The organism is Prosthecomicrobium sp. N25 (genome assembly GCF_037203705.1).
Classification (GTDB): domain Bacteria; phylum Pseudomonadota; class Alphaproteobacteria; order Rhizobiales; family Ancalomicrobiaceae; genus Prosthecodimorpha.
Genome location: NZ_JBBCAT010000001.1, coordinates 2598781 through 2710290 on the forward strand (window position 1 = coordinate 2598781; position 111510 = coordinate 2710290).

Here is a 111510-nt window from a genome sequence, read left to right on the forward strand (position 1 = left end):
CCACCCCCTATCTCCCGATCCTCGTCGCCGTCGCGGCCTTGGCCGTGCTGCCGGTCTCGGCGACCTCGAACACGCTGCTCAACTTCCTGACCTTCGCCCTCATCGTGACCCTCGCGGCACAGGGCTGGAACCTGCTCGCCGGCTACGGCGGGCAGTTCTCCTTCGGGCATGCGGCCTTCTTCGGCACGGGCGCCTACGCGATGGCGCTCCTGCAGGTGCGCTTCGGCGTGAACGCCTGGGCGGCCCTGCCGGTCGCCGTGCTGCTCGGCGCCGCGGTCGGCTTCGCGATCGGCTTTCTCGCCTTCCGGGCCCGGCTCCGCGGCGCCTATTTCGCCCTGGTGACGCTCGCCTTCGCGGAGGTCTTCCGCATCCTCGCCAACGCCTGGGCCTTCACGGGCGGCGCCGCCGGCGTGCTGGTGCCGCTGCGCCTGCAGGTCTCCGCCATGCAGTTCGAGGACAAGCGCGCGCTCTACTGGCTGGCGCTCGGCTTCGTGGCCGCCGTGCTGGTCCTGACCGCCGCCGTCGCCCGCTCGCGCTTCGGCGCCCGCCTCGTCGCGCTGCGCGAGAACGAGGACGCCGCCCGCGCGCTCGGGGTCGACACGCTCCGGGTGAAGCTCGGCGCCATCACGCTCTCGGCCGGCATCACCGCGCTCGCCGGCTGCCTCTACACCCAGAAGTTCCTCTATCTCGACGCCGGCCTCGCCTACGGCACCTGGATCTCGGTCGAAGCCCTGCTGGCGCCGATCGTCGGCGGCCTCGGCACCGTCTTCGGCCCCCTCATCGGCGCCCTGGTGCTGCTCGGCCTTGGCGAGACGACCAAGATCGCCATCGGACATGTCCTTTCCGGCTCGCTGCCGGGCATCGACCTCGTCGTCTTCGGGGCCCTGCTCGTGCTGGTCGTCGCCTATGCGCCGAACGGCGTGATCGGCCTCGCCGACCGGCTCCTCCGGCGCCGGCCCCGACCGGCCGGGGAGGGCGCCCCATGAACGGGCCGCTGCTCCGGGTCGAGGCCGTCACCAAGCGCTTCGGCGGCCTCGTCGCCGTCGACGCCGCCTCCGTGGCGGTCGCCGAGGGCTCGATCACCGGCCTCATCGGCCCGAACGGCGCCGGCAAGACCACCCTCTTCGCGGTGATCTCCGGCTTCGAGGCGCCGACGGCCGGCCGGATCCTGTTCCGGGGCGCCGACGTCACCGCGGAGCCCGTGCACCGGCGCACGCTCGCCGGCATCGCCCGGACGTTCCAGATCGTGCAGCCCTTCGCGGGGCTCTCCGTCCGCGAGAACATCGCCGTGGGCGCCTACCTGCGCCATCCCGCGCGCGCCGACGCGCTCGCCCATGCGGAGGCGGTCGGCCGGGCGGTCGGCCTCGGCCCGCTGCTCGACCAGCCGGCCGGGGCCTTGACGGTGGCCGGGCGCAAGCGCCTGGAACTCGCCCGCGCGCTCGCCACCGACCCGAAGCTCCTCCTGCTCGACGAGGTGCTGGCCGGCCTGAACCCGTCCGAGATCCGCGACATGATCCCGGTGGTCCGCCGCATCCGCGACGGCGGCGTCACCATCCTGATGGTCGAGCACGTGATGCAGGCGGTCATGAGCCTCTGCGACACCGTCCACGTGCTCGCCCAGGGCCGCCTGATCGCCGCCGGCACGCCCGCCGAGGTGGCCCGCGACCCGGCCGTCATGGAGGCCTATCTCGGCCACGGCGCCGCCGCGCGCATCGCCGCTGCGGCGGCCGGGACCGCGGGGGCCGCCCATGCTTGAGGTCCGCGACATCGTGGCCGGCTACGGCGGGGTGCCGGTCCTGCGCGGCGTCTCCCTCGACGTGGAGGCCGGCGAGATCGTCGCCGTCCTGGGCGCGAACGGCGCGGGCAAGACCACGCTGAACCGCGTCCTCTCCGGCCTCGTACGGCCCTTTTCCGGGACGATCCGCTTCGACGGCCACCCCATCGCCGGGCTGGCCGCCCCGGACATCGTCGCCCTCGGCCTCGTCCACGTCCCCGAGGGCCGCAAGATCTTCCCCAACATGACCGTGCGCGAGAACCTGGAGCTCGGCAGCTACCGCCGCGGCCGGGCCAACCGCGCTGCCAATCTCGAGCGCGCCTTCGCGATCTTCCCGCGGCTGAAGGAGAGGACCGGCCAGCGCGCCGGCACCCTCTCGGGCGGCGAGCAGCAGATGCTGGCGATCGGTCGCGGCCTGATGGCCGAGCCGAAGCTCCTGATCCTGGACGAGCCGTCCCTCGGCCTCTCGCCGCTGCTGGTGGAGGAGATGTTCGAGCTGATCGCCCGCATCGCCGCCGACGGGCTCGCGGTGATGCTGGTGGAGCAGAACGTCGTTCAGTCGCTCGAACGGGCCGCCCGCGCCTACGTGCTCGAGAACGGCGCCGTCGCCATGGCCGGCCCTGCCGACCGGCTGAAGACGGACCCGACCCTGATGACCACCTATCTGGGGCTCTGAACCATGGCCATCGTCACCCCCGGCGTCGTCCCCGCCTCGGTCCTGGTCACCCACCGGCGCCCCGAGTGGCTCGACACCTTCGCCCGCTTCGCCCGTAGGACCCGCTTCGCCGACCTGCCCGACGAGGTCGTGTCGCGCACGCGCCTCGTCGTGCTGGATTGCATCGGGGCGATCCTCGCCGGCCGGCGCGAGCCCGAGGTCGCCGAGGCCGGGCGGCGGCTCTCCCGCACCGGCAAGCCGGGCTCGCGCCTGATGCGCGCCTTCCTGAACGGCACGGCCGGGACCATGCTGGAGATCGACGAGGGCAACCAGTATGCCCGCGGCCACCCCGGCATCCACGTGGTGCCGGCGGTGCTGGCGCTCGCGGGCGGGCGCAAGGTGACGGGCGCGGACGCCATCGTGGCGACGGCGCTCGGCTACGAGATCGGCGCCCGCATCGGCATCGCGTCGAAGCTGCGCGTCACTATGCATCCGCACGGCACCTGGGGCACGGTTGGCGCGGCGCTCGCGGTCGCCCGTCTGCGCGGCGCCTCCGCGCGCGAGATCGCCGAGACCGTCAACGTGGCCTCCTCGCTCGGCCTGACGACGAGCCGCCGCACCATGCTCGAGGGCGCGACGGTCCGGAACACCTATGCGGGCTTCTCCAACATGCTCGGCATCATGGCCCACGACCTCGTCCGCGCCGGCTTCACCGGCGAAGCGGACGGGGTGGCGGCCGTCTACGGCGGCATCGCGGCCGACGACTGGCGCCCCGAGGAGATGACCCGCGACCTCGGCACCCGCTGGGAGATCGCCCGCAACTACTTCAAGCGCCATGCCGCCTGCCGCTACAACCACGGTGCCCTGGACGCGTTGGGCGAGATCGTCGCCCGGGCCGGCGGGCGGATCGACCCGGCCTCGGTCGCCGCCATCGAGGTGAAGACCTACGTCTGGGCCGCCCAGCTCGACCACCCCGAGCCGGCCAGCATGCTGGCCGCCAAGTTCTCCATGCCGTTCTCGCTGGCGACCTTCATCGTCAACGGCGCCGCCTCCCTCGACGCCTTCCGCGACCCGGCCCGGCGCGACGAGGCCACCCGGGCGCTCGCCCGGCTCGTGCGCGTCGACGAGGATCCGGCCCTGACCGCGAAGCTCCCCGGCCTGCGCCCCGCCCGCGTCACCGTCAGCCTGAAGGACGGGCGCACCTTCAGCGCCGAGGCGCTCACCAACAAGGGCGACACCGAGGACCCCTACACGGCCGACGAGGTCGTGGCCAAATTCATGGAGGTCGCATCGCCCTCCGTCGGCCCGGGGCGGGCGGAGGACATCGTCCGCCACGGGCTCGCCCTCGACAGCGCCGCCTCGCTCGCCGACCTCCTCGAACTCTGCGAGACCCGATGATCCAGTCCCTCAAGGCGCGCCTCCGGGCGAAGCCCATCCTGCTCGCACCGGGCGTCTACGACCCGCTGACCGCGCTCCTCGCCGCCCGTGCCGGCGCCGAGGCGCTCTACGTGTCGGGCGCCGCGATCTCCTACACGCGCCTCGGCCGGCCCGACATCGGGCTCGCCACCATGACGGAGGTGGCCGAGACCGTCGCGCTCATCCGCGACCGGGTGGCGACCCCGCTCGTGGTCGACGCCGACAACGGCCACGGCAATGCCCTCAACATGCAGCGCACCATGCGGCTCTACGAGCGCGCGGGCGCGAACGCCCTGCAGATCGAGGACCAGAGCTACCCGAAGCGCTGCGGCCACCTCGCCGAGAAGCGGCTGATCTCCGCGGCCGAGATGGCGGGCAAGATCAAGGCGGCCGTTGACGCGCGCGCCAGCGCCGAAACCCTCGTCATCGCCCGGACCGACGCGATCGCGGTGGAGGGCTTCGACGCGGCCGTCGAACGCGCCTCCCGCTATGCCGAGGCCGGTGCCGACGCGCTCTTCGTCGAGGCGCCGGGCTCGCGCGACCAGCTGGCCGCGGTCGCCGCCGCGCTGGGCACCCGGCTGCCCCTGATGGCCAACATGGTCGAGGGCGGCCGGACGCCCCTCTTCACCGCCGCCGAACTGGAGGCGCTCGGCTACGCGCTGGTGATCTTTCCGGGCGGCATCGTGCGGGCCGTCGCCCGCGCCGCGGAGGAGTTCTACGCCACGCTCCTGCGCGACGGCGGCACCGGTGCCTTCCGCAACCGCATGTTCGACTTCGAGGCCCTGAACGCCACCATCGGCACGCCCGAGATGCTGGCGATCGGCAAGCGCTACGAGGGCGGCGAATGACCGGCGCGACCCTGGCGGGCCTCGATCCCGTCGTCTTCTCGATCCTCACCGGCCGGCTGGAGCAGGTCGCCGACGAGATGGACGCGACCCTCTACCGCTCGGCCTTCAACCCTATCATCGCCGAGGCGCGCGACGCCTGCCACGGCCTTTACCACGCCGAGACGGGCGCGACCCTGGTGCAGGGCTCGAAGGGCCTGCCCATCTTCGTCGGCGCCATGGCCTTCGCGGTCCAGGCGGTGATCGAGAAGGTCCGCGCCGGCGCGGGCGTCGAGCCCGGCGACACCTTCATCTTCAACGACCCCTACGCGGGCGGCACCCACCTGAACGACTTCCGACTGGTCCGGCCGCTGATGCGCCAGGGCCGGCTCTTCGCCTGGCTCGCCTCGGTCGGCCACTGGCTCGACATCGGCGGCAACGTGCCGGGCGGCTATAACCCGCAGGCGACCGAAATCTTCCAGGAGGGCGTCCTGATCCCGCCCGTGAAGCTTTTCCGCGCCGGCGTCCTGCAGCAGGACGTGATCGACATCATCCAGGCCAACTCGCGCCTGCCGCGCTCCAACTGGGGCGACCTCAATGGCCAGCTCAACGCGCTCGACCTCGGCGAGCGGCGCTTCCACGCCCTGATCGACGAATACGGGGAGGAGGTCGTCGCCGCGACCCTGGACGCCGCCTCGGCCCGCGCCGCCGCGCTCATGCGCGAGAACATCCGCGCCCTGCCGGACGGCACCTACTCGTTCGAGGACAAGCTCGACAACGACGGCATCGTCGACGAGCCCCTGACGATCGCGCTCGACCTGACGGTGGCGGGCGACGCCATGACGCTCGACTTCTCCCGCTCCTCGCCGCCCTGCCTGGGGCCGGTGAACATCGCCCGGTCGACCGCCGTCGCGGCCTGCTACGTGGCGCTGAAGCACGTCTTCACGACCGTGCCCGCCAATGCGGGCTGCCTGGAGCCGATCCGCTTCGACATCCCGTCGACCACCTTCCTCGGCGTCAGCGCCCCCCGGCCCGTCGCCGGCTACACGGAGACGATCCTGCGCATGATCGGCGTCGTCTTCGGGGCGCTCGCCGAGGCCGATCCCGCCCGCGCCACGGCCGCGCCCTTCGGCACCATCAACGCCCTGTCGGTCGCCGGCCACCGGGCGGACGGAGAGCGCTTCGTGCTGTTCTCCTTCTTCGGCGGCGGTCTCGGGGGCAGCCCCGTGTCGGACGGCCTCAACCACGCCAACAACCCGATTTCCACCGCCACCATGCCGCCCGCCGAAATCCTGGAGGCCGCCCACCCCGTGATGTTCACCGAATGGGGCCTGCGCCCCGACAGCGCCGGCCCGGGCCTGCACCGCGGCGGTGTCGGCGCCGTCTATGCCCTCGAGGTGCTCGCGCCCGCCGGCGCCGACGTCGCGCTCCTCGGCGAGCGGGGCCGCTTCGCCCCCTTCGGGGTGGCGGGAGGCGGCCCGGCGGCGCTCAACCGCTTCGTCTACGACGGCCCGGACGGCCCGCGCGAGCCCGCCATGGCCTCCAAGATCACCGGCGTCCGCCTGAAGGCCGGCCAGCGGCTGCGCCTGGAGACACCCGGGGGAGGGGGCTGGGGCGATCCCTTCGCGCGCGACCCCGCCGCCGTCGCCCGCGACGTCCGGCGGGGGTTCGTCTCCCCCGCCCGGGCGAGGACCGACTACGGCGTCGCCCTGACCGCCGCCGGGGAGATCGACCACGACGGCACGCGCGAGCTCCGCGCCGGGAGGCCGGCATGACGCGCCTCGTCGGGGTGGATGTGGGCGGCACCTTCACGGACCTCGCCTATTTTGATGAGGCGACGCGGACCTTCCGGACCGCCAAGGCGCCGTCGAACCGCGGCGACGAGGCCGTCGGCTTCATGGACGGCCTGTCCCGCTTCGGCGCGATCGACGGTCTCGACGCCATCGTGCATGGGACGACGGTCGGCACCAACGCCCTGCTCGAGCGCAAGGGCGCGCGGGTCGGCATCATCACCACCCCGGGCTTCCGCGATGCGCTGGAGATGCGCCGCCGCGACCGCCCGCACACCTGGGGCCTGTGGGGCGACTTCGAGCCGGTCGTGCCCCGCGACCTGCGCCTCGAGGTGCCCGAGCGGACCCTGGCCGACGGCACCGTGCGGGTTCCCGTCGACGTCGTGGCCGTCCGCCGCGCCGCCGAGGACCTGATCGCCCGCGGCGCCGAGGCGCTCGCCATCGTGTTCGTCAACGCCTACGCCAATCCGGCGAACGAGCGCGCCGCCTTCGAGGCGGCCCGGTCCGTCTGGCCCAATCCGCACATCGGCCATTCGGCCCAGGTCCTGCCCGAGATCCGCGAGTTCGAGCGGACCTCGACGACCACCCTCAACGCCTACCTGCAGCCGGTCGTGGCGAGCTACCTCGCCAAGCTGGAGGACGCCCTCGGCTCGGCGGGCTTCGAGGGGTCGTTCCACATCGTCCAGTCGAACGGCGGCGTGATGTCGACCGCCACGGCCAGGCGCCTGCCGGTCAGGACGGCCCTATCCGGCCCGGCGGCCGGCGTCATCGCGGCGGCGGCCATCGCGGGCGCGGCGGGCTACGCCGACATCGTGACGGCCGACCTCGGCGGCACCTCCTTCGACGTCTCGCTCGTCGCCGCCGGCAAGGCCGCGCTCGCCGCCCAGACGACGATCGACTTCGGGCTGGTGGTGCGCACGCCCATGATCGAGATCACCACCATCGGCGCCGGCGGCGGCTCGATCGCCCATGTCGACGCGGGCGGGCTGATCGCGGTCGGTCCCGAAAGCGCCGGCTCGCGACCGGGCCCGGTCGCCTACGGGCAGGGCAACACCCGGCCCACCCTGACCGACGCCAACCTGGTGCTCGGCCGCATCAACGCCGAGCGGCCGATCGGCGGCAAGCTCGCCCGCCTCGACGTGGAGGCCGCCCGCGCAGCCATCGCGGCCGCCATCGGCGACCCGCTCGGCCTCTCCCCCGAGGCGGCCGCGGAGGCCGTCGTGCGCGTGGCGAACGCCAGGATGGCGGGCGCCATCCGCCTCGTCTCCATCGAGCGCGGCCATGATCCGACCCGTTTCACCGCCGTTCCCTTCGGGGGCGGCGGGGCGCTCCACGTCGGCGCGCTGATCCGCGACGTCGGCCTCAAGGCCGCGCTGGTGCCCCGCTACCCGGGCATCACCTCCGCGCTCGGCTGCATCATCGCCGACATCCGCCACGACCAGGTCTCGACCGTGAACCTCGGCCTCGCCGGACTGGACGCCGCCCGCCTCGACGCCCGCATGGCGGAGGCAGGCGAGGAGGCCCGGCGGGTGGTCGCCGGAGCGGGGCTGGCGGTCGACGGGATCGACGTGGTCTACGAACTCGACATGCACTACCAGGGCCAGACCCACACGGTCTCGGTGTCCCTGCCGGTGACCCTCGGCGCGGGCACCACGGGCGTCACCGAGGCGATCGTCCGGGAGGCCTTCGAGACGGCCTACGCCAGGGCCTTCTCCCGTCTCCTGCCGGGCATCCCGGTGCGCATCGTCAACCTGCGGACCGCCGCCATCGGCCGCCGCCCGGCCTTCGACCTGATGGCGCTGGCCCCCGCCGCCGACGCGAGCCTGGAGACGGCCCGGCGGGGCAGCCGCCCCGTCTTCTTCGCCGGCGCGTGGCACGAGGCGTCGATCTGGGACCGCCTCGCGCTGCCCGTCGGCGCCGAGATCGCCGGCCCGGCGATCCTGGAGCAGCCCGACGCCACCACCGTCATCGATCCGGGCCTCGCCGCGCGCGTCGACCGCTTCGGCAACCTCGTCGTGGAGCGCAAGCCATGAGCCCCGGCCCCCTCGACCTCACCGCCACCGCCCTCCTGACGGTGGACCTGCAGAACGACTTCATCGATCCGAACGGCGCCTACGCCCGCGGCGGCCAGTCCTCGCCCGCCATCGCGGCCCTGCCGGGGCGGGTCCGCCCCCTCGCGGAGGCCCTGCGCGCCCGCGGCGGGCTCGTGGTGGCCACGCAGTTCACGCTGGTCCCCGGCCGCGGCGGGGAGCCGCTGATCTCTCCCCACCTCAAGGCCCTGCGCCCCTTTCTCCGCAAGGGCGATTTCGCGCCCGGCTCCTGGGGCAACGCCACCGTCGACGCGCTCCAGCCGGTCGACGTGGTGATCGAGAAGATCGCCTATTCGGCCTTCTACATGACCCGGCTGGAATGGGTGCTGCGCAAGCTCGGGGTCACGCGGCTGCTCGTCGGCGGCATCGTCACCAACGGCGGGGTTGCCTCCACGGTGCGCGAGGCCCATGTGCGCGACATCGACGCGATCGTGCTGGAGGACGGCTGCGCCGCCTTCTCCGAAGCGGTGCACGCGACGGCCATCGAGGCGCTCCGCCCCGTGGCGCGGATCGCCACCATCGCCGAGATGCTGAAGGAGGTCGAGGCGGCATGACCGGACCGCGCACGCTCTTCGACAAGCTGTGGGACGCCCATGTCGTCCTGACCCGCGAGGACGGCGAGAGCCTGCTCTGGGTCGACCGCCATTTCGTCCACGAGGGCTCCCACCACGCCTTCCGGAAGGTGGACGAGCGCGGCGCCCGGCTGGCCGAGCCCGGCCTCACCTTCGGCGTCGCCGACCACTACGTACCGACGCGGGGGCGCCCGGTGATCGCCAACCGGGAGATCGCCGGGATGGTCGAGCGCCTCTCCGCCAACGCCGCCCGGCACGGCTTCCGCCTCTTCGGCCTGGACGACCCGGCCCAGGGCATCGTCCATGTGGTCGGCCCCGAGCAGGGACTGACCCTGCCGGGCCTCGTCATCGTCTGCGGCGACAGCCACACCTCCACGCACGGCGCCTTCGGGGCCTATGCCTTCGGGATCGGCGCCTCCGAGGTCGCCCACGTGCTGATGACCCAGACGCTCTGGCAGAAGAAGCCGAAGCGCATGCGCATCACGGTCGAGGGCGCGCTGCCGCCGCATGTGTCCGCCAAGGACCTCGCCCTCCACGTGATCGCCGCCATCGGCGCCGACGGGGCCCGCGGGCATGCCGTCGAATACCAGGGCGAGGCCATCCGCGCCCTGTCGATGGAGGGCCGGCTCACCCTCTGCAACATGTCGATCGAGGCCGGCGCGCGTACGGCCCTGGTGGCCCCCGACGAGACGACCTTCGCGTGGATCCGCGGCCGCCCGTTCGCCCCCGAGGGCGACGCGTTCGACCGGGCCGTCGCCCACTGGCGCAGCCTCGCGAGCGACCCGGGCGCCGTCTTCGACACCGAGATCGCGATCCGCGCCGCCGACGTCGCCCCGACCGTCACATGGGGTACGAGCCCCGAGCAGGCGCTACCGGTGACCGCCGCCGTGCCGGCGCCCTCCGGCCTGGACGAGGCCCGCGCCGCCGCCCTCGCCGCCGACCTCGACTACATGGGCCTGACACCCGGCATGGCCCTCGCCGACATCCGGGTCGACCGCGTCTTCATCGGCTCCTGCACCAACGGCCGCCTGGAGGACCTGCGCGCGGCCGCCGCCGTGCTGAAGGGCCGCAAGTCGGCCGTGCCCGGCCTCGTTGCGCCCGGCTCCTCGGTCGTCAAGCGCGCCGCCGAGGCCGAGGGCCTCGATCGCATCTTCGTCGACGCGGGCCTGACCTGGGCGGACTCGGGCTGCTCCATGTGCGTCGGCATGAACGGCGACCTCGTGCCCTCCGGGGAGCGCTGCGCCTCGACCACCAACCGCAACTTCCGCGGCCGACAGGGGCTCGGTGCGCGCACCCACCTGATGTCGCCCGCCATGGTGGCCGCCGCCGCGGTCACCGGCCGGATCACCGACGTGCGGCGCCTCGGCCCGGCCGGGACGGGAGACTGACATGGAGCCCTTCGTCCGCATCACCGCCACGGCCTGCCCGCTCGGCCTCGCCAACGTCGACACCGACCAGTTGATTCCGGCCCGGTTCATGAGCCGCCCGCGCTCCGCCGGCTACGGCTCCTTCCTCCTCCACGACCTGCGCTTCGCCCCGGACGGCACGCCCGTCCCCGGCTTCGTGCTCGACGATCCGCGCTGGTCGGGTGCCCGGATCCTGGTCGCTCGTCGCAACTTCGGCACCGGCTCCTCGCGCGAGGCGGCCGTCTACGCCCTGGCCGATTACGGCATCCGGGCGGTCGTCGCCCCGTCCTTCGGGGATATCTTCGCCTCCAACGCGGTCAAGAACGGCCTCCTGCCGGCGGTCGTCACCGAAGCGGAGGCAGAGGCCCTGATTGCCGCCCTGGAGGCCGACCCGGACGGCGACGTCACCGTGGACCTCGAGGCCCTGACGATCGCCCGCGGCCCCCTGCGCCTCGGCTTCGCGATCGATCCGGCCCGCCGCCTGCAACTCCTCAACGGCTGGGACGATATCGACCTCACGCTTCGCCACGCCCCCGAAATTGCCGACTTCGCGCGCCGGCGCCGGAATGCCGAGCCCTGGGTCGATCCGCGCCACTGAGGCCCCTCAGACCCGGCTTCCTGAAGTCTCAACCCCTTGTACTACCTTCGTTTCTGTCATGCCCGGGCTTGTCCCGGGCATCCACGACGGCCGCACCGCCCCCGTGGACCGGATTTCCGGGTCGAGCCCTGCAAGGACAGACCGATCGGCGGGACCTCGGCGCGACCGGCACTGAAAGGCCGAGAAGCCGGACCGTCGTCCGGCCGGCCTCAGATCGCCACGCCGTAGCGGGCGGCGGCCCGGCGGATGTGATCCGTCATGGCGCTCTCCGCGGCGGCCGGGTCGCCGGACCGCACGGCCGCCAGGATGGCCTCGTGCTCCCGGACGGTGTCGCCGAGCGTCTCGGGTGCGGCCAGGGGCAGCCGCTGGCTGGCGACCATGACCTCCCGCACGGCCCGGTACATGTCGGCCAGGACCGGATTGCCGCAGAGCTCGAAGACGAGGTCGTGGAAGGCGGAATCGGCCGCCGTGGCGCCCGCGAGGTCCCCGCGCCCCGCCGCCGAGGCGAGTTCCGCGACGGCGGCCTCGAGCCGCGCGAGCCCCGATGGCTCGATCCGCGCCGCGGCGAGCCGGGTCGCGTGGCCCTCCAGGCAGATGCGGGCTTCGTAGACGTCCGAGGGGCTGCCCCGCGCCCCGAAGCGCCACACCGCCTTGCGGTGGTCGAGATCCTGCACGAAGACGCCGAGCCCCGGCCGGACCACCACGAGCCCGAGGGTCTCCAGCGCCGTCATCGCCTCGCGCAGCGACGGCCGGCTCACGCCGAGTTCGGCGGCGAGCTCGCGCTGGGAGGGCAGCCGCTCCCCGGGTCGCAGGACCCCGTCCCGGATCATCCGCTCCAGCCGCCCGACCACGCTGCGGGGCACGGGCGAGCGGTCGTGCGAGATCGGGAGCTCGCTTCGCAGGCGTATGTCCGACCTGATGCGATTCATGCTCCCCCCTCGGCGGACTGACACGACCGGCTTTTCGTCCCGCAAGCCAAATCCGATCAGCGCTTTTCCGGAGTCCCACGCTTGACCCGGTCCCCTGGCTCCGCCCAAGATAGGCCGATCTGGCCGGTCAGACCAGTCAGACCGCCGGCGCGCGGGCCTTCATGACGGCCCGGCGCGAGCCCTGCCATAAACAGAAGGGGATACCAGGATGCGGATCGCTTGGAAGCTGCTGACGGCCGTGGCGGCCGTCCTCGTCTCGGCCTCCATGGCCGGCGCCCAGACCATGAAGGTCGGGGCCAACATCGGCAACGTGCCCTGGGAGTTCCAGAACGAGAAGGGCGAGTTCGTCGGCTTCGAGATCGACCTGATGAACGAGGTCGGCAAGCGGCTCGGCCAGAAGGTCGAGATCGTCAACATCCCGTTCCAGGGGCTCTTCGCGGCCGTGCAGTCGGGCCAGATCGACGCCGCGGTGTCGTCGATCACCATCACGGCGAAGCGCCTCCAGTCGGTGTCCTTCGCCCAGCCCTACTACGATTCCGACCAGTCCCTGACCGTCACCAAGGCCTCCGGCATCAAGGACCTCGCCGGCATGGCCGGCAAGACCGTCGGCGTCGACACCGGCTCGACCGGCGACATGTGGACGACGCAGAACCAGGCAACGACCAAGATCAAGGAGATCCGCCGCTACGAGGGCCTGAACCCGGCCATGCTCGACCTGGCCGCCGGCCGCATCGACGGCTACATCTCCGATATCCCGGCGCTGCTCTACTATGTGAAGGACAAGCCCCAGTTCGCCGTCATCGAGCGGATCAAGACCACCGAGCAGTACTCGGTGATGTTCGCCAAGGACGCTCCGCTCGCCACCAAGGTGAACGGCGTGATCACGGAGATGAAGAAGGACGGCACCCTGGCGAAGATCCACAAGACCTGGTTCGGCACCGATCCGGACCCGGCGCTCGCGACCGCCAAGGTCCTGGACATGCCCAAGCCCTGAGCCCGTAGGGCGCCCCGGCTCCGACCGGGCCTGACGACACGCGGAGCCCGGCCCAGGCCGGGCTCCCGCATCGATGCAGGGTGTGCCCGGCCGCGGCCGGGCCCGTTTCACGAACGCGAGGCTGGCGGCCGCCCTTGTCCCTCATCGACACCTTCTTCAACCCGCGAGTCTTCGTCGACACCCTGCCGCTGCTCCTGTCGGGGCTCAGCACGACGATCCTGCTCGGCCTGGTCTCGAACGTCGTCGGCCTCCTGCTCGGCCTGGGGCTGGCGCTCGGCCGCCTCTACGGAGCGAAGCCGCTCCGCTGGTCGGCCATCGCCTACATCGACGTCTTCCGCGCCATCCCGCTGCTCGTCCTGCTGGTCGTCGTCTACTACGCCTTGCCCTTCGTCGGCATCAGGCTGTCCCCCTTCGCGGCCGCCACGACGGCCATCTCGATGGTCGCCGGCGCCTATTCGGCGGAGATCTTCCGGGCCGGCATCGAGGCGATCCCGAAGGGCCAGTTCGAGGCCGCGCGGGCGCTCGGCCTCTCGCCGGCCGTGACGCTCTACAAGGTGATCCTTCCGCAGGCGCTGAGGCTGGTCGTGCCGCCCATCACGTCGAACGCGGTCAGCGTCCTCAAGGACACGGCGCTGGCCTCGGTCGTCGCCATGCCCGACCTCCTCAAGCAGGCGACGCAGGCCCAGGCGCTCGCCGCCAATCCGACCCCGCTCATCGTCGCCGCCGGGATCTACATCCTCCTCTTGCTGCCGTTGGTGAGGCTGGTCGGCGTCATCGAGCGCAATTGGAAGCAGGGCCGGTAGCATGCGGACCCGCTCGCCCGTCCCGGTCCGCCCGCTCGACGCGCCGTCCTTCGCGCCCTTCGGCGCCGTCATCGCGGCCGGCGGGGCCGAGGGGCGCCCGGTCAACCAGGGCCGCGCGCTCCGCTTCGATGCCGATGTCGCCATCGCGCACCGCTCCCCCGCGGACCGGCTTGCCGTGTCGACCTACCGCGTCTCGTCCTCGACGCTGCCGCTGGCCGTCGAACTCGTCGAGCGGCATCCCTTCTCCGATCAGCTCTTCGTGCCCATGACGGCACGGTCCTACCTCGTCGCCGTCGTCCCGTCCGGACCCGGCGGCGCGCCGGACTGGGACGCCGCCCGAGCCTTCCTGGCCCGGCCCGACCAAGCCATCCTGTACCGGGCCGGCATCTGGCACTACCCGCTGGCCGCCCTCGGGGCGACGGCGGACTTCCACATGTGCATGTGGGAATCCGGTCTCGCGGCGGATACGGAAACGGCCGACGCCCCGCCCGGTCTCATGCTCGTCCGCGAAGCCGAGCGTTCCTGAACGCTCGAGAACAAGGAGCCGCCATGGCCCTCGACATCGGTTACGTCCGCTCGCAGTTCCCGGCCCTCGCGGGCGGCTTCGCGTTCTTCGACAACGCGGGCGGCTCGCAGGTGTTGAAGTCGGTCGCCGACCGCGTCGCCGACTACCTGCTGACCAGCAGCGTCCAGACCGGCGCCACCTATCCGCTGTCACGGCTGGCGACCGAACGGGTGGCGACGGCGCGCGAGGCAGTGGCGCGGCTCGTCAACGCCGCGCGCCCCGAGGAGATCGTGCTCGGCCCGAACACGACCACCATGATGCGCAACCTGGCGACCGCCATGGCCGGCCGCCTGCGCCCCGGGGACGAGATTGTCCTGACCGTCTTCGACCACGAGTCCAACATCGGCCCCTGGCTGACGCTCGCCGACAAGGGCGTGACCTTCAAGTTCTGGAGCCTCGACCCGGACACGCTGGAGCCGGACCTTGAGGAACTCGGCCGCCTGATGTCGCCGCGCACGCGGCTCGTCGCCGTCACCCACACCTCGAACATCCTCGGCACCATCATGCCGATCGCCGAGATCGCGCGCTTCGTGCACGAGCGCGGGGCGGAGATCGCCGTCGACGCCGTCGCGTATGCGCCGCACCGCGCCGTCGACGTCCAGGCGCTCGACGTCGACTACTACGCCTTCTCCTTCTACAAGACCTACGGTCCGCACTTCGCAGTGCTCTACGGCAAGTACGACAAGCTCCTGGAGCTCGACGGCCTCTATCACTACTTCTACGGCAAGGACCGCGTCCCGGCGAAGCTGGAGCCCGGTAACACCAACTACGAACTGGCCTGGGGCGTGGTCGGCATCGTCGACTATCTCGAGGCCCTCGGCGGCGGCGGCGGGCGCCCCGCCATCGAGCGGGCCTTCGCCGACATCGCTGCCCACGAGGCCGTGATCGGCGAGCGCCTCCTCGCCTATCTGCGCGACCGCAACGACCTGCGCGTGATCGGCCGCCCCGACGCGGACGCCCGGCATCGCGTCCCGACCATCTCCTTCAAGCTCACGGGCCGCGAGGCCGAGTCGGTCGTCGCCGCCGTCGACGCCGCCGAGGTCGGCATGCGCCACGGGGACTTCCACTCGCGCCGGCTGGTCGAGCATCTCGGCCTGGACCGCGCCGGCGGGGTCTGCCGTGTCTCGATGGTCCACTACAACACGGTCGAGGAGGTCGACCGCCTCGTCCGGGCCCTCGACGAGGCGCTGGCGCGCAACCCTTGAGCCCGCGCCGGCCCGGGGGGAGCGGTCAGCTTCTGCCGATGCGGCTGCGCGCCCAGTCGCCGATGACGCTGACCGCCAGCGTGCACATGAAGATGGCGACGCCCGGGGTGACCGCGATCCACCAGCCGGTCAGGAGATAGTTGCGGCCGAAGCCCAGCATGTTGCCGAGGCTCGAGGCCGGCGGCTGCACGCCGAGGCCGAGGAAGCTCAGCGAGGTCTCCAGCAGGATCACCTCGGGAAAGTTGATGGTGGCGGTCACCAGGAGGGCGCTGATGATGTTCGGCAGCACGTGCCGGAGATAGATGCGCGTCCAGGAAAACCCGAGCGTCTGCATCGCCAGCACGTAGCCGCGCCCCTTGGAGGCGAGCGTCATGGCGCGCGAGAGCCGCGCAAAGCGCTCCCAGCCGAAAATCGACAGGATGAACAGGAAGAGCACCAGGTTGGTGCCGAAGAAGGCCGTGATCGTGAGCGACACGATCACGAAGGGCACGGACGCCTGCGCGTCGACGGCGCCGACCACCAGTTCGTCGGCGAGCCCGCCGAAATGCGCCGCCGCGATCCCGAGGCTGGTGCCGATGATGGCCGACAGGATCGTGGCGCCGAGGGCGAGGACGAGGCTGGTGCGCATCGAGGAGATCAGCCGGGCGAGGATGTCGCGGCCGAGGTCGTCGGTTCCGAGCGGGTGGGCGAGCTCGCCGCCGAGCCCGTAGGGTGGCTTCAGCCGGGCGAGGAGATCGAGCTGGGATTCGCTCGGGATCGGCAGGAGGGGGCTCAGCGTCACGAGGAAAAGGCAGAGCACCAGCCACGCCATGGCGAGGACCACCGAGACGGGCATCCCGGCGATGCCGCGGCCGGCGATGCGCAGGGCAGGGGTCATGGGCGCCTCCCTCAGTGCGCGACCGCCGCGGCGGTGCGCGGGTCGAGCCAGCCGTAGAGAATGTCGACGATCAGGTTGGTGGTGACCATCAGGATCGCCACCAGGAGTATGATCACCTGCACGACCGCGAGGTTGCGCTGGGCGACCGATTCCACGATGAGCCGGCCGATCCCCGGCCAGGCGAACACCGCCTCCACCACGGACCCGGCGCTGATCATGGCCCCGACGAGCAGCGGCAGGATGGTGACCAGCGGGATCAGGCAGTTGGGTGCGACATGGCGGACCATGATGGCCGTCTCCGACAGGCCGCGGGCGCGCGCCGCCGTGATGCAGGGCAGCCGGAGCGCGTCGATCATCCCGGAACGGACGAAGCGCGTGAAGATCGCCGCCTTGGCGAGGCCGATGGTCAGCACCGGCATGACCAGGTGGGCGGCGCTGCCCGTGCCGCCGCTCGGCAGGAGCGAGAGCCAGACCGAGAAGGTCAGGATCAGCAGGAGGCCCAGGAAGAAGTTCGGCAGCGCGAAGCCGAGGGTCGTGGCGGCCATGACCAGACCGTCGAGGCGGCTGCCGGGGCGGAGGGCCGCGATGGTGCCGAGCGGAACACCGACGCCGAGCATGACCAGCGCCGAGCAGCCGACCAGCTGCAGGGTCGCCGGTACGCGTTCGAGCACCACCGTCAGGGCGTCCTGCCCGTTCATCGTCGACCTGCCGAAATGGCCGTGCGCCACATTGACCAGATAGACGACGTACTGGTCCCAGATCGTCCCCTCGAAGCCCCACTGCCGGCGGAAGCTCTCGATCACGTCCCGCGTCAGGTCGTCCGGGTTGAGAACCGCGAGCACCGGGTCGCCGGTCAGGCGGAGCGCGACGAAGACCAGGGTGACGATCACCCAGAGTGAGATGGCGGCGCGGAGGAGGCGGAGGCCGAGGCGCATGGCTTCACCCTATCCGTAGATGATGCGGGAGGGGGAGGGGCTCCAGTCCACCGGCGGCCGGCGGTCCGGATCGGGGGCGGCCTCGAAGTCCCGCCCCGGGATCGCGTCGATGAGCTTCTGCGTGTAGGGGTCGCGCGCGCCGTCCGAGAAGAGCGCGAGGGGAACGTCCTCTACGATCCGGCCGGAGCGCATGACGACCACGCGGTCGGCGATGTCGAGCACGATGCGCAGGTCGTGGGTGATGAGCAGGATGGCGATGCCGCGCTTCTCCCGGAGCCCCCGGAAGCAGTCCAGGATCTGCTTCTGCAGGCAGACGTCGACCGCCGAGAGCGGCTCGTCGGCGATCAGCAGGGGCGGCCCGAGCATGATCGCCCGCGCGATCACGACGCGCTGCGCCTCCCCGCCCGACAGGAAGGTGGGCCGCCTCTCCAGCACGCCCGCGTCGAGGCCGACGTCGGCGATGATCTCCCGGATGCGCGTCTCGCGCGCCGCGCGGTCCTTCCACCCGTGCACCATCAGCACCTCGTGGAGCTGCGCCCCGACCTTCATGAGAGGGTCCAGGGAGTCCTTCGGGTGCTGGAACACCATCTGCGGACCGACCGCATGGCGCGCCTTGTCGGTGACCGAGCCGACCGTGATGCGGCCCGCATCGGGCTTGACGAGGCCCATCGCCATCTTGGCCGCGGTGGTCTTCCCGCTCCCGCTCTCGCCGACCAGTGCGACGATCTCGCCCTCCGCGACCGAGAAGCTGATGCGGTCGGCGGCCACGACCGGCTCGCCGTGCCGGCCGCTCGGCCGGAAGACCTTGTCGACGCCTTCGAAGGCGAGGCAGAGCTTCGGGGCACGGGCCGGCCGGGCCGCCGGCTCCCGCAGCTTGCCCAGGCTCGCCGCTTCGAACAGGGCGACCGTGTAGTCGTGCGCCGGGGCGGCCAGGATCCGGTCCGTCGGGCCCTGCTCGACGATCCGGCCGGACTGCATGACCGCGATCGACGTCGCCCGGTCGGCGACGATGCCAAGGTCATGGGTGACCATCAGGACGCTGATGCCCGACGTCGCCCTGAGCTCGTCGAGAAGGTCGAGGATCTCCGCCTGCACCGACATGTCGAGCGCGGTCGTCGGCTCGTCGGCGATCAGCAGCGACGGATCGCCCATGAGCGCGAGCGCGATCGTCACGCGCTGGTTCAGGCCGCCGGAGAGCTGGTGCGGGTAGGCCGACAGCCGCGCTGACGGCTGGGGCACGTGGACGCGCGAGAGCGCATCGATCGCCCGCTCGCGCAGGTCGTCCCCGCCCGCCTCGGGATGGTGCAGCCGGAGCGTCTCGATCATCTGCGACCCGATCGTCCGCACCGGGTTGAGGGCGGCGAGCGGGTCCTGGAAGATCATGCCGACGGAATGCCGGCGATACGCCCTCAGGGCGCCCGGCGACAGCGACCAGACGTCGGTGCCGTCGACCCGGATGCTGCCCTCCACCTCCGCCGCGAAGGGCAGCAGGCGCATGAGGGCGTGGCAGGTCACGCTCTTGCCGCTGCCGCTCTCCCCGACCAGGGCGAAGTAGGCGCCCCGGCCGAAGGAGAAGGACACGTCGTCGACCACGACCTTGCGCCCCTGCTCGGTCAGGGCGGTGACCTTGAGATGGTCGACCGCGCAGAGGGGGGCGCCGGAGCCGGTCGCGTCGCTCGTCATCGATGCTGCTCCGGATGGGCCTGCGGGGCGTTCGCTCGGTTCAGGTCGCAATGCTCGCATTTTCCTTTCGGAAGTCCATGTAGACGTGCTTGTAGGGCGTCCACTTGACCTTCTTGTTCATGCCGTAGAAGAGCCCCATCGTGTGCAGGATGATGGAGGGCGGATCGGCGTCGAAGATGTCGAGCATCTGCCCCATCGCCTTCTTGCGCTCCGCCGGGTCCATGCTCGATTCGAGCACATGGCCGGCCTTGTAGAAGTCCTCGTTCGACCAGACGTCCTTCTCGGCCTCGTTGTAGGAGCGCCAGAGGGAGAAGAGCGGGTCGTTGATCAGGACCGGGTCGACGCCGTTGCGCATGCCGGTGCCCGGATAGGCCAGCATCTGACCGAAGTTTTCTTTGATCTGAAGGTCGATGTTGACCCCGACCGCATTCCACATCGAGACGAGGATCTGGGCCGTCGCCAGCTCCGGCCCGTAAGCGTTGGTGCGGATCCGGTAGGGGATCACCTCGCCCTTGTAGCCGCCCGCCGCGAGGAGCTTCTTGGCCTTGTCCGGGTCGTACACGAGGGCCGGCCGGTTCTTGTCGTAGAGCTCGCCGTAGGACGCCAGCTGGTGGCCGCGCGGGATCTCGACCAAGTCCTGCCAGAGCGCCTTGACGATTGCGGCCCGGTCGATGGCGAAGCCGAGCGCCTGCCGGACGCGGGGGTCCTTCAGGGCCGCATTGCGGGTGTCGAACTTGACCACCCGGATGCTGGCGATCGGGCCGCCCGCGATGACGAGGTTGGGGGACCGGGTCACGGCCGGGAACTGGTCCGGGGGCACGTCGGCGATCAGGTCGAAGTCGCCCGCCGCAAGGCCGGCGATTCGGGAGGAGAGCTCCGGCGAGGACCGGTAGACGAGGGTCGGGATCGACGGGGCGCCGCCCCAGTATTGCGGGAATGCGGCGAGCCGCACCTCCTCGGGGCTCAGGTTGACGACCGAGAACGGCCCCGTCCCGACGGGCTTGCGGGCGAAGCCGTCCCATCCGCCGGCCTTCTGGAAGGCCGACTTGCTGATGATCTGCGAGCCCCAGGCGGTCAGGCGGAGTTCGAGCGCGGGATCGGCGATCTTCGAGACCACGCGCACGGTCTTGCCGTCGACGGCCTCCACCTTGGCGATGGTGGAGAGGAGCTGCTGGGCGACGGCGAAGCCCGGCGAGGCCTTGTCGAACATGCGCTCGGTCGAGAAGGTGAAGAGCACGTCGTCGACCGTCAGCGGCGAGCCGTCGTGGAAGAGGACTCCGTCGCGCAGGGTGACGTCGATGGTCTTCTCGTCGACCCGCTTCCAGGACGACGCCAGCGCGGGCTTCAGCGCCCCGTCCTTCTTGAAGTCGACGTCGAGCAGGGTGTCGTAGATGTTGTACATGACCCGGTAGCCCGGGTTCGTCAGGTAGCGCAGCGGGTCGAGCTGCTTCGGGATCTCCTCGAGCGCGACCGTCAGGGGCTTGGTCTGGGCTCGTGCGAAGCCGGCCCCGAAGGGCCCGAGAAGACTGCCGGCGAGACTGCTGCCGAGCATTCCGTTGAACGTGCGTCTGGAAAGCTGCATCGTCGACTCTCCCTCGTTCCTGGCCGTCGGGCGCCGCATCGCGGCCGGCTCTTCCTCTGTGGATTCCGTCAGGTCTTCGGTGGCGGCTTGCGTCCGTGTCCGCTGACGTCCGCCCCGGCGGCCGGATCGAGCCGCAGGAACAGGAGCGCGGAGCAGCCCGCAACGCCGCCGACCGCGAAGAGGGCGGCGCTGAGGTCCGACGCCGTCACGGTCGCGCTGCCTGGGCCGACGAGAGCCTGAAGGATCAGGGCGCTCCCGGCCACGCCCGCAGCGTTGCCGACCTGCCGCGTCATTCCCGCGAAGGTCGTCGCCGCGCTCATCCGCTCGGGGGGCACGTTGGCATACGCGATGGTGTTCAGCGCCACGAACTGCAGGGAGCGGGCGAAGCCGAAGGCGAGCAGCACCGCCGCGATGGCGGCCGCCGGCGTGGCTTGGGTAAACAGTGCGCACAGGATCGTCGCGACGGCGACCAGGAGCCCGTTGCCGACGAGCACGGTCCGGAAGCCGTACCGGCGCAGGATCGCCGGCGACGCCGCCTTCATGGCGAGCGCCCCGGCGGCCCCCGTGAAGGTCATCAGCCCGGAGGCGAAGGCCGAGAAGCCGAACCCGACCTGGAGCATCAGCGGCATGAGGAACGGCACGGCCGCGGCCGCGACGATGAATAGGTTCCCCGAGCCGACCGAGCGGGCGAAGGTGTCGATGCGCAGCAGCGACGGATCGATCAGGGGCGCCGGATGCCGCGACGCATGCAGGACCGCGACGGTCAGCACCGCCGCCCCGGCACCGAGCAGCGCCAGCGGCAGGGCCGCCCCGGTTTCGCCCCGCGCGGCGATCTCCAGCGCCGCCACCAGGAGCGCGATCCCCGGTCCGATCGAAAGGAAACCGACCCAGTCGAGCGGCCGGCGGTCGCGGCCGCGATCCGGCGCGAAGTAGCGGGTCACCAGGATGATGCCGAGAAGGCCGACCGGGACCTGAAGGAGGAACACCCAGCGCCAGGACACGTAGGTGGTCAGGAAGCCGCCGACCGGCGGGCCGATGACGCTGCCGACCAGCGCGGGCGTGGTCACCCAGGACATGGCGCGCACGAACTCCGCCTTCTCGACGGCGCGCAACACCGCAAGCCGGCCGACCGGCACCAGCATGGCCCCGCCGGCGCCCTGGACGATCCGGGCGGCGATGAACTGCTCCAGGCTCTGGCAGAGCCCGCAGGCCACGGAGGCGAGCGTGAACAGCGCCATGGAAAGGCGGAACACCGTCTTCACGCCGAAGCGGTCCGCCGCCCAGCCGCTGACCGGAATGAAGGCGGCGAGCGCGACGAAATAGGCCGTCATGCCTGTGCCGGCCTCCACGGCGGACACGCCGAACGTCTGGCCGATCGACGGGAGCGCCGTGGTGATGACGGTCGCGTCGAAGTTCTCCATGAAGAACGCGCAGGCGACGATCAGGGGCACGGTCATCGGTGTCGCCGCGCGACCCTCCGCCATCCCGGTCCCGTCCGCCCGTTGCACCGACATCCCGCAGCCGTCCTCCACGGGCAGGCCCTCAGGCCGAACCCGTACGTGGATTCATGCACGCCGGCACGCGCCCGTCTAATATAAGTTCGACGTCCAATTATTTAGCGGGGCAAATGACATGGCCCCGCGAAGTCGACGCCCCGTAAAGGCAGGCGCCTTTCGCCGCGGCCGTCCGACCTTGCGCAAGCGACCGCCAGTTGTCGGCACAGTGGAATATTTGGGCGGCTCGCCCAAGTTCCGGTCAGTGGGACGCCCACGGCCTAACGGCGGCTCCGCCGAGCTGAGCCCGGTCCGGGGCGCGGGGGGCGCGTGTCAGCTCGAGAGGTTGGCGACGAGGTCGCGCAGGAAGTCCTCGTCGGGCGTCGTCACGAGGAGGTCCGCCGCCGCCCTGAGGTCGGCGAGCGCCGGGTCGCGGCCGGCATGCATCCGGTCGAGCGGCTCGATCACCACGAAACTCAGCGAGCTCGGCGGCCGCTGCGGCACCGGGAAGGCGTCCGTCGGATCGCCGGAGACGTGGACCACGACCGTCAGGTTGGGATGCGCGGGCTCCGCCCCGGGCGGCGACGCCTCCAGCCGGGGGCGGTCCGCCACCCGCAGGTTCGGCAGTTCGGCCCCGAGCCGGCCGACGAGGTCGCGCGCCCGCGGCCCGACCCCGACCACGTCCACCACGCGCGGCGTGGAGTTGCGGTAGCCGGTGACGCGGACCCCGGGCCAGTCCTTCGGGAAGATGTGCAAGCGGGCCTCCTAGGAACCGAGGGTCAATCCATGAAGCGGCCGCCGGAGAGGTTCAGGCATTCGCCGGTGACGAAGCCCGAGTTCCGGGATGCGAGGTAGAGGACCGCATGCGCGGCCTCCTCGGACCGGCCGAAGCGGCCGACCGGGATGCCCTTGACCAGCGTGTTGCGCCGCTCCTCCGTCATGGTCGCGACCTGCGGCTCGAACAGCGCGGTGGCGATCCCGTTCACGGTAACGCCGTGCTCGGCGAGCTCGCTCGCCATCACGCGCACGAAGGCGAGGAGCCCGCCCTTGGCCGCCGCGAAGGGGCCGACATTGTGGTGCGCCCCGGTCTTCGCCGACATCGACGCGAAGACGACGATGCGTCCGTGGCCGCGCGCGGCCATGCGCCGCCCGGCCTCCTGCATCAGGAAGGCGGGGGCCAGCAAGTCCGTCTCGACCACCTCGCGGAACTCGTCCGCGCCGATCGACAGGACCGGCTTGTTGCGCACCGGCCGCGCGGAGATCACCAGGAGGTCGAGCCCGCCGAGCGCAGCCTCGACGCGATCGAGGAAAGCGACGGCCGCGTCCGGCTCCACCAGCACCGCCTCGCCCCCGCAGGGCTCGTCGACCGCCACGCGTGCGCCCGCCGCGACCAGCGCGTCGACCACCGCGGGACCGACGCCCTGGGCCGCCGCGACCACGACGGCCTTCATGCCCTTGAATTCGTCGGCGATCATCGGCGTGGCCCTCGTCAGCGGCAGAGAGATTGAAGCGGGACGGCGGGGTCGGCGAGGGCCGTGGGATCCACGACCGTACCCCCGGCGATCAGCGCCTTGACGGCGCGCATGTCCCGCGGGTTGTTCAAGGTGTTGCCCGCGACCACCCGGCCCTCGGCGAGGTAGAGCGCCGTGAACTTCGGCTCGTCCGGACCGCCGCGGAAGATAACCCGGTCCCAGCCGAGCGGAGCCCCGGCGATCTGCAGGTTGAAGTCGTACTGGTGGGTCCAGAACCAGGGCACCTCGGCATAGGGCTCGCGCCGTCCGCCGACGATCCGGCCGACCGCGATCGCCTGGTTTTGCGCGTTCTGCCAGCTCTCCAGCCGGATGCTCCGCCCGAGGATGGGGTTGAAGTGGCGCGTCACGTCGCCGGCCGCGGAAATCGCCGAATCGGACGTCTGCCCGAAGGCGTCGACCACGATCCCGTCGTCCACCACAAGGCCCGCCGCAGCGGCCAGCTCCGTGTTCGGGACGGCGCCGATCCCGGCGACCACCACATCGGCGTCGAGGGGCGGGCCTTCGGCGAAGTGCAGCCGGAGCCCGGACGCTCCCGGCTCGATGCCGGTGAGCCTCGCGCCGAACCGGAACGCCACGCCTTCCCGCTCGTGACGGCGCGCCATGGCGGCCCCGACCTCGGGCGCGACCACCCGGGAGAGGGCAGCCGCCGCCACGTCGACAACCGTGACGGCGAGCCCGCGTTTGCGCGCCACCGAGGCGGCCTCGAGGCCGATGAATCCGGCGCCCACGACCGCCAGATGCCGCTCCGGCTGCAACTCGACCCTGAGGGCGAGCGAGTCGTCGACCGTGCGGATCACGTGGACCCGCGAGTCGTCCGCCCCGGGCACCGTCAGGCGGCGCGGCCGGGCCCCCGTCGCCAGGATCAGGCTGTCGTAGGCGATCCGCTCGCCGCCCGCGAGTTCGATCCGCGCCGCGGCCCGGTCGATGCCGGCGACGCGCTGGCCCAGGCGGAGGTCGATCCTGTTGTCGACGAACCACGTGTCCGGCCGGATCAGGGCCTTCTCGATCCCGCTCTCGCCCGCGAGGATCCCTTTCGAGACGGGCGGGCGCTCGTAGGGCAGGTGCGCCTCATCGCCGATCATGACGATCTCGCGCGCCGGATCGGTCTCGCGCAAGGCGATCACGGCCCAGGCGCCGGCCTGGCCGGCCCCGACCACCACGGTTCTCGATCGCTCGCTTCCCATTTCGTCTCCTGCGGGCCCGCCGGGGCGCGGCGCCGGGCGACGCCCGCTCAGACCGCGACCGGTTCCTCGCCCTCGCGAACCCTCACGGCGTCGAGGGCCGCCTCCTTGAACGCCCCGCCGGCCGGCAGGATGAAGGAAGCGGATCGCACGTTCTGGGCCGCGCTGTCGAGGCCGGGTGCCTTCTTGCCGGCCTGCACCGCCTGCGCCGCCTTCCTGAGGCGCATGCGCGCCATGATGATGGCGTTGTCGGTGGAGACGAGGTTCTCCCGGGTCCGGTCGGCGATCGGCCCCATGCTTTCCTGCAGGGAGGAATCCTGGATGGCGATGCCCTTGACGCCACTGTAGGTGCGCCCTGCCTTCTGGGCGGCCCGGTCCATCAGGTAGTCGTTGTCCATGTTGGCCTTGGGCCGGAACGTGCCGGGAATGAGGTCAGCGTGCACCCCGGCGCCGGCCTTCATGCCCTCGACCTCCTTGTCGGTGAGCGGCCGGGTCGGATGGAAGGTCATGGTCCAGGCCATGCAGTTGTGGTCGTCCATCGGCACCCAGGCGTGGCCGTTGATGGCGTTGCCCTTGTAGGGCGGGATCAGCGTGTACCAGGGGAACATCCACTGGGTGACGCGCCAGTAGTGGAAGCCCGGATCGGCGTCGCGGCGCGCGCCGATCAGCAGCCCACCGGGGCTTTCCAGGATGTCGAACACCGTGTTGGTCGACCGGGCGTACTTGGCGCCCGCGGTGTTCTTGTGCAGCGGGTCGGTGTTGAGGTCGCTGCGGTGCAGGAACGAGACGTGGCTGGAGTCGATACCGCCTTCCATCGCCTGCAGGTAGTTGCTCTCCTGCCAGCGCTTGGAGAGGAAGATGTGGCTCTGCGGCACCCGCATCCACTCGAAGTCCGGCAGCGGCGGCTGCTCCTCCGGCGGGCCCATGTAGGCCCAGACGACGCCGTTCTTCTCGACGACCGGATAGGACTTCAGCCGGATCTTCTGGCAGAAGCCGCTCGCCGCCGGCTCGGACGGCACCTCGATGCACTGCCCGGTCACGTCGTATTTCCAGCCGTGGTAGGGGCAGCGCAGCCCGTTCTCCTCGTTGCGCCCGAACCAGAGGGACACGCCGCGATGGGCACAGAACTCGTCCATCAGGCCGACCCGCCCGGACGTGTCCCTGATCGCGATGAGCCGCTCGGAGAGGAGCGCGACGCGCACCGGCGGGCAATCCGGTTCCGGCAGCTCCACCGACATCATGGCCGGGATCCAGTACCGGCGCATCAGTTCGCCCATCGGGGTTCCCGGCCCCGTGGCGCAGAGATACTCGTTCTGTTCGGCTGTGATCATGGCGATTGTCCTGGCGGTGGCCGGTTCAGGAAATGGTCACGTGGAGGTCGTCCAGCCCGTCGATGTGGCCGTGCATGCGGTCGCCGGGCTGCACCGGGCCGACGCCCTCGGGGGTGCCGGTCATGATCAGGTCGCCCGGCACCAGTTCCACGTAGCCGGAGAGATAGGAGATCGTCTCCGCCACGTTCCAGATCTGGTCGGCGAGGTCGCCCGCCTGACGCCGCTCGCCGTTGACCGTCAGCCAGATCGCGCCCGCGCCCGGGTGTCCGACCGCGGAGACGGGCGAGAGGGCGGTGCAGGGCGCCGACTGGTCGAAGCCCTTGGAGAGGTCCCACGGGCGTTGCAGCTTCTTGGCGGTCGCCTGCAGGTCGCGGCGCGTCATGTCGAGCCCGACGCCGTATCCGAAGACGCAGTCGAGGGCCTTGTCGACGGGTATGTCCCGCCCGCCCTTGCCGATCGCCACCACGAGCTCGATCTCGTGCTGGTAGTCGGACGTCTTGGTGGGGTAGGGCACGGTCGCGTGGTTCGGCACGATGGCGTCGGCCGGCTTCATGAAGAAGAACGGCGGATCGCGGTTCGGGTCGCCGCCCATCTCGCGGGCATGGGCCGCATAGTTGCGGCCGACGCAGTAGATGCGGCGGACCGGGAACTCGCCGCCTCCCACGACCGGGATGGTGGTGACGGGGGGCGGGGGAATGACCATCGACATCGGCACGTCCTCTCGAGCGGATCAGGCGAGATTGGCATTGCCGGATATCGCTAGTCCAATATACCGTGTCGCCGGTCTTATGTGGTCAGGCAAATAAGTCATGGAACTCCGGCAGTTCCGCTACTTCGTCGCGGTTGCGGAAGAGCTGCATTTCAGCCGTGCGGCACAGCGTCTCAACATCGGGCAGCCGCCCCTCACGCTGCAGATCCAGTCCATCGAGCGCGAGCTCGGCGTCGCGCTCCTCAAGCGCAACCGACGGAAGGTCGAGCTGACCGAGGCCGGCCGGCTCTTCCTGGACGAGGCGCGAGCCGCGCTCGCCCAGGCCGCCCGGGCGGTGGAAACCGCCAAGCGGGCCGCGCGCGGCGAGGTCGGCACCCTGCGGCTCAGCTTCACCACCTCGGCCCCGATGCTGCGCGTGTTCACCCGCGCCGTCCGGCACTACCGCGCGATCATGCCCGACGTGCACCTGGAGCTGCGTATCCAGACCAGCCAGCAGATCCTGGACGGACTGCTCCTGGAGAAGATCGACCTCGGCTTCATCCGCCCGGCCGCCTCGGCGGTGATCCCGAAGGGGATCGAGGCGATCCCGGTCGTCACCGACCGGCTCATGCTGGCGCTTCCCGCCCAGCATGCGCTGGCGGCGGTGCCCGAACCGGTCCCGCTCGGCCTCCTCGCCGGGGTGCCCTTCGTGCTGCGTCCGCGCGGCACCGGGGCGGGCTTCTACGAGCAGGTCTTCGAGCTCTGCCACCGCGCCGGCTTCGTCCCCAGCATCGCCCAGGAGGCCTCCGAGGCGCCGACCATCCTCGGCCTCGTCGCGGCCGGGCTCGGCGTCACCATCGCGCCGGCCTCCCTGCAGGCCATGGCGGTCGAGGACATCGTCTGGCGCGAGCTCGACCTCGGCCCCGAGGCGCTCTCCAGCATCCTGCTCGTCATCGCCGACAAGCAGCCGAGCGGCATCCGCTCGTCCTTCGTCAAGGTGGTGCGCGAGATGGTCGAAGCCGAGCGGCGCGGCTGGCTGCCTCAGGCGGGGTCCGCGATGTAGATCCGCCCGTCCGCCACGGTGGGCGTCCAGACCCGGATCGGCTCCATGCAGGGCGGCGCGGTCGGCGCCCCGGTGCGCAGGTCGAAGCGACCCTGGTGGAACGGGCACTCGACCTCGCAGCCCTCGACGAAGCCGTCGGAGAGCTGGCCGGGCCCGTGCGAGCACAGGTCCGCGGTGACGTAGTACTGGCCGTCGGCGAGGAAGACCGCATAGGCGAAGCCGTCCCGCTCGACGCGGAACGGCAGGTCTTCGGAGACGTCCGAGGTATCGCAGAGATGCACGAGGGTGTCTGTCACGTCGGTCATGATCCGGGTCCGCGGGGCGCGGGCGCTCGCCGCCCGCCCTGCCTCAGGCCGCCTTGTTGACCGGCCACTGGGATTCGTCAAACGCCATGAGCGACGTGAGCGCCTTCACCGACTCCGCCTCCTCGATCGAGAAGAGCACCCGCGCGAGTGTCTCGGTCACCGCGCGTCCCGCATACGGGGCCGCGTTGGCGTGGAGCTTCTCCTCCAGGTCGGCTTCCGAGAAGGGCGCCTTCGGATGGCCCGGGAAGGGCTTCGCCGCCCCGTGATGGACGACGCCGTCGACCGTCTCGATCTCCACGCGCGACAGGTAGCCGTCCTCGGCGCGCTTCAGCTTGCCGCTGGCGATCGTGCCGAGCTCCGGCGCCGGCACCACCTTGACCCGGTCGCGCACGAAGGCGCGGCGGGACGGCTCGAGCACCCGCTCGCGGGCGAAGCTGTCGACATGGATGTAGCCGTCGAGGACGGCCGCGCCGACGATGTAGGGCATCGAATGGTCCGCCGTCTCCCGCGAGATCGGGTTCCACGGGTCCTGGCGCAGCTCGACCAGATGGTGGTAGGCGCCCTCCTCGGAGAACACCCGCACCTCCTTGATGCGCGAGACGTCCCCGACCTTGGCGCGGGCCTCCAGCGCCGCCCGGATCGCGCTCTGCCCGACGGAGCCGACCGGCCAGAGCTTCATGTAGGTCTCGGCGATCCGGCCGAGCGGCCGCGACGCATCGAGCCGCTCGCGCAGTATCGGCAGCGGGTCGTCCTTGGCCTGCAGCTTGGCGCTGAAGCCCATCTTGCCCGTGAAGGGCCGCACGGCGGCCTCCACGCCGACCGATGCGAGAAGCGCGGCCTGCAGCGCGTTGCGCACCGCGTCGGAGCCGTTGAAGCGCTTCCACATGGTGAGGTCGCCGCGGCGGTTGAGCTCGCAGGACTCCACCTCGTCGCTGGCGAAGTGCGGGATCACGGTCATCCCGTAGGCCTCACGCGCCTGCGTCTCGTCGAGCTTCAGGAGCCGCGCGAAGGCCGCGGTGGCGCCCGGGCCGACGAGGTTCGTGTAGTCCCAGCCGCCCGGCGCCGTCGAATAGGCGTCGAACAGGGCGGCCACCACCTCGTAGCCGACCGCCAGCGCCGACAGGGTCTCGGCCCCGCTGGCCCCGGTCCACTCCGCGCAGGCGATCACGCCCGCCACGATGTCGCTCGGATGGCCGCTGTTGCGCCGGCCGACGAAGAAATCGTTGTAGTCGTAGCAGCGCAGCAGCACGCCGTTGGCGAGTGCTGCGAGCTCCGGCGTGGTACGCACCGTGGAACCCCAGACGGTCTGGCCGCCGGGCACGGGAAAGCGCTCCACGTGGCGGCGGGCCGCCCGGGCCGCCGGATGGTCGAGCGCGCCGAGCGAGACCGCGATGGAATCGCCCAGCACGCGCTTCGCCGCGCCGGTGATCTCGGGCGACAGGCTGCCCGAGACCCCGACCGTGAAGGCGGCCAGGTGCTCGGCGATCTCGTCGCGGTAGACCGGGATCTGACCCTCGATCATCAGGTATATCCTCTGTCCTTGAACGTGTCGGCCGCGGTGCCGCGTGCTGCCGTCAGTTCCTTCTCGACGAAGGCGGGCAGGATCGCGGTGTCCTTGGCGAAGGTGATGAAGCGGTAGCCCATGTCGGCGAATTTGCGCGCCGCCTTGCCGGACCCGCACTGGATGCCGGGCACGATGCCGTGCCGCTGGCAGGCCTCCAGGATCCGCCGCACGGCGGCGACGTGCTCCGGCTCCTCCTTGTCGAGGTTGGGCGGCAGCCCGAGCCCCAGCGCGAGGTCGGCCGGCCCCACATAGATCCCGTCGAGCCCCGGGGTGGCGCAGATCTCGTCGATGTTCTCGAGCCCCTTGCGGGTCTCGACCATCACGAGGCACATCACCTCGTCGCCGACCACCGCCATGTCCCGGCTGTCCATCACCATAGAGGCGCGCGCCGGGCCGAAGGACCGATGCCCCTTGGGGTAGTAGCGGCAGGAGCGCACCGCGCGGGCGGCCTCCTCGGCCGTCTCGATCATCGGGACGACGACGCCCTGCATGCCGGCGTCGAGCGCCTTGCCGATCATCCAGGCCTCGTTGGCCGGCACGCGGGTCATGCCCACGACGCCGCGACCCTCGATGGCGCGCAGCATCTCCACCGCCACCGAGTAGTCGATCAGCCCGTGTTGCTGGTCGATGCAGACATAGTCGATGTCCCCGACGCACATCAGCTCGGCCGCGAAGGCGGTCGGAAGCACCGCCCAGGCCCCGAAGACCGTGCCGCCCGACTTCAACTTCGACCGCAGAACGCGAGCCAGTGCCATCCCGAGGGTCCATTGCTGCATGCGGCCCGATGGAATGCGCTGCAGCCTGCGACATTCATCTGGATCGAATTAAGTCTCTGCCGGCATGCCCGTCCAATATGGATTCGCGCGGGATTTATTCGGGGCGACGAATGACCGGGGGCATTTCACGGAATCCACGCGGTGGGGGACCGTCACCCCTCCGCCGGCACCCACAGGCAGATCGTCCTGCCTTTCCTGAGTCCGCTCACCGAACAACGGTGGTAGCGGCCGTCCGGGGACACGTTGGTGCGGTTGCGGGACCAGTATTCCCCGGTCGCCCTGATGCGCCACCCGCCGCCGACGGGCTCGATCTCCTCGCGTGCGATCTCGTAGCAGTCCATCTCGGAGCAGCAGTAGGGCGGATAGCGCCAGCCGGAGTCGGCCACATGAGCCACAGCGGGAGGCGCAAGGAGACAGGATACCGAAAGCAAGGAAGCCACTTGGACCAATGTCTTCGCAAACAAGGTCAAGTTCATTCCTCCTCGCGTCGCCCACCCGCCGCTTCGGCCCGTCCCCGGCCGCGCATCCGCTCCGGCTGGGCCGGCGACCGGACGCTCCGCGCAGCTCGAAGCCGGCTGCCGAAATCCAGCGCCTCTCGATCCTGGAATTCAAGTGGTCTCGCACGAGCCAGACCGCGCGAGCCGCAGGCCCTCGACCGTGGGAGGCTCGTGCGTCAGCGGCGACGGGCCTTCGGCGCCGGTCGCACCTTCCGGCTCCGGAAGCCGCGGAAGCGGTCGACGAGACCGAAGGGGATCTTCCACCCGGCGCCGCCGTCGCGCATCAGGTAGCGGACGTCGTCCTGGCGCTTCTGGATCTTGTCGGCGTCCCAGGTGTGCTTCAGCGCGTCCCATTCCCCCTTGGTGTAGTCGCCGCCCAGATAGTGGCCCGCCTCGTGCGCGAAGGTCGTCTCCGTGCGCCGCTTGGCGATGAGCACGATGCCGGTGTCGAGGTCGACGCCGTTCGGAATGTCGCCGTCCCGCAGGTCGTCGACGAACAGAAAGGTGATGTCGGCGCCCGGCACCAGGTGGGGATCGTAGACGTGCAGCACCTCGCGCCGGTAGGGAAGCGACGACGGGATGGCGACCGCATCCGCGCTCTTCAGCCCGAGCGCCGCCGCCCAGGCGGCCCGCGTCTCCGCCTTGCCGAGGTCGATGACCGCCGGCTCGGAGGGGACCAGTACGAAGCGGATGTTCGTCTGCGGGGTCCAGACGAAGTTCATGCCGACGAGTTCGTCGGCCGGCACGCAGGGCGTCTGCGCATGGTTCGCCAAGGTTCCGTCCCGCTGGCGGACCTGCAGGTTGCGGATCGCGATCTTGATCTCCAGGGGCGGCACCACCGCGACCCGCATTCGCGCCCGCGGCGTGGGGCCGTCGAGCGCCCGGACCTCGGCCTTGTCGAAGGCGACCGCGTTCGGGCCGAAGACCTGGAAGATCCGGCTGGCCGCCGGCAGCACCGGCGGGGTCAGGGCCGCCACGGCCTGCTTGTCGGTCAGCTTGGCGAGGCTCTCGCGCAGCTTCTGCTGGTTTTCGCGGAAACCCGAGGCGTCGACCTCCTTGACCTCGATCGTCGGATCCGTGGCCCGGACCTTCAGCCCCTTGCCGTCCAGGAGGGCGACGAAGTTGGAACCGCCCTTGGCGACCACCATCCCGGGCACGCCTGAGGGCGTGTCCTCGTCCATGCCGAGACAGCGGAAGACCTCTCCGAACCGTGCCATGACCCTCGTCTCCTCACCGCCATCGATAGGCCCGCGCGGCTGAACGGCGTTTGACGGAAGCGTTCAGGCGGATCCGCCGTCATGAACGTCGCTCACCGGTGCGCGGGGCTCAGGCGAGCCCGTCCGCCCAGGTCCGCACGGCCTCGCAGAAGCCGTCCGGATCGTCCTCCGGCCATAGGTGGCCCGCCTCCACCGGCCCGCTTCCCGCATCGCCGACGAGCGCCGCCACGGCGACGGCCGGCAGCCGCGAGAAGGGCCGGGACCGGCTTCCCCAATGCACCCGCGTCGGCACGCGCAGGCCGCGCAGCGCCTCCGGGGAGATGGGCGGCGGAGGCTCCTGCCCGACGAGGCGGGGCAGCGTGTGGGCGTTTTCCAGGTAGACCGCACGCCGGCCCGACGGCAGCGCGTCGAAGCATCCGTCCCCGCCGGAACTGTCGATCAGGAGCCGGACGGCCCGCTCCAGGTCTCCGGCCCCGATCGCCCCGACGATGGGCCCGAACACCGTCCCGGCATCGGCCGCGAAGCTGTCCTGGTCCGCTGGCTCGAGCGGGATCGTGCGCACGCCCGGCTCGTAGAGGAAGAGCCCGGCGAAGAGGTCCGGCCGGCCGAGGGCCGCCTCGAGGGCGACATGGCCGGCATAGGACCAGGCGACCACGCGCAGCGGCCCGGCGCCGAGCCCCTCGGCCAGCGCGACCAGATCCGCCGCATGGGTTCCGACCCCGAAGGCCGGCCCGTCCGCTCGCCACCGCCCGGTTCCGCACCAGCGCTGGGTCACGGCCAGGCTGCGCCGCTCCGGGCCGAGCCGTGCGACATGCGGAGCGAACGTGCGCAGGTCCCCGAGCGCACCATGCAGGAACAGGACGGGCACGCCCTTGTCGCCGGACGCCGCCACCGGGAACCGGTCCCCCGCGGGTGTCCGGATGGACGTAACGGAAAGCCCCTCGATCATCGGCCAACCTCCGGCGGTCGCGCCGCCTCCTCCGTCACGTACGCTTTTTCCGCCGTCGCGGGAAGCGGCGTCAACCGAGGGCCGCACGGCGCCCCGCCCCTGGACCCGGTCGGCACCGCGCCGCCCCGAGATGGGCCGCGATCTCGTCCCCGAGCGCCTCCGCGTCGGCCCCGCAACCGCAGATGAAGTGGGACTGCCGCCGCCGCATGAAGGTGAGTCCGAGCGTATAGAGACCCGGCTCGGACGTGATCCCGCCCTCCTGCCGGATCTCGCCGGTACCGTCGAGCACGGGAAGGTGCAGCCAGGGATAGGTCCGCCGATACCCGGTCGCCCAGACGACCGTCCGGATCCCCTCGGCGGCGAGGTCCAGCGCCTCGGGCGCCGGGGGCAGGCGCAGCGGGGCCGGCCTTTCGGCGGGCGGCCCCGGATGTGGGGGCGGCATGGCCGCGAGCGCGCGGTCGATCCGGTCGAGCGTGCGCTCCATCCGGGCCTGCGCGCGCGCCACGGCCCCCGCGAGATCGCCGAGCCGCGCGACGCCGTCCGCGACCCCGAGAAGGCGCCCGGCCACACGGGCCCCGGCCTGCGCCAGGAAGCCGAGGTCGATGTCGCGCCGGTCCGGCCGTCCGGCGAGCTGCATGGAGGGAGCCCTGGCGAGCTGCCCCGCTTCGCCGGGCGGCGGAACGTCGTCCAGGACACCGGCCTGCGCGAGCCGGACGTAGATGTCCTCGCCGCGCCAGCGCCGCGGCATGCGCGTGTGTTCGCCGGCGGCGATCGTCACGGGACGGCCCGAGCCAAGGATTTCCTCGGCGATCTGCAGGCCCGTGGCCGATGCCCCGACCACCAGGACGCCGCCGTCGGGCAGTGCGGACGGCCGGCGGTATCGCGCGGCCGCGACCTGGAGGATGCCGCGGGGCAAGCCCGTCGCGACGGGCGGCACGTAGGGCGTCTGGTAGGCCCCCGTCGCGACCACGACCGCGCGGGCCGCCCAGACCGCGCCGCCGACCTCGACCCGGAAGCGGGCGCCCGCCCGGGTCACGGACCGGACCGGCGCCGCCTCGATCACGGGAGCCCCGAGGAAATCGGCATAGCGCTCCAGGTAGTCGACGAAGGCGCGCGCGGGCAGGAACTCCGGACCGGACCTGTGCGGCAGGCCGGGGAGGGCGCTCATGCGATCCGGCGTCAGCAGGCGGAGGCTGTCCCAGGAGCCGCGCCGCCACCGCTCGCCGACGCGGCCCCGCTCCAGGACGACATGCTCGATCCCGCGCGCCGCCAGGCTCCGGCTCATGGCGAGCCCGGCCTGTCCGGCGCCGATCACGACGGTGTCGATCGGGGTCATGCTGGTCTCCGGAAGCGGGAAGGGGCCGCCGGACCGCATCCGGCGGCCGGCATTCAGGCGGACGGCTCGGCGTCGACGTCGACCGTGACGGGGAGGCCGCGCGTGACGATGTCGTAGACGGCGGAGCGCGCGACGGACTGGCGGACGATCTCGGCGAGCTTCTCGCGCGGGGCGTCGCCCTCGACCATGAAGCGCACGCGGATGGCGGTGAAACCGTTCCGCACTTCGTTGGAGAGGCCCAGGATGCCCCGCAGGTCGATGTCGCCCTCGACCTCGGACTCGACGCGCGACAGCTTCACGCCACGGACCGCCGAGATGTTGCCGATGCCCGCGGTCAGGCAGGCGGCGAGCGCGTGCAGGACCCACTCGACCGGCGTCGGCGCCTGGTCCTTGCCGCAGAGCACGGCCGGATGGTCGCCGTCCGCGAAGGTGCTGCGCTCGCGCTGGTGCTCGGCCCCGGCGCCGTAGAAGCCGTTCATGGCGGAGCGGCTGTGCGTGCCGTGGATCCAGCGGTTGGCGGCCCGGAAGGTGAAACGGGCGAGCGGCGGGTTGGCCCCGACGGCATTGATGGTGGCGATGAGGGTCGGCGTGTCGACGCCGTTCATCGGCATGCGGGCGGGACGGCTCTCGGTCGGATGCATGGTCATGGCGGTTCTGTCCTCTCGGGCGGTTTGCGGGGGCCGTCGTCTGCGGACGGCCGGGTCCGGCCGGCGCAGGGCTGGCTGCCCGGGGCCGGCGGCGGAACGGGAAGGGGGGCCGTCAGAGCGCGCCGCGCGCGATCCGGCGGGTGTCGTCGGGGGCCGGCCGGGTGACCGAGCCGATCTCGCTGCGGTCGATGCCGATGTCCTTCAGGGCGCGGTCGCTGAGAGCCCCGAGGTCGGCGGCGGCCCGCCGGGCCTCCCGGTGCTCCGCCCAGGCGCGCAGCCGGTCGAGGAGGCGGGCGGCCAGCGAGCGGGCCGGGGTGGCGGGGGGCGACCTGAAGCAGTTGGTCGGCGGGGCTGTGAGGGAAGCGGGCATGATCGTCTCTCCAGGTGAGGTCCGGGGCGATCGCATCGCCGCCGTTTCCCAGAGCCTCGGCCGGTCGCGTTTGAGCGGCAGTGGGAGTGGGGGTGGAAACGCGGGTCCGGGCGTGGAATTCGCCGTTCCGAGGATCCGTCCCCTGAACGAGAACGGCCCCGGCGGTGGGCCGGGGCCGTGTCTTCAGCGGCCGCGCGCGGGGCCGTATCCGGCGAGCTTCGCCACATGAGCGCGGACGGCGGCGAGGCTGGGGCCGCGCCGGATCTGCTGCCAGTCGGTGGATTTCGTGGTGCCTTCGAAGCCAAAGGAACGATGCATCGGGTGTCTCCGTCTTGCGGGTTTACGGCATGGCGCCGATCGCCGCGGAGGCTGGGGCGTCCCCATGGCATCGAGGGTTTGAACGACCGTTGAATTTACATCCCGTCGGCCCGCGGCGGATTTCGACGCCGGCCGGGGCGTGCTACGATTCCACTCGGGGATGTGCGGAAGACGGGACGACGAGGCCTTGCTCGAGATCCGCATGCTGGGCGATCTGCTGGTTCTCCGCGGGGGAGAGGTCCAGGAACTGCCGCCATCCAGGAAGACCCGCGCGCTCCTCGCCTACCTTGCCGTGACCGGCCGCCCGGAGCGCCGGGAGCGACTCTGCGAGATGTTCTGGGACGTGCCCGACGACCCGCGCGGGGCGCTGCGCTGGAGCCTTTCCAAGATTCGCGGCATCGTGAACCGCGAGGGCGCCGAGGTACTCCGCGCCGACCGCAACACCGTCGCCTTCGACCACGCCGCCCTGGCGACCGACCTCGCCCGGGTGCGGGCGCTCGCCGGCCGCTCGGCGGACGGCCTCGGCACCGACGAGCTGAGGGCGGTGGCGGACAACTTCCGCGGCCTCTTCCTCGACGACCTGTCCCTGCCGCGCTGCCCGGACTTCGAGGCCTGGCGCGTCGCCCACGTCAACGACATGGAGCTCCTCCGGCTCGGCGTGCTGCGCCGTCTCCTGGACCGGCTGGAGGACGACCCGGACGCCGCGCTGCCCTACGCCCACCAGCTCCAGCGGCTCGCCCCCGAGGACCGCGGCGTTCCCGCCCGCATCGCCTCACTGCTCGAGGCCGCCCGGCGCCGCTCGATGGCGGCCCCGCCGCCCTCGCGCCCGGGGGCGCGCGACCCGGCCCCCGCGCCCCCGTCCGCCGAACCGACGCTGGAGGCCGCGACGCCGACCCCGTCCGCCCCGCCTCCCGAGGCTCCGGTTGCCCAGGACATCCGCTCCTGCGCCGCCCCCGACGGCACCCGGCTCGCCTACGCGGTGACCGGCTCCGGTCCGCCGATCGTGCGCGCCGCGCACTGGCTGTCGCATCTCGAGTTCGACCTGGAGAGCCCCGTCTGGCGCCACTGGATCCAGGCGCTGTCCGAAGAGACGATGCTGGTCCGCTACGACGAGCGCGGCAACGGCATGTCCGAGTGGGACGTCGGCGACATCGACTTCGAGGCCATGGTGACGGACCTCGAGACCGTCATGGATGCCGCCGGCCTCGGCGAGGCGGTGCTGCTCGGCGTGTCCCAGGGCTGCGCCATCTCGGCCGCCTACGCGGCGCGCCATCCCGAGCGGGTCCGCGGCCTCGTGCTCTACGGCGGCTACGTCAAGGGCTGGCGCGCGCGCGGCGAGCCGGGCGAGATCGCCGTGCGCGAGGCCATGGGCACGCTCATGCGCGAGGGCTGGGGCCGCGACGACCCGGTCTTCCGCCAGCTCTTCACCTCGATCTTCGTGCCCGGCGGCTCGCGCGAGCAGATGGACTGGTTCAACGACCTGCAGCGCCGGTCGGTCACGCCCGAAAACGCCTTCCGGTTGTCGGAAAGCTTCTCGCGGATCGACGTCTCGGCCCTGCTGCCGGAGGTGCGCTGCCCGACCCTGGTGATCCACGCCCGTGGCGACCGGGTGGCGCCGCTCGAGTCCGGCCGGGCCTTCGCGACCGGGATTCCCGGGGCGCGATTCGTGCTCCTGGAGAGCGACAACCACATCCTGCTCGAGCACGAGCCGGCATTCGACCGCTTCATCGCCGAGATCCGGGCCTTCGTCGCCGCCCTGCCGCCGCCGGCGCGGGCATCCGCAGTGCGGCAGGCCGCGCCCGCCAAGCGGCCGGTCAGCATCCTCGTCGCCGATCTCGCCCCCGTCGCCCGCGACCTCGACGAGTTCGCCGATCCGGAAGCGGCCGACCTCGCCCTCGAGCCGATCGTCGAGGCCGGGCGCCAGGCGCTGCATCGTCACGGCGCCGTGGTCCTGGATAGCCGCGAGGGGGTGCTGACCGCCGCCTTCGGGGCGGAGCGGGCCATCGAGGACCATGCCCTCCAGGCCTGCCGTGCCGCCGACGATCTGAGGCATGCGGTCGCCCGGGCCGCCCCGGGCGCGACCGCCAAGATCGCGATCGACTCGGGCGAGGCGGTCATCCGAACGGCCTCGGACGGCTCCGGCCGGCGGGAGGCGAGCGGGCCCGTGGTCAAGGCCGCCACCCGCCTCTGCGCCCTGCTCGCCCGCGACGCCATCGCCCTGACGGCCCGCGCCGCCGCCGCGGCCGGCGGTGCCGTGGAGGTGAGGCCCATCGACCCGCGCGACTGCCCGGGCCTCGGCGCCGACGAGATCGTCCACGCCTTCGCGGCGGAGCGGCGCGTCCTCTCGCGCTGGCGCCGGCGGGCCCGGCACGGGCTGACCCCGCTCGTCGGGCGGCGCGCCGAGTTCGACCGTCTCGCCCGCGCCGGCGCGGAGGCCGCGGCGGGCCGCGGCCGGGCGGTCGGCCTCGTCGCCGGGCCGGGACTGGGCAAATCCCGCCTCGCCGAGGAATTCTTCGCCGGCCTGCCCGCCGCGGGCTGGACCGTGGCCGAGGCCGGCGCGCAGGAACTGGACGAGAACGCCAGCCACAGCCTGCTGAAGCGCGTGCTCCTCGCCTTCCTCGGCCTCGACGGCAGCGAGGCCCCCGACCTGGCCCGGGCCGCGATCGAGGAGCGGATCGCCGACGCCGGCGCGGACCTCGCGACGCCCCTGGCCTGGGTGATCGGCGCCACCCTGGACGACCCGGATTGGCAGGCCGCCTCCGGAACCGACCGGGCCCGCCGCATCCGCGACGCGGTGGTTCGCCTCGTGCTCCTCGTCGCGGCCGAGCGCCCGGTCGCGCTCCTGGTCGAGGACCTGCACTGGGCCGATCCCGAGAGCCGCCGCGCCATCGACCGGCTGGTCCGCGCGGTCGCCGACCGGCGCGTCCTGGTCGTGACCACGAGCCGGCCCGAGTTCCGCCCCTCCTGGTCCGACGCCGCCGGCTACGAGCCGCTCCCGCTCGGCCCCCTGCCGCCCGCCGAGAGCCGCGCCTTCCTGCGCGGCCTTCTCGGCCCGGACGAGAGCCTGGACGGGCTCGTCGAGATGATCGGCGCGCGCACCGAGGGCGTCCCGCTCTTCATGGAGGAGACGGTCAACAGCCTCGTGCAGAGCCGGCGTCTCGTCGGCCGTCCGGGCGCCCTGGCGATCCGCGAGCCGATCCGCACCCTCGATATCCCGGCGAGCGTCCAGTCGGTCATCGCGGCCCGTCTCGACAGCCTCGACGAAGCGGCCCGCAGCCTCATCGACATCGCCTCGGCGATCGGCCCCTCCGCCCCCGACCCGCTCCTGCGCGACCTCTCCGGCCTCGGCCCCGCCTTCGACGGCGCCCTCGCCCGGCTGCGCGCGGCCGACCTCCTGCGCGACGGCACGGCGGGGGGCGAGCCCGGCTCGGCCTTCCGGCACGCCCTCATCCAGGACGCCACGTACGGCTCCCTCCCGGCCGCCCGGCGCAAGGCGCTGCACGGCGCCATCCTGGACGCGGTCGAGCGGCTCTACCCCGGCCGGGCCGAGGAGGACGTCGAGCGCATGGCCTTCCATGCCCTGCGCGCCGAAGCCTGGGGCAGGGCGGTCCGCTACCTCGTGGCCGCCGCCGACCGGGCGATCGATCGGTCCGCCTATCCCGCCGCGGCGCGCTTCCTGGAGGAGGCGGTGCGCGCGCTCGAACATCGCCCGGCCGACCGGGAGACCTGGACGCTCGGCGTCGACATCCGCATGCGCATGCGCATTGCCTACATGGTGACCGGCGACTTCGACCGCGCCATCGAGCGCCTGAAGGAGGCGCAGGACCTCGCCCGCGACGCCGGCGATCCCGGTCGGCTCGCCTACACGCTGCTGCACACGAGCTACGTCTACTCGACCTACGGGCGCGTCGAACTCGCCCTCGACGCCGCCGAGGACGCCCGCGGCATCGGCCTCGCGCTCGCCGACGAGCGTCTGGCCGCCGAGGCCGACCTCGCGGCCGCGCAGGCGCACATGATCCGCGGCGAGGCCGTGCCCTCCCTGCGCCGCCTCCTGCCGCACGCCGAAGGCTTCCAGACCCGCTGGGCCGACGACCGGCTCGGCTTTCTCGTGACGCGCTCGGTCTGGTATCTCGGCTCGCTCGCCTCGACCCGGGCGCTCCTCGGCGATAGGGACGCGGCGCTCGCCGAGATGGCGCTCGCGAGCCGGCTCGCGGAGGCCGGCCGGCGGCCCATCGACCGCTACGCGGCGGCCTATTTCGAAAGCCTGGTCCGCATCGTGGAGGGTCCCGGCCCGGACTTCCTGGATCGTCTCGCCGCGCTTCCGGCGGAGTGCCGCGAGCGCGCGCCGTTCCCCTTCCACCCGTGGCTCCTGGCGACGCTCGGCCATGCTGAGCTGGCGGCCGGCCGGCCCAGCGCGGTCGCGACCCTGGAAGCGGCATTCGAGGCCGCCGAGCGGGCCAACATGCCGCATTTCCTCACCTACGTGGCGGCCCTGCTGGCCATCGCCAACGCCCGCCCGGACGACCCGGGCAGCCGCGAGGACCTGCTCGACGCCCTGCGCAGCGCCCGCCTGAGCCTGGACAGCTGGATCGAGATCGAGGTCCTGGAGGCCCTCGCCCGTCTGGACGGCGGGGAGGCTGCCAGGACCTGGCTCGGCGAGGCGCTGGCGAGCGCGGAGATCTCCGGCTACAAGCCCTTCGCCGCTCGCATCCGGGCGGCGCTGGCCTCGCTCTGAGGCCTTGTCAGGCCGCGCGGGCCCGGCCCCGGCGGATCAGCCCCGCCAGGAGCGCCAGCGCGCCGAGGTTGACGAGCCCGGAGGCGGCCGCCAGACCGTAGGAGAGCGCGTAGCCGCCGGTCAGGTCGAAGCAGAGCCCGCCCTGGTACCCGCCCGCACCCATCCCGCCCCAGGCCAGCAGGCCCACGACCGACATCGCCGTGCCGAGCCGCCGCGCCGGCACCGCGTCGCGGGTGCAGCAGACGAGGGCCGTCATGGCGCCGCCGAAGCCGAAGCCGTAGAGGATCCCGAAGGCCGCGACGGGCGCGAAGCCCTGCGCCATCGCGAGGCCGAGCACGGCGGTGGTCTGCATTGCCGACACGACCATGTAGCTCGCCAGCGATCCGAGCCGGTCGATGATCAGGCCCGCCGTGATCCGCCCGGCGCAGGCCGACACCATCGTCAGCGTCACCACCAGCGTGGCCGCCGCGGTACCGAGCCCGCGCGCCTCGCCGAGCGGCAGCAGGTGCACGGTCGGCACGCCCATCAGGCCGCAGCAGAAGAGCCCCGCCACCGCCACCAGCCCCGTCGCGAGCACCGGCGAGACCGGCCAGGCCCCGGCCGCGGCGGCGCCCGCCGCCGGCTCCGCCTCGCCCGGCTCCGGCTTGCGGATGCCCAGCATGACGGGCGACACCACCGCCACGTAGCCGAGCCCGAGGATCAAGGTCGCCTCGCGCCAGCCGGCCCAGACGACCAGCATCTGGAAGACCGCCGGCACGATCGCCTGGCCGGCGGCCCCGCCGGCCGTCAGGATGCCGAGCGCGAGCCCGCCGCCGCTGCGCCGGTGCCAGAGCGAGACGGTCGTCAGCAGCGGCGCGTAGAGGCACGAGAAGCCGAGGAGCCCCATGCCGAAATAGACGAGCTGCATCCGCTCGACGGTCGGCTGCAACTGCAGGATCATCAGCCCGAGACCCATGATCACGATCCCAACCGCGGCGATCGGCCCGGTGGCGAGCCGGTCGGTCAGCCGTCCGGCGATGAGCCCCCCGGCCGCCGCCCCCATGGTCATGGCGAGATACGCGAAGGAGGTCTCCGCCCGCGGCCAGCCGAGTTCCGCCTGGAAGGGCTGGATCAGAACGCCGACCGTGCCGAGGCCACCGAAGGCGGCGGCCATGCCGAAGGTGGAGAGCGCCAGGACGGCACGCCGGCTGGAGGCCGGATCGGCACCGGCCTGCTGCACCGCGTGGGCGGGGAAGGCGGAAGGAATGGACATCGGATCTGCTCCTGCCGCCCTCTGGCGGCGCTGGGTCTGTCAGAGCAGGAAAACCGAGGGCCGTGGTTGCGCGCGTTGAACGCTGCGTGGAATTGGGCGGTCGCGGGGGCGTGATTGTTGGAACGGCGTTGCGGCTGGCGGCCGCGCGGTGGAACGGCCTGCCCCGGCCGCCCGCGGATTGTCCCCTAGCGAGCGGAGCGCGCCACGGGGTCTCCGAGCAGGGCGGCCGCGATGGCGTCTCGCTCCTCCTCCAGCCCGCCGCGTGCGACCGGGCGACCCGCGAGTCGGTACCAGTAGGCGGCGTTGCCGAGGTCGCCCTCCATGCGGTGGAGATGGGCGTGCACCCAGGCCGCGTCCGGGCCGTCTGCGTCCTGGACGATGCGGTGGGCCCGGTCCCAGTCCCCTTTGGCTGTCCACCACAGGGCCTCGACCGGCGCGGCAAGGGCGGGCGGGGCGGCGTCGGCGAGGCTGGCGCGGAAGTCGTCGAGTGTCATGGCGGGCTGCCCTTAAAGCCCCTCAACGGCCGGCGAGCGCCCGCCGTTCCGCCTGCATCTCCGCGGCCCGGCGGTCGACCCAGCTCCGGTCCGGGTTGCCGCCCGGCGTGGTGCGGCTCGGCAGCGCCTCCATGAAGGCGGCGAAGCGCTCGTACGCCACCTCGTGCAGACGGCGCAGTTCGACCAGCGGCTCGGGGTGGTCGTCGACCCGGATGTCGAGCGCCGGGTAGGGCTCGGCACGCCAGATCTTCAGGGCCGCCGACTGCCTCCCGCGCTTGTCGCCGCCCTCCGCCTGGCCCGCGTCGAGCGCGGCCAGGAGCCGGTCGGCGAAGGGCAGGTCCATGCGGGCGAGGTAGGTCTCGAGCGTCGCCTCGACGACCCGCGGCCCAGCCAGCATGTTGCCGGCGACCGACACGTGCTCGCCCGCCACGTGCCCGCACCAGTCGACGCAGGCCTCCCCCGTGTACCGGATGGTGGCCCCGTCCGGCGACAGGACGTGCACCTGCCGGGAGGCGGCGTTCGGGTCGTCGCGAAGCAGGATGGCCAGCACTTCGGCCGGCGGCCGACCCTCGCCGAGAAGCCTCAGTCCGTCGATGCCGAAGAGCGGGTTGACGAAGGCCTGCGTGGCCACCACCCCGACACGGCCGGCCCCGAAGGCGCACAGCGCACCGACCGCGAAGAACTTGGTGGTGACCGCGAGGCCCAGATCCCCGGTGGCGGGGTCGCGGGCGATGATGGACCAGGTCATGAACCGATTTCCCCCTCAGCGGCCGACCGCGTAGGCCTGCATGAGGCGCGGCGTGGCGGCGGCGCACAGGACCCCGTCGTCGCGCCGGCGCGTGGCGACGAGGCGCCCGACCGTCCACTCCGGGGCGACCTCCACGTCGTGGCCGCGCGCCCTGAGGTCGTCCAGCACCGCCGGCCCGAAGCTCTCCTCGGCCATCAGGTGCCCGGGCTTCTGCTCGCGCGGGTAGAAGCTCGAGGGGAAGTGGGCGGTGTGGCTCATCGGCAGGTCGATCGCCTCCTGCAGGTTGAGCCCGTGGTGGACGTGGCGAAGGAACAGGAGGAGCTGCCACTGCTCCTGCTGGTCGCCGCCGGGCGAGCCGAAGGCCATGTAGGGCTTGCCGTCCTTGTGGGCGAGCGTGGGCGTGAGGGTCGTCCGCGGCCGCTTGCCGGGGGCCAGCGAAGCCGGCAGGCCCGGCTCCAGCCAGAACATCTGGGCCCGCGAATTGAGCATGAAGCCGAGGTCCGGAATGGCCGGCGAGGACTGCAGCCAGCCGCCCGACGGCATGGCGGCGACCACGTTGCCCTCCGCGTCCATGACGTCGATGTGCACCGTGTCGCCGCGCCGGGCCGACGCCTGGTTCGCCTGGCGCATCTCCGCCGCCGTCGGCTCGTAGTTCTGCACCGACCGGTCGGCCGAGGAGATCTCGCGCAGGTTCTTCAGCGCCCGCTCGACCTGCAGCTCGTAGCCGGGCAGGCGTCCGGGCCGGAGCTCGCGCGACGCCTCCCGGCCCATCAGCCGCCGCCGTTCGTCCGCATAGGCCTTCGACAGGAGCTGCTCGACCGGCACGGTGACGAAGTCCGGGTCGCCGTAGTAGGCCTCGCGGTCCGCGAAGGCGAGCTTCATGGCCTCCGTGACCGTGTGGATGAACTCCGCCCCGCGCGGGTCCATGGCGGCGAGGTCGAAACCTTCGAGGAGCGCCAGAGTCTGCAGGAACACCGGACCCTGCCCCCAGGGCCCGATCTTGTTGACCGTGTAGCGGCCGTAGTCGCGGGTCAGCGACGCCTCGTATCGGGCCTCCCAGCCCGCCATGTCGGCCGCCGTGATGACGCCCCGGTGGCGTTGCCCGGACTGGTCCATGGCCTCGAAGCCGGTGGCGAAGCGCTCGATCGCCTCGGCCACGAAACCCTTGTAGAAGGCCGCGCGCGCCGCCTCGATCTCCGCCTCCCGCGAGCGCCCGGGCGCCTCGGCCTCCTTGAGGATCCGCTCCCACGTCGCCGCGAGCTTCTCGTTGCGGAACAGGCTGCCGGCCTCGGGCGCGCGCCCGCCGGGCAGGTAGATTTCGGCCGAAGTGGTCCATTCCGTCGTGAAGAGGTCCGCCACCCCCTCGATGGCGGTCGCCACGCGGCCCAGGATCGGGTGTCCCTTGCCGGCATAGTGGATGGCGGGTTCGAGCACGTCGCGCAGGCGCAGGCGGCCGTGGTCGCGCAGGAGCACCATCCAGGCATCGAACGACCCCGGGATGACCGTGGCGAGGAGCCCGTTGCCGGGGATCACCGTCAGCCCCTCGGACCGGTAGTGCTCGATGGTGGCCCCGGCGGGGGCGGGCGCCTGCCCGCAGAGCACCTCCGTGCGGCCGGTCTTCGCCGAGTGAAAGATCACCGGCACGTCGCCCGCCGGCCCGACCAGATGCGGCTCGACCACCTGCAGCACGAAGGCGGCCGCCACGCAGGCGTCGAAGGCGTTGCCCCCCTTCTCCAGCATCGCCATGCCGGACTGCGATCCCAGCCAGTGGGTGGTCGCGACGACCCCGAAGGTGCCTTGGATCTCGGGACGGGTGGTGAACATCGTAGGCATCCTTCAGAGGTCGCGAGGGTCGAGCGCGTCGCGCAGGCCGTCGCCGAGGAGATTGAAGCCGAGGACGGCGAGGAAGATCGCCACGCCGGGCGTGATCGACATCCACGGGGCTTGGCTGACGAAGTTCTTGGCCGTGTTGAGCATGGAGCCCCAGGAGGGGTTCGGCGGCTGCTGGCCGAGGCCCAGGAACGAGAGGCTCGCCTCCGCGATGATCGCCGCCGCGATGGTCAGGGTCGCCTGCACGAGCACCTGCGGCAGCACGTTCGGCAGGATGTAGCGGGCGAGGATCCAGCGGTCGGGAAGCCCGATGGCGCGCGCCCCCTCGACATAGTCCTCGGCCTTCACGGTCAGAACCTGGCCACGCGTCAGTCGGGCGAAGATCGGCATGGCCGAGAGCCCGATCGCCAGCATGGCGTTGGTGAGGCTCGGCCCCAGGAAGGCGGCGAGCGCGATGGCGAGGATCAGGAACGGGATCGACAGCAGGGCCTCGGTGACCCGCGAGATGGCCCCGTCCACCAGTCCGCCGTAATAGCCCGCGACGAGCCCGAACGGCACCCCGAGCACCACCGCGATCGACACCGACACGACGCCGGCCATCAGAGAGGTGCGGGCGCCGTAGACGACGCGGGAGAAGATGTCCCGCCCGAGTTCGTCCGTGCCGAGCCAGTTGAGGACGGACGGCGCCTTGCGGACTGCCATGAAGCTCGTCTTCAGGGGGTCGTGCGTGGCGATGATCGGCGCCAGGATCGCGACCACCACGAAGAAGAGCACGAGCGCCCCGCCGATCAGCGCGGGCCCGCTCTTCACGAACTTGGAGAGCGCGCGGTTGCGCCGCTTCGGCAGGTCGAGGACGGCGAGCGGGGCGGCCGGGGCGCTCATCAGTTCACCCTCAGGCGCGGGTTGACCAGGATGTAGAGCACGTCGGCGAGCAGGTTCATGGCGATGAAGCCGACCGCCGTGCAGAGCACCACCCCTTGCACGACGGCATAGTCGCGGTTGAAGACGGCGTCGACGATCAGCTTGCCGAAGCCCGGGATCGTGAAGATCTGCTCGGTCAGCACCGCCCCGGCCAGCAGCTCGCCGAACAGCAGGGTGGTGACCGTCACGATCGGAATGAGCGCATTGCGCAGCGCGTGCTTCAGGATCACCGCCGCCGGCAGCAGGCCTTTGGCGCGCGCCGTGCGGATGTAGTCCGACTGCAGGACCCCGAGCATGGCCGAGCGCGTGTGGCGCATCACCGAGGCCGCCAGGCTGTTGCCGAGCACGAAGGCGGGCATCAGGAGCGTCTTGACGTTGAGCCAGAGATCCTCGGACGGCGGCACGTAGCCGGAGGCGGGCAGCAGGCCCCAATGGACCGAGACGAGCAGGATCAGGAGGATGCCGAGCCAGAAGTTGGGGATCGACAGGCCCGAGAGCGCCACCATGTTGGCCACGTAGTCGAAGATCGAGCCCTTCTTGACCGCCGACAGGATCCCCATCGGGATGCCGATGACGAGCGCGAAGACCATCGCGAAGACGGCGAGCTCGATGGTCACCGGCAGCTTCTGCAGGATGAGGGTCAGGACCGGCAGGTCGGTCCGGAGCGAGATGCCGAAATCGCCGCGTACCACCTGGGCGATCCAGGCGAAGTACTGGAAGACCAGGGGATCGTCGAGCCGGTACTTCTCCCGCAGGAACGCGATCACCTGCGGGTCGCGCTCCTCCCCGGCGATGGTCAGGATCGGGTCCCCGGGCAGGAGCTTCTGGAGCGTGAAGGCGAGGATCGACACCAGCACGATCGTCGGCAGCGCGACGAGGAGCCGTCGTCCGATGATGGCGAGCATGGGGGCCTCCTCGTCCTCTGGCGTGCGGGCCGCCCCCGCCGGCCGCGGGGGCCGGCGGGAGCGCGGGCGGGATCAGTTGGCGAACTTCACCCCGGCGAGCCGGATCATCCCGTCCGCCGACGGCTTGAATCCGGTCACCTTCTTGGCGGTCACGAAGGGCCAGGGCTGGTAGTAGACGTAGATGATCGGCAGCTCGTCCTGCAGGATCTTCTGCGCCGCCTCGTAGAGGCCCTTGCGCTTGGCGAGGTCGGTCGTCGTCCGCGCCTCGTTGAGGAGCCGGTCGACCTCCTCGTTGCAGTATTTCGGATCGTTCAGCCCGCCCTTGCAGGTGACGAACTGGTGGATGTTGCCGTCCGGGTCGACGCGGCCGGACCAGCCGATCAGGTTGGCGTCGAAGTTGCCGACCTGCGCCTCCTTCTGCGAGGCGGCGAATTCGGTCGGCCTGAGCGAGATCTCGAAGCCGGCCTCCGGCGCCATCGCCTGGATCAGCTCGGCGATCTGCTGGGTCGTGGTGGTGTTGCCGAACATCAGCTCGAGCTTCACCGGCGGCTTCAGGCCGGCCTCCTTGAGCAGCGCCAGGGCCTTCGCCGGATCGCGCTTGGTCGGCGGGAAGGCCGGCGACCGGAACGGGCTCGCCTCCGGGAAGGGTTGCTGCGCCGGCGGGAAGATTCCCTCGCCGACCACATCGTTGATGACGTCGCGCTCGATCGCGTATTGCAGCGCCTGCCGCACCCGCTTGTCCTTGAGCGGCCCGTTCTGCCCGCGCGGGCTGTTCGCCACGTTGAGCGTGATGCCCTGGTAGCCGAGGCCGCTGACCGGCGCGAAGGTGAGCTTGCCGTCGGCCTTGACCGACTTCACGTCCGAGGGCGCCAGCCGCTCCAGGATGTCGAGATCGCCGGCCCGCAGGTTGGCGAGGCGGACGGTGGTGTCGGGAATCGGCAGGAACGTCACGCGCTGAAACGCATAGGCGCCGGCGTTCCAGTAGTCCGCGAACTTCTCCAGCACGATCCGGTCGTTCTGCACGCGTTCGACGAAGCGATAGGGCCCGGCGCAGACGGGCTTCTGCCCGAATTCACCGGCCATCGCCTTGGGCGACAGCACCATGCCGGCCCGGTCCGAGAGCTGCGCCAGGAGCGTCGCATCCGGCTTGCCGACCTTCACCGCCACGGTGAGGTCGTCGACCACGTCGACCGAGGTGACCGAGGCGAGCTCGCTCTTCCTCAGGCTGTCCGGCAGGGTCCGGGCCCGGTCGAGCGAGGCCTTCACGGCCGCCGCGTTCATAGGCTCGCCGTCGTGGAATTTGACCCCGGCCCTGAGCTTGAAGGTCAGCACGGTGTTGTCCGCGTTCCACGACCAGCTCTCCGCCAGCTGCGGCACGAACTCCAGCTTTTCGTTGATGTCGACGAGCTTGTCGCAGAGGGAGGTGAAGACGATGCGGCCCACGAAGGTGCGCGCCCGGTGCGGGTCGAGCACGTCCGGGTCCTCCTGCAGGCCGATGCGGAGGTTCTGAGCCAGGGCCGGCGACGCCAGGAGCGTCAGCGACAGGGCGGTGATGCCGAGAAGGGTCTTCATGGGCGTCTTCTCCTCTTGTTTCGGGTCATGACGTCACGAGGGATTGCGGACGGGCGCGGCGGCACGGCCGCGGCGGTAGAGGGCGAGGCGACGGGCGAAGGCGGGGCTCGGGGTGGGCGCGACCAGCGGGCTCGCCCCGGCCCCGGCGATCTCGCGCCAGAAATGGCAGGCCACCTGCCGCCCGCCCTCGGTCGTCTCCAGCGTGGGCCGGTCGGTCCGGCAGAGGTCGCGGGCATGCGGGCAGCGCGTGTGGAAGCGGCAGCCGGGCGGCGGCGCGGCCGGGCTCGGGACGTCCCCCTGGAGAAGCTCGCGCGGCCCCCGCGCGCCGGGCCTCGGCACCGGGATCGCGGCCATCAGGGCCTGCGTGTAGGGGTGCCGCGGCGCGTCGAAGAGGTCGTCGGTCGCCGCGCACTCGACGATCTCGCCGAGATACATGACCGCGACCCGGTCCGACATGTGCCGGATGACGGCGAGGTCGTGGGCGACCACCACCAGGGTGAGGCCGAAGCTCTCCTTCAGCTCCTCCAGCAGGTTGATGATCTGCGCCTGGATCGACACGTCGAGCGCGGAGACCGGCTCGTCGCCGATGACGAGCTTCGGCGTGCCGGCGAGCGCGCGGGCGATGCCGATCCGCTGCCGCTGCCCGCCGGAGAACTCGTGCGGGTAGCGGTCCGCGTGGCCGGGCAGGAGGCCCACGGTCCTCAGGAGCTCCGCCACCCGCGCCTCCCGCTCCCGGGCCGGCACGCCGTCGAGCCAGAGCGGCTCGCCGACGATCCCGCCGACCGTCATGCGCGGGTTCAGCGCCGCGTAAGGGTCCTGGAAGACGAACTGCAACTCGCGCCGGAGGCGCCGCATCTCTTCGCTGGGCACGGCGGCGAGATCGCGGCCCCGATAGATCACCGCCCCCTCGGTCGGGTCGAGCAGCCGGACGAGCAGGCGCCCGAGGGTCGACTTGCCGCAGCCGGATTCGCCCACGATCGCGAAGGTCTCGCCCTCCCGGATCGCCAGGTCGACCCCATCGACCGCGCGGATCAGGGGCGAGCGGGCCAGGAACGTCCGTCCCCCGCCGAAATGCTTGCGGAGCCCCCGGGTCTCGAGCAGCGGCGCGCCAGGCGTCGTCATGCGGCCTCTCCGAGGGTCGTTTCGAGCGGTGCGAACCAGCAGCGCGCCTCGTGGCCCGCGCCGAAGCGGACGACCGGGGGCGGCTCGGCGGCGCAACGCGCGTCCGCAAAGGGGCAGCGGCCAGCGAAGCGGCAGCCCGCCGGCAGCAGGGCCGGCGGCGGCACCGTGCCCGGAATGGTCGCCAGCTTGGCGGTGCGGCGGCCGAGCGACGGCACCGACCCCATCAGGCCGATCGTGTAGGGATGCTGCGGATCGTCGAACACGGCCGTGACCGGCCCGCGCTCCACGATCAGCCCGCCATACATCACCGCGACCTCGTCGGCGACCTCCGCCACGACCCCGAGATCGTGGGTGATGAGCACGAGCGCCGTGCCGCTCTCCTCCTGCAGCCGCTTGATGAGGGCGAGGATCTGCGCCTGGATGGTCACGTCGAGCGCGGTCGTGGGCTCGTCGGCGACGAGGAGCTTCGGATCGTTCGCGAGCGCCATCGCGATCATCACGCGCTGCCGCATGCCGCCGGAGAGCTGGTGCGGGTAGGCGTCGAGGCGCTTCTCGGGGGCGGGGATGCGCACCCGGCGCAGGAGCTCAAGCGCCCGCGCCCGAGCCGCCTCGCGGGTCCCGCCGCGGTGCCGCAGCACGCCCTCGCCGATCTGGTCGCCGATCGTGAAGGCCGGGTTCAGCGAGGTCATCGGCTCCTGAAAGATCATCGCCACCCGGTCGCCGCGCAGGTCCGCCCGCTCCCGCTCGGAGAGCGCCAGCACGTCCTGCCCGGCGAAGCGGATCGTCCCGCCCGTGACCTCCGCCGCCGGCGGCAGGAGCCCGAGCAGCGACAGCGCGGTCAGGGACTTGCCGCAGCCGGATTCGCCGACGAGGCACAGCGTCCGCCCCGGCGCGACCGAGAAGGAGACGTCCTCGATCAGGTTCATGCCCCGGCTCATGCCGGCGAGCCGGATCGCCAGGCCGGAGACCTCCAGCACCGGCCCGTCCACGTCCAGGGCCGCGGCCTCCGCCCGTCCCGGGCTGACCACAGCGTTCGGCAGCGTCGTGCCGGCCGGCTCAGCCATCGGCGTCACCTTCGGCGAAGGGCCCGGCCGCGGGAGCCAGGGGAACCCGTCCGCCCATCGCGGCGGCCAGCCGGCGGGCGACCGTCTCCAGGTGCTCGCGCATGGCCGCCTCGGCGCCGGCCGCGTCCCGGGCCGCGATCCGGTCGATGATGCGGTCGTGCTGGACATGCAGCAGCGCCTGCCCGGCGCCCGCCCGGGCGCGCTCGCGCAAGGACTGAAAGGTCGCGTCCTGGCGCACCTTGTCGATCAGTTCGAAAAGTCCGACGAAGAGCCGGTTGCCCGCGGCCTCCGCGATCCGGTGGTGCAGCGCGCCGTCCCAGAGCTCGCGCGCCTCCGCGTCCGGCGCGGCCGCGATGCGGCGGGCGACCCGGCGCATCATCTCGATGTCCTCGGCGGTGGCGCGCAGGGCCGCGAGCCGCGCCAGCGTCGGCTCCACCTCGAGCCGCACCTCCATCATTTCCGCCGGGCTCGTCCGGCTCGACAGCCCGTCGAGCCCGTCGGCGGAGGGCGGGCGGCTGCCGAGGAACGTGCCCTTGCCCTGGACGCGCCAGATCTGACCCTCGGCCTCGAGCACCTCAAGTGCCCGGCGCAGCGCCCCGCGCCCGACCGCGAGCTCGGCCGCGAGCTGCCGCTCCGGCGGCAGCTGCCGCTCCCCCGAGCGGGCGGCGTCCTCCAGCCGGACCCGCAGCCGCTCCAGCGCCGTCACGGCGTTCGGCGACCCCTCAGGGTCCGGTCCGGGCAGCTCGGCGTCCATGATCACTGCCGACAATGGTTCGCTCTCCCGAGCCTCCTGCGTCCGGCCAGGAGTGCTCCTGGCCGCGCAGAAGACCTGAACCGGCAGCGGGGTCGCTCCCGGGCTTGGCCTCGTCGTGACGGGACCATCCTAGAAGCCGGTCGAACCAATCGGCAAGTGGTTCCTGTGTGGCCGCGCGCCTCAAATGCGGGCACACCTGTGCCTCCGAGCCCGGCCTCGAGTCACCGGCGGCCGCGCGTCTCCTGGATCATCTCGATCTGCAACTCCTGGATCTCCGCCAGCCGCTGCCACTGCCGGGACAGGAGGTGGTCCATCTTCTCGTGCAGGTGCCGGATTTCCAGCTCGGCCTTGAGGTTCACCCGGTAGTCGTTCTCCGAGCGGATGCGGTCCTTTGCCTCCTGGCGCTTCTGGCTCATCATGATGATCGGTGCCTGGATGGCGGCCAGGCACGAGAGCACGAGGTTCAACAGGATGAACGGGAAGGGGTCGAAGGCGCCCTGGCCCCAGAGCGCGTTGACCCCGACCCAGGCCACGAGCACCACCCCGAAGGCGATGATGAAGGTCCAGCTGCCTCCGAAGGAGGAGAGATTGTCGGAGACGCGTTCGCCGAAGCTCCGCCGCGCCTCGTAGGCCCGCTCCGTGTCCGCGACGACGGTTTCCTGGTTGGCGAGGCTTTCCGCCACCTGCCGTCCGAGCTCCGTCAGCTCGCCCCGTTCCGCCGTGATGATGTCGCGGAAATAGAGGTTGCGGTAGCGGGCGACCTCCGCCCGGGAGATCAGCGCGTCGGTCGGCAGGTCCGGATGGTCCCGCCGGATCCGCTCGGCGAGGCCCGGCCAGATCGTGTCGATGTCGACCAGGTCCCGCCGGGAGTACTCCGCGCCGGTCAGGGCGCAGCGGGCGGTCGGGACGGCATGTTTCGCCGGGGTCTCGGACATGGCGGTCTCGTCTCCATGGGATGAAGGCCGGCGTCCCCGGCGGTTACCCTGCCCGGAGCAGCCGCACGCCCTCGTCCCGCTCGAAGAGGTAGAGCAGGGTGCGCAGGGCCCGGCCGCGCGGGCCGGACAGGTCCGGGTCGCGGGCGAGGATCAGGCGGGCGTCGTCGCGGGCCGCCGCCATCAGGTCGGAGTGGAGGTCGAGGCGGGCCAGGCGGAAGCCGGGCAAACCGGACTGGCGCGCCCCCAGGATCTCGCCGCCGCCGCGCAGGCGCAGGTCCTCCTCGGCGATCCGGAACCCGTCCTCCGTCTCGCGCATGATGGCGAGCCGCGCCTTGGCGGTTTCCCCGAGCGGCCCCTTGTAGAGCAGGAGGCACGTCGAGGCGTCGCGGCCGCGGCCCACCCGCCCGCGCAACTGGTGGAGCTGCGACAGCCCGAAGCGTTCGGCATGCTCGATCACCATGATGGTCGCGTCCGGCACGTCGACGCCGACCTCGATGACCGTCGTGGCGACGAGAACCCGAAGGTCGCCGCCCTGGAAGCGGCGCATCACCTCGTCCTTCTCGGCCCCCTTGAGGCGGCCGTGCACCAGGCCCACCACGGGCCCGAGCGCATGACCGAGGTCGCCCGCCCGCTCCGCGGCGGCCGCCAGGTCGACCGTCTCGGATTCCTCCACCAGCGGGCAGACCCAGTAGACCTTTGCCCCGTCCGCGATGGCGCCGGCGAGCCGCTCCACCACCTCGCCGATGCGTTCCACCGGCACCGCCCGCGTCTCGACCGGCTTGCGGCCCGCGGGCTTCTCGGTGAGGCGGGAAATGTCCACGTCGCCGAAGTAGGACATCATCAGCGTGCGCGGGATCGGCGTTGCGGTCATGACCAGGAGATCGGTCCCCGGCCCCTTGGCGGCCAGGGCGAGGCGCTGGTGGACGCCGAAGCGATGCTGCTCGTCGACCACCGCCAGCGCCAGGTCGCGGAAGACGACGGGGCCCTGCACCAGCGCGTGCGTGCCGACGACGATCGAGATCGACCCGTCCGCCAGCCCGGCCATCGCCGCCTCGCGGTCGCGGGCCTTCTCCCGGCCGGTCAGGATGGCGATGCCGAGCCCTGCCGCCCGGGCGAGGGGCTCCAGGGTGCGGAAGTGCTGGCGGGCCAGGATCTCGGTCGGCGCCATGAACGCGGTCTGCCCCCCGGCTTCCGCCGCCCGCGCCGCCGCCAGCAGGCCGACCACCGTCTTGCCGGCCCCGACGTCGCCCTGCAGGAGCCGGATCATGCACTCGGGCCGGGCCATGTCGGCCTCGATTTCGGCGACCGCGGCAGCCTGGGATCCGGTGAGGCTGTAGGGGAGGGCGGCCAGGATCCGCGCCTTCAGCCGCCCGTCGCCCGGGCGTGGCGGCTTCGGCCGGCGCTTCAGGTCACGGCGCACGAGCGCGAGCGCGAGCTGGGAGGCGAGAAGCTCGTCATAGGCGAGACGCGTCATGGCCTTGGCGGTCGCCGGATGGTCGAGCGGCCCGGCGGGCGCGTGAACGGAGCGCAGAGCCTCCGCGAAGGCGGGCAGCCCCTGCGCCTGCAGCCAGTCCGGGTCCTGCCACTCCGGCAGCGCGGGCAGGCGCTCCAGCGCCCCCGCCACGGCCCGCGCGACGAGCCGCGGCGTCAGCCCCTCGGTCAGCGGGTAGACGGGCTCGACCGCCGGGATCGTGTCGCGCGCCTCCGGCGCCACCGCGTAGTCCGGATGCGGCATCTGCGGGGCGCCGTTGAACCACTCGACCCGCCCGGAGACGACGCGCCTTTCGCCTTCGGGCAGCAGCTTCTGCAGCCAGTCGCCCTTGGCATGGAAGTAGACGAGCGCGATCTCGCCGGTGTCGTCCTGGGCCATCACCCTGTAGGGCGCGCGACTCCCCGGCGGCGGCGGGCGGTGCCGGTCGATCCTGACCTCGAGGGTCACGACGGCGCCCTCGGCCGCGCGCGCGATGCCCGGCGCATTCCGGCGATCGACCACGCCGGTCGGCAGGTGGAACAGCAGATCGAGGATGCGCGCCGTCCCGCCGGTCTCGCCCCCGGGGGCGACGAGGCGGTCGAACAGGCGCTGGGTCTTCGGTCCCACCCCGGCGAGCCCGGCGAGGGAGGCGAAGAGCGGGGTGAGGATGTCCGGGCGCATGCAAAGGGGCTGGTGCGAGTCTCGGGGGAGACTCGCACGGCCGGGATCAGAAGGCGAGACCCGCGGGGCGGGTCAGCGCGGCATCGCCATGGCGACCGCCACCGAGGTGTCGCTCGCGGCCGCGACCTCGTGGAAAGCCGGGCCGATCAGGGCCGTGATGGTCGTATCGACGCGGACCGAGGCCTTGCAGCGCAGCCGCTTCGACTTGCGGTCCACCGCCACCTCGAGGCTCGCGAGATCCTGGTCGGGCACGAGCCGCCGCTCGATCATCGCCTGGATCGTCTTGCGCACCTCGTCGTCGGACTTCATGTCGATGTCCTTGACGGCCGAAAGCGAGGCGGCGTCGAGGGCCTCCTGCAGATCCGCGCGGGCCAGCGCCCGGTTGGAATAGTCGACCGCGGTGCCCACGAAAGCGAACACGGCAAGCGCGAAGACGGCGAGAGTAACGCGCGGATAGCGTTCGGTGGCGGACCGTAGCGGGCGCCATGCCGAGACGATTCGCCGTCGGAATCCGACGATGCCTCTGTTTCTCATTACGATCCCCCCGCTGCCGCACTCGATTGTTTTGCTGAGGCGTGCAGCGCAGGGAAACTGTGCCATCCCGGGGCTCCCGCCGTCAACTCACGGGCGGAAAACATCGATTCCGCACTGCGGCAGGGCCCGGCGCCCTCCGGTGGCGCTCCGATCGTGGCGGCGTGCCGGGCCGGCGCTTCAGCGGCAACGGGGCCCGCGCGGGCCGGCCTTCCCGTCGGTTCGAGCTTCGCGGAGCATCGCCCCGCGGTCATGAAAAAGGGGCCGGACACCGGGTCCGACCCCTCTTCGAAACTGGCTCCGCGAGCAGGACTCGAACCTGCGACCATTCGATTAACAGTCGAACGCTCTACCAACTGAGCTATCGCGGATCACGCCTGGGCGGCGCGGCGGCGGTGGCTATAGCAGCGTCGTCCGGCCTTGCCAAGCCCGGCCGCCGACAATGTGGAAAATGGTGAGGCGGCCTCCGCGGTTCCAGTCCCGGCGACCGAAGAGCGCGCGGATCGGTGTTTCTCCGGGGCCGGATCCGGTCTAATCGGGAGGCTGGACGGGAGCGGGGAAGCGCGATGGCGGCGGACGGTAAGGCGGAAGTGCCGGCGGTGGATTTCGTGCTCGGCGGCGCGCGGTCCGGCAAGACGCGCCTCGCCGAGACGCGGGCTCGCGAGAGCGGGCGCGACCTCCACATGATCGCCACCGCGACCGCCGGCGACGCCGAGATGGCCGAGCGCATCGCCCGCCACCGCGCCGACCGGGGCGACCGCTGGACGACCCACGAGGAGCCGCTCCGCCTCGCCGACGCGCTCGGCCGCGCGGCAGCGCCGGACCGCATCGTGGTGGTCGACTGCCTCACCCTTTGGCTGACGAACCTGATGTTCGACCCCGCCGCCCCGGACCCCGGCGCGGCCGCCGCCGAACTGGCCGAGGCGCTCGCCGGGCTCGCCGGGCCGGTGATCCTGGTATCCAACGAGGTCGGGCTCGGCATCGTGCCGGAGAACGCCCTCGCCCGCCGCTTCCGGGACCTGCAGGGCCGCCTCAACCAGACGGTCGCCGCCGTCGCCGACCGGGTCACCTTCGTGGCGGCCGGCCTGCCGCTCGTGCTGAAGGACCGCACAGGGTCCTGATCACGGCCGTTTGTGCGGGCGCGAAGGATTGGGTCTTTATTCGGCGGCGCAAATCCGCCATATCACCCGCTCCCGCGAGAGGGTCACGCCATGACGGACAAGATCGACGTCGCCATTCTGGGTGCTTCCGGCTACACGGGCGCAGAGCTCGTGCGCATGCTGCTGGTGCATCCGCGCGTCCGAATCGCGGCGCTGACGGCCGACCGCAAGGCGGGCTCGACCATGGCCGAGGCGTTCCCCCAGTTCTACGGGATCGACCTCCCGCGCCTCGTCGCGATCCCCGAGCTCGACTGGGACGGTATCGACCTCGTCTTCTGCGCGCTCCCGCACGCCACCACCCAGGAGGTGTTGAAGGCCGTGCCGAAGCGGGTGAGGATCGTCGACCTGTCGGCCGACTTCCGCCTCTCCGACCCGGCCGCCTACGCCTACTGGTACGGGCACGAGCACAAGGCGCTCGAACTCCAGGCCGAGGCGGTCTACGGCATCACCGAGCTCGCCCGCGCCGAGGTCGCCCGGGCGCGCCTCGTCGCGAACCCGGGCTGCTACACCACCTGCGGCCAGCTCCCCGTCATTCCGCTCCTGGAGGCGAAGGCGATCGATCCGGACGAGATCGTCATCGACGCCAAGTCCGGCGTCAGCGGCGCCGGCCGGTCCGCCAAGGAGGCCAACCTCTTCACCGAGGTCTCCGAGGGCTTCCACGCCTACGGGGTCGGCCATCACCGGCACATGGCGGAGCTGGAGCAGGGCTTCTCCAAGGCCGCCGGCCGGCCGGTCGTCGCCTCCTTCACCCCGCACCTCGTGCCGATGAACCGGGGCATCCTGTCGACCATCTACGTGCGCCTCGTGAGCGGCCGCAGCGCCGAGGACCTGCACCGCATCCTCGCCGAACGCTACGCCGGCGAGCACTTCGTCAAGGTCCTGCCCTTCGGCGCCGCGCCGCAGACGCGCCACGTGCGCGGCTCGAACTTCGTCCAGATCGGCGTCGCCAAGGACCGCCGCCAGGGTCGCGCCATCATCATGTGCGTGCTCGACAACCTCGTGAAGGGCGCCTCCGGCCACGCCATCCAGAACATGAACGTCATGATGGGCTGGCCCGAGACCCTGGCTCTGGAGCAGGTCGGCCTCTTCCCCTGAGCCGATCCCGGAAAAACGCCGGAGCGGGACAATGGGCCGCGGACCTGCCGCTGCCCGCGCCGGGGCCGGGCGTTCCCTGCCGTCGTTCGCGGTGGAGCGGTCCTTTGCGGCGGGGGCCTCGGGGACCCTGTTGCGCCGATCCTCCCATCCCACGGAAAAAACGCGCATCGCCTTGCGGCAGCCCTGCGTGGCGGGACGATTGACTCTCGCCCCGCGACTTGCAGACTGGCGTCCGAAGTTCCGTTGGGAGGGCTTTATGAAATTTGCTCGTTTGAGTGTGGCGATGCTGCTGGCCGTCGGGTTGGCCGCTTGCGAGGGGCCGCAAGGCGCGACCGGTCCGACCGGCGCGAAGGGCGATCCCGGTCCGAAGGGTGACGTCGGCCCCGCCGGCCCGCCCGGGCCTGCCGGACCGCCCGGTCCGGCGGGCGCCCAGGGTTCGGCCGGCCCGGCCGGCCGCAATGGCGAAGCCGGTCCGGTCGGCGCGGCAGGGCCCGCCGGTCCTCCGGGACCCGCCGGCCCGAAGGGTGCCGACGGCGCTGCCGGACCCCGCGGTCCTGCGGGCCCCGCAGGCCCCCAGGGACCTGCCGGTCCTCCGGGCCCTCCCGGACCCGCCGGTCCCGCGGGCCCGGCCGGCGTCGCGGCCTCGTCCGGCAACACGGTGCTCGGCGGCATCACGCTGCGCAAGGTCACGGGTGGCTCGAGCGCCACGTGCGGAACCGGCGAGATGATGATCAGCGCCCTCTGCACCGGCACCATGTCGGGTCCCATCGTCAACAGCGACGACGGGGCCACCTGCAACGGCGACGGTGCCCGGACGGTCCTCGTCTGCGCCAAGTGAGCGGGACGGGAAGTCCCCGAACGACCCGAAGCCGCGCCCCGGGCGCGGCTTCTTCTTTTTGTGACGCCTGCCGCCGGGACCCGAAAGGTGGCGTTAACCCTGTGCTGCTGCAATGCGGGACGTCCGGGCCAACCGGGCGCTGTTCAGTCCCGCGTAGCACGGCGTATCCTCGGCATGTCCACGCGTCAGCACAAGAAATCGATCCTCCGTCCCCTGATCCTGCCCCTCATCGCCCTTGGCTTCTCGGGCTATTTCGCCTGGCACGGCTGGCACGGGTCGTTCGGCATCGAGGCCCGCCGGGCCCTAGACCGGGAGGAGGCCAAGCTGAACGCCACCATGGCGGAGGTGCAGGCCGAGAAGGCCGAGATCGAGCGGCGGGTTTCGCTGCTGCGGGCGCAGAGCCTGGAGAGCGACATGCTCGACGAGCGCGCCCGCGATATCCTGGGATACGTGAAGCCCGGGGAGGTCGTGGTCTACAAAGCGGGGCTCGTCGCGGCCATTAACAAGAAATAAGTTGAGCAAGCCGAAGTAACTGGATTTCTGTTAATCAAAACTTTTGTGCGGCGCATCAAAGGCTTGCATCGATGCAAGCCATCGCCGCCGATGGCTTGATCCGCCCCCAGCGTGGGCTATGTTCGTGCAGCGAAAAGTCGCACGACGCCGACGCCGGAGGAAACGCATGGCCAGAGCCGCTGCCAAGACGAAGCCCGACGCCGGACCGGCGCCCTTCACGGTCGAGGAGGAACTCTCCGCCTACCGCCTGATGCTCCTCATCCGCCGCTTTGAGGAGAAGGCCGGCCAGATGTACGGCATGGGCCTGATCGGCGGCTTCTGCCACCTCTACATCGGCCAGGAGGCCGTGGTGGTCGGTATGCAGATGGCCCAGATCGAGGGCGACCAGGTCATCACCGGCTATCGCGACCACGGCCACATGCTCGCATGCGGCATGGAATCGAAGGGCGTCATGGCCGAACTCACGGGCCGCCGCGGAGGCTACTCCAAGGGCAAGGGCGGCTCGATGCACATGTTCTCCGTCGAGAAGCACTTCTACGGCGGCCACGGCATCGTCGGCGCCCAGGTCTCGCTCGGCACCGGCCTCGCCTTCGCCAACCGCTACCGCAAGAACGGCAACGTCGCGGTGGTCTACTTCGGCGACGGCGCCGCCAACCAGGGCCAGGTCTACGAGAGCTTCAACATGGCCTCGCTCTGGCACCTTCCGGTCGTCTACGTCATCGAGAACAACAAGTACGCCATGGGCACGTCGGTCAGCCGCGCCTCCGCGCAGGTCGACTTCTCCAAGCGTGGTGTCTCCTTCGACATCCCCGGCGAGCAGGTCGACGGCATGGACGTCCGCGCCGTGCGCGAGGCGGCCACCCGCGCCCTCGACCACGCCCGGTCGGGCAAGGGCCCCTACATCCTCGAGATGCTGACCTACCGCTACCGCGGCCACTCCATGTCCGACCCGGCCAAGTACCGGTCGAAGGAGGAGGTCCAGAAGATGCGCACCGAGCAGGACCCGATCGAAAAGGTCCGGAGCCGCCTGCTCGCGGGCGGCCAGATCACCGAGGCCGACCTGAAGAAGCTCGACGCCGAGGTCCGCGACATCGTCCAGGAGGCGGCGGAGTTCGCCCAGACTGACCCCGAGCCCGACGTGTCGGAGCTCTGGACCGACATCGTGAAGTGAGGGGGAGACGGCAGAGATGGCGACCGAGATCCTGATGCCCGCGCTTTCCCCCACCATGGAGGAAGGCAAGCTCGCCAAGTGGCTGAAGGCCGTGGGCGACACCATCAAGGCCGGCGACGTGATCGCCGAGATCGAGACCGACAAGGCGACCATGGAGGTCGAGGCCGTCGACGAGGGCACGCTCGCCAGGATCCTGGTCGAGGCCGGGACCGAGGGCGTCAAGGTGAACACGCCCATTGCCGTGATCGCGGCGGAGGGCGAGGACGCCTCCGCGGTGAGCGCCTCGCCCGCCGCGGCGCCCGCAGCCTCGGCCGCGCCGAAGCCCGGCGAGACGGCGACCCTCGCCGGAGAGCCCGCCAAGCACGACGCCGCCGCGGAAGCGGCCTCCCAGGGCCGCGTCCCGGCCCAGCCGAAAGCGCCGGAGGAGACGCCGGAGGAGGACGAGTATCCGGCCGGCACCGAGATGGTGAACCAGACGGTCCGCGAGGCCCTGCGCGACGCCATGGCGGAGGAGATGCGCCGCGACCCGACCGTCTTCGTGATGGGCGAGGAGGTCGCCGAGTACCAGGGCGCCTACAAGGTGACCCAGGGCCTCCTGCAGGAGTTCGGCCCCGAGCGCGTCATCGACACCCCGATCACCGAACACGGCTTCGCCGGCCTCGGCGTCGGCGCGGCGCTGACCGGGCTGCGTCCGATCGTCGAGTTCATGACCTTCAATTTCGCCATGCAGGCGATCGACCACATCATCAACTCGGCCGCCAAGACGCTCTACATGTCCGGCGGCCAGATGGGTGCCCCGATCGTGTTCCGCGGCCCGAACGGCGCCGCCGCCCGCGTCGCCGCCCAGCACAGCCAGGACTACTCGGCCTGGTACAGCAGCGTGCCCGGCCTGAAGGTCGTCCAGCCCCATTCGGCGGCCGACTTCAAGGGTCTGCTCAAGGCCGCGATCCGCGACCCCAACCCGGTGGTCTTCCTGGAGAACGAGATCCTCTACGGACAGACCATGCCGGTGCCGAAGGGCGACTTCGTCGTCCCGATCGGCAAGGCCAAGGTCGCCCGGCCCGGCCACGACTGCACGATCGTGTCCTTCGGCATCGGCATGACCTACGCCATGAAGGCCGCGGAAGAGCTGACCAAGAAGCACATCTACTGCGAGGTGATCGACCTCAGGACCTTGCGCCCGCTCGACATGGCGACGGTGATCCGCTCGGTCCAGAAGACCGGCCGCTGCGTGACCGTCGAGGAGGGCTGGCCGCAGTGCTCGATCGGCTCCGAGATCGCCGCGCGGCTGGTCGCCGAGGCCTTCGACTACCTGGACGCCCCGGTCCTCAAGGTCACCGGCAAGGACGTCCCCATGCCCTACGCGGCGAACCTCGAGAAGCTCGCCCTGCCGAGCGTCCAGGAGGTCATCGACGCGGTCCGGGCGGTCACTTACCGCTGATCCCCCGGCCGCGGGGACCGACCCGTCCCCCGCGGCCTCTTCGTAGGCACCCGGCCCGCTCCGGGCGCCCGTGACAAGATCCGACGTTCGAGGGGGAATTCGATGCCCACCAATATCCTCATGCCGGCCCTGTCGCCCACGATGGAGAAGGGCAACCTGGCCAAGTGGCTGAAGAAGGAAGGCGACAGCGTCAAGGCCGGCGACGTGCTCGCCGAGATCGAGACCGACAAGGCGACTATGGAAGTCGAGGCGGTCGACGAGGGCACGCTCGCCAGGATCCTTGTCGCGGAAGGGACGGCGGACGTCGCCGTCAACACGCCGATCGCAGTGCTCGCCGGCGAGGGCGAGGACGTCGCCGCGGCCGCCGGCGGGGCAGGGGCCGCGCCCGCGCCCCAGCCCGCCGCCGCCCCGAAGGCCGAGGCCGCCCCGGCACCGCGCCCCTCCGAGCGCACCAGCGAGGCCACGTCCCCGGCCCCGGCCGGCGCCCCCGCCGCCCAGCCGGCCGCCGCCTCCGGCGCCAACCGCATCTTCTCCTCGCCGCTCGCCCGCCGCATCGCTCGCGAGGCCGGCATCGACATCGCCAAGGTGGAGGGCACCGGCCCGCGCGGTCGCGTGATCCAGCGCGACGTCGAGGCCGCCGTGAAGGCCGGAACCGCCAAGGCCGGCGCGCCCGCCGCGGCCCCCGCCGCCGCCCCGACCGCGGCACCGGCCCCGAAGGCGGCACCCGCGCCCGCGACGTCGGACGAGGCCATCCTGAAGCTCTTCGAGCCCGGCTCCTACGATCTCGTCCCGCATGACGGCATGCGCAAGACGATCGCCCGGCGCCTCGGCGAGAGCAACCTTCAGGTTCCGACCTTCTACCTGACCGTCGACTGCGACATCGGCGCCCTGATGAAGCTCCGCGAGGAGATCAACGCGGCGGCCCCCGCGAAGGACGGCAAGCCCGCCTACAAGATCTCGGTCAACGACTTCGTCATCAAGGCCCTGGCCCTGGCGCTCCAGCGTATCCCGGACTGCAACGTGTCCTGGACCGAGGGCGCCATGGTGAAACACCGCCATTCCGATGTCGGCATCGCGGTCGCCCTGCCGGGCGGCCTCATCACCCCGATCGTGCGCAAGGCGGAGACGAAGTCGCTCTCCGCCATCGCCAACGAGGCCAAGGACTACGCGGCCCGCGCCCGCGCCCGCAAGCTGAAGCCCGAGGAGTACCAGGGCGGCACCACGGCCGTCTCCAACCTCGGCATGTACGGCATGAAGCACTTCACCGCGATCATCAACCCGCCGCACGCCACCATCCTGGCGGTTGGCGCGGGCGAGCCGCGGGCGGTCGTGCGCGGCGGGGAGATCAAGGTAGTCCAGCAGATGACCTGCACGCTCTCCTGCGACCACCGCGCCATCGACGGTGCCCTCGGCGCCGAGCTGCTCGCCGCCTTCCGCGACCTGATCGAGAAGCCGATGAGCATGCTTGTCTGAGGCAGGCGGTGCGGGAGGCGGCGGCAATGGGCGACATGACGGACCTCATGATGCCGGCCCTCGCCGAGATCAAGGCCCTCCTGCTCGACCAGCGGGAGCAGACCGGGCAGCTCAAGGGAAACATTCAGGTCGCCTTCGGGCAGCTGGGCCTCGACACGGCCGACATCGAAATGATCCGCGGCGAGCTCAAGGCGATGGACGCCCGCGTCCGGCGTCTCGAACCATAGCCGCTTCGCCGCCCCGGGCGGCCGAGAGCGAGGAGAGGCGAAGCCTATGTCTGACTACGACGTCATCGTCATCGGCGGCGGGCCGGGCGGCTACGTGGCCGCGATCCGTTCGGCGCAGCTGGGCTTCCGGACCGCCGTGGTCGAGGCGAAGCACCTCGGCGGCATCTGCCTGAACTGGGGCTGCATCCCCACCAAGGCGCTGCTCCGCTCCGCCGAGATCTACCACTACATGACCCACGCCGGGGCCTACGGGCTCTCCGCCCAGGGCGTCGGCTTCGATGCGGCGGCCATCGTCAAGCGCTCGCGCGGCGTCTCCGGCCAGCTCAACATGGGCGTCACCGGTCTCCTGAAGAAGAACAAGGTCGACATCATCTGGGGCCGCGCCAGCCTCGGCGGCGGCGGGGTGGTCAAGGTCGCCCCGGCCAACGACACCGAATACGGCAAGCCGAACCCGGCCCCGCGCGGCGCCAAGGGCGCGGGCGACTACAAGGCGAAGCACGTCGTGGTGGCGACCGGGGCGCGGCCCCGCGTGCTGCCCGGGCTGGAGCCGGACGGCAAGCTGGTCTGGACCTATTTCGAGGCGATGGTCCCCGACCGCATGCCGAAGTCGCTCCTCGTGGTCGGATCCGGCGCGATCGGCATCGAGTTCGCGAGCTTCTACCGCACCATGGGCGCCGAGGTGACGGTCGTCGAGGTCCTGCCGCAGGTCATGCCGGTCGAGGACGAGGAGATCTCCAAGCTCGCCCGCAAGCAGTTCGAGAAGCAGGGCCTCAAGATCCACACCGAGACCAAGGTGACGAAGCTCGATCGCGGCGCCGACAGCGTGACGGCGACGCTCGAGTTCAAGGACGGCCGCACCGAGACCCTGACGGTCGAGCGGGTGATCTCGGCCGTCGGCGTCGTGGGCAACGTGGAGGGGCTCGGCCTCGAGGCACTCGGGGTCAAGACCGATCGCGGCACCATCGTCACCGACGGCCTCGGCCGCACCTCGGTGCCGGGCCTCTACGCGATCGGCGACGTCGCCGGCCCGCCGATGCTCGCCCACAAGGCCGAGCACGAGGGCGTCATCTGCCTGGAGGCGATCGCCGGCAAGCACGTCCATCCGATGGACAAGGCCATGATCCCCGGCTGCACCTACTGCCACCCGCAGGTCGCCTCGGTCGGCCTGACCGAGAAGAAGGCCCGCGAGGCCGGCTACGAGGTGAAGGTCGGCCGCTTCCCCTTCATCGGCAACGGCAAGGCGATCGCGCTCGGCGAGCCCGACGGTCTCGTCAAGACGATCTTCGACAAGAAGACCGGCCGCCTCTTGGGTGCCCATATGGTCGGCGCGGAGGTGACAGAGCTGATCCAGGGTTTCGTCATCGCCATGAACCTGGAGACCACGGAGGAAGACCTGATCCACACCGTCTTCCCGCACCCGACCCTTTCGGAGATGATGCACGAGAGCGTCCTCGACTCGGAGGGGCGCGTGATCCACATGTGACGGGGCACGGGGAGGGGGAATGCGCGGCGTACATCCGGGCTGGTGGGTCCTCCTGCTTCTGCTCCTGATCGGCGTGGCCCTGGCGGCCTGGTTGATCCCGTCTTTCGCCAGCTTGCTGTACGCGCTCGCCGCCATCGCGGTCGCGATCATCATCGTCTGGAGCTGGCTGACATCCTGAGGAGGCAATCGCGATGGATGCGAAGTCGATCGTCATCTGGATCCTGATCGGCCTCGTGGCCGGCTGGCTGGCCAGTTTCCTGGTGGGCGGCGGAGGCCTCGTCCGCTATATCGTCACCGGTCTGATCGGCTCCTTCGTGGGCGGCATCCTGGTCCAGGCGCTCGGCATCCGCCTGGGTCTCGGCAACCAGCTCGCCGAGCAGATCGTCGTCTCCGCCATCGGAGCCGTCGTCGTGGTGCTGATCGCGCGCATGATCGCCTGACCGGACGCGTCCGGCGGGCGGAGAGGGTCCGTCGGAGTGAACGTCTTGTCGTCAGAAGAGAGTGCCGCGGCCCGGTCGACCCGCTTCCGCAACCGCCTCATCGTTTCGGCGTTCGCCCTCGCTGCGCTGGTCTTCATCATCGGTCCCTTCGTGGTCGTCTGGTGGGGCAGCCGGGACTTCTGCCCGGCGGAGGTGAAGGCGAAGGGCCGGTCGAGCGGGACCGACTGGGAGGTGACCCGGTCGGACTGCGGCGCCCCGGTCGGGGTCGTCTGGCAGGTCAGGATCATCCCGACCAAGGGCGTCTCCTCGCTCGCCTATGAGGCCCGGGGCGGCCCCGAGCCGGTCGGCTACGAGCAGAAGGGTTTCGCGGGCACCATCACGCTCGCGGAGCCGCCCAAGGGTGCCGCCGGTCGCACCGTCGGCATCGAACTCGACCCGCGCGGCCGCCCGGTCGCGCCGGTCAAATTCGTCGAGGGCGCGCGGGTGGAGTGAACCGCGGCCGAAATCCTGGCGAACCTCGCCGGAAGGAGGGGTCGTCCGGGGCGACGGGACACGCCATATAGACCGGCGAGACGTTCTCGGCCGGCGCCCCCGCCGGGGCCCCATCCGGAGTGCATCATGGTCACCCTGCTCGATACCGCCAAGGGCCTGAAGCCCCGCCACCCCGAGAAGGCCCACCGGCCCGACCAGCCGATCGCGCGCAAGCCCGACTGGATCCGCGTCAAGGCCCCGGGCTCGCCGATCTACAACGAGACCCGGGCGATCGTGCGCGAGAACAAGCTCGTGACCGTGTGCGAGGAGGCCGGTTGCCCGAACATCGGCGAGTGCTGGTCGAAGAAGCACGCCACCTTCATGATCATGGGCGACACCTGCACGCGGGCCTGCGCCTTCTGCAACGTCAAGACCGGCATGCCCGAGGCGCTCGACCGGACCGAGCCGGAGAGCGTCGCGGAGGCCGTCGCCAAGCTCGGCCTGGCCCACGTGGTCATCACCTCCGTCGACCGCGACGACCTCGACGACGGCGGCGCCGGCCATTTCGCCGCCGTGATCGCCGCCATCCGCGCCCGCTCGCCGCGCACCACCATCGAGGTCCTGACGCCGGACTTCCTGCGCAAGCCGGGCGCCCTCGAGGTGGTCGTCCGGGCCCGGCCCGACGTCTTCAACCACAACCTCGAGACCGTCCCGTCGAAATACCTGAGGGTCCGCCCCGGCGCGCGCTACTTCCACTCGATCCGCCTGCTCCAGCAGGTCAAGGAGATCGACCCAACCCTCTTCACCAAGTCCGGCATCATGGTCGGCCTCGGCGAGGAGCGGAACGAGGTGCTCCAACTCATGGACGACCTGCGCTCCGCCGAGGTCGACTTCCTGACCATCGGCCAGTACCTGCAGCCGACGAAGAAGCACCACCCGGTCCTGAACTTCGTCACGCCCGAGGAGTTCAAGGCCTATGAAACCGTCGCCTACGCCAAGGGATTCCTGATGGTGTCCTCGAGCCCGCTCACCCGCTCCTCACACCACGCCGGGGAGGACTTCGAGAAGCTGAAGGCCGCCCGCGCGGCCGCCGGACGCTGAGCCGCCGATGCCGAAGTTCGAGACCCGGCACCGGGTGAAGCACGCGGCCTCGGACATGTTCGCCCTGGTGGCGGACGTGGAGAGCTATCCGAAGTTCGTGCCCCTCTGCGAGGCCCTGCGCATCCGCGGCCGGCAGGATCTCGACGACGGGCGCACCGTCCTGATCGCGGACATGACCGTCGCCTACAAGGTCTTCCGCGAGACCTTCACGAGCCGGGTCACCCTGGAGCCGGCCGAGAACCGCATCCTGGTCGAATACCTCGACGGCCCCTTCCGCAGCCTGGAGAACCGCTGGACCTTCGTGCCCACCGGCGAGAAGAGCTGCGAGGTCGGCTTCTACATCGCCTACGAGTTCAAGAGCCGCACCCTCGGCGCCCTCATGGGCGCCGTCTTCGACCGCGCCTTCCACAAATTCGCCGGCGCCTTCGAGAAGCGGGCGGACCAGGTCTACGGGGTGTGAGGGGGCATCCGTCAGGCCGGGATACGGCGACGCCGGCCCCGCTCTCCCCATCGCCTACGTGAAGGGACCGCCGATATCGGGCGCTGGACCCGGCTCTCCGCTGCGCTCCGGCCGGGGATGCGGGGGAGAGGGGGCGGTGGAGGCTCCGGTATAAGGGCTGTGCAGGGGATCCCGCTTTCCGACGCCGACCTCCCGGTACCCGTCATTGGGGCCGAGACCCGGGCGGCAGAGGCCCTGTCGCCCGTCCCTCACGCCCTGACCTTCACATAGCTCCCCGGTGCGTCCTCGATCGGCTTCAGCTTGCGTCCGCCGGGCTTGCGGGCCTTGACGGTCTCGGGGGCGAGGCCGGAGACCCAGGTCTGCCAGTGCGGCCACCAGGTGCCCGGGTTCTCGGTCGCCTTGGCGATCCACTCCTCGAGCGTTCCCTTCACAGGGCCATCGGTCCAGTATTGGTATTTCGGCTTGGAGGCGGGGTTGACCACGCCCGCGATGTGGCCCGACCCCGCCAGCACGTACTGGACCGGCCCGCCGAAATACTTCGACCCTTCGAACACCGACCGCGCCGGCGCGATGTGGTCTTCGCGGGCGGCGAGGTTGTAGACCGGGATCTTGACCTTCTTCAGGTCCAGCTTCATCCCGGCCAGCTCCATCTCGCCGCGTGTCAGCTTGTTGTCCAGGTAGCAGTTGCGCAGGTAGTAGCTGTGGTTCGCCGCCGGCATCCGGGTCGAGTCGGAGTTCCAGTAGAGCAGGTCGAACGGGAAGGGCTCCTTGCCCTTCATGTAGTTGTTGATGAAGTAGGGCCAGATCAGGTCGTTCGAGCGCAGCATGTTGAAGGCCGAGGCCATCTTCTTGCCCTCGAGATAGCCCTTCTCCTTCATGCGCTCCTCGATGACGCGGATCTGCTCCTCGTCCACGAAGACCTTCAGGTCGCCGGCATACTTGAAGTCGACCTGCGTGGTGAAGAGCGTCGCGCTCTTGATCCGGTCGTCGCCGACCGCCGCGCAGTAGGCGAGCGTGACGGAGAGCAGCGTGCCCCCTACGCAATAGCCGATCGTGTTCGCCTGCCGCTCGCCGGTCGCCTGCTCGATCACGTCGAGGGCCGTCAGGATGCCCTCGCGCATGTAGTGCTCGAACGACTTCTCGGACTGACGCTGGTCCGGGTTGACCCAGGAGATGACGAAGACCGTGTGGCCCTGCGAGACCGCCCAGCGGATGAAGCTCTTCTCCGGATTGAGATCCAGGATGTAGAACTTGTTGATCCACGGCGGCACGATCAGGAGCGGCCGCTTCAGCACGGTCTCGGTCGATGGCTCGTACTGGAGGACCTGGCAGACCTCGTTCTGGTAGACGACCTTGCCGGGCGTGGTCGCGAGGTTCTCGCCGACCTTGAAAGTGCCCGGGCTCGCCTGCCGGATCCTCAGGTCGCCGCCCCCCGCCGCGATGTCCTCCGCCATCATCCGGAGGCCGCGTACGAGGTTCTCGCCGTGCGACGACATCGTCTCGCGCAGGAGCTCAGGGTTGGTCAGCAGGAAATTCGAGGGCGCCAGCGCGCTCGTGATCTGGCGCATGAAGAACTCGGCCTTATGCCGGGTGTGCTCGTCCAGCCCCTCGGCCCGGTCGACGATCTCCTCGGCCCACTGGGACGTGGCCAGGTACATCTGCTTCAGGAGGTCGAAGAACCGGTTCTCGTTCCACTCCGGGTCCTGGAAGCGCTTGTCGCGCGGGTCGGGCTTGAAGGCAGGCTCGGCGGCTTCGCCGGCCATCCGCTTCAGCGACCGGTTCCAGATCTCCATGTAGCCGGTCCAGAGCTTGGTCTGGGCCTCCACGGCGCGCTGCGGATCGCGCATCCAGTAGTCGCCGACCTGCGCCAGCGTCTTGAACACATGCGCGAGCTCGTCGGCCAGTTCGTCGCGCGCCTTGCCCTCCTCGCGGGGCTTCATGTAGGCGGCCGCGGCCCGGCCGGCCTGTTCCACGGCGCGGGCGAGGTTGTGCGCGAAGGCCTCGGGATTCTTGATGATGTACTGCAGGAGCGGGTTGTCGCCTTCGCCGGGCATGGGCACTGCGTCTCCTCGGCCTCTTTCGGGGTCGCGGCTTCTCGTCTCGGGTGGCATGGGCCGACGACGGATCGGCGACGCACGCCCGGGCCGCTTGCCTCCGGGTGACTCCTATTTGGCAGGTCGACCGCCCGCCTACAACAGAGACTCTCGTCGTGTCCGGCGGTTTCCCGATGCCTTCGCGGGAGCTGGCGCTTTCGTGGGCCCGGGAGCCCCGCCCGCGACGACGAATCCCCGTATCGGCCTCGGCCGCACATCTGGTAAAACGCAGGCCCCGGCGCTATGGCTGTCGCGATTCAGCCGGCTGGGGCGCCATGCTGAGATGCAACGACCGGGATGCGAGGCGGTCCCGGCCCGACCTTCGGAAGGAAACGCTGCGATGGACGAGTTCCACAAGATCCGACGGCTCCCGCCGTACGTGTTCGAGCAGGTCAACCGTCTGAAGGCCCAGGCGCGGGCGAACGGCGCCGACATCATCGACCTCGGCATGGGCAACCCGGACCTGCCGACCCCCCGCTTCATCGAGGAGAAGCTGATCGAGACGGTCGGCAAGCCGCGCACGAACCGCTATTCGGCGTCCAAGGGCATCGCGGGGCTGCGCCGGGCCCAGGCCGCCTACTACGACCGCCGCTTCGGCGTGAAGCTCAACCCGGACACCCAGGTCGTCGCGACGCTCGGGTCCAAGGAGGGCTTCGTCAACATGGCGCAGGCGATCACCGCCCCCGGCGACGTGATCCTGACGCCGAACCCGAGCTACCCGATCCACGCCTTCGGCTTCCTGATGGTCGGCGGCGTGATCCGCTCGATCCCCTGCGAGCCCGGCCCGGCCTTCTTCGAGGCGCTCGAGCGGGCGGTGATCCACTCGATCCCCAAGCCGCTCGCCGTCGTGCTCTGCTACCCGTCGAACCCGACCGCGGTCACCGCCGATCTCGAGTTCTACAAGGATTGCGTGGCCTTCGCGAAGAAGCACGGCATCTTCCTGCTCTCCGACCTCGCCTATTCGGAGATCTATTTCGACGACGAGCCGCCGCCCTCGATCCTGGAGGTTCCCGGCGCCTTCGACGTGGCCGTCGAGTTCACCTCCATGTCGAAATCCTTCTCGATGCCCGGCTGGCGCATCGGCTTCGCGGTCGGCAACGAGCGGCTGATCGCGGCGCTCGCCCGCGTCAAGAGCTACCTCGACTACGGCGCCTACACGCCGATCCAGGTCGCCGCCGCTGCGGCGCTCAATGCCGGCGACGCCGCCATCGCGGAGATCCGCGAGACCTACAAAAAGCGCCGCGACGTGATGGTCGATGCCTTCGGCAAGGCCGGCTGGGACATCCCGGCCCCGAGGGCCTCCATGTTCGCCTGGGTGCCGATCCCGGAGAAGTTCCGCCACCTCGGCTCGCTCGAGTTCTCCAAGCTCCTGGTCGAGAAGGCGGACATCGCGGTCGCGCCCGGCATCGGCTTCGGCGAGCACGGCGACGACTACGTGCGCATCGCGCTGGTCGAGAACGAGCAGCGCATCCGCCAGGCCGCCCGCAACGTCCGCCGCTTCTTCGACGGCGCCGACAAGATCCTGCACAACGTCATCCCCATGTCGGCGCGCCGCTGATCCGTCCGGCCGGCGGCCCGCCCCCGGGCGCCGGCGTCCTCCGTTTCGCGAAAGATCCATCGTCCGATGCAGTCCAGTCTCCGTCTCGGCCTCGCCGGCCTCGGTACCGTCGGGGCCTCCGTCGTCCGGCTCCTCGACCGGCACGGCAAGGACCTCGCCCTGCGCTGCGGCCGTCCGATCGTGCTGCGGGCCGTGTCCGCCCGCGACCGCACCCGCGACCGCGGCATCGACATCGGCAACGTGAACTGGTTCCAGGACCCGGTGAAGCTCGCCATGGACCCGTCCATCGACGTCTTCGTCGAATTGATGGGCGGCGCCTCGGGGCCGGCCGAGGAGAGCGTCCGCGCCGCGCTCGAGACCGGCAAGCACGTGGTCACCGCCAACAAGGCGCTGCTCGCCCGCCACGGCAACGAGCTCGCCCGGCTCGCCGAGAAGAAGGGCGTCAGCCTCAACTTCGAGGCGGCCGTCGCCGGCGGCATCCCGATCATCAAGACCCTGCGCGAGGCGCTCGCCGGCAACCGCGTCAGCCGCGTCGCCGGCATCCTCAACGGCACCTGCAACTACATCCTGACCCGGATGGAGCAGGAACAGCTCTCCTTCGGCGCCTGCCTCTCCGAGGCCCAGCGGCTCGGCTACGCCGAGGCCGACCCGACCTTCGACATCGGCGGCTTCGATGCCGCCCACAAGCTCGCGCTCCTGACGAGCCTCGCCTTCGGCACCGAGATCGACGTGGACTCGATCTACGTCGAGGGGATCCAGTCGATCACCCTGTCGGACATCGAGGCCGCGGACGAACTAGGCTACCGGCTCAAGCTCCTCGGCATCGCGGAGCGCACCGAGACCGGCATCGAGCAGCGCGTCCACCCGACCCTCGTGCCCAAGGCCTCCGCCATCGCCCGCATCGACGGCGTCCTGAACGCGGTCTCGGTCGACGGAGACTTCGTCGGCCGCCTGATGCTGGTCGGCCCCGGGGCCGGCGGCGACGCCACCGCCTCCTCGGTCGTCGGCGACATCGCCGACATCGCCCGCGGCACGGCGCTCGACGTCATGGGCCGCCCGTCCGAGCACATGGAGCCCTACCGGCCCGCCGGCGTGCGCGCCCACAAGGGCGGCTACTACGTCCGCCTCTCCGTCCACGACCGTCCCGGCGCGCTCGCCTCCATCGCGACCCGCATGGCCGAGCGCGGCATTTCGCTGGAATCGATCGTCCAGCGCAAGCGCGCGCCCCACCAGGCCGCGACCGCGACCCAGTCGCCGGCCGACCCCCAGTCGATCATCATGATCACCTACGAGACCACCGAGGCCGCGATCCGCGAGGCGTTGGACCGCATCCGCGAGGACGGCCATGTCGCGGGCGAACCGCAGTTCATCCGCATCGAGCCGCTTTGAGCGCGAAAGAAGAGAAGGACGCAGCAGCCATGACCGTCAATCATGCCCCCGGCGGGGTCGGCGAGGACATCCGTCTCGATCGCGTTCTCTCCATCGAGCTGGCGCGGGTGACCGAGCGGGCCGCCGTGGCTGCGGCGCGCCTTCGCGGTCGGGGCGACGAGATGGCCGCCGACCAGGCCGCCGTCAACGCCATGCGGGCGGAGCTCAACAACCTCTCGATCGACGGAACCGTGGTGATCGGCGAGGGCGAGCGCGACGAGGCGCCGATGCTCTACATCGGCGAGAAGGTCGGCACCGGCCGCGGCCCGAAGGTCGACATCGCCCTCGACCCGCTCGAGGGCACGACGATCTGCGCCAAGAACCTGCCCAACTCCATCGCCGTCATCGCCCTGGCGAGCGAGGGCGCGCTCCTCTACGCCCCCGACGTCTACATGGAGAAGATCGCCATCGGGCCCGGCTATCCGAAGAACCTGATCGACATCGACGCCCCTCCGGGCGAGAACATCCAGGCGCTCGCCAACGCCAAGATGGTGCCGATCTCCGAGGTGACCGCGTGCATCCTCGACCGGCCGCGCCACGCCAAACTGATCGAGGAGGTGCGCGCGACCGGCTGTGCCATCCGGCTGATCGGCGACGGCGACGTGGCCGGCGTCATCCACACCACCGAGCCGGCCGAGACCGGCATCGACATCTACCTCGGCTCCGGCGGTGCGCCCGAGGGTGTCCTCGCCGCCGCGGCGCTGCGCTGCACGGGGGGCCAGATGCAGGGCCGGCTCGTCCTCGACACGCGAGAGAAAATCGAGCGCGCCGCCAAGATGGGCATCACCGACCCGCGCCGGATCTACAGCCACGAGGACATGGCCAAGGGCGACGTCCTCTTCGCCGCCACGGGTGTGACCGACGGCAACATGCTCCAGGGCGTCAAGTTCGGCCGCCGCCGCATCGTGACCCACACGATCGTGATGCGCTCCTCCTCCAAGACCGTCCGCTGGATCCGCGCCGCCCACAACGACCCGGAGAAGTTCGACCTGGAGATGTGAGGCTCTCGGGGGCGGTCGGTTCGGTCCGGCCGGACTGCAGGAGCCATCCAGGGAGCGGACGGCGGAACCGTGGCGAGACAGGCTGGCCGGCGCCGATCATCCCTTGCTGCCGGCCTCAGCAGGTCCGCCGCGTGCCGGGCTGCGGCACGCCTTCCGTGCAGAGGTCGCCGCCCCACTGGTAGCCGCGGCCGCCTTCGAATCGGATGAGGAACCAGGGGTAGCCGGCTGAGATCACGCCGGTTTTCTCGATCAGGGTAACGCGCTCGCCGGGAGCCGTCACGGCGATCGCCGTGCCGTTCGGCCCAGGCTCGACGCGCGCGATGCCGCCGAGGCTCCGGGCCAGCGAAGGCAAGCCGCCGGCGGGAGCCGCCTCGTCTGCGGGGCCGGGCGGCGGCGCGGCGAGGGTGCCGAGCTCCTGCAGGCGCGACCGGTAGGCCTCCGCGAGGCAGGCCGGGTCGGCGCCGCAGGCATTCCTCCGGCGGATCCAGTCGCGCTGGCCGGCCCGCAAGGCTTCCCGCTCGGCGTCTCCCAGGCTGGACCTGGCCCGCCGGTACGCCTCGTCGAGTCGGCGGTCGTCGGCCGACAGTCTCGGCGAGAGGCAGATCGCCCGTTCGGCTGCGCCCGTTGCGGTCGCGCAGTCGAAGCTCGGCTGGGCCGGCGCGATGCCGACCCAGGCCAGGAGGAACAGGACGGCGAGGCTCGAGGACAGAGCGCGCATTGGCCGGCTCCGCGGGTCACCGGAAACCCGCGCGGTAGCACGGGCCAACCCAACGCACAACGCCCCCCGTCGGACCTCCGTCAGGACTTCAGGAACGCTTCGATCTGCGAGTTCTTGCTGGTCGCGATCTTGATGCGGCCGACCATCTCGGCGACGTTGGAGGCGGACGTCAGGGTTGTGTCGGCGGCATGGGTCACCCCGGAGATCAGCGAGGAGACCTCGTCGGTCGCCGCCTGCTGCTCTTCCATGGCGCCCGCGACCGCGGTCGTGAACTCCCGGATCTCGCCGATCACCCGGGTGATGTCGCGCGTCGACTGGACAGCCGCCGCCGTGTCCTTCTGCATCTCCGAGATCTGGCTGCGGATCTCCTCCGTGGCACGGCTGGTCTGTTCGGACAGGGCCTTGACCTCCGAGGCCACGACCGCGAAGCCGCGCCCCGCCGTACCCGCGCGCGCGGCCTCGATGGTGGCGTTGAGGGCCAGGAGCTTGGTCTGGTCCGCGATGGCCTCGATCATGTTGACGATGTCGCCGATCTTGGCGGACTTGGTGGCCAGGCTCCCCATCCGGGTCGAGCAGACCTCGGCTTCGGAACTGGCGCGCGCGGAGACCTGCGCGGTCTCGGCCATCCGCTCGGTGATCTCCTTGATGGACGCGCTCATCTCCTGCGAGGCCGCCGAGACCGAGGAGGCCTTCGCCTGCGCGTCGCGCGAAATGGTGTTCAGGTCCGAGGAGGCGGTTTCGAGCCCGGCCGCGACCTCGTTCATCGCCTCCACGACCACCGTCACGTCCTCGGCCATCTTGACCTTGTCGGTGATGACTGACCAGGACAGCATCGGTCCGAGATAGGTCCCTTTCTCGTCCGTGATGGCCGAGACGTCGAGCTGCAGCGTCTCGGGCCCGACGCGGATGACCGCCCGGTGCGGCAGGCGCGACGGATCCGACAGCATGCGGTGCTGATGGGCCGGGTTCTTGTGGAACACGTCGACCGAGGACCCGAGCAGCGCGTCCGCCTTGATGGGCAGGTACTTCTCGAGATTCCGCATCGTCGCGATGCTGGTCTGGTTCACGTAGTTGATCCGGAACGTGCCGGGCTCGCAAGTCATGACGTTGATCGGCATCTTGTCGAGCATCTGCAGCAGCCGCTTGGCGTCCCGGTCGGCCTTCACCCGTTCCGTCACGATGTTCCAGGTCAGGGCCGCGCGCACATAGTCGCCCCGCCCGTTTCGCACCGCCGTGATGGTAAGGTCCAGGACCTCGTCCCCGAGCCGGATCTGTGCCGTGTGCGGGAGGTTCGCTGGATTGGCGAGCAGGCGGCGCTGATGCTCGGGACTGGCGTGGAACCGGTCGATGTTGGTCCCGACGATCGCATTCGGCTCCAGCTTCAGGATGTGCTTGAGGCGGCCCAGGAGTTCGCCGGATGCTCGGTTCGCATAGTCGATGATCATGGTGGCCGGATCGCATGTCATCACGGCGATCGGGAGCGAGTCCACGACCGCTCGATAATGCTCCAGGTCGGAGCCTCCAGAGAAGCTCGACTTCCGCGGAAAAAACGACATCGTCTACCCCTTATGGCGGTCTCATGCCGCAAGGGAAGTACGCCTTAAATCGCTTAAAATTTTGTATCTGATCGTAGAGTAACGTTGAGTCAAAAATATTAACGCGAGGCATTAACGCAGAGTTAGTCACATTGTTGCAAAGAACAGACCTCGACAAAATCTCGCGTAAAATCCAGTGATCCGCCAGACGAGGGCCCCCGCACGAGAGGGGTGCAAATCTGAGCGAGAGAAAAGACCATGTATGAAGTTCCCAGTGCTTCGTGTTCGCGTCAGGGAATCGCCGAAGACTTCCAGCAGATCCGAGACGTTGCGCAGGCCATCCGTGAAATGGCGGAGCGCTACCGGCGCTACGCTGAAGACCTCCGGGCGTTTCATCTGAAATCCTGATCACCGAAGGGGCTGGGCGGAGCCCCTCGGTCGAGCCATCCCGGCGCGGAATGGCGTGGGTGGGGCGGACGGATCGCTGGACGCGGGGCCTCGCTTTCGATTCAATCGCGCCATGACGATTCGGGTCCCCGGATTCAGCGACGAGCGTGCCGACCGGCCCGTGCTCGGCGTCGTTCGGTCCGTCACGGGGCGGTCCTGGCGCGAGCGCCTCGACATCGCAGGCGAGGCCCGGGCCCTGGCGGTGACCCAGCGCCATGACATCGACCAGATGATCGCCCGCATCATCGTCGGACGCGGCGTGGACCTGGCGGCCGCCGCCGGCTTCCTCGACCCGAACCTCAAGAGCCTGATGCCGGACCCGTCGGTCCTGACCGACATGGATGCCGCCGCAGCGCGGCTCGCCGACGCCGTCCTGCGCGGCGAGGCCGTTGCGCTCTTCGGCGACTACGACGTGGACGGCGCCACCAGCACGGCCATCCTCGGCCGCTACCTCCGGGCGGTCGGCCTCGACCCCACCGTCTACATCCCCGATCGCCTCATCGAGGGCTACGGCCCCAATCCGGAGGCGATCCGCACCCTCGCGCGCGGCGGCGCCCGCCTCCTGGTGACGCTCGACTGCGGCTCCACGGGGTTCGAGGCCCTCGAGGAGGCGCGGCGAGTCGGCCTCGACACCGTGGTCCTGGACCATCACCAGTGCGGCGTCGCCCTCCCGCCCGCCGTGGCCCTCGTCAACCCGAACCGCCAGGACGACCTGTCCGGTCTCGGCTACCTGGCCGCCGCGGGCGTCGCCTTCATGGCCGTGGTGGCGTTGAACCGGGAGTTGCGGCGGCGAGGTTTCTTCCGGGAGCGGCGCGAGCCGGACCTCCTCGCGCTCCTCGACCTGGTCGCTCTCGGGACCGTGGCGGACGTCGTCCCCCTGGTCGGCCTCAACCGGGCCTTCGTGGTGAAGGGCCTCGTCGCCGCCCGCGCGCGCGGCAACACCGGGCTCGCCGCCCTCGCCACTATGGCGCGCCTCAGCGGCCCGGTCGGCTGCTATCACCTCGGCTTCCTCATAGGGCCGCGCATCAACGCCGGTGGCCGCATCGGCAACGCCTCCCTGGGGGCCCGGCTCCTCGCAACCGACGACCCGCTGGAGGCCGAACGCATCGCCACCGAGCTCGACCGGCTCAATCGGGAGCGCCAGGTGATCGAGGCCGAGATGCTGGCGGAAGCGCTCGCCGCGGTCGAGGCCGGCGGGGACCCCGGTCCGGTCGTGGTCACCGGATCCGACACGTGGCACCCGGGCGTCGTCGGCCTCATCGCCGCGCGCCTGAAGGAACGCTGGCGTCGCCCGGCCTTCGCGGTCGCCTTCGACCGCGGCCCGGTCGGGACCGGATCGGGTCGCTCGATTCCCGGCGTCGACCTCGGCGCGGCCGTCCGCTCGGCCGTGGAGGCCGGTATCCTGGTCAAGGGCGGCGGCCACGCCATGGCGGCCGGGGTAACCCTGGACCGCGCACGCCTCGACGCCTTCCGGGACCACGTGGCGGACCGGGTCGGCAGCGCCGTGGAGGCCGAACTGGCCATCGCCGACCTCCCGGTCGACGGCGTCCTCTCGGGCGGGGCGGCGAGCCCGGCCTTCGTGGACATGGTGGAGCGCGCCGGTCCTTACGGCGCCGGGCATCCGGAGCCCGTCTTCGTCTTCCCCGCCCACCGCGTGACTTATGCCGAGGAGGTCGGCCAGGGACACGTGCGTCTCGCACTGGCCTCCGGCGACGGATGCAATCTCAAGGCGATCGCATTCCGGGCCCGGGGCGAGCCCCTCGGCGACGCCATCATGGCCTCCCGCGGGCGCGGGCTACATGTGGCCGGCAGCCTGTCCCTGGACCACTGGCAGGGTGATGCAAGAGTGCAACTGCGCGTCGTCGACGTCGCGGTCCCGGAGCGCAGAGGCTTGTAACCCCACAGAAATGCGGGTTACTGCGAGTGTGAATTAACCCATTGGTAAGCCCGCCGTTGAACTCTGTGGGTCGGGGAACATCGAGTAGCGAGTTCGGGGGCGAGATGGCATACCGGGGAGAGACGTCGGACGTGATCGCGATGGTGCCGCAGGCGCCCGTGCTGGACCTGGCGCCCGTGGAAGTTGCGAAGCCGACTGTCGCGCCGAAAGATATGCGCCGCGTCCGCTTCGCGATCGGCATGGTGATCCTGCTCGCCGCGCTGGATCTCTGCCTCTACCTGCCGCGCGTCTTCTGAGCGCTCAGGCGATTTCGGCAACGACTTCCGCGGAGCCTGCGAGTAGCCGGTCCACATCCTGGCGCGTCGTCGTGGGCGCGACCAGCATCATGCCGTGGAACGGCGTGACGACCAGGCCGCGGTTGAGGAGGGCGAGGCGGATGGCGCCCTCGATCGCCGGCTCGCCGATGCGGCCGGCTTCGCCGCCGGTCCGGGGCGGGGCGGGGGCGAGCATGAATTCAACGCGCGCTCCCACGGCGGTCACGCACCAGGGCAGGTTCGCCCCGCGGATGACGGCGCGCAGCCCTTCCGCAAGCTCCGCGGCCAGGTCCGTCATGTGCGCGTAGGCGGCATCTGTCATGACCTCCGCGAGCGTCGCCCGCATGGCCGCGAAGGCGAGGGCGTTGGCGGACAGGGTCGTGCCCAGGCCCGAATAGCCCGGATCGGCCGCCCGCGCCGCCGCCATGCCCTTCGCCACCTCCCGGGTGAACCCGTAGACCGCGGCCGGGATGCCGCCCGCCACCGGCTTGCCCAGGACGAAGAAGTCGGGGTCCAGTCCGTGGGCGCGCGTGTAGCCGCCAGGGCCCGTCGAGATCGTGTGGGTCTCGTCGATGGCGAGCAGGGTGCCCGCCTCGCGCGTCACGCGCCGCAGGGCCTCGTGCATGCCGGGCTCCGGCAGCACCATGCCGATGTTGGTCATCACCGGTTCGGCGAGCACCAGCGCCACTTGGCGGTCCGACAGGGCGGCCTCCAGCGCCGGCACGTCGTTGAACTCGACGACCCGCGTGTGCCGGCGGACGTCGTAGACCTGCCCCATCAGCCCCGGCCGGAGCCTCGGCCCCTCGGGACCGAGCCGCACGTGAACGTCGTCCACCATGCCGTGGTAGGCGCCGTTGAAGACCAAGATGTCGGGACGGCCGGTGAGCGCCCGGGCCCAGCGGATCACCGCCCGGTTCGCGTCGCTGGCGCTGAGGGTCGCCTGCCAGACCGGCAGTCCGAAGCGCTCGGCCAGTAGGCGCCCGACCTCGGGGACCAGCGTCGACGGGAGCATGGCCGTGAGGCCGCGGGCCGCCTGCTCGGCGACCGCCCGGACCACGGGCGGCGGCGAATGGCCGAACATCGCACCGGTATCGCCGAGGCAGAAATCGACATGCTCGATCCCGTCCGCGTCGATGAGCGTCGACCCTTGCGCGGATCCCAGGAAGAGCGGGAAGGGCAGGCCCCAATCGCTCATCCAGTGCAGGGGCACACCGTCGAACCAGTGGGCTCGCGCCTCGGCGGCGAGGGCGGCCGAGCGGGGCCGCCGGGCGGAATAGGCTGCGCGCTCTCGCTCGATCAGGCCGCGGAGCCGGTCGGGGTCGACGCCGTGCCGGAGGATCGCGGCCGGGTCGGAGATCGGACTGTCGGACATGGTCGGTCCCCGGGGCGAGACGACACGCGCCGCCCTCCACGGGGGCCCGGCGCGCGCGAATCACGAAACGCGGGAGAGCGAGATCACCTCACCATCAGGCCCGCAAGGGCAAGTCCGGCGAGACAGGCGATCAGGGCCAGCTCGAAGGGGCTGGGCACGGAGAAATGGCCGAACACACGCTTGATCTGCTGCACGGATACGACCCGGGTTGGTCCTGGAGGGGAGCGCCGAAAATACAGCGCAATCCGCGACATAAAGCAAAGCCATGAATCCTGTATTACAGTAGATGTTGCAAAACGGTCACAGTCGCGCCCGATTGCCCTCACCACTGCGCGAGCCGCCCATCGGCCACCCGCGGGGGGCCCCTTCCGGGCGCTGATTTGCGCGGCCGCCAGGCTCCGCCTACCATTGCGGCGGCGTCCGACGGAGCGGCCGGAGGGCAGGCGGCATGGTGATCGACGCGGTATCCGGACGGGCCGGAGGGCCCCGGGAAGGTCCTGCGGTGGAGGCCGGGCCGGTGCGGCGCGGACTGGTCCTGGACGCGCGTATCCTGGAGATCACCGACAAGGGCACCGCGCGCCTGTCGACGCGCCTGGGCGAGGCCGAGGTCCCGCTCGCCGCCCTGCGCGAGGCGGCGCGGCAGCCCGGTGCGGCCGTCCGCGTATCGGTGGAGGCCGTCGACCGGGACACCGGTCGGGTGACGCTGTCCGTCGGGCCGGAGCCGGCCCCGATTGCCGCCGCCTCGGACCCGGCTCTCCTGCGCCAGCGCGCTCTGGCCGAAGCCGCCGCTCGCGCCCTCTCGCGCCAGACCGGACTGGCCACGCTCTACGCCACGGTGGAACGGCTGGCCGCACTGCCCCCGGAGGCCCTGCCGCACACCTTGCGCGCGGCCGTCTCCGCCGTCCTCACCCAGCGCCTCGAGGCCTCGCCGCAGGCCGTCCCCGAGGCGGTCCGACGGGCGGTCGCCGGATCGGGCATCTTTCTGGAGTCCGGCCTCGCCGCCGGCCGGCCCGTCGCGGAAACGGCCCCGGACCTCAAGGCCGCGCTGGTCCGCCTGACGGCCGCGCTGGGAGACTACCTCGCCGCCCCGTCCGATCCCGAGCCGGCCGAGACCGCTGCGCCCACCCCGTCCGCGCCGCCGGCCGGAGGCGGGGAGGGGCAGGGTCGGACGCCCGTGCCCACCCCCGGCCCGGCCACGGGCGAGCCCGCGCCGACCGCCCCCGAGGCGCAGCCCGCCGCCGCCGCGAAGCTCGCCGCCGGACCCGCGGCGGCCGAGTCGCCGTCCGATGGGGTGGCGCTCGTACGTCCCCCGCTGCTCGCCCCCTCGGGCGGTCCGCAGGGGCAGGGTCCCTTCGGGACACCGGGGACCGGCCCGGCCGTCTCGGTCTCACCGGCCACGGTCACCTCAGGAGGGCCGCCGGGCGGCGCCGACGATGGCCCTGCGGGCGTCGCCGAAGGCCGGCCGGCACCGCTGGCCACGCCACCGGAGACGATCCCGCCCTCCGCGACCCGACCGCCCCCGTCGATCCCGGGGCAGGGCGCCGCGCCCGCTGGGCAGCTCCTCCCGCCTGCCGCGCCCGGTGCCGCACAGGCCCCCGCGCCCGCCACCGCTCCGGCCCTTGCGCCTGCCGCCACCTTTGCCGCCGAAAGCGAACCGGTCAGGTCGGTCCCGTCCCCGCCGATCCTCCCGATCGGCCCTGCCGATCCCTTGAAGCGGCCGGCCGACGCATCTTCCGCCACCCTCTCCGCGGCGGCCCCGGTCGCCACCCGGCCGGAGGTCCCCGCGCGCCCCGGCGCCCCAGGGCCGGAGCCGCAGATCCTGCCGCCTCCGGTGCGCCCGCCCGGCGACGGACCCGAGATCCGCCTGGCGGATGCCCGCATGCTCGCGCAGGTGCTGTCCGTGCTGCGGCCGTTGAGCGAGGCCCTCGGCCGCGCCCCGGCCCGCATGTCCCAGACCGGTGCGGCCCCTGCGCGCGCCCCCGCCGAGCCCGGACAGCGCGAGGCGCCGCGCGACGGGCAGGCGCCGCCTCCGCCTCTGCGCGGCGGCCCGACGCGCGGCGAGCCGCCGACCCCGTCCCATCTGGCCGGGGATGCCCAGCCCCGCGACCTCGCCAGGGCCGCGCTCGGCGAAGCCGAAGGCGCCCTCTCGCGCATCACGCTGAGCCAGATCGCCTCCGTGCCCCCGGACCCGGAAGCCCCCGCCGCCGGCGCAGCCGCGCAGGCCGCGCCGCCGCCGGCCCAGTGGACCTTCGAGGTCCCGGTCCGCCTGCCCGAGGGCACCGGGGTGGCCCAGTTCCAGGTCGAGCGCGACGGACGCGGCGCCGCCGCCGAGGCCGACGGGCCGACCTGGCGCATCCGCTTCTCGGTCGACATCGCCCTCGTGGGTCCCGTTCACGCGCGGCTGAGCCTCGTCGGCCAGCACCTGTCGGTCGGGATCTGGACCGAACGGCCGGAGGCGGCCGATCTTCTCGCCGTCGAGGTCGCCCATCTGCGCCAGGCGCTCGAGGGCGCCTCTCTCGCCGTCGACGAGATCCACCTCGCCGCCGGACGCCCGCCCCAGGCCGGGGACGCGGCCCCGGGCGCCGGCCGCTTCGTGGACCGCAGCGCATGACCGACGACGCCGACCCGCCAGCCCGCAGCCGCCTCGCCGTCGCGCTCGCCTACGAGGAGGGCAGCGCCCCGCGCGTGGTCGCCACCGGTCGCGGCGCCGTCGCCGAGCGGATCGTCGAGACCGCGGTGGCGAGCGGCGTCGCCATCGAGGAGAACCCCGTGCTCGCCGAGGCGCTTGCCCGCATCGAGCTCGACCAGGAGATCCCCGAGGCGCTCTACCGCGCGGTCGCCGAGGTGATCGCCTTCGTGATCCGCGCCCGCGACCGCATCCGCTAGCCGCCCCGGCTCAGTACTCCACGACGCCGTCGAGGGCGTAGTGCTTGACCGTCTTCCGGTTGGCGATCAGCTCGTCGATCGTCGGCTCGCCCTTCATGGCGCGCGCGATGGCGAGCTTGGTGGCCTCGTAGTTGGTGCGGTAGAGGTCCGCCCGGTCGAGGTTCGGGTCCTCCGCGCAGCGCGGGTCGAGCCACACCATCACGATCATGCAGAGGTCGTCGAGGCCGTCCTTCGGCAGGGTGCCCTCGATCACGCAGTCCAGGATGGCGTCGCCGATGGCGCCCTGCACGACGCCACCGAGGAGCTCGACATACTCCGCCGTATGGATCGTCGCCTTGGTGGTCATCATCGTGGCGGGGCGGACCATCTGGTTGAGGTCGCGCACCACGAACATGCGGGTATGGCCGACCGCCTGGCCCATCATGGCCGCGAAGCCCTGGCCGACCGGCCCGCGCACCGACCCGATCAGCACCTCCGGCATGGCGTCCGTCGCCTGCCCCTCGGCCGCCAGCACGGTCGCCTCGCCGGTCCGGAACCAGATCTCGCTCATGGCACTCGTCCTCTCCTGTTGCCCGCCGCCCGCATAGCCCGCGCGGCCGGAGAGGTCGAGTGCGGCAATCGGGCGCGAGGCGGCCCGCGTACCTTTCGGAATTACCTTGAAAGATGTACAAATTCGCGACTGCAACTACAGACTGGTGACGGAAATGGAGGAAATCTGCGACGCCCTCTTGGTCGATGGGCCTATGGATGTATTCGAAAGAATAATTAATGAAAAGAATCGTATGACTTCAAGTATAGAATTCTGGCAGGATAAAAACAAGTGGCTCCGAGAAGGGCTGATTTTACATTCTTATGGCCAGTATGTTGGCGCTGAGCGGATCTATCTTGCTCCGCCATCCATGCCGGAGGCAGACGGCTTTATTACGAGAGGTAATACACGAACCGCGGTTCAGATCAGCGAGGTCGTGGCAAGGGGAAGAAAGAGGCATAAGGAGTATAAGGAGGCGGAGACATGTGGCAAGAAAGTGGAACCGATCGAGAATTGTGATCTCGCGTCGGCTATCGAGGATCTCGGTTCACGCATTGAATGCAAACTGCGCGCGATTAGCTTAGATGTCGATCTGGCAATATACCTCAATGTTCAAGGAACAATGTATTGCTCGGAAGCCGATATTCGTCGGCACGTGTCATCGAGTATATCAAAGTACAGCGAAAGCCAGCGAAGGATTGCGGTCTGGGTTTTGCGGAGATATTGGCTCACCAACTACGGATCCTGAGTTCCATCACGTGCACAGCCCGATCAGCCGGTCCAGGAAGGCCTCGCACTTGGATAGTTCGGAGAGCGCGATGAACTCGTTCGGCCGGTGCGCCTGCTCGATGTGGCCGGGGCCGACCACCACGCTCGGGATGCCGGCCATGTGGACGAAGAGGCCGGCCTCCGTGCCGTACGCGACCTTGGCGTGGTCGTTGCGCGCGGCGAGCCGCTTGGCGATGGCGACGATCTCGGACTCGGCCGGCGTGTCGAAGCCCGGGAAGCCGTTGGCGAGCTCGATGTCGATGCCCGTGGTGGGGTCGACGGCCTTCATCCGCGGCTCCAGCACGTCCCGCGCGTAGGCCCGCACCTCGTCCTCGAAGGGCTGGTGCGATGATCCCGGCAGCATCCGGAACTCGAACACGAAGCTGCACCGCTCCGGCACGATGTTGAGCACCGTCCCGCCCTGGATGACGCCCGTGTGGGCGGTCGAGAAGGGGATGTCGTAGGCCTCGTCGCGCAGGCCCTCTGCGGCGAAGCGGTCGGCGATCTCGCGGATCTTCACGACCATCATGGCGGCGAAGTCGATGGCGTTGACGCCCTGCGGCGCCAGCGAGGAATGGCAGGGCCGGCCCCGCACGGTGACCCGGTAGTTGTGCTTGCCCTTGTGGGCGACGATCACCTGCATGCCGGTCGGCTCGCCGACCAGGGTCGCGATCGGCTTGACGGGCGCGAGCTCGCCGAGCTTTTCCAGGAGGTAGCGCACGCCGATGCAGCCGACCTCCTCGTCATGGCTGAAGCACAGGTGGATCGGCGTACGGAGGCCTGCCGCGGTCATCGCCGGCACCTTGGCGAGCATGGCGGCCAAAAAACCCTTCATGTCCGTCGTGCCGCGGCCGTAGAGGCGGCCGTCCTGCTCGGTGAGGCGGAACGGATCCGTCGCCCAGTCCTGGCCGTCGACCGGCACCGTGTCCGTGTGCCCGGACAGGATGTAGCCCGGCCGGTCCTCCGGCCCGATCGTCGCCCACAGGTTCGCCTTGGTGCCGGTCGGGTCGTAGACCCGCTTCGAGGCGACCCCATGCCGCGCGAGGTAGTCCTCCACCCAGCCGATGAGGTCGAGGTTGGAGTTCCGGCTCGTCGTGTCGAAGGCGATGAGCGCGGCGAGGATCTCGGCAGTGGTCGACGGCATGATCGGCGCTGATTCCCTGGCTTCGTGACGCGGCTGGTCGGCGGGAGGACGAAGGATAGGGGATCGGGCGGCCCCCGGCCAGCCCGTGTGGCGGGCAGCGGCTGCCCGCGCCGGTCAGCCGCCGAACCGGGCGCCGAGGTCCGCTAGGGCGCCCGCGAAGGGGTGGAAGGTGAAGCGGATCTCGTGCCGCCCCGCCGGCACCCGCACGGCCCGGAAGATCGCGTTCGCCTTCAGGATCGGCGCGGGCGCGCCGTCCACGCTGGCCCGCCACCAGCGATGCCACACGTCGTTCAGCACGACCCACCCCGCCTGCGGGGTGTCGACCGTCACCACGACCTCGGTGTGGTGGTAGGCCGTGATGGTCACCTTCGCGTCGACCGGCGCGGCCGGCGCCGGCGCCGCTACGGCGTCCGGCGTGCCCGCCTCGAGGATCACCTCCCGCGTCGGGTCAAAGCCTTCCGGCCAGGCGCCGGTCGCCAGCAGGCCCGCGAAGTCCGCCGTCCGCGCGCCTGTCACGAAGAGCGCCCGCGGCAGCGCCTTGCGGTTCTCGTAGATGCGGGTGTCGCCGAAGGTCGCGACCTCCACGATGGAGCCCCGGTCGTAGCCCGGGTCCATGGCGGCGAGCGGCACCCCCGCCGCGATCCAGCGCAGGCCCAGGAGGTTCGCCATGGTGGAGGAGTAGGAGGGGAACATCGGCACGAAGAGCCGCTGGTCCGGCAGGCCGACGGTGTCCTGCGCGCCCGTCGCCTGCTGGTAGACCTTGAGCCGCAGCGGATTGTAGCCGAGCGTGTGGTCGAGCCGGTGGACCATCGAGGCGTTCGGCCAGTGGAAGCCGAGCCCCGCCAGTTCGACGCGGTCGCGCCGGGCGCCCGACGCTGTCTCGCGGGTGCGGGCCTTCAGGTATTCGATGACCGGGTCGGCGCCCTTCGGGTCGAGCGCCCGGAAGGTCTCCGGCGGGTAGGCGGTCGATTCGTTCGGCGCGTTGTTGAAGTGCAGGTCCGCGGCCGTGTAGCCGCCGAGGAGGAGCACCACCAGCACGGCCGCCCGCCGGTCGAGCACCAGCGCGAGCATGAGTGCCAGCATGGCACCGCCGATCCACAGCATGGCGACGAGCGTCGGCTTGGCGGCCTCCGCGAGCCGGTCCGCATGCAGCCCGAAGGCGACCGGCAGGACGACGAGCGTCAGGGCGGCGAGGGTCCAGGCAACCCCACGCTGGACCGCCGTGGCGGGCGGGATCGCGCCCTGTAGCCAGCGGGACGCGAGCCAGCCGCCGAGGATCGCGATCTCGAGGCCGATGATGAAGGTGGCGTCCGCAGGCCGGCGGTAGAGCTTCACCCCTGGCACGTGGTCGAAGATCGGCTTGAAGAGCGGGGTGTACCAGCCGATCGCGTAGACGATCGTCAGCAGTGTGGCGACCGTCCAGTATCGCAGGCCCGCCGACCACAACGCCCCGCGCGCGAGCCCCAGGAACAGGATCGCGGCGACCGGGACCGCACCGGCGTAGATCGCGCCCATGTTCTGCGCAAGGTAGATGTCGAGCACCTTGAAGGCGGCGCTCGGCGGCCCCCAGTAGTGGACGTCGGGGTCGCGCTGCCCGAAGAGGTCGGAGATCACCGCGGTGATCAGCGAGGCCGGGTGCAGCGAGCCCTTGCCGGCGCCGATGTAGTCGATCTCGGGCCGGTTGGATTCTCCGGCGAGGATCAGCGTCAGCGCGACGGGGACGACCACCACGGCGAGCCCGCCGACGGCCGCCGCCAGGCCCGGTTTGATCATGCCGGCGAGCCGTCGTCCGAGGCCCTCCCCGGGCCGCCGGCCGGTCGCCGCGAGCGTCATGGCGTATCCGGCCAGGAGATAGATGCCGAGAAGGGCGATCTGGTCGCGCCCGAGCGCCAGCACGCCGGCCGAGACGCCCGCCGCCAGCCCCCAGCCGGCGGACCGGCGCTCGATCGCGCGGGCCAGGCAGAACAGCACCACCGGCACCACCGCCAGGCTCATCACCTGCCCGGTATGCTGCAGCCGCCAGGCGGCCGATCCGCCGAACGCGAAGGAGAGCGCCGCGACCACCCCGGCCGCCGGGTGCCAGCCCCGATCGCGCCCCCATAGCGCGAGCGCCAGCGCCCCGACCAGTAGGGCCCCGAACACCGTCGCATCCATGGCGACGAAGGACGGCGCCGGGTCGAAGAGCGCGAGCAGGAGGAAGGCGGGCACGAAGATGAGCGACTGCGGGTCGGCCACCTGCGGCCAGCCAGCGAAAATGTACGGGTTCCAGAAGGGGGATTCGCCGGCCGCGATCGACCCGGCCAGGAACTCGAGCTGGGGCTGGAAATGCGCCTTGGCGTCCCAGGGAACCGTCCAGGTGCCGGAGAGCCACGGCCAGGCCAGGTACAGCCAGGCCAGGGCCACCACCACGAGCGCCGCGGCCTCGAGGCCGCGCCGGCTCGCGTCGGGCATCGTCCCGGCGGCGAGGCCGCCCGTCGCCGTCATGACCGGTCGCCGGCCCCGTTGGCGGCTGGTGTCTGCGCGTCGGCGGCGGGCGCCGGGGCGGGCGTGGCGATCCCCTGTCCCTCCGCGGCCGAAGCCTCGTCGAAGCCCACGGCCTCTTGCACGAAATAGAGCGGCCGGCGCTTCACCTCGGAGAAGACGTGGCCGATATACTCCCCGATGATGCCGAGCCCGATGAGCTGGATGCCGGCCGACAGCATGAGGCCGACGATCAGGGACGGGTAGCCCGGGACGTCGGCGCCGAAGAGCAGCGTCCGGATGAAGAAATACATGCCGGTCGCCAGCGCCAGCAGCGAGACCGCCGTGCCGAGGTAGGTCCAGATCCTGAGCGGCAGGGTGCCGAAGGACGTGATGGCGTTCATGGCGAGCCGCACGAGCTTCAGGATGCCCCACTGGCTCGCCCCGCTCTCGCGCGCCTGCATGGCGACCGGCACGGTGCGGGCCTGGAACCCGGCCCAGGCCAGCAGGCCGCGGTTGAAGCGGTTGCGCTCGGGCATGGCCAGGAAGGCGTCCACCACCTTGCGGTCGATGAGCATGAAGTCGCCGGTCTCGCGGTCGATCTTCACCTCGCTCATCATGTCGAAGAGCCGGTAGAAGGTGCGCGTCATCATGCGCCGCGTCAGGCCGCCGCGGTCGAGCCCGACCCGGCGGGCGTAGACGATCGCCACGCTCTCCTTCTCCCAGGGCTCGACCAGCGCCGGAATCCCCTCGGGCGGATGCTGCAGGTCCGAGTCCATCAGGATGACCGCGCGCCCGGACGTCCGGGCCAGTCCCGCCGTGACCGCGATCTCCTTGCCGAAATTGCGCGACAGGCTGATGACCTTGAGGCCCGGCACGGTCGCGCGCAGGGCCTTCAGCCGCGCCAGGGTGTCGTCGAGCGACCCGTCGTCGACGGCGACGATCTCGAACGGGTGGCCGAGCCCCAGCAGCACCGGAACGAGGCGGGCGAACAGGCGGTCGAGGCCGCGCGACTCGTTGCGCATCGGCAGGACCACGGAAAAGACCGGCCCCGGGGCGCCCCTCAGCGCCAGCTCGACCGGATACATCGTCATTGCCGGATTCCTTTCCCGAAATCGGGTCGATATGGTCGGCTCGTAAGATGCGCCCCACCTATATGGGACCAGCGCGCGACGCATCGTCAATGGCAGACCCGGCGGATGAATTCCAACAGAAACATCGTGCTCTGCGCCGACGACTACGGGCTTTCCCGGGGCGTCGACGCCGCCGTCCTGGACCTCGTCGACCGGGGCCGACTGTCGGCGGTCAGCTGCATGGTCGCCGGCCGCAGCCTGAAAGAGACGGCGGGCGACCTCGCCGCGCTGGCGGACAGGACGGAGATCGGCCTGCACCTGACCCTGACGGACCTGCCGCCGCTCGGGCCCATGCCGGGGCTCCTCGCCCGCGGCCGGCCGGACATCGGCGGCCTGATCCGGAGGTCTCATGCACGGGCTCTGCAGTACCCGGAGATCGAGGCCGAGGTACGGCGGCAGATCGCCGGATTCGAGGAGATTTTCGGCCGTTCGCCGGACTTCGTCGACGGCCACCAGCACGTCCACGTCCTGCCGGTCATCCGGCGCGCGCTCCTCGATCAGGTTCGCACCGGACGGCTGCCTGCGACGACCTGGCTCAGGTCCTGCGCCGAGCCCCTCCGCGAGATCCGCCGCCGCGGCATCGAGGTCGCCAAGGCCGGGTTCATCGCGGTCCTGTCGCGCGGCCTCGCCGAGGGGGCGGTCCGCGCCGGCGCCCGCGCCAACGACAGCTTCCGCGGCGTGACGAACTTCCGCCCCGACCCGTCGGTCCGCGCCGCGTTCAAGGCCTTCCTGACCGGCCCCGGCGAACGCCCGGTCGTCATGTGCCATCCAGGCCGCGCCGGCTGGGACTGGGACCCGACCGACCTGATCCCGGACGCCCGCCAGCGCGAATACGCCTACCTCGCCAGCGACGCCTTCCCGGAAGACCTGGCCGAAGCCGGCGCCCGCCTCGGGCGGATGGCGTAGGCCCTCAGCTCTTGGCGCCGAAGCGCTTTTCCTCGGCGATCTCCCGGAAGGCTTCCGCCAGCACGGCCGCGTCCTGGGCGCCGGTCACCGCGTATTTTCTCTCGATCAGCGTGCAGGGGACGCCCGTGATCCCCATGCGGGCCGCCTGCTCGATCTCGGCGCGGACGCTGTCGAGGTCCTCCTCGGTGTCGAGCCATTGGCGCACCTCCGCGCCCGCCATGCCGGCGTCCTGGGCGACGCGGGCGAGGGTGGCGCGGTCGCCGATGTCGCCGCCCTCCACGAAGTAGGTCCTGAAAAGCCGCTCCGTCACATCCGCCTGGACCTCCGCCTCCGCCGCCCAGCGGATGACCCGGTGGGCGTCGAGCGTGTTGGGCGCGACCGTGATGGCCTCGAAGCGGAACGGGATCCCGTCCGCCGCGCCGATCTCGGCGAGCCGCGCATGCGCGGTGGCGACCCGGTCCGCGCCGCCGAGCTTCGCGGTGATGTAGGCCCGCCGCTCGAGACCTTGCGGCGGGATGCCGGGATCGAGCTGGAAGGGGCGGTAGCGGACGACGTAGTCGATGTCCGGCGTCGCCGCCATCGCCTTCTCGAGCCGGCGCTTGCCGACGTAGCACCAGGGGCAGACGACGTCGACGACGACGTCGAGCGTGAGCGTGGTCATGGGTGGCCTCCGATCCCCGGCGATGAAACCCGCATTCGAGCCGGGAGGCCCGCCCGGTCCCGCGTCGGGCGACTATAGGGCGGCGGGCCCTTCCTGGCGACCGCCGCCGCGCCCGTCCACGGGGTCGTGCCCGAAGGCACGCGCCAGCACCGCCTCCGGATCCGTCCCGCGGCCCTCGACCGCGCGGGCGTCCGGGTCCGTCTCGATCGCGCCGACCGCCCCCGGCAGCGAAAACCGCGTCCGGCGCAGGACGGCCGTCAGGCGTCGCATGGCGCCTTCCGCCTCCTCGACCGCCGTCCCCGGCAGGATCAGCGCGAAGCGCCCGCCCGCGACACGGGCCGAAAGGTCCTCGCCGCGGACGAGCCTGGCGATGGTCAGGCCGATCTGGCGTAGGAGGTGGTCCCCGGCTGCGTAGCCGTGCGCGCGGTTGACCGCCCGGAGCTCGCCGACCTCCAGTCCGACGACGGACAGCGGCTCGCCGGACTGCCGCGCCTCCGCGAGGCTCCGGGCGAGGTGGGCCATGAGGAAGCCGCGGCCGTAGAGCCCGGTCAGGCTGTCGCTGGTCACGAGGTGGCGCCCACGCGCATAGACGCTGCGAAGGGCTTCGCGGAACCGGTACTCGGCGGCGACCGCGGCCGTCCGCCTCGGCAGGTCGGCCTCGATCTCCGACGCGGCGACGATCTCGTTGGCTCCGGCTTCCACGAGCCGGTCATAGGCCCCGAGATCGCGGTCCTCCACGAGCGCCACCACCGGCAGGGAGAACAGGGTCGGGTCGGCGCGCAGCTCGGCGATGCACTCGATCGCCTTTTCCGCCCGCATGTCGACCACGATGGCGTCGAACGCACGCCGCGACAGGTAGTCGACCGCCGTCGCCCGGCTGAAGGCGCCGATCACCACGGCCTGCCTGGCGAGCGCGTTCTCGACCGCGAGGTAGTGCCGCCCAAAGCCGATCACCAGCACGTTCGCGTCGGAATCGGCCGGGGGAATCGCGACCTCGGGCGAGTCGACTCCGAACTCGGCGGCGGTCTCGACCCGGCGGCGCAGTTCGCTCTGCATGACCGCGAGCCGACGCACCATGCCGATCCGGCTGGCGAGCCGGCTGCCCGAGAAGGGGGCGGGAAGGACGTCGCTGATACCGAGCGGCCGGCCCGGCTCGCCGGGGTCGCCGACCGCAATCACCGGCACCCGCCGCGCCCCGCTCCCCATGGCGAGGCGCGCCGCCGCGTCCAGGTAGCGCTCCCGCTCGCCCGCCTCGGCCGCCGCCACGAGGTTGAGCAGGACCACGTCCGGCCGGCCCGTACGCCCCACGGCCCGTCCCGAATCGCCGATCGGCGCGAAGGAGACGTCGAAGCCCTGGCCCCGCATGCTGTCCCACAGGGGGGCCGTCGTGCCGCAAGACCCTTCTTCGATGACGAGGACGCGGCCGCGATGGGTCATGTCGAGCTTTCCCGGGGATGTTCCGGAAGAGCATGCCCGATCATGGTCAACCGCGGGTTAACCGGCCGGCGCCAGCCGCGAGGCCATGCCGGCGCGCAGGACCCGGCCGGACGGCGCGCGCGCGATCGCCGGCACCGTGAAGACCTCGACCGGCATCCGGTGCAGGCCGAGGCTCAGGCCCGCCAGGTCGGCCAGGTAGCCGGCCCTGTCGAACCGCGACCCGGGGCGGGGCACGACCGCGGCCGCGATCCGCTCCGACCCGTCCGGCCGTTGGATCGGAATGGCGGCGGCGTCGATCAGGTCGCCGGCCGCCAGGAAGATGCGGTCGAGCAGGCCGAGGTCGATGTCGAGGGCCCCGCGCCCGCCGATGTCGGCCGTCCGGGCCGCCAGCACGAAACGCGTCGGATCCTCGGCCGTCAGGGTCGCGCCGAGGCCGGTCCGCACCCATCCGTCGCCCTCGGCCGCCTTCTCGCGCAGCATCGGGCGTTCGGCCTTCTGCCAGAGCCCGTCCGGCACCATGGCGCCCCGCAGCGCGATCTCGCCCTTGTCGGCCTTGGCCTCGCCTCCTCCCGGCTTCGTGGCGGGGATGAGCCGCGTCTCGACCAGCGTCGGGCCGATGCTCGTGTCCGAAGGCGCGCCGATCCGCCCGACGGGCAGGGTGACGGGCCGGGTCGCGTCCCGGCGGCGACGGGCTACCACGGCGCGCTCCGCCAGGGTCACGACGTCGACGGCCCGGTATCCGCGCGGGAGCGGCTGGTCCGCGGTGGTGTCGGAGCCGATGACGAGCACCGTCGCGTCGACCCGGTGAGCCTCCAGCCGTTCGGCCACGCGCCGGGCGAAGCGGGCCGGCGCCAGCACGTGCCGTGCCCCGTGCGTGGTGGCCTCCTCGGCGATGCGCTCGGCCGACCCCGGCATGCCGGTGACGAGGGTCCCGGCCGCGAGCAGCCAGGGCATGAGGCCCGCCCCGATACCGATCAGCCCGGCAGGCGCGAAGGGCGAGACGATGACCGCCCCCGTCTCGACCTGTGCCTCCAGGAGGGTCATCAGGCCGGTCGCGATCCAGTGATTGTGCGAGCGGGGCACCGGCACCGTGGCGACCCCGTCCTCCCGCGGCTCGGTGACGAACGACACGGTCGCGCAATGGTCGGCCGCGTTGCCGCGCCGCTGCGGGTCGGGCGCCGGTCCGACCGCGTCCATCTCCGCATAGAGCCGCTCGAGCGGGATCAGTCCGTCCGGCACCTCGGCGCCCGCGCCGAAGACGAAGCGGATCTGGAAGAGTTCGGCCGCCACCGCGCGCAAGCGCTCGCCGTGCCGCTCGCCGGCGGTCTCCGCCACTGTCGCCATGGCCTTGGCGCCGAGCGACTTCATGCGCTCGGCGACCTCGGCCTCGCGCAGCGCCAGCGGCAGGGGCGCGACGACGAGGCCCGCGCGCAGCGCGCCGAAGAAGATCGCCACCGAATCCGCGGTCGGCGGCAATTGCAGCCCGATCACCGCGTCGGTCTGCAGCCCCAGCCCCGAGAAGAAGCCCGCGATCGCCTCGATCCTGGCGTCGAGCACCCGGTAGGTCAGGGCCTCCACGGGCCCCGGGGTCCAGGCCGGCCGGTCGGAGAAGTCGGCGACCGCGATCCGATCCGGCGCTGTCTGGGCATTCTTCTTGAGGATCTGGTCGAGGGTCACCCGCCCCCAGACGCCGGACGCCAGGTGTGCGGCGCTCCGCTCCTCCGAGACGACGATCATCCTCAGCTCCCCGGCTTCACCCACCAGGCCGCGATCACCGGCCCCCAGAGCGACGTTGTGGAAGGTCGCTCGATTCGGGTCCAGCGCGCCAGCCACACATTCGGCTGATGGTACAGAGGAACCGCGTAGAAGCCGGAGATCAGCACCCGGTCGAAGGCCCTGACCGCATCCACGAAGTCGTCCCGGGACTTCGCAGCCAGCATGGCGGCGATCAGCGCGTCATGCGCCGGGTTGCGGGCGCCCGGGAGGTTGAACGACCCGTCGATGTCGGCCGCCGCGACGCTCCAGCGGTGGAGCTGCTCGTTGCCGGGCGACAGCGAGGCGCCCCAGATCCAGAGCGTCATGTCGAAGTCGAAGGACGTGCGCCGCCGCTGGTATTGCGGGCTGTCGAGAGTGCGCACCGCCGCCTCGATGCCGATCTGCTTCAGGGTGCGCTGGTAGAGGAGGGCGATCCGCTCCTGGTCGCGCGTCTGGAAGATGATCTCGAAGGCGAGCGGCTGGCCCGTCTGCGCGTTGCGCATGACGCCCTTGTCGAGCTTCCACCCGGCGGCGGCGAGCTGGTCGAAGGCCGCCTTCAGCGCCGCCCGGTCGCGGCCTGAGCCGTCCGTCGAGGCCGGCCGCCACGTTCCCTCCAGGATGTCGGGCCGGACCGAGGCGCCGACCGCGGCCAGGAGCTTGCGCTCCGCCTCGCTCGCCGGACGCCCGACGGAGGAGAGCTCCGATCCCTCGAAATAGCTCGCCGTGCGCCGGTAGAGATCGAAGAAGAGGTTCTTGTTCGCCCATTCGAAGTCGAACAGGCGCGCCAGCGCCTCCCGCACCCGGACATCCGCGAAGACCGGCCTGCGGGTGTTGAAGACGAAGCCGTACATGCCGCGCGGCAGGCCCGTCTCGAAGGTCTCCTTGACGATGCGCCCGTCGGTGACGGCCGGGAAGTCGTAGCCGGTCGTCCAGCGGCTCGGATCGCTCTCCGGGTAGACGTCGATCAGCCCGGCCTTGAAGGCCTCGAAGAGGGCGTTCTGGTCCCGGTAGTAGTCGAATCGGATCTCGTCGAAATTGTCGAAGCCGCGCTTCACCGCGAGGTCGCGGGCCCAGTAGTTCGGGTCGCGCTTCAGGGTCAGCCGGTTGCCCGGGTCGACGGCGGCGATCTTGTAGGGCCCGCTGCCGACCGGAGGGGCGAGGGACGTCTTCGCGAAGTCCTCCCGGCTCATCAGGTGCTTCGGCAGGATCGGCATCAGCCCCATGATCAGGGCGAGTTCCTTGTCGCTCGCGTCCTCGAAGACGAAGCGCACCGTCCGCGGGTCCGGCGTCTCGACCCGGGCGACCTTCTTGTAGGCTTGCGCGGCGTTGGGCCGGCCCTCGTCGCGCAGGAGCTCGAAGGAGTGGACGACGTCCGCCGCCTCGATCGCCTTGCCGTCCGAGAATCGCGCCTGCGGGCGGATCCTGAACTCGACCCAGGCCCGGTCCTCCGGGGTCTCGACCGTCTCGCAGACGAGGCAGTAGAGCGTGAAGGCCTCGTCCTGGCCCCGCACCATCATGCTCTCGTAGACGAAGTTCTCCTGCCCGCCGTCGCGCAGGCCGCGGGCCGGCTGCCCCTTGATGATGAACGGGTTCAGGCTGTCGAAGGAGCCGAAGACGCCGTACGTGATCCGCCCGCCCTTCGGCGCGTCCGGCCGGGCATAGCGGAATCCCTCGAAACCGGCCGGGTAGAGGGGCTCCCCGTGCATCGCGATGGCGTGGGCGGGGGCCGCGCCGGCGGCGCCGGGCGAGAGGGCGAGCACGAGCGCGGCGGCGACGCGGCGGACGAGGGCTGGGAGAGGGAATCGGTCTGCGGCAGGGACGTCGGCGACCATCGGGGACTTTCACTCGCGGCAATCGAATCTCGGCGAATCTAGCACAGGCGCCGACCGGGTATCCGCCCAGGCACGCTCGGGTCTGGAAATCCGCCGCGATCGGGGCTAAGGAGACGGGCCGCTCCGGTCGGCGGGCCGGGACCTGGGCCGCCTGGGCTGACGCGTCGGGCGCCGATTGGTTCCGCGGCCCCGGGATCGTGCGCGAGATCATGGTCTCGCCGCATTCGACACGCACCAACCCACGATCCGCGCGGGCCGGTCCCGACGGTTCGAACTCGAATTCGAAGGACGAGACATGGCAGACAGGAGCAAGCGCGAGGCGGGTCGGATGATCGCGAGGTTCGGCGCCGTCGCCTGCATGGCGCTCGGCGCCGCGGCGCTGCCGACCCTGGCTGTCGCGCAGACCCCGCCCGCCGCCGCGCCGACCGCCCCGGCTGCCCCGAAGCCCGCCGCTCCCGCCGCCAAGCCGGCGGCGCCAGCCGCCAAGCCCGCGGAGGCCGCCAAGGCTCCGGAGGTCGACGGCGCCAAGCTGCAGCCCGGCCAGCCGAACCCTTGGGTCAAGCTCTGCTCCAAGGACCCCGAGGGCCGTGATATCTGCCTGATCGCGCAGGAGTTGCGCACCGAGGACGGCCAGGTGGTCGGCTCGGTCGCGCTCCGCGAGATCTCGGGCGACCCGAAGAAGATGCTGCTGATCGCCGTCCCGCCGAACTACCTGGTCCAGCCCGGCCTCCGCATCGGCGTGGACAAGGGCAAGCGCGAGGAGGCGAAGTACACGATCTGCTTCCCCAACGCCTGCTATGCCGAGATGCCGGTCTCCGATCCCTTCATCGCGGGCATGAAGAAGGGCCAGGTGCTGGTCGTCACCACCCTGAACCTGCAGGAGAAGCCGCAGAACTTCCCCTTCGGCCTCGCCGGCTTCAAGGAGTCGCACGAGGGCCCGGGCATCGACCCGACCAAGGACCCGCAGTCCCAGGCCCAGCTCGAGCAGGAGCTGCAGAAGCGCGCCGAGGAGCTGCGCCAGAAGCTGTCGGCCGACAAGCCGAAGCCGTGATCGGCGGCACGGCCGGATTCGACGATTCCAAAGGGCGCCTCGGGCGCCCTTTTTGCTGGGCGGATCGGCGAACCTCAGTGGAAGCGACCGCGGGCGCGCTTCGGCGATGGCCAGCGAGGCGTGCGTCGGGGGGGCGAGGAGGGGTGGGCCGGGTTGGTCGGTCCCGGCGGCGTCAGTTCATCCGGCGCTCGCGGGCGTGGAGGTCGCCGTTGTCGTCCTCCACGAAGGCCTCTTCGATCTGCGGATGGCGCAGGGGCTCGCCCGATTCGTCGGCGACCAGGTTCTGCTCCGAGACGTAGGCCACGTATTCGGTTTCCGCGTTCTCGGCATAGAGGTGGTAGAAGGGCTGATCCTTCCGCGGCCGGACATCCTCCGGGATCGCGAGCCACCACTCTTCCGTATTGTTGAACACGGGATCGACGTCGAAAACGACGCCCCTGAACGGATAGACGCGGTGTCGAACGACCTGACCGATCCTGAACTTGGCTGTCGGGATCTTGTCCATCGCGTGAGGGGTCTTGGTGTGGATGCCCATGACAAGGCCGTATTGCCTTCCGGCCACGGTCGCTGTCAAGCGGTAGGGGTGCGATGGCATCCTCAAAGTCCGTACACGGCGGCGAGGATGGGGTCCTTGGCGGCGACGATGCGTGCCAGGTCGACGATCACCTTGGCCTGTTTCCAGGTGGCGTCGTCCTGCATCTTGCCGTCGATCATCACCGCTCCGGTGCCGTCCGGCATGGCGTCGAGGATCTTCCTGGCAAAGGCGACCTCGGCCGGATCGGGCGAGAAGACCCGCTTGGCGATGTCGATCTGCGTCGGGTGAAGCGACCAGGCGCCGAGGCAGCCCATCAGGAAGGCGTTGCGGAACTGCGCCTCGCAGGCGGCCGGGTCGGAGAAGTCGCCGAAGGGCCCGTAGAAGGCCTTGATGCCTGCCGACTGGCAGGCGTCCACCATCTTGGCCACCGTGTAGTGCCAGAGGTCCTGCTGGTAGCCCGCCCGCGGCGCGTCGCCCTTGGCGTCCGCGAGCACCACGTAGTCCGGATGCCCGCCGCCGACGCGCGTCGTCTTCATCCCGCGCGAGGCCGCGAGGTCGGCCGGGCCGAGGCTCATGCCGTGCATGCGCGGCGAGGCCGTGGCGATCGCCTCGACGTTCTTGACGCCCTCGGCGGTCTCCAGGATGGCGTGGATCAGGATCGGCTTCTTGACGCTATGCCGCGCCTCGAGCTGCGCGAGAAGCTGGTCGAGGTAGTGGATGTCCCAGGGCCCCTCCACCTTCGGCAGCATGACGACGTCGAGCTTGTCGCCGGCCTCGGCGACGATCTCGGTCATGTCGTCGAGGAGCCAGGGCGAGTTCAGGCAGTTGACACGCGTCCACAGCCCCGTCGACCCGTAGTCGACCTCCTGCGCCATGCGGATGAAGCCGCGCCGCGCCGCGATCTTCTGGTCGGCCGGGATCGCGTCCTCCAGGTTGCCGAGCACGACGTCGACCTGCCGGACGAGCTCCGGCACCTTGGCGCGGACCTTCTCGTTGTGCGGCGGCACGAAGTGGATCATCCGCTCGAGCCGGACCGGCAGCTCGCGATAGGGCTCCGGCGCACCGATGGCGAGGGGCTTGAAGAAGGCGCGAGGGGTCTTCATGGGCACGCTCCGGGCTCGGTCTGGCGCGGAGTGGTAAACGCCGGGACCTCGACCTGCAATGGGCCGAAGGGAGGGTGCGACGAGGGGCAGCGCCCCTCAGTCAGCGGGCCCGATCGCCTGGCGGCGCCCACTTGCGGTGGATCCAGAACCACTGTCCCGGATACTCGCGGATCCAGCCCTCGTAGGTCGCCTGCAGCGCCGCCGTCCCGGCCCGGATGTCCCCCTCGCGGTCGTCCGATCGCGGCACCGCGACCTCGACGGCGTCGATGTCGAAGCGGACGCCTCCGGTCCGGATCATGCGGGCCGCGACCAGCGGCACGTCCAGGGCGCGGGCCACCATGGCCGGGAACGGCGTCGCCCAGGTCGGCCGGCCGAAGAACGGCACCTCGACCCCGGCGGCGTCGCGAAGGTCCCCCATGATGGCGATCGTTCCGCCGCGCCTGACGATGCCGATAAGCTTCATGGCGGTCTGGGCGCCGTCCCGCTGGCGCGCGTGCAGGCCGGCCGGATACCAGGCCGCGCGGAGCGTGCGGAACAGCGCCTCCACATGCGGGTTGCGCACGGTCTGGTAGACCCCCGCCGGCGACAGCCCGAAGCGCATCGCCACCTGGGCGCCGAGCTCCCAGTTGCCGGTGTGCAGCGACGCCAGCACGGCCCCGCGGCCGCTCGCCCGCACGGTTTCCAGGATCGCACCGCGGGTGGTGTCGATCCGGCTCGCGTCCGCCGCGATCGCCGGCATGTGGAAGCTCTCCGCCAGTACGCGACCGAGGTTTTCCCACATGTCGAGCGCGATCGCCCGGCGCGCGTAGGCGTCGAGCTCGGGGAAGGCGATCTGCAGGTTGACCAGGGCGCGCGCGTGCCGGCGCGACAGGGGCGCGAAGCGGCGCCACAGGCGTCCGCCGAGGGCGGAGGCGCGGTCGACGTCCATCGAGCGGAACAGCGACCCGGCCGCGTCCAGACCGATCGCCTCCAGGCGGTTCCGCAGTCGAAGAGAGAGATCCGTCGCCGGCACGTCCTGTCGTCCGTTGGGCACCCATGCGGCGGCCGGCGTTGACCCTGCGGGGCCGAGCGGGTATGGGCCCCGTGATTAGCCGACCCGCCCCCGCTGTGCAACGCGCCACACGCACTCCCGCCGGACCCGACGGACGATGAACGAGGTCCTCTCCCTCGCGCTGCCCTTCTTCGGCCTGATCTTCATCGGCTTCGGCTGCGGCAAGGTGAACAAGATCCCGCCCGAGGGGCTGGCGTGGCTCAACTTCTTCATCATTTATGTTTCGCTGCCCGCCCTGTTCTTCCAGCTCCTGTCCAAGACTCCGATCGAACAGCTCGCCAACTGGGGCTATGTCGCGGCGACCAGCTTCGCCACCTATTCGGCCCTGACCTTCGGTTTCCTGATCGGAATCCTGATGACGGGCCGGATCCGGGAAGCGACCATCGTGGCGGTGGGATCGGCCTATTCGAACATCGGCTACATGGGCCCCGGCCTCACCCTGGCCGCGCTCGGACCCGAGGCGACGGTCCCCACCGCGCTGATCTTTTGCTTCGATACGGTGGTTCTCTTCGTCCTGATCCCGCTCTTCATGGCCTTCGGCGGCTCCGATCGCGAATCCGTCGGCGCCATGGCGCTGCGCATCCTCAAGGGGATCTTCCTGCACCCCTTCGTCATCTCTACGATCGTCGGCGTGGGCGCCGCCGCGATCGGGTTCCGGCCGCCCGCCTTCATCGACAAGATCCTCTCCTACCTGATGCAGGCCTCCGCGCCCTGCGCGCTCTTCGCCCTCGGCGTGACGGTCGCCCAGCGCCCCCTCCGGCAGGTGCCGATCGAGCTGGCGCCGGTGCTGCTGATCAAGCTGGTCCTGCACCCGCTCTTCGTCTGGCTGCTCCTCGGCTGGATCGGCGGCTTCGACCCGGTCTGGGTCATGACCGCGACCCTCATGGCGAGCCTGCCCCCTGCCCTGAACGTCTTCGTCATCGCCCGGCAATACGACGTCTACGTCGAGCGTGCCTCCTCGACGGTCCTGATCGGGACGGTACTGTCGGTCTTCACGGTGACCATGGTGCTCTACCTCATCACCCACGGCCTCCTGCCGACCGCCCCTTTCGGGCGGTGACGGGTCCTGGCGCGATCCGATCCGACTGGGCTAACCTCGCGGTCAAAGACCGAGAAACCCGGGGAAACGCCTTGCCGAACGCCGACAGCCGCCCGCTCCTGGGCGTGACCGTCCTCGATCTCACGACCCTGCTGCCCGGGCCGCTCGCGACCCTGATGCTCGCCGAGGCCGGCGCGCGCGTCGTCAAGATCGAGCGGCCGGGCGGGGAGGACATGCGCCGCTTCCACCCCCTGCGCGGCGAGGGCGAGGCGGCCGTCTCGGTCCCCTATGCGCTCCTCAACCGGGGCAAGGAGATCCTCGAGATCGACCTCAAGGATCCCGCCGGCCGGGCGCGGATCGCCGATCTCGTGCGCTCGGCGGACGTGCTCGTCGAGCAGTTCCGCCCGGGCGTCATGGAGCGCCTCGGCCTCGGCTACCCGGCGCTGAGCGCCCTCAACCCCGGCCTCGTCTACGCCTCCATCTCCGGCTACGGCCAGACCGGACCGCGTGCCGCCGAGGCCGGCCACGACCTGAACTACCAGGCCCTGACCGGCATCCTCGACCTGTCGCGCGGCCCCCTCGACCGGCCGACGCTGCCGGCTGCCCAGGTCGCCGACATCGCAGGCGGGACCTTGCCGGCCGTCATCAACATCCTCCTCGCCCTGATCCGGCGTACCCGGACCGGGCAGGGGGCCCATCTCGACATCGCCATGGCCGATGGGATGTTCATGTTCGGCGTGTTCGGTCTCGCCGACGGGCTCGGCGGGGCAGGATGGCCGCGCTCGGGCGAGGGCCTGCTGACCGGGAGCCTGCCGCGCTACGCCCTCTACGCGACGGCGGACGACCGGCTCGTGGCGGTTGGAGCGCTGGAGGAGAAGTTCTGGCAGGCCTTCGCGGAGGCCATCGGCCTCCCGCAGGACCTGCGCGACGACCGGGCAACCCCGGAGGCGACCCGATCCGCCGTCGCGTCGATCCTGCGCGGCCGGAGCGCCGCCGCATGGCGACCGGTCTTGGCCGCCGCCGATTGCTGCGCCACGGTCGTGGCGACCCTGGAGGAGGCGATGGCGGACCCGCATGTGGCGGCCCGCGGCCTCTTCTCCGGTCGCGTGAGCCTGCCGGGGGGCGACATCCCGGCCCTGCCGCTGCCGATCGCGCCGGTCCTGCGGGAGCCGGTCGTCAGCCGCCGCTGATCGCGGTCAGCACGTAGACCTCGGCCCCGTGCACCAGCCGGGCGTCCAGGCCGACCCGGACCCCGTCGACGAAGACGTTGATGTGCTTGCGTACGGCCGGGGTCGAGTCGCACAGCCGGTCGCGCATGCCCGGCCAGCGGGCGTCGAGTGCGTCCATCAGCTCGTCGACCGTCGCGGCCTGGAGCTCCAGGCGCCGTGTGGCGCCCGGAAATATGGACACGAGAAGGGCCGGGAGCCGGACCTGCACGACCGGCCGGCCGGCATAGGCGGGGACTTCGAGGGCGGAGGCGAGGGCCTGCATGATCGTGTCTCCCGGGGACGCCGCGCCCTCCGGTCGAGGGCGCCTCGGTTCAGCTTCGGACCGATAACGTTTCGACCGAGGAAATCACGGGAAGGTGCTCGGCGATACGCGACCAGCTGTCGCCCTCGTCGCGGCTCGCATAGACCTCGCCCGAATTCGTGCCGATGTAGACCCCCGCCGGCTCCATCCGGTCCGTCGCCATCGCCTGGCGCAGCACGTTGAAGAAGGCGTTCTTCTGCGGCAGGCCGGCCCGCCGGTCCTCCCAGGTCCGCCCGCGATCGCCGGTCCGCCAGACGGCCGCCCGGGCATCCGGCATGTAGCGTCCCGCGATGTCGCCGTTCAGAGGGACGAGGTAGAGCCGGTCCGGGTCGCGCGGGTGCACGGCGGCCGGGAAGCCGAAGCTCGACGGCAGGCCCTCCTCGATCGACTGCCAGCTCACCCCGCCGTCGTCGCTCCGGTACATGCCGCAGTGGTTCTGCTGGTAGAGCCGGTTCGGCACGCCCGGCGCCATCACGAGGCAATGCACGCACTGACCGGTCTCCGGATAGCGCTGGTCGTCCGGCAGGTAGTCGCAGCGCACGCCCTGGTTCTGCGGCGCCCAGGTGCGACCGCCGTCGCGGGTATGGAACACGCCGGCCGACGAGATGCCGACCCAGACCTGGTCCGGGTCGTCCGGGTGCAGCACCAGCGAGTGCAGGATCAGCCCGCCGCCGCCCGGCTGCCAGGTCGGCCGGGACGGGTGGTCCCGAAGGCCGGAGACGTGGCTCCAGGTCTCCCCGTCGTCGTCGCTGACGAACAGCCCCGCCGGCTCCACGCCCGCCCACAGCCGGCCATGGCCGGCCGCCAGGCTCCAGACCGTCTTGACCGGCGTTTCGCCCGCCGCGTAGGCGAGGCCCTTGCTGGAGTGCGTCCAGGTCTTGCCCTTGTCGGCCGACCGCCAGACCGCGGGACCGAACCATTCGTTGCCGCCGGCCGCGTAGATCGTCCCGGTCGCCGGGTCGGCGACCACGTGGTTCATCGGCCAGGTGTCGCAATGCGGGCCGCTGAGCTCCCAGTCGCCCCGCCGGCCGTCGCTCGACAGGATGAAGGCACCCTTCTTGGTGCCGAGCAGGATCATCACCTCGTCGTTCATGGTCGTCCTCCCCTCACGCGCCGTTGGCGATGATCATCCAGCCGAGGCCGAACCTGTCGGCGACCATGCCGAAGCGCGGCGAGAAGAAGGTCGCCGCCATCGGCATCTGCACGGTCCCGCCCTCCGCGAGGGCCGCAAAGGCCCGGTCGGCCTCGGCGGCCGTGGGCACGTCGAGCGTCACGGAGATCCCCTGGAACCGCGGCTGGCCGTGGCAGAGGCCGTCGGAACAGAAGATCTCGCCCCCGCCGACGCTGAGTTGGGCATGCATGACCTTCTGCTCGGAGCCGGGCGGCACCATGCTGGGCTGGGAGCGGTCCGGATTGTCCGCGTAGCGCATCAGCGCGGTCACCTCGGCGCCGAGGGCGGTCCTGTAGAAATCGAGGGCCTCCTCGCAGCGGCCGTCGAAGAAGATGTAGGGGCGGATGCCCATGGCTGTTCCTCCTGAATTGCCGGTTCGCCCGGCTTCACCGTCCTTCGCGGGCCACGCGCTCGACGAGCGCCTTGAAGCGGTCGGCGCTCGCGCCCCAGCCGTCGTGGAAGCCCATGGCCTCGTGGCGCTTGCGGTCCTCCTCGGTCCAGTGCAGCGCGCGCCCCGTGTAGCGGGTGCCGCCGTCCTCCGGCTCGAAGGTGGTCATGGACACGATGAAGGTCTGCGCCGCCGGCCGCCAACCGGGCAGGAGGGCATCGGTGAAGACGATGCGCTCGGGCTCGGCGATCTCAAGGAACACGGCCTGGTAGCGGTAGCGCTGCCCGTCCGGAGCCTCCATCTCGGTCCGGAAGACCCCGCCGGGGCGCAGGTCCATCTCCACGACCGGCGTCTTCATGCCGTGCGGCCCCCACCACTCCGTGAGCCGGCTGCGGTCGGTCCAGACCGCGAAGCACAGGGACGGCGGCGCCGCGATGAACCGGGTGACGCTCAACACCTCGTCCGGCGGGATGGTCGGACCGGGGATGCAGTCGGTGATTTCGGCCGCGTCGCTCATGGGCCCATCTCCTCTCTTGGTCGTCTCGGAACAGAGGACGGCGGCGCGGCGCGCGGGCCGACAGGCCGCCCGAACTTTTTTCAGGAGACCGTCGAGGCGGCCGGCATGGACGCCTCCTCGACCAGCCGGTCGATGTGGGCGCGGATCTCGGTCGCCTCCGCGGGCGAGCGGGCGAGCGAGATGGCCCGGTCGAAGGCCTCGCGGGCGTCCCGGGCCCGGCCGAGCTGCTGGAGGAAGGCGCCGCGGGCGCCGTGGAAATAGGCGTAGCCCGCGAGCTTCGGCTCCAGTGGATCGACGATCGCCAGCGCCGGGCCGGGGCCGCGCAGCCGCGCCACCACCACGGCGCGGTTGAGCGTGATCACCGGCGACGGCTGCATCCGTTCCAGCGCCCCGTAGAGAAGCTCGATCTCCGCCCAGTCCGTGTCCGCGAAGCGCGGCGCGCGCGCATGGAGCGCGGCGATGGCCGCCTGGATCTGGTAGGGGCCGGGCCGCCGGTGGCGCATGGCCTTGTCGACCAGTGCCAGTCCCTCGGCAATGAGGCCACGGTCCCAGCGCGACCGGTCCTGAGCCTCCAGGGGAATGCTCACGCCGTCGGCGTCGAGCCGTGCCGGCGTCCGGGCCCGGGTCAGAAGCATGAGGGCGCAGAGGCCCATGATCTCGGGCTCGGCCGGAAACAGGCGGATCAGCAGGCGGGCGAGCCGGATCGCCTCGTCGGCGAGCGCCCCGGCGGCGGCCCCGGCCGTGGCGGCGGTGGTGTAGCCTTCGTTGAAGACGAGGTAGAGCATGGCCGCCACCGCGCCGAGCCGTTCCGCCCGCTCCGCCGGCCCCGGCGCCTCGAACGGCACGCCTGCGGCGGCGACGCGCGCCTTGGCTCGGGTGATCCGCTGCTCCATCGCGCTCTCGCCGACCAGGAAGGCGCGGGCGATCTGCGGGACGGTCAGGCCCGAGACGATGCGCAAGGCGAGCGCGATCTGCTGGGTGGCCGGCAGGTCCGGGTGGGCGCAGACGAACATCAGCCGCAGGACGTCGTCGCGATAGTGGGAGCCGTCGAGCCGCTCGGCGAGATCCGCCTCGGCGTCGCCGAGATCGGAGATGCGGTCCTCCTCCGGCAGGTCCGTCTCGCGCGCCCGGCGGCGCACGCCGTCGAGGCCCGCGTTCCGGCCGACCATGACCAGCCAGGCGACCGGGTCGCGCGGGGGGCCGTTCGCCGGCCAGGTCCGGAGCGCCCTGAGGCAGGCCTCCTGGAACGCCTCCTCGGCCCGGTCGAGATCCCGGAAGTAGCGGAGCAGCGCGCCGAGCGCCTGCGGCCGCGCCGACACGAGCGCATGGTCCAGGAGCGCCATGCCGGTCATGGCCGCGCGCCCCCGTCGGTGAAGAAGCCGATCGGCCGGACCTCGTAGGCCCCGCCGGGATTGACCGCGGCGAGTTCGCGCGAGAACTGAAGGACTTCGTCCAAGTCCTTGCAATCGACCACATAGAAGCCGAGAAGCTGCTCCTTGGTCTCGGCGAAGGGACCGTCCAGCACGACGGGCGGCTCGCGGTCCTTCCTGAGCGTGGTGGCCGCCGTGGTCGGCAGGAGCCGCGCGACCGGCCCGAGCTTGCCGGCCTTGGCGAAGCGCTCCTGGACGGCGCCGAGCTTCGCCATCACGGCGGCGTCCTCCTCCTTGGACCAGGAGCAGACGGCATCTTCCGAATGGTAGCAGAGGATCGCGTAGAGCATGGTGTCCCGTCCTTCGTCACAGCAAGGACGGGCGACTATGCGACGATCCGACAAGCCTGGCAAAAATTGTCGAGGGTCGGTCAGCCCCGGCCGCGATAGCTCGCCACGCCCTGGTCCGGGATCCAGACCCCCGCCGGCGGAGCGCCCGACTGCCAGAAGACGTCGATCGGAATGCCGCCGCGCGGGTACCAGTAGCCCCCGATCCGCAGCCAGTGCGGCTCCAGGAGCCCCGCGAGACGCCGGCCGATCGCCACCGTGCAGTCCTCGTGGAAGGCCCCATGGTTGCGGAAGCTCGTCATGTAGAGCTTCAGCGACTTCGACTCCACGAGCCAGTCCTTCGGCACGTAGTCGATGACGAGGTGCGCGAAGTCCGGTTGGCCCGTGACGGGGCAGAGCGAGGTGAATTCCGGCACCGTGAACCGCGCCAGGTAGAGCGTGTCCGCCTGCGGGTTCGGCACCCGGTCCAGCCGGGCCTCGTCGGGCGACTTCGGGTAGACCGTCTCGTGGCCGAGCTGAAGGGTCGAGGGGTCGAAGGCGGTGGTCATCGGGGCTGTCCCTGGAGGCGCGATCCATGCCGACGGACTGTCCGCAGGACGCGCCGGACGCGAGCCGGTTCCCGTGCAGAGGCCCGGGGTCGCAGCGGCACCGGCCGCACTAGGCATGGCTTTCGCCCTCGGCTATAGAGCCGCTCGACCCTCAGAGCAACGGCTCGTCCTCCAAGGAGCGTCCCATGACCGCCATCGTCGACATCGTCGCCCGCCAGATCCTCGACAGCCGCGGCAACCCGACGGTGGAGGTGGACGTGCGGCTGGAGGACGGCTCGCTCGGCCGCGCGGCGGTGCCCTCGGGCGCCTCGACCGGTGCCCATGAGGCGGTGGAGTTGCGCGACGGGGAGAAGAACGTCTACCTCGGCAAGGGCGTCGTGCGCGCCGTGAACGCCGTCAACACGGAGATCTTCGACGCGGTCGGCGGCATGGACGCCGAGGAGCAGATCGCCATCGACCAGGCCATGATCGACCTCGACGGCACGCCCAACAAGGCCCGCCTCGGCGCCAACGCGATCCTCGGCGTGTCGCTCGCCGTCGCCAAGGCGGCGGCCGCGGCCTCCGGCCTGTCGCTCTTCCGCTACGTGGGCGGCCCCAATGCCCGCCTGCTGCCGGTCCCGATGATGAACATCATCAACGGCGGCGTGCATGCGGACAACCCGATCGACTTCCAGGAATTCATGATCATGCCCGCCGGCGCGCCGACCTTCTCGGATGGGCTGCGCATGGGCGCCGAGATCTTCCACACGCTGAAGAAGGCCCTGAAGGACGCCGGCCACAACACCAACGTCGGCGACGAGGGCGGCTTCGCGCCGAACCTCGCCTCGGCCACCGCCGCGCTCGATTTCGTCATGAAGGCCATCGAGAAGGCCGGCTATCGGCCCGGCGAGGACGTCTACCTCGCCCTCGACTGCGCCTCGACGGAGTTCTTCAAGAACGGCGCCTACCACTACGAGGGCGAGGGTGTGGTCCGCTCCCCGGAGGCGCAGGCCGCCTACCTCGCCGACCTCTGCGCCCACTACCCGATCATCTCGATCGAGGACGGCATGTCGGAGGACGATTGGACGGGCTGGAAGATCGTCACCGACCGGATCGGCACCAAGGTGCAGCTCGTCGGCGACGACCTCTTCGTCACCAATTCCAAGCGCCTGCGCGAAGGCATCGCCAAGGGCGTCGCCAACTCGATCCTCGTCAAGGTCAACCAGATCGGCTCCCTGACCGAGACCCTCGACGCCGTCGAGACCGCCCACAAGGCCCACTATACGGCCGTCATGTCCCATCGCTCGGGAGAGACGGAGGACTCCACCATCGCCGACCTGGCGGTCGCCACCAACTGCGGGCAGATCAAGACCGGCTCGCTCGCCCGGTCCGACCGGCTCGCCAAGTACAACCAGCTTCTGCGCATCGAGGAAGCTCTCGGCACCGCCGCCCGTTACGCCGGCAAGTCCGTCCTGAAGGCCTGACCGTGCCGCCCGCCGACGCGCCCGCAGGGGCCCGCGGCGGCGGGGGAGAGAATGCGCCGGCACGTGCGGAGGGCACCGATCGGCCGCGACCGCTCGCCGAACCGGGCCGGCCCGAGATCGGCCCGATCAGCGATTGGGAATGCCGGCAGAGACCGAATCTGCGCGTCATCGCGGGGTCGATGCCGTGGCTCGGCGTTCTTCTCGGGGACCATCAGGCGCGCATGCGGCTGGTCGCCGGGACGCTCAACACCGATCGGATCCTGGTCGCGCGCAGGGGCGGCGAGATCGCCGGGCTTGCCGGCTTCGTCGCCGACGGGCGGGGCCCCTTCTCGATTTCGCAGGAGGCATGGACCCGCGAGCATGGCCGGATCGGCGGCGCCCTGCGGGCGGCAGCCCTAGCCGTCGCGCGCCTCGCGTCCAATCCCCGCCGCGGCGACCTCTATGTGGAGATGCTTCGCGCCCGGGAACGCAAGCGCGGCGAAGGCGTCGGGGCCCTGCTGCTCCAGGGGCTCGACGCGGAGGCCCGCCGCCTCGGCAAGGGCCGGATCCGCATGTTCGTCGACGTCCGCAACGCCGCCGGCCGGCGCTTCTACGAGCGGCACGGCTACCGGCTGGTCCGCACCCTCAGCCTGCCGGTCGTCGGCCGGCTCTTCCATCACGGTCGGGTGGACCTGCTGGTCAAGACCCTGGACGGGCCGCCCTGACGGAAAAGGCCGCAGCCCGGGGGCTGCGGCCATTCGATAGGCCCGGAACGACTTCGTCTCAGCAGGGCTGGCCGGGCTGGCAGTCGCGCCGGCGGCGCTCGCCGTCGTTGCCGCCGCCGCCCTGGCCCCGGTTCCCGTCGACGCCCTGGCCGCGCGACCGGTCCCCGCCGTCGCCGCCGCCGCCCCGATTGCCCTGGACCTGCGGCGGGTTGCCGTCGTTGCGGACGCCGCGCGGCTGGCCGTCCGGCCCGCCCGGATTGCGGATCCGCTCGTCCGGACCCGCCCCCGGCCCGCGGTTGCGGTCGTTCGGACCGGCATCCGGCGCGCGGTTCCCCTGGAACTGGGGCGGATTGCCGTCGCCCCGGGCGCCGCGCGGCTGGCCGTCCGGCCCGCCCGGATTGCGGGCGCGTTCGTCCGGACCGGCCCCCGGGTTGCGGTTGCGCTCGTTCGGACCGGCATCCGGGCCGCGGTTGCCCTGGAACTGAGGCGGATTGCCGTCTCCGCGGGCCCCGCGCGGCTGGCCGTCCGGCCCGCCGGGATTGCGGACGCGTTCGTCCGGACCGGCGCCCGGGTTGCGGTTGCGCTCGTTCGGACCGGCATCCGGGCCGCGGTTGCCCTGGAACTGGGGCGGGTTGCCGTCGCCGCGGGCGCCGCGCGGCAGGCCGTCCGGCCCGCGATTGCGCTCGTTCGGCCCGGCGTCGGGTCCGCGGTTGCCCTGGACATTGGGCGGATTGCCGTCTCCGCGCGGACGCCCGTCCGGCCCGCGGTTGCCCTGGAACTCGAAGGTGGCATTGGGGTCGCGCGGGCGGCCGTCGGGACCGATCGGCCCGCGGTTCCGCTCGTTCGCGTCGGGGCCGCGATTGCGGTCGACGGGGCGACCGTCCGGCCCGATCACGGCTTCGTTGCGATTCGGCCCGGCGCCGTTGCGCGGCTGCCCGTCTGGCCCGCGGTTCCGGTCGACCGGGCGGCCGTCCGGCCCGATCACGGCCTCGTTGCGGTTCGGCCCGGCGCCGTTGCGGGGCTGCCCGTCGGGACCGCGGTTGCGGTCGACCGGGCGGCCGTCCGGCCCGATCACGGCTTCGTTGCGGTTCGGCCCGGCGCCGTTGCGCGGCTGCCCGTCTGGCCCGCGGTTCCGGTCGACCGGACGGCCGTCCGGACCGATCACGGCTTCGTTGCGGTTCGGCCCGGCGCCGTTGCGCGGCTGCCCGTCGGGACCGCGGTTCCGGTCGACCGGACGGCCGTCCGGACCGATCAGCGCCCGATTGTTCGGGTCCAAATTCGGGCCGCGCACGTCGTCGCGGCGGTTGTCGTCCTTGATCTGCGGGCGTCCGTTGTCGTTGCGGCCCGGACCGCCGTCGCGGCGATCCTCCTCGCGCCGGCGCAGCCGATCCCGGTCCCGATCCTGGACGTCCGCCTCGAGCCGACCGGTGCGGACGGCCTCGATCAGACGGTCGACCTCCGGATCGTCGCGGCGGATGTCGACCGGCCGGTCCCGGCGGAAGCGCTCGACGACCTCCGGATTGCCGTCGCGCACCTTGATGCGGCCTTCACGCGTCGCTTCGATGATCTGGCGCCGGACGAGCGGCTGGTCGGCCCGGTAGCGCCCGGCCCTGACGCCCTCGAGGATCTTCGCGGTCACGATGGCGCTCGGCGCGCCCGGCGCGGCGCGAACGCGCTCGTAGCGGATCACGCCGCCGCCCGGCAGGCGGTCGCGAAAGCCGATCGGCCGGTTGTTGCGGTCGTAGCCGACCCGGAATACCACCTTCTGCGGCTTGATGACGATGCGCGGGTTGCGGCGCTCGATCGCCCGGATGTCGATAAAGGCGTTGCGGGGACGGCCGACCACCGGACGCCCGTTGAAGCGCGTGTAGCCCCAGATCTGGGCCACCTCGGGGGCGGTGCGGATGATGATCGACGGCAGCTCGCGGTTCGGATCGGCGAGATCCTCGCCCTGCGCGAAGCTCCAGTAGTTCTCGTCCTCTGCGTAGTCCTCGTTCTCCGGCCCGAGCGGCGCCCAGCCCACATAGCCCTCGCCCTGGCGCCAGCTGACCCAGCCCGGGCCCCACTCGTCGCTCGGCACCCAGAACCAGCCCCAGTTGTTGTCATAGGCCCAGCGGCCGTAGTGGAAGACGATGTCGCCCCAGTCGTTCGAGGCCTGGAAGTACCAGCCCCACTCGTCGGTGTAGACCCACCGCCCGTCCTCGTAGGGACGCCAGTACTCGTCCACGTCGGCCGGCGCCCACACGGCCCCGAAGCGCGGATGGTAGGACCAGACGCCATGGGGCTGCAGCTGGTCGTAGAAGAGGGGGTCATCGTCGCGCGGCTGGGCGGCGGCCGGGGCGGCCGCGAAGGGCAGGGACCGGTCGAGGCCCGTCCAGGCGCCGTCGGGGCCGATGGTGAGGATGGTGGCGACCGCACCCAAGAGCGCGGTTCTGAGCAGCGACATATCGAACTCCTCGGTCGGTGAACGCCACCTCGAACCCGGCTGAGACGCGGCCGGTCGGCAAGCCCGCTGCCCGCGTCCACCGTCGGGCTGTCAGCTTTTTCGCAGCTTCCCGGGCCGGATTCGCGGCTGAAGCACGGCAGCCCGGCGGCGGGTCGGCGAAATTGCGGCGGCGCCGATGAACCCTGGATGAACGGCGTCGCTGCGGGCATGGTTCCAGATTCGCCACCTGCCCGGAAGGGAGGCGGCCCGACTGCGCAGAAACCCTCCGTCGCGGGAAGGTGACTTCGCGCGGCCGCGCCGATCGCCTATACGAGCGGCAGGACAGTCAGGGGAAGTGCATCCGCCATGTCATCGGGCGTCACGCTCGCCGGAGCCCTCGGGGCCGGCCTCATCTCCTTTGCGTCGCCCTGCGTCCTGCCCCTCGTCCCGCCCTACCTCGCCTACATGGCCGGCGTCAGCCTGGACGAGCTGCAGGGCAAGGCGCCCGAGACCGGCGACGGCTCGGCCCGCCGGCGCGTGATCGTGGCGGCGGCCGCCTTCGTGGCCGGCTTCTCGACCGTGTTCATCCTGATGGGGGCCGGCGCCTCGGCGATCGGCCAGGCCCTGCGCCAGTGGGCCGAGATCCTGTCCTACGTCGCCGGCGTGGCGATCATCGTCATGGGCCTGCACTTCCTGGGCGTCTTCCGGATCGGGCTCCTGTACCGCGAGGCCCGCGTCCAGGTGAACCGCAAGCCCGCCGGCCCGCTCGGCGCCTACCTGATCGGCCTCGCCTTCGGCTTCGGCTGGACGCCCTGCATCGGCCCGATCCTCGGCGCCATCCTGGCGGTCGCCGGCAGCACGGCGACGCTCGGCGAGGGGGCGCTCCTGCTGACCGTCTATTCCTTCGGTCTCGGCATCCCCTTCATGGCCGCCGCGCTCTTCTCCGGTCCCTTCATCGCCCTCATGCGCCGTTTCCGCGCCCACATGGGCCTCGTCGAGAAGGCCATGGGCGGCTTCATGATCCTGACCGGCATCGCCTTCCTGACCGGCCAGATCGCCCGCATGGCCTACTGGCTCATCGAGACCTTTCCGGTCCTGTCGACGATCGGCTGACGGGGCGTCCCCGGAACGCCGCCCAGCGCGCGGCGATGAGGTCGCGCGGAGCGGTCGCCATGACCACGCCCGCGATGATCAGCACGAAGCCGGCCGCGTGGTAGGGCTTCGGAGTCTCGCCGAGGACGAGGATCGCCATGCCGACCGCCGCCGCCGGGAAGAGGTAGACGAACATGCCCGCGATCCCCGGGCCGAGGATCCTGACCCCGTACTGGAACGCCCCGAAGGCCAGCACCGACGAGACCACGGCCAGCACCAGGATCGCCCCCCAAGGCTTCAGGCCGGTCGGCACATGGCCGGTCGCGATCGTCTCCCAGGCCGCGAAGGGCAGGAGCGTCAACGTCCCCATCCCGGCGATGCCGGCGAAGAGCGTCATGGTCGGCATCGCCTGGAAGACCGGCCGCTTGAGGATCAGCGAGTAGACCGAC

General features: G+C 71.3%; 103 protein-coding genes and 1 tRNA gene (2 of these 104 cut by a window edge). 45 read left to right on the forward strand and 59 right to left on the reverse strand.

From position 1 onward, the window contains the following. The 10 genes in view from WBG79_RS11855 to leuD are tightly spaced (at most 11 nt apart) and all read left to right on the forward strand, a layout consistent with a single transcriptional unit that may run on beyond the window. Positions 1-986, forward strand: the 3' portion of a protein-coding gene (locus tag WBG79_RS11855) for a branched-chain amino acid ABC transporter permease (protein WP_337357309.1). It extends 10 nt beyond the left edge of the window; the window shows 986 of its 996 coding nt (coding positions 11-996); its start codon lies off the left edge, out of view; it ends in the stop codon at positions 984-986. Then, on the forward strand, positions 983-1756 hold the full coding sequence (locus tag WBG79_RS11860) for an ABC transporter ATP-binding protein (protein WP_443147427.1): 774 nt from the start codon (positions 983-985) through the stop codon (positions 1754-1756). Before WBG79_RS11855 ends, WBG79_RS11860 begins: the two co-directional genes overlap by 4 nt. Beyond that, on the forward strand, positions 1749-2450 hold the full coding sequence (locus WBG79_RS11865) for an ABC transporter ATP-binding protein (protein WP_337357310.1): 702 nt from the start codon (positions 1749-1751) through the stop codon (positions 2448-2450). The genes WBG79_RS11860 and WBG79_RS11865 overlap by 8 nt, the downstream gene beginning before the upstream one ends. Before the next feature lie 3 nt (positions 2451-2453). Then, the gene (locus WBG79_RS11870; RefSeq protein WP_337357311.1) at positions 2454-3827 is read left to right on the forward strand and encodes an MmgE/PrpD family protein; all 1374 of its coding nucleotides are present in this window, start codon (positions 2454-2456) and stop codon (positions 3825-3827) included. After that, entirely contained in the window at positions 3824-4693 is an 870-nt protein-coding gene (locus WBG79_RS11875) for an isocitrate lyase/PEP mutase family protein (protein WP_337357312.1), read from the forward strand. Before WBG79_RS11870 ends, WBG79_RS11875 begins: the two co-directional genes overlap by 4 nt. Before the next feature lie 11 nt (positions 4694-4704). Continuing rightward, positions 4705-6444 carry a hydantoinase B/oxoprolinase family protein gene (locus WBG79_RS11880; RefSeq protein WP_337357933.1) on the forward strand — a complete coding sequence of 580 codons (1740 nt, stop codon included), beginning with the start codon at positions 4705-4707 and terminating at the stop codon, positions 6442-6444. Continuing rightward, positions 6441-8492, forward strand: a complete 2052-nt coding sequence (locus WBG79_RS11885; RefSeq protein WP_337357313.1) for a hydantoinase/oxoprolinase family protein — start codon at positions 6441-6443, stop codon at positions 8490-8492. Before WBG79_RS11880 ends, WBG79_RS11885 begins: the two co-directional genes overlap by 4 nt. Further along, positions 8489-9103, forward strand: a complete 615-nt coding sequence (locus tag WBG79_RS11890; RefSeq protein ID WP_337357314.1) for a cysteine hydrolase family protein — start codon at positions 8489-8491, stop codon at positions 9101-9103. Before WBG79_RS11885 ends, WBG79_RS11890 begins: the two co-directional genes overlap by 4 nt. Next, on the forward strand, positions 9100-10509 hold the full coding sequence (gene leuC / locus WBG79_RS11895) for a 3-isopropylmalate dehydratase large subunit (RefSeq protein ID WP_337357315.1): 1410 nt from the start codon (positions 9100-9102) through the stop codon (positions 10507-10509). Before WBG79_RS11890 ends, leuC begins: the two co-directional genes overlap by 4 nt. A gap of 1 nt (position 10510) precedes the next feature. Beyond that, positions 10511-11125: a 3-isopropylmalate dehydratase small subunit gene (gene leuD, locus WBG79_RS11900; protein WP_337357316.1), complete on the forward strand. Its 615-nt coding sequence runs from the start codon at positions 10511-10513 to the stop codon at positions 11123-11125. Positions 11126-11334: 209 nt separating this feature from the next. On the opposite strand, the gene WBG79_RS11905 is transcribed toward leuD, so the two are convergent. Then, positions 11335-12054, reverse strand: a complete 720-nt coding sequence (locus WBG79_RS11905) for a FadR/GntR family transcriptional regulator (protein WP_337357317.1) — start codon at positions 12052-12054, stop codon at positions 11335-11337. 208 nt (positions 12055-12262) lie between these two features. Here WBG79_RS11905 and WBG79_RS11910 point away from each other — a divergent pair, with 208 nt between their 5' ends. The 4 genes from WBG79_RS11910 (at position 12263) to WBG79_RS11925 (ending at position 15621) form a co-directional block, all read left to right on the forward strand. Next, positions 12263-13048, forward strand: coding sequence for a transporter substrate-binding domain-containing protein (locus WBG79_RS11910; protein ID WP_337357318.1), 786 nt, complete (start codon positions 12263-12265; stop codon positions 13046-13048). A 134-nt stretch (positions 13049-13182) separates the two neighbouring features. Next, positions 13183-13851 (forward strand): amino acid ABC transporter permease, encoded by a 669-nt coding sequence (locus WBG79_RS11915; protein WP_337357319.1) that lies wholly within the window; start codon positions 13183-13185, stop codon positions 13849-13851. Position 13852: 1 nt separating this feature from the next. Next, positions 13853-14377: an ureidoglycolate lyase gene (locus tag WBG79_RS11920; RefSeq protein ID WP_337357320.1), complete on the forward strand. Its 525-nt coding sequence runs from the start codon at positions 13853-13855 to the stop codon at positions 14375-14377. Positions 14378-14400: 23 nt separating this feature from the next. Further along, positions 14401-15621, forward strand: coding sequence for a cysteine desulfurase-like protein (locus tag WBG79_RS11925; RefSeq protein ID WP_337357321.1), 1221 nt, complete (start codon positions 14401-14403; stop codon positions 15619-15621). Positions 15622-15646: 25 nt separating this feature from the next. On the opposite strand, the gene WBG79_RS11930 is transcribed toward WBG79_RS11925, so the two are convergent. The 10 genes from WBG79_RS11930 to WBG79_RS11975 all read right to left on the reverse strand — a co-directional run bounded on the left by WBG79_RS11930 (position 15647) and on the right by WBG79_RS11975 (position 26944). Beyond that, positions 15647-16498 (reverse strand): ABC transporter permease, encoded by an 852-nt coding sequence (locus tag WBG79_RS11930; protein ID WP_337357322.1) that lies wholly within the window; start codon positions 16496-16498, stop codon positions 15647-15649. 11 nt (positions 16499-16509) lie between these two features. Beyond that, complete coding sequence (locus WBG79_RS11935; protein ID WP_337357323.1) at positions 16510-17433, reverse strand: ABC transporter permease; 924 nt, start codon at positions 17431-17433, stop codon at positions 16510-16512. A gap of 9 nt (positions 17434-17442) precedes the next feature. Beyond that, a complete protein-coding gene (locus WBG79_RS11940) occupies positions 17443-19116 on the reverse strand; it encodes an ABC transporter ATP-binding protein (protein ID WP_337357324.1) in 1674 nt (557 codons plus the stop codon). A gap of 40 nt (positions 19117-19156) precedes the next feature. Beyond that, positions 19157-20698, reverse strand: a complete 1542-nt coding sequence (locus WBG79_RS11945) for an ABC transporter substrate-binding protein (RefSeq protein ID WP_337357325.1) — start codon at positions 20696-20698, stop codon at positions 19157-19159. A 68-nt stretch (positions 20699-20766) separates the two neighbouring features. Further along, positions 20767-22182, reverse strand: a complete 1416-nt coding sequence (locus WBG79_RS11950; protein WP_337357326.1) for an MFS transporter — start codon at positions 22180-22182, stop codon at positions 20767-20769. A 342-nt stretch (positions 22183-22524) separates the two neighbouring features. Then, positions 22525-22947, reverse strand: coding sequence for a hypothetical protein (locus tag WBG79_RS11955; RefSeq protein WP_337357327.1), 423 nt, complete (start codon positions 22945-22947; stop codon positions 22525-22527). Between the two features lie 23 nt (positions 22948-22970). Next, complete coding sequence (locus tag WBG79_RS11960) at positions 22971-23666, reverse strand: SDR family NAD(P)-dependent oxidoreductase (RefSeq protein ID WP_337357328.1); 696 nt, start codon at positions 23664-23666, stop codon at positions 22971-22973. Between the two features lie 14 nt (positions 23667-23680). Further along, positions 23681-24907, reverse strand: a complete 1227-nt coding sequence (locus WBG79_RS11965; RefSeq protein WP_337357329.1) for an NAD(P)/FAD-dependent oxidoreductase — start codon at positions 24905-24907, stop codon at positions 23681-23683. A gap of 47 nt (positions 24908-24954) precedes the next feature. Further along, entirely contained in the window at positions 24955-26235 is a 1281-nt protein-coding gene (locus WBG79_RS11970; RefSeq protein ID WP_337357330.1) for a Rieske 2Fe-2S domain-containing protein, read from the reverse strand. A gap of 25 nt (positions 26236-26260) precedes the next feature. Continuing rightward, entirely contained in the window at positions 26261-26944 is a 684-nt protein-coding gene (locus WBG79_RS11975; protein WP_337357331.1) for a fumarylacetoacetate hydrolase family protein, read from the reverse strand. 100 nt (positions 26945-27044) lie between these two features. On the opposite strand from WBG79_RS11975, the gene WBG79_RS11980 reads away from it, so the two are divergent. Then, a complete protein-coding gene (locus WBG79_RS11980) occupies positions 27045-27986 on the forward strand; it encodes a LysR family transcriptional regulator (protein WP_337357332.1) in 942 nt (313 codons plus the stop codon). Here the strand turns inward: WBG79_RS11980 and WBG79_RS11985 are convergent. From WBG79_RS11985 to WBG79_RS12030, 10 genes are all read right to left on the reverse strand, one after another. Further along, entirely contained in the window at positions 27965-28291 is a 327-nt protein-coding gene (locus WBG79_RS11985; RefSeq protein ID WP_337357333.1) for a non-heme iron oxygenase ferredoxin subunit, read from the reverse strand. The two genes, WBG79_RS11980 and WBG79_RS11985, sit on opposite strands and share 22 nt — an antisense overlap. Before the next feature lie 43 nt (positions 28292-28334). Then, entirely contained in the window at positions 28335-29813 is a 1479-nt protein-coding gene (locus WBG79_RS11990; RefSeq protein ID WP_337357334.1) for an MmgE/PrpD family protein, read from the reverse strand. Continuing rightward, on the reverse strand, positions 29813-30610 hold the full coding sequence (locus WBG79_RS11995) for an HpcH/HpaI aldolase family protein (RefSeq protein WP_337357335.1): 798 nt from the start codon (positions 30608-30610) through the stop codon (positions 29813-29815). The genes WBG79_RS11990 and WBG79_RS11995 overlap by 1 nt, the downstream gene beginning before the upstream one ends. A 173-nt stretch (positions 30611-30783) precedes the next feature. Next, positions 30784-31017 (reverse strand): hypothetical protein, encoded by a 234-nt coding sequence (locus WBG79_RS12000; protein WP_337357336.1) that lies wholly within the window; start codon positions 31015-31017, stop codon positions 30784-30786. A 287-nt stretch (positions 31018-31304) separates the two neighbouring features. After that, positions 31305-32345, reverse strand: coding sequence for a hypothetical protein (locus tag WBG79_RS12005; RefSeq protein WP_337357337.1), 1041 nt, complete (start codon positions 32343-32345; stop codon positions 31305-31307). 109 nt (positions 32346-32454) lie between these two features. Next, positions 32455-33294, reverse strand: a complete 840-nt coding sequence (locus WBG79_RS12010; protein WP_337357338.1) for an alpha/beta fold hydrolase — start codon at positions 33292-33294, stop codon at positions 32455-32457. 70 nt (positions 33295-33364) lie between these two features. Further along, a complete protein-coding gene (locus tag WBG79_RS12015) occupies positions 33365-34630 on the reverse strand; it encodes an NAD(P)-binding domain-containing protein (RefSeq protein WP_337357339.1) in 1266 nt (421 codons plus the stop codon). A 53-nt stretch (positions 34631-34683) separates the two neighbouring features. Then, positions 34684-35277, reverse strand: coding sequence for an OsmC family protein (locus WBG79_RS12020; protein ID WP_337357340.1), 594 nt, complete (start codon positions 35275-35277; stop codon positions 34684-34686). Between the two features lie 112 nt (positions 35278-35389). Then, positions 35390-35647 carry a DUF1127 domain-containing protein gene (locus WBG79_RS12025; protein WP_337357341.1) on the reverse strand — a complete coding sequence of 86 codons (258 nt, stop codon included), beginning with the start codon at positions 35645-35647 and terminating at the stop codon, positions 35390-35392. A 183-nt stretch (positions 35648-35830) separates the two neighbouring features. Continuing rightward, the gene (locus WBG79_RS12030; RefSeq protein ID WP_337357342.1) at positions 35831-35965 is read right to left on the reverse strand and encodes a hypothetical protein; all 135 of its coding nucleotides are present in this window, start codon (positions 35963-35965) and stop codon (positions 35831-35833) included. 202 nt (positions 35966-36167) lie between these two features. On the opposite strand from WBG79_RS12030, the gene WBG79_RS12035 reads away from it, so the two are divergent. After that, the gene (locus WBG79_RS12035; RefSeq protein WP_337357343.1) at positions 36168-40700 is read left to right on the forward strand and encodes an alpha/beta fold hydrolase; all 4533 of its coding nucleotides are present in this window, start codon (positions 36168-36170) and stop codon (positions 40698-40700) included. Between the two features lie 7 nt (positions 40701-40707). Here WBG79_RS12035 and WBG79_RS12040 read toward each other — a convergent pair whose 3' ends face one another. From WBG79_RS12040 to WBG79_RS12105, 14 genes are all read right to left on the reverse strand, one after another. Beyond that, positions 40708-41952, reverse strand: a complete 1245-nt coding sequence (locus WBG79_RS12040; RefSeq protein WP_337357344.1) for an MFS transporter — start codon at positions 41950-41952, stop codon at positions 40708-40710. 185 nt (positions 41953-42137) lie between these two features. Beyond that, a complete protein-coding gene (locus WBG79_RS12045; RefSeq protein ID WP_337357345.1) occupies positions 42138-42446 on the reverse strand; it encodes a hypothetical protein in 309 nt (102 codons plus the stop codon). 22 nt (positions 42447-42468) lie between these two features. Beyond that, positions 42469-43194 carry a DUF1028 domain-containing protein gene (locus tag WBG79_RS12050; RefSeq protein WP_337357346.1) on the reverse strand — a complete coding sequence of 242 codons (726 nt, stop codon included), beginning with the start codon at positions 43192-43194 and terminating at the stop codon, positions 42469-42471. Between the two features lie 15 nt (positions 43195-43209). After that, on the reverse strand, positions 43210-45027 hold the full coding sequence (locus WBG79_RS12055) for a gamma-glutamyltransferase family protein (protein ID WP_337357347.1): 1818 nt from the start codon (positions 45025-45027) through the stop codon (positions 43210-43212). Between the two features lie 3 nt (positions 45028-45030). Then, entirely contained in the window at positions 45031-45906 is an 876-nt protein-coding gene (locus WBG79_RS12060; protein ID WP_337357348.1) for an ABC transporter permease, read from the reverse strand. After that, positions 45906-46850, reverse strand: coding sequence for an ABC transporter permease (locus WBG79_RS12065; RefSeq protein WP_337357349.1), 945 nt, complete (start codon positions 46848-46850; stop codon positions 45906-45908). The genes WBG79_RS12060 and WBG79_RS12065 overlap by 1 nt, the downstream gene beginning before the upstream one ends. 72 nt (positions 46851-46922) lie before the next feature. After that, the gene (locus WBG79_RS12070) at positions 46923-48422 is read right to left on the reverse strand and encodes an ABC transporter substrate-binding protein (RefSeq protein WP_337357350.1); all 1500 of its coding nucleotides are present in this window, start codon (positions 48420-48422) and stop codon (positions 46923-46925) included. 33 nt (positions 48423-48455) lie between these two features. After that, positions 48456-49544: an ABC transporter ATP-binding protein gene (locus WBG79_RS12075; RefSeq protein WP_337357351.1), complete on the reverse strand. Its 1089-nt coding sequence runs from the start codon at positions 49542-49544 to the stop codon at positions 48456-48458. Beyond that, the gene (locus WBG79_RS12080) at positions 49541-50482 is read right to left on the reverse strand and encodes an ABC transporter ATP-binding protein (RefSeq protein ID WP_337357934.1); all 942 of its coding nucleotides are present in this window, start codon (positions 50480-50482) and stop codon (positions 49541-49543) included. Before WBG79_RS12080 ends, WBG79_RS12075 begins: the two co-directional genes overlap by 4 nt. A gap of 118 nt (positions 50483-50600) precedes the next feature. Beyond that, the gene (locus tag WBG79_RS12085; RefSeq protein WP_337357935.1) at positions 50601-51368 is read right to left on the reverse strand and encodes a FadR/GntR family transcriptional regulator; all 768 of its coding nucleotides are present in this window, start codon (positions 51366-51368) and stop codon (positions 50601-50603) included. 215 nt (positions 51369-51583) lie between these two features. After that, positions 51584-52297, reverse strand: a complete 714-nt coding sequence (locus WBG79_RS12090) for a DUF1003 domain-containing protein (protein WP_337357352.1) — start codon at positions 52295-52297, stop codon at positions 51584-51586. 43 nt (positions 52298-52340) lie between these two features. After that, positions 52341-54449, reverse strand: a complete 2109-nt coding sequence (gene recG / locus WBG79_RS12095; RefSeq protein ID WP_337357353.1) for an ATP-dependent DNA helicase RecG — start codon at positions 54447-54449, stop codon at positions 52341-52343. A gap of 72 nt (positions 54450-54521) precedes the next feature. Then, positions 54522-55049: a Tad domain-containing protein gene (locus tag WBG79_RS12100; protein WP_337357354.1), complete on the reverse strand. Its 528-nt coding sequence runs from the start codon at positions 55047-55049 to the stop codon at positions 54522-54524. A gap of 226 nt (positions 55050-55275) precedes the next feature. Further along, a tRNA-Asn gene (locus WBG79_RS12105) sits at positions 55276-55351 on the reverse strand. Between the two features lie 195 nt (positions 55352-55546). Between WBG79_RS12105 and cobU the strand changes: the two genes are divergently transcribed. The 13 genes from cobU (at position 55547) to WBG79_RS12170 (ending at position 66853) form a co-directional block, all read left to right on the forward strand. After that, positions 55547-56101: a bifunctional adenosylcobinamide kinase/adenosylcobinamide-phosphate guanylyltransferase gene (gene cobU, locus WBG79_RS12110; protein WP_337357355.1), complete on the forward strand. Its 555-nt coding sequence runs from the start codon at positions 55547-55549 to the stop codon at positions 56099-56101. A 90-nt stretch (positions 56102-56191) separates the two neighbouring features. Beyond that, a complete protein-coding gene (gene argC / locus WBG79_RS12115) occupies positions 56192-57235 on the forward strand; it encodes an N-acetyl-gamma-glutamyl-phosphate reductase (protein ID WP_337357356.1) in 1044 nt (347 codons plus the stop codon). A gap of 1012 nt (positions 57236-58247) precedes the next feature. Next, positions 58248-58586: an FtsB family cell division protein gene (locus tag WBG79_RS12120; protein ID WP_337357357.1), complete on the forward strand. Its 339-nt coding sequence runs from the start codon at positions 58248-58250 to the stop codon at positions 58584-58586. Between the two features lie 166 nt (positions 58587-58752). Beyond that, positions 58753-59757 (forward strand): pyruvate dehydrogenase (acetyl-transferring) E1 component subunit alpha, encoded by a 1005-nt coding sequence (gene pdhA, locus WBG79_RS12125; protein WP_337357358.1) that lies wholly within the window; start codon positions 58753-58755, stop codon positions 59755-59757. Positions 59758-59773: 16 nt separating this feature from the next. Further along, positions 59774-61198 carry a pyruvate dehydrogenase complex E1 component subunit beta gene (locus WBG79_RS12130; protein WP_337357359.1) on the forward strand — a complete coding sequence of 475 codons (1425 nt, stop codon included), beginning with the start codon at positions 59774-59776 and terminating at the stop codon, positions 61196-61198. Positions 61199-61300: 102 nt separating this feature from the next. Beyond that, positions 61301-62671, forward strand: coding sequence for a pyruvate dehydrogenase complex dihydrolipoamide acetyltransferase (locus tag WBG79_RS12135; protein ID WP_337357360.1), 1371 nt, complete (start codon positions 61301-61303; stop codon positions 62669-62671). 26 nt (positions 62672-62697) lie between these two features. Further along, a complete protein-coding gene (locus tag WBG79_RS12140) occupies positions 62698-62898 on the forward strand; it encodes a hypothetical protein (protein WP_337357361.1) in 201 nt (66 codons plus the stop codon). Between the two features lie 46 nt (positions 62899-62944). After that, positions 62945-64381 (forward strand): dihydrolipoyl dehydrogenase, encoded by a 1437-nt coding sequence (gene lpdA, locus WBG79_RS12145; protein WP_337357362.1) that lies wholly within the window; start codon positions 62945-62947, stop codon positions 64379-64381. Positions 64382-64400: 19 nt separating this feature from the next. Then, complete coding sequence (locus WBG79_RS12150) at positions 64401-64559, forward strand: hypothetical protein (RefSeq protein WP_337357363.1); 159 nt, start codon at positions 64401-64403, stop codon at positions 64557-64559. A gap of 13 nt (positions 64560-64572) precedes the next feature. After that, complete coding sequence (locus WBG79_RS12155; protein ID WP_337357364.1) at positions 64573-64821, forward strand: GlsB/YeaQ/YmgE family stress response membrane protein; 249 nt, start codon at positions 64573-64575, stop codon at positions 64819-64821. Between the two features lie 45 nt (positions 64822-64866). Then, on the forward strand, positions 64867-65313 hold the full coding sequence (locus WBG79_RS12160; RefSeq protein WP_337357365.1) for a hypothetical protein: 447 nt from the start codon (positions 64867-64869) through the stop codon (positions 65311-65313). 126 nt (positions 65314-65439) lie between these two features. Further along, positions 65440-66393: a lipoyl synthase gene (gene lipA, locus WBG79_RS12165; protein WP_337357366.1), complete on the forward strand. Its 954-nt coding sequence runs from the start codon at positions 65440-65442 to the stop codon at positions 66391-66393. Positions 66394-66400: 7 nt separating this feature from the next. Then, positions 66401-66853 carry a type II toxin-antitoxin system RatA family toxin gene (locus WBG79_RS12170; protein ID WP_337357367.1) on the forward strand — a complete coding sequence of 151 codons (453 nt, stop codon included), beginning with the start codon at positions 66401-66403 and terminating at the stop codon, positions 66851-66853. Positions 66854-67101: 248 nt separating this feature from the next. Here WBG79_RS12170 and phaC read toward each other — a convergent pair whose 3' ends face one another. Beyond that, a complete protein-coding gene (phaC, locus tag WBG79_RS12175) occupies positions 67102-68907 on the reverse strand; it encodes a class I poly(R)-hydroxyalkanoic acid synthase (RefSeq protein WP_337357368.1) in 1806 nt (601 codons plus the stop codon). Between the two features lie 379 nt (positions 68908-69286). Between phaC and WBG79_RS12180 the strand changes: the two genes are divergently transcribed. The 3 genes from WBG79_RS12180 (at position 69287) to glpX (ending at position 72933) form a co-directional block, all read left to right on the forward strand. After that, a complete protein-coding gene (locus WBG79_RS12180) occupies positions 69287-70504 on the forward strand; it encodes an LL-diaminopimelate aminotransferase (RefSeq protein ID WP_337357369.1) in 1218 nt (405 codons plus the stop codon). Positions 70505-70570: 66 nt separating this feature from the next. Next, the gene (locus WBG79_RS12185; protein ID WP_337357370.1) at positions 70571-71893 is read left to right on the forward strand and encodes a homoserine dehydrogenase; all 1323 of its coding nucleotides are present in this window, start codon (positions 70571-70573) and stop codon (positions 71891-71893) included. Between the two features lie 29 nt (positions 71894-71922). Next, the gene (glpX, locus tag WBG79_RS12190) at positions 71923-72933 is read left to right on the forward strand and encodes a class II fructose-bisphosphatase (protein ID WP_337357371.1); all 1011 of its coding nucleotides are present in this window, start codon (positions 71923-71925) and stop codon (positions 72931-72933) included. A gap of 115 nt (positions 72934-73048) precedes the next feature. Here glpX and WBG79_RS12195 read toward each other — a convergent pair whose 3' ends face one another. Next, entirely contained in the window at positions 73049-73651 is a 603-nt protein-coding gene (locus tag WBG79_RS12195; protein ID WP_337357372.1) for a lysozyme inhibitor LprI family protein, read from the reverse strand. Between the two features lie 80 nt (positions 73652-73731). Next, positions 73732-75207 carry a methyl-accepting chemotaxis protein gene (locus WBG79_RS12200; RefSeq protein WP_337357373.1) on the reverse strand — a complete coding sequence of 492 codons (1476 nt, stop codon included), beginning with the start codon at positions 75205-75207 and terminating at the stop codon, positions 73732-73734. 237 nt (positions 75208-75444) lie between these two features. Here WBG79_RS12200 and WBG79_RS12205 point away from each other — a divergent pair, with 237 nt between their 5' ends. From WBG79_RS12205 to WBG79_RS12215, 3 genes are all read left to right on the forward strand, one after another. Then, complete coding sequence (locus WBG79_RS12205) at positions 75445-75594, forward strand: hypothetical protein (RefSeq protein ID WP_337357374.1); 150 nt, start codon at positions 75445-75447, stop codon at positions 75592-75594. A 112-nt stretch (positions 75595-75706) separates the two neighbouring features. Next, positions 75707-77530, forward strand: a complete 1824-nt coding sequence (gene recJ / locus WBG79_RS12210; protein WP_337357375.1) for a single-stranded-DNA-specific exonuclease RecJ — start codon at positions 75707-75709, stop codon at positions 77528-77530. Between the two features lie 131 nt (positions 77531-77661). Continuing rightward, on the forward strand, positions 77662-77826 hold the full coding sequence (locus WBG79_RS12215; RefSeq protein ID WP_337357376.1) for a hypothetical protein: 165 nt from the start codon (positions 77662-77664) through the stop codon (positions 77824-77826). A gap of 4 nt (positions 77827-77830) precedes the next feature. Here the strand turns inward: WBG79_RS12215 and WBG79_RS12220 are convergent, their stop codons facing one another. Beyond that, positions 77831-79216 (reverse strand): aspartate aminotransferase family protein, encoded by a 1386-nt coding sequence (locus WBG79_RS12220; RefSeq protein ID WP_337357377.1) that lies wholly within the window; start codon positions 79214-79216, stop codon positions 77831-77833. A gap of 517 nt (positions 79217-79733) precedes the next feature. On the opposite strand from WBG79_RS12220, the gene WBG79_RS12225 reads away from it, so the two are divergent. Next, positions 79734-81827, forward strand: coding sequence for a flagellar hook-length control protein FliK (locus WBG79_RS12225; protein ID WP_337357378.1), 2094 nt, complete (start codon positions 79734-79736; stop codon positions 81825-81827). Next, the gene (locus WBG79_RS12230) at positions 81824-82102 is read left to right on the forward strand and encodes an EscU/YscU/HrcU family type III secretion system export apparatus switch protein (protein ID WP_337357379.1); all 279 of its coding nucleotides are present in this window, start codon (positions 81824-81826) and stop codon (positions 82100-82102) included. Before WBG79_RS12225 ends, WBG79_RS12230 begins: the two co-directional genes overlap by 4 nt. A gap of 10 nt (positions 82103-82112) precedes the next feature. Here the strand turns inward: WBG79_RS12230 and fae are convergent, their stop codons facing one another. Continuing rightward, positions 82113-82652, reverse strand: a complete 540-nt coding sequence (fae, locus tag WBG79_RS12235) for a formaldehyde-activating enzyme (RefSeq protein WP_337357380.1) — start codon at positions 82650-82652, stop codon at positions 82113-82115. A 106-nt stretch (positions 82653-82758) separates the two neighbouring features. Between fae and WBG79_RS12240 the strand changes: the two genes are divergently transcribed. Then, positions 82759-83379 (forward strand): hypothetical protein, encoded by a 621-nt coding sequence (locus WBG79_RS12240; RefSeq protein ID WP_337357381.1) that lies wholly within the window; start codon positions 82759-82761, stop codon positions 83377-83379. Between the two features lie 6 nt (positions 83380-83385). Here the strand turns inward: WBG79_RS12240 and argE are convergent, their stop codons facing one another. The 3 genes from argE to WBG79_RS12255 all read right to left on the reverse strand — a co-directional run bounded on the left by argE (position 83386) and on the right by WBG79_RS12255 (position 88097). Further along, the gene (gene argE / locus WBG79_RS12245; RefSeq protein WP_337357382.1) at positions 83386-84543 is read right to left on the reverse strand and encodes an acetylornithine deacetylase; all 1158 of its coding nucleotides are present in this window, start codon (positions 84541-84543) and stop codon (positions 83386-83388) included. Between the two features lie 114 nt (positions 84544-84657). Then, the gene (locus WBG79_RS12250; protein ID WP_337357383.1) at positions 84658-87027 is read right to left on the reverse strand and encodes a hypothetical protein; all 2370 of its coding nucleotides are present in this window, start codon (positions 87025-87027) and stop codon (positions 84658-84660) included. Then, on the reverse strand, positions 87024-88097 hold the full coding sequence (locus tag WBG79_RS12255; RefSeq protein ID WP_337357384.1) for a glycosyltransferase family 2 protein: 1074 nt from the start codon (positions 88095-88097) through the stop codon (positions 87024-87026). Before WBG79_RS12255 ends, WBG79_RS12250 begins: the two co-directional genes overlap by 4 nt. 105 nt (positions 88098-88202) lie before the next feature. On the opposite strand from WBG79_RS12255, the gene WBG79_RS12260 reads away from it, so the two are divergent. Next, a complete protein-coding gene (locus WBG79_RS12260) occupies positions 88203-89042 on the forward strand; it encodes a ChbG/HpnK family deacetylase (RefSeq protein WP_337357385.1) in 840 nt (279 codons plus the stop codon). A gap of 4 nt (positions 89043-89046) precedes the next feature. Here WBG79_RS12260 and WBG79_RS12265 read toward each other — a convergent pair whose 3' ends face one another. The 4 genes from WBG79_RS12265 to WBG79_RS12280 all read right to left on the reverse strand — a co-directional run bounded on the left by WBG79_RS12265 (position 89047) and on the right by WBG79_RS12280 (position 94727). Further along, entirely contained in the window at positions 89047-89703 is a 657-nt protein-coding gene (locus tag WBG79_RS12265; protein ID WP_337357386.1) for a DsbA family oxidoreductase, read from the reverse strand. Between the two features lie 72 nt (positions 89704-89775). Beyond that, positions 89776-91140 (reverse strand): diguanylate cyclase, encoded by a 1365-nt coding sequence (locus WBG79_RS12270; protein ID WP_337357387.1) that lies wholly within the window; start codon positions 91138-91140, stop codon positions 89776-89778. A 57-nt stretch (positions 91141-91197) separates the two neighbouring features. Next, positions 91198-92877, reverse strand: a complete 1680-nt coding sequence (locus WBG79_RS12275; RefSeq protein WP_337357388.1) for a class I adenylate-forming enzyme family protein — start codon at positions 92875-92877, stop codon at positions 91198-91200. 2 nt (positions 92878-92879) lie between these two features. Beyond that, the gene (locus WBG79_RS12280; RefSeq protein ID WP_337357389.1) at positions 92880-94727 is read right to left on the reverse strand and encodes an extracellular solute-binding protein; all 1848 of its coding nucleotides are present in this window, start codon (positions 94725-94727) and stop codon (positions 92880-92882) included. Between the two features lie 295 nt (positions 94728-95022). Here WBG79_RS12280 and WBG79_RS12285 point away from each other — a divergent pair, with 295 nt between their 5' ends. Continuing rightward, positions 95023-95778 carry an invasion associated locus B family protein gene (locus tag WBG79_RS12285; protein WP_337357390.1) on the forward strand — a complete coding sequence of 252 codons (756 nt, stop codon included), beginning with the start codon at positions 95023-95025 and terminating at the stop codon, positions 95776-95778. A 172-nt stretch (positions 95779-95950) separates the two neighbouring features. Here WBG79_RS12285 and hspQ read toward each other — a convergent pair whose 3' ends face one another. The 3 genes from hspQ to WBG79_RS12300 form a co-directional block, all read right to left on the reverse strand. Then, positions 95951-96283, reverse strand: a complete 333-nt coding sequence (gene hspQ / locus WBG79_RS12290; protein WP_337357936.1) for a heat shock protein HspQ — start codon at positions 96281-96283, stop codon at positions 95951-95953. Positions 96284-96375: 92 nt separating this feature from the next. Next, the gene (locus WBG79_RS12295) at positions 96376-97416 is read right to left on the reverse strand and encodes an HpcH/HpaI aldolase/citrate lyase family protein (RefSeq protein ID WP_337357391.1); all 1041 of its coding nucleotides are present in this window, start codon (positions 97414-97416) and stop codon (positions 96376-96378) included. A 100-nt stretch (positions 97417-97516) separates the two neighbouring features. Beyond that, positions 97517-98428 carry a lysophospholipid acyltransferase family protein gene (locus tag WBG79_RS12300; protein WP_337357392.1) on the reverse strand — a complete coding sequence of 304 codons (912 nt, stop codon included), beginning with the start codon at positions 98426-98428 and terminating at the stop codon, positions 97517-97519. 136 nt (positions 98429-98564) lie between these two features. On the opposite strand from WBG79_RS12300, the gene WBG79_RS12305 reads away from it, so the two are divergent. Then, positions 98565-99527, forward strand: a complete 963-nt coding sequence (locus tag WBG79_RS12305) for an AEC family transporter (protein ID WP_337357393.1) — start codon at positions 98565-98567, stop codon at positions 99525-99527. Between the two features lie 71 nt (positions 99528-99598). Next, positions 99599-100696 carry a CaiB/BaiF CoA transferase family protein gene (locus tag WBG79_RS12310; protein WP_337357394.1) on the forward strand — a complete coding sequence of 366 codons (1098 nt, stop codon included), beginning with the start codon at positions 99599-99601 and terminating at the stop codon, positions 100694-100696. Here the strand turns inward: WBG79_RS12310 and WBG79_RS12315 are convergent. The 7 genes from WBG79_RS12315 to queF form a co-directional block, all read right to left on the reverse strand. After that, complete coding sequence (locus WBG79_RS12315; RefSeq protein ID WP_337357395.1) at positions 100683-100997, reverse strand: MoaD/ThiS family protein; 315 nt, start codon at positions 100995-100997, stop codon at positions 100683-100685. The genes WBG79_RS12310 and WBG79_RS12315 overlap by 14 nt on opposite strands. Before the next feature lie 49 nt (positions 100998-101046). Beyond that, complete coding sequence (locus tag WBG79_RS12320; RefSeq protein WP_337357396.1) at positions 101047-102129, reverse strand: WD40/YVTN/BNR-like repeat-containing protein; 1083 nt, start codon at positions 102127-102129, stop codon at positions 101047-101049. 13 nt (positions 102130-102142) lie between these two features. Then, positions 102143-102559: a VOC family protein gene (locus WBG79_RS12325; RefSeq protein ID WP_337357397.1), complete on the reverse strand. Its 417-nt coding sequence runs from the start codon at positions 102557-102559 to the stop codon at positions 102143-102145. Positions 102560-102593: 34 nt separating this feature from the next. Beyond that, complete coding sequence (locus tag WBG79_RS12330; protein ID WP_337357398.1) at positions 102594-103112, reverse strand: SRPBCC family protein; 519 nt, start codon at positions 103110-103112, stop codon at positions 102594-102596. Positions 103113-103192: 80 nt separating this feature from the next. Further along, positions 103193-104464, reverse strand: coding sequence for an RNA polymerase sigma factor (locus WBG79_RS12335; RefSeq protein WP_337357399.1), 1272 nt, complete (start codon positions 104462-104464; stop codon positions 103193-103195). Further along, positions 104461-104832, reverse strand: a complete 372-nt coding sequence (locus WBG79_RS12340; protein ID WP_337357400.1) for a YciI family protein — start codon at positions 104830-104832, stop codon at positions 104461-104463. Before WBG79_RS12340 ends, WBG79_RS12335 begins: the two co-directional genes overlap by 4 nt. Positions 104833-104912: 80 nt before the next feature. Then, on the reverse strand, positions 104913-105377 hold the full coding sequence (gene queF, locus WBG79_RS12345; protein WP_337357401.1) for a preQ(1) synthase: 465 nt from the start codon (positions 105375-105377) through the stop codon (positions 104913-104915). A gap of 185 nt (positions 105378-105562) precedes the next feature. On the opposite strand from queF, the gene eno reads away from it, so the two are divergent. Together eno and WBG79_RS12355 are read left to right on the forward strand one after the other, a co-directional pair. Beyond that, the gene (gene eno / locus WBG79_RS12350; RefSeq protein ID WP_337357402.1) at positions 105563-106840 is read left to right on the forward strand and encodes a phosphopyruvate hydratase; all 1278 of its coding nucleotides are present in this window, start codon (positions 105563-105565) and stop codon (positions 106838-106840) included. A gap of 221 nt (positions 106841-107061) precedes the next feature. Continuing rightward, positions 107062-107544 (forward strand): GNAT family N-acetyltransferase, encoded by a 483-nt coding sequence (locus WBG79_RS12355; protein ID WP_337357403.1) that lies wholly within the window; start codon positions 107062-107064, stop codon positions 107542-107544. Between the two features lie 58 nt (positions 107545-107602). On the opposite strand, the gene WBG79_RS12360 is transcribed toward WBG79_RS12355, so the two are convergent. After that, positions 107603-109990 (reverse strand): DUF6600 domain-containing protein, encoded by a 2388-nt coding sequence (locus WBG79_RS12360; RefSeq protein ID WP_337357404.1) that lies wholly within the window; start codon positions 109988-109990, stop codon positions 107603-107605. A 345-nt stretch (positions 109991-110335) separates the two neighbouring features. On the opposite strand from WBG79_RS12360, the gene WBG79_RS12365 reads away from it, so the two are divergent. Then, entirely contained in the window at positions 110336-111082 is a 747-nt protein-coding gene (locus WBG79_RS12365) for a cytochrome c biogenesis CcdA family protein (protein ID WP_337357405.1), read from the forward strand. On the opposite strand, the gene WBG79_RS12370 is transcribed toward WBG79_RS12365, so the two are convergent. Continuing rightward, positions 111045-111510, reverse strand: the 3' end of a protein-coding gene (locus tag WBG79_RS12370) for a DMT family transporter (protein WP_337357406.1). Its footprint extends 509 nt past the window's final position; the window shows 466 of its 975 coding nt (coding positions 510-975); the start codon falls outside the window, past its right edge; it ends in the stop codon at positions 111045-111047. The two genes, WBG79_RS12365 and WBG79_RS12370, sit on opposite strands and share 38 nt — an antisense overlap.

What these genes read in the sequence shown, in the direction of transcription:
- WBG79_RS12050 (WP_337357346.1), bottom strand. Translation starts at nt 43,194, where the DNA reads ATGACCTGGTCCATCATCGCCCGCGACCCCGCCACCGGGGATCTGGGC.
- WBG79_RS11960 (WP_337357328.1), bottom strand. Translation starts at nt 23,666, where the DNA reads ATGATCGCCGACGAATTCAAGGGCATGAAGGCCGTCGTGGTCGCGGCG.
- WBG79_RS12155 (WP_337357364.1), top strand. Translation starts at nt 64,573, where the DNA reads ATGGATGCGAAGTCGATCGTCATCTGGATCCTGATCGGCCTCGTGGCC.
- WBG79_RS12080 (WP_337357934.1), bottom strand. Translation starts at nt 50,482, where the DNA reads ATGAGCCGGGGCATGAACCTGATCGAGGACGTCTCCTTCTCGGTCGCG.
- WBG79_RS12255 (WP_337357384.1), bottom strand. Translation starts at nt 88,097, where the DNA reads ATGACGATGTATCCGGTCGAGCTGGCGCTGAGGGGCGCCCCGGGGCCG.
- argE (WP_337357382.1), bottom strand. Translation starts at nt 84,543, where the DNA reads ATGCCGTCGACCACTGCCGAGATCCTCGCCGCGCTCATCGCCTTCGAC.
- WBG79_RS12325 (WP_337357397.1), bottom strand. Translation starts at nt 102,559, where the DNA reads ATGGGCATCCGCCCCTACATCTTCTTCGACGGCCGCTGCGAGGAGGCC.
- leuD (WP_337357316.1), top strand. Translation starts at nt 10,511, where the DNA reads ATGGAGCCCTTCGTCCGCATCACCGCCACGGCCTGCCCGCTCGGCCTC.
- WBG79_RS12195 (WP_337357372.1), bottom strand. Translation starts at nt 73,651, where the DNA reads ATGCGCGCTCTGTCCTCGAGCCTCGCCGTCCTGTTCCTCCTGGCCTGG.
- WBG79_RS12065 (WP_337357349.1), bottom strand. Translation starts at nt 46,850, where the DNA reads ATGCTCGCCATCATCGGACGACGGCTCCTCGTCGCGCTGCCGACGATC.
- WBG79_RS12100 (WP_337357354.1), bottom strand. Translation starts at nt 55,049, where the DNA reads ATGGCACAGTTTCCCTGCGCTGCACGCCTCAGCAAAACAATCGAGTGC.
- leuC (WP_337357315.1), top strand. Translation starts at nt 9,100, where the DNA reads ATGACCGGACCGCGCACGCTCTTCGACAAGCTGTGGGACGCCCATGTC.
- WBG79_RS11890 (WP_337357314.1), top strand. Translation starts at nt 8,489, where the DNA reads ATGAGCCCCGGCCCCCTCGACCTCACCGCCACCGCCCTCCTGACGGTG.
- WBG79_RS11940 (WP_337357324.1), bottom strand. Translation starts at nt 19,116, where the DNA reads ATGACGAGCGACGCGACCGGCTCCGGCGCCCCCCTCTGCGCGGTCGAC.
- WBG79_RS12335 (WP_337357399.1), bottom strand. Translation starts at nt 104,464, where the DNA reads ATGACCGGCATGGCGCTCCTGGACCATGCGCTCGTGTCGGCGCGGCCG.
- recG (WP_337357353.1), bottom strand. Translation starts at nt 54,449, where the DNA reads ATGCGCCCGGACATCCTCACCCCGCTCTTCGCCTCCCTCGCCGGGCTC.
- WBG79_RS11985 (WP_337357333.1), bottom strand. Translation starts at nt 28,291, where the DNA reads ATGACCGACGTGACAGACACCCTCGTGCATCTCTGCGATACCTCGGAC.
- WBG79_RS12055 (WP_337357347.1), bottom strand. Translation starts at nt 45,027, where the DNA reads ATGCCTACGATGTTCACCACCCGTCCCGAGATCCAAGGCACCTTCGGG.
- WBG79_RS12170 (WP_337357367.1), top strand. Translation starts at nt 66,401, where the DNA reads ATGCCGAAGTTCGAGACCCGGCACCGGGTGAAGCACGCGGCCTCGGAC.
- WBG79_RS12180 (WP_337357369.1), top strand. Translation starts at nt 69,287, where the DNA reads ATGGACGAGTTCCACAAGATCCGACGGCTCCCGCCGTACGTGTTCGAG.
- WBG79_RS11920 (WP_337357320.1), top strand. Translation starts at nt 13,853, where the DNA reads ATGCGGACCCGCTCGCCCGTCCCGGTCCGCCCGCTCGACGCGCCGTCC.
- WBG79_RS12285 (WP_337357390.1), top strand. Translation starts at nt 95,023, where the DNA reads ATGGCAGACAGGAGCAAGCGCGAGGCGGGTCGGATGATCGCGAGGTTC.
- WBG79_RS12010 (WP_337357338.1), bottom strand. Translation starts at nt 33,294, where the DNA reads ATGATCGAGGGGCTTTCCGTTACGTCCATCCGGACACCCGCGGGGGAC.
- WBG79_RS12265 (WP_337357386.1), bottom strand. Translation starts at nt 89,703, where the DNA reads ATGACCACGCTCACGCTCGACGTCGTCGTCGACGTCGTCTGCCCCTGG.
- WBG79_RS12045 (WP_337357345.1), bottom strand. Translation starts at nt 42,446, where the DNA reads ATGACACTCGACGACTTCCGCGCCAGCCTCGCCGACGCCGCCCCGCCC.
- phaC (WP_337357368.1), bottom strand. Translation starts at nt 68,907, where the DNA reads ATGCCCGGCGAAGGCGACAACCCGCTCCTGCAGTACATCATCAAGAAT.
- WBG79_RS12120 (WP_337357357.1), top strand. Translation starts at nt 58,248, where the DNA reads ATGTCCACGCGTCAGCACAAGAAATCGATCCTCCGTCCCCTGATCCTG.
- WBG79_RS12260 (WP_337357385.1), top strand. Translation starts at nt 88,203, where the DNA reads ATGAATTCCAACAGAAACATCGTGCTCTGCGCCGACGACTACGGGCTT.
- eno (WP_337357402.1), top strand. Translation starts at nt 105,563, where the DNA reads ATGACCGCCATCGTCGACATCGTCGCCCGCCAGATCCTCGACAGCCGC.
- WBG79_RS12020 (WP_337357340.1), bottom strand. Translation starts at nt 35,277, where the DNA reads ATGACCATGCATCCGACCGAGAGCCGTCCCGCCCGCATGCCGATGAAC.
- WBG79_RS12185 (WP_337357370.1), top strand. Translation starts at nt 70,571, where the DNA reads ATGCAGTCCAGTCTCCGTCTCGGCCTCGCCGGCCTCGGTACCGTCGGG.
- WBG79_RS12305 (WP_337357393.1), top strand. Translation starts at nt 98,565, where the DNA reads ATGAACGAGGTCCTCTCCCTCGCGCTGCCCTTCTTCGGCCTGATCTTC.
- WBG79_RS12330 (WP_337357398.1), bottom strand. Translation starts at nt 103,112, where the DNA reads ATGAGCGACGCGGCCGAAATCACCGACTGCATCCCCGGTCCGACCATC.
- WBG79_RS12135 (WP_337357360.1), top strand. Translation starts at nt 61,301, where the DNA reads ATGCCCACCAATATCCTCATGCCGGCCCTGTCGCCCACGATGGAGAAG.
- WBG79_RS12025 (WP_337357341.1), bottom strand. Translation starts at nt 35,647, where the DNA reads ATGCCCGCTTCCCTCACAGCCCCGCCGACCAACTGCTTCAGGTCGCCC.
- WBG79_RS12130 (WP_337357359.1), top strand. Translation starts at nt 59,774, where the DNA reads ATGGCGACCGAGATCCTGATGCCCGCGCTTTCCCCCACCATGGAGGAA.
- WBG79_RS12230 (WP_337357379.1), top strand. Translation starts at nt 81,824, where the DNA reads ATGACCGACGACGCCGACCCGCCAGCCCGCAGCCGCCTCGCCGTCGCG.
- cobU (WP_337357355.1), top strand. Translation starts at nt 55,547, where the DNA reads ATGGCGGCGGACGGTAAGGCGGAAGTGCCGGCGGTGGATTTCGTGCTC.
- WBG79_RS12015 (WP_337357339.1), bottom strand. Translation starts at nt 34,630, where the DNA reads ATGACCCCGATCGACACCGTCGTGATCGGCGCCGGACAGGCCGGGCTC.
- WBG79_RS11925 (WP_337357321.1), top strand. Translation starts at nt 14,401, where the DNA reads ATGGCCCTCGACATCGGTTACGTCCGCTCGCAGTTCCCGGCCCTCGCG.
- WBG79_RS11980 (WP_337357332.1), top strand. Translation starts at nt 27,045, where the DNA reads ATGGAACTCCGGCAGTTCCGCTACTTCGTCGCGGTTGCGGAAGAGCTG.
- recJ (WP_337357375.1), top strand. Translation starts at nt 75,707, where the DNA reads ATGACGATTCGGGTCCCCGGATTCAGCGACGAGCGTGCCGACCGGCCC.
- WBG79_RS11970 (WP_337357330.1), bottom strand. Translation starts at nt 26,235, where the DNA reads ATGATCACAGCCGAACAGAACGAGTATCTCTGCGCCACGGGGCCGGGA.
- WBG79_RS12075 (WP_337357351.1), bottom strand. Translation starts at nt 49,544, where the DNA reads ATGACGACGCCTGGCGCGCCGCTGCTCGAGACCCGGGGGCTCCGCAAG.
- argC (WP_337357356.1), top strand. Translation starts at nt 56,192, where the DNA reads ATGACGGACAAGATCGACGTCGCCATTCTGGGTGCTTCCGGCTACACG.
- WBG79_RS12280 (WP_337357389.1), bottom strand. Translation starts at nt 94,727, where the DNA reads ATGGTCGCCGACGTCCCTGCCGCAGACCGATTCCCTCTCCCAGCCCTC.
- fae (WP_337357380.1), bottom strand. Translation starts at nt 82,652, where the DNA reads ATGAGCGAGATCTGGTTCCGGACCGGCGAGGCGACCGTGCTGGCGGCC.
- WBG79_RS12030 (WP_337357342.1), bottom strand. Translation starts at nt 35,965, where the DNA reads ATGCATCGTTCCTTTGGCTTCGAAGGCACCACGAAATCCACCGACTGG.
- WBG79_RS12040 (WP_337357344.1), bottom strand. Translation starts at nt 41,952, where the DNA reads ATGTCCATTCCTTCCGCCTTCCCCGCCCACGCGGTGCAGCAGGCCGGT.
- WBG79_RS12275 (WP_337357388.1), bottom strand. Translation starts at nt 92,877, where the DNA reads ATGATCGTCGTCTCGGAGGAGCGGAGCGCCGCACACCTGGCGTCCGGC.
- WBG79_RS12200 (WP_337357373.1), bottom strand. Translation starts at nt 75,207, where the DNA reads ATGTCGTTTTTTCCGCGGAAGTCGAGCTTCTCTGGAGGCTCCGACCTG.
- WBG79_RS12360 (WP_337357404.1), bottom strand. Translation starts at nt 109,990, where the DNA reads ATGTCGCTGCTCAGAACCGCGCTCTTGGGTGCGGTCGCCACCATCCTC.
- WBG79_RS12090 (WP_337357352.1), bottom strand. Translation starts at nt 52,297, where the DNA reads ATGTCCGAGACCCCGGCGAAACATGCCGTCCCGACCGCCCGCTGCGCC.
- WBG79_RS11950 (WP_337357326.1), bottom strand. Translation starts at nt 22,182, where the DNA reads ATGGCGGAGGGTCGCGCGGCGACACCGATGACCGTGCCCCTGATCGTC.
- WBG79_RS12220 (WP_337357377.1), bottom strand. Translation starts at nt 79,216, where the DNA reads ATGTCCGACAGTCCGATCTCCGACCCGGCCGCGATCCTCCGGCACGGC.
- glpX (WP_337357371.1), top strand. Translation starts at nt 71,923, where the DNA reads ATGACCGTCAATCATGCCCCCGGCGGGGTCGGCGAGGACATCCGTCTC.
- WBG79_RS11905 (WP_337357317.1), bottom strand. Translation starts at nt 12,054, where the DNA reads ATGAATCGCATCAGGTCGGACATACGCCTGCGAAGCGAGCTCCCGATC.
- WBG79_RS11975 (WP_337357331.1), bottom strand. Translation starts at nt 26,944, where the DNA reads ATGTCGATGGTCATTCCCCCGCCCCCCGTCACCACCATCCCGGTCGTG.
- lipA (WP_337357366.1), top strand. Translation starts at nt 65,440, where the DNA reads ATGGTCACCCTGCTCGATACCGCCAAGGGCCTGAAGCCCCGCCACCCC.
- WBG79_RS11860 (WP_443147427.1), top strand. Translation starts at nt 983, where the DNA reads ATGAACGGGCCGCTGCTCCGGGTCGAGGCCGTCACCAAGCGCTTCGGC.
- WBG79_RS12270 (WP_337357387.1), bottom strand. Translation starts at nt 91,140, where the DNA reads ATGACCCATCGCGGCCGCGTCCTCGTCATCGAAGAAGGGTCTTGCGGC.
- WBG79_RS11910 (WP_337357318.1), top strand. Translation starts at nt 12,263, where the DNA reads ATGCGGATCGCTTGGAAGCTGCTGACGGCCGTGGCGGCCGTCCTCGTC.
- WBG79_RS12365 (WP_337357405.1), top strand. Translation starts at nt 110,336, where the DNA reads ATGTCATCGGGCGTCACGCTCGCCGGAGCCCTCGGGGCCGGCCTCATC.
- WBG79_RS12340 (WP_337357400.1), bottom strand. Translation starts at nt 104,832, where the DNA reads ATGCTCTACGCGATCCTCTGCTACCATTCGGAAGATGCCGTCTGCTCC.
- WBG79_RS11885 (WP_337357313.1), top strand. Translation starts at nt 6,441, where the DNA reads ATGACGCGCCTCGTCGGGGTGGATGTGGGCGGCACCTTCACGGACCTC.
- WBG79_RS11875 (WP_337357312.1), top strand. Translation starts at nt 3,824, where the DNA reads ATGATCCAGTCCCTCAAGGCGCGCCTCCGGGCGAAGCCCATCCTGCTC.
- WBG79_RS11990 (WP_337357334.1), bottom strand. Translation starts at nt 29,813, where the DNA reads ATGATCGAGGGTCAGATCCCGGTCTACCGCGACGAGATCGCCGAGCAC.
- WBG79_RS12355 (WP_337357403.1), top strand. Translation starts at nt 107,062, where the DNA reads ATGCGGCTGGTCGCCGGGACGCTCAACACCGATCGGATCCTGGTCGCG.
- queF (WP_337357401.1), bottom strand. Translation starts at nt 105,377, where the DNA reads ATGACCACCGCCTTCGACCCCTCGACCCTTCAGCTCGGCCACGAGACG.
- WBG79_RS11870 (WP_337357311.1), top strand. Translation starts at nt 2,454, where the DNA reads ATGGCCATCGTCACCCCCGGCGTCGTCCCCGCCTCGGTCCTGGTCACC.
- WBG79_RS12320 (WP_337357396.1), bottom strand. Translation starts at nt 102,129, where the DNA reads ATGAACGACGAGGTGATGATCCTGCTCGGCACCAAGAAGGGTGCCTTC.
- WBG79_RS11935 (WP_337357323.1), bottom strand. Translation starts at nt 17,433, where the DNA reads ATGCGCCTCGGCCTCCGCCTCCTCCGCGCCGCCATCTCACTCTGGGTG.
- WBG79_RS11965 (WP_337357329.1), bottom strand. Translation starts at nt 24,907, where the DNA reads ATGGGAAGCGAGCGATCGAGAACCGTGGTGGTCGGGGCCGGCCAGGCC.
- WBG79_RS11930 (WP_337357322.1), bottom strand. Translation starts at nt 16,498, where the DNA reads ATGACCCCTGCCCTGCGCATCGCCGGCCGCGGCATCGCCGGGATGCCC.
- WBG79_RS12140 (WP_337357361.1), top strand. Translation starts at nt 62,698, where the DNA reads ATGGGCGACATGACGGACCTCATGATGCCGGCCCTCGCCGAGATCAAG.
- WBG79_RS12060 (WP_337357348.1), bottom strand. Translation starts at nt 45,906, where the DNA reads ATGAGCGCCCCGGCCGCCCCGCTCGCCGTCCTCGACCTGCCGAAGCGG.
- WBG79_RS12315 (WP_337357395.1), bottom strand. Translation starts at nt 100,997, where the DNA reads ATGCAGGCCCTCGCCTCCGCCCTCGAAGTCCCCGCCTATGCCGGCCGG.
- WBG79_RS12295 (WP_337357391.1), bottom strand. Translation starts at nt 97,416, where the DNA reads ATGAAGACCCCTCGCGCCTTCTTCAAGCCCCTCGCCATCGGTGCGCCG.
- WBG79_RS12035 (WP_337357343.1), top strand. Translation starts at nt 36,168, where the DNA reads ATGCTGGGCGATCTGCTGGTTCTCCGCGGGGGAGAGGTCCAGGAACTG.
- WBG79_RS11865 (WP_337357310.1), top strand. Translation starts at nt 1,749, where the DNA reads ATGCTTGAGGTCCGCGACATCGTGGCCGGCTACGGCGGGGTGCCGGTC.
- WBG79_RS11995 (WP_337357335.1), bottom strand. Translation starts at nt 30,610, where the DNA reads ATGGCACTGGCTCGCGTTCTGCGGTCGAAGTTGAAGTCGGGCGGCACG.
- WBG79_RS12070 (WP_337357350.1), bottom strand. Translation starts at nt 48,422, where the DNA reads ATGAAGACCCTTCTCGGCATCACCGCCCTGTCGCTGACGCTCCTGGCG.
- WBG79_RS11945 (WP_337357325.1), bottom strand. Translation starts at nt 20,698, where the DNA reads ATGCAGCTTTCCAGACGCACGTTCAACGGAATGCTCGGCAGCAGTCTC.
- WBG79_RS12005 (WP_337357337.1), bottom strand. Translation starts at nt 32,345, where the DNA reads ATGGCACGGTTCGGAGAGGTCTTCCGCTGTCTCGGCATGGACGAGGAC.
- lpdA (WP_337357362.1), top strand. Translation starts at nt 62,945, where the DNA reads ATGTCTGACTACGACGTCATCGTCATCGGCGGCGGGCCGGGCGGCTAC.
- pdhA (WP_337357358.1), top strand. Translation starts at nt 58,753, where the DNA reads ATGGCCAGAGCCGCTGCCAAGACGAAGCCCGACGCCGGACCGGCGCCC.
- WBG79_RS12150 (WP_337357363.1), top strand. Translation starts at nt 64,401, where the DNA reads ATGCGCGGCGTACATCCGGGCTGGTGGGTCCTCCTGCTTCTGCTCCTG.
- hspQ (WP_337357936.1), bottom strand. Translation starts at nt 96,283, where the DNA reads ATGGACAAGATCCCGACAGCCAAGTTCAGGATCGGTCAGGTCGTTCGA.
- WBG79_RS12205 (WP_337357374.1), top strand. Translation starts at nt 75,445, where the DNA reads ATGTATGAAGTTCCCAGTGCTTCGTGTTCGCGTCAGGGAATCGCCGAA.
- WBG79_RS12250 (WP_337357383.1), bottom strand. Translation starts at nt 87,027, where the DNA reads ATGACGGCGACGGGCGGCCTCGCCGCCGGGACGATGCCCGACGCGAGC.